General features: G+C 66.3%; 108 protein-coding genes, 1 tRNA gene and 2 pseudogenes (2 of these 111 running past the window's edge). 54 read left to right on the top strand and 57 right to left on the bottom strand.

The genetic code is table 11. From position 1 onward, the window contains the following. A protein-coding gene (locus H289_RS0101205; RefSeq protein WP_020098927.1) for an APC family permease crosses the window boundary here: on the bottom strand, positions 1-302 show its 5' end (the start). The gene continues 1156 nt to the left of window position 1, outside the view; 302 of the gene's 1458 nt are visible here — the first part of the coding sequence; its start codon is at positions 300-302; its stop codon lies off the left edge, out of view. Positions 303-557: 255 nt separating this feature from the next. Here H289_RS0101205 and H289_RS0101210 point away from each other — a divergent pair, with 255 nt between their 5' ends. From H289_RS0101210 to H289_RS0101220, 3 genes are all read left to right on the top strand, one after another. Then, positions 558-2057: an aldehyde dehydrogenase family protein gene (locus H289_RS0101210; protein ID WP_029104654.1), complete on the top strand. Its 1500-nt coding sequence runs from the start codon at positions 558-560 to the stop codon at positions 2055-2057. A 108-nt stretch (positions 2058-2165) separates the two neighbouring features. Then, positions 2166-3632 carry an APC family permease gene (locus H289_RS0101215; protein ID WP_020098929.1) on the top strand — a complete coding sequence of 489 codons (1467 nt, stop codon included), beginning with the start codon at positions 2166-2168 and terminating at the stop codon, positions 3630-3632. After that, a complete protein-coding gene (locus H289_RS0101220; protein WP_051128363.1) occupies positions 3629-5554 on the top strand; it encodes a primary-amine oxidase in 1926 nt (641 codons plus the stop codon). Before H289_RS0101215 ends, H289_RS0101220 begins: the two co-directional genes overlap by 4 nt. Positions 5555-5623: 69 nt before the next feature. Here the strand turns inward: H289_RS0101220 and H289_RS0101225 are convergent, their stop codons facing one another. Further along, positions 5624-6763 (bottom strand): FAD-dependent monooxygenase, encoded by a 1140-nt coding sequence (locus H289_RS0101225; RefSeq protein WP_020098931.1) that lies wholly within the window; start codon positions 6761-6763, stop codon positions 5624-5626. Positions 6764-6859: 96 nt separating this feature from the next. Between H289_RS0101225 and H289_RS0101230 the strand changes: the two genes are divergently transcribed. Continuing rightward, positions 6860-7402: a TetR/AcrR family transcriptional regulator gene (locus H289_RS0101230; RefSeq protein WP_020098932.1), complete on the top strand. Its 543-nt coding sequence runs from the start codon at positions 6860-6862 to the stop codon at positions 7400-7402. On the opposite strand, the gene H289_RS0101235 is transcribed toward H289_RS0101230, so the two are convergent. Together H289_RS0101235 and H289_RS0101240 are read right to left on the bottom strand one after the other, a co-directional pair. Next, positions 7403-8902 (bottom strand): carboxyl transferase domain-containing protein, encoded by a 1500-nt coding sequence (locus H289_RS0101235; RefSeq protein ID WP_020098933.1) that lies wholly within the window; start codon positions 8900-8902, stop codon positions 7403-7405. 18 nt (positions 8903-8920) lie between these two features. Continuing rightward, positions 8921-9754, bottom strand: coding sequence for a DUF6498-containing protein (locus H289_RS0101240; RefSeq protein ID WP_029104656.1), 834 nt, complete (start codon positions 9752-9754; stop codon positions 8921-8923). Positions 9755-9836: 82 nt separating this feature from the next. On the opposite strand from H289_RS0101240, the gene H289_RS0101245 reads away from it, so the two are divergent. The 6 genes from H289_RS0101245 to H289_RS0101270 all read left to right on the top strand — a co-directional run bounded on the left by H289_RS0101245 (position 9837) and on the right by H289_RS0101270 (position 15801). Further along, entirely contained in the window at positions 9837-10571 is a 735-nt protein-coding gene (locus tag H289_RS0101245) for an enoyl-CoA hydratase (protein WP_020098935.1), read from the top strand. Continuing rightward, positions 10571-11686, top strand: a complete 1116-nt coding sequence (locus H289_RS0101250) for an MBL fold metallo-hydrolase (RefSeq protein ID WP_020098936.1) — start codon at positions 10571-10573, stop codon at positions 11684-11686. Before H289_RS0101245 ends, H289_RS0101250 begins: the two co-directional genes overlap by 1 nt. Positions 11687-11786: 100 nt before the next feature. Further along, the gene (locus H289_RS0101255) at positions 11787-14186 is read left to right on the top strand and encodes an HAD-IC family P-type ATPase (RefSeq protein ID WP_029104657.1); all 2400 of its coding nucleotides are present in this window, start codon (positions 11787-11789) and stop codon (positions 14184-14186) included. A 49-nt stretch (positions 14187-14235) separates the two neighbouring features. Beyond that, a complete protein-coding gene (locus H289_RS0101260) occupies positions 14236-14448 on the top strand; it encodes an antitoxin (protein ID WP_020098938.1) in 213 nt (70 codons plus the stop codon). 2 nt (positions 14449-14450) lie between these two features. Then, positions 14451-14888, top strand: a complete 438-nt coding sequence (locus tag H289_RS0101265) for a type II toxin-antitoxin system Rv0910 family toxin (protein WP_020098939.1) — start codon at positions 14451-14453, stop codon at positions 14886-14888. Between the two features lie 142 nt (positions 14889-15030). Further along, positions 15031-15801 carry a VOC family protein gene (locus tag H289_RS0101270; RefSeq protein WP_020098940.1) on the top strand — a complete coding sequence of 257 codons (771 nt, stop codon included), beginning with the start codon at positions 15031-15033 and terminating at the stop codon, positions 15799-15801. A 42-nt stretch (positions 15802-15843) separates the two neighbouring features. Here the strand turns inward: H289_RS0101270 and H289_RS0101275 are convergent, their stop codons facing one another. Genes H289_RS0101275 through H289_RS0101285 form a run of 3 tightly spaced genes read right to left on the bottom strand, consistent with a single transcriptional unit; the run spans position 15844 to position 19426 of the window. After that, positions 15844-16734, bottom strand: a complete 891-nt coding sequence (locus tag H289_RS0101275) for a winged helix-turn-helix transcriptional regulator (RefSeq protein WP_020098941.1) — start codon at positions 16732-16734, stop codon at positions 15844-15846. Then, positions 16734-18230, bottom strand: a complete 1497-nt coding sequence (locus tag H289_RS0101280; protein ID WP_020098942.1) for a carotenoid oxygenase family protein — start codon at positions 18228-18230, stop codon at positions 16734-16736. The genes H289_RS0101275 and H289_RS0101280 overlap by 1 nt, the downstream gene beginning before the upstream one ends. After that, positions 18227-19426: an acetyl-CoA acetyltransferase gene (locus tag H289_RS0101285; RefSeq protein WP_020098943.1), complete on the bottom strand. Its 1200-nt coding sequence runs from the start codon at positions 19424-19426 to the stop codon at positions 18227-18229. Before H289_RS0101285 ends, H289_RS0101280 begins: the two co-directional genes overlap by 4 nt. Before the next feature lie 108 nt (positions 19427-19534). Here H289_RS0101285 and H289_RS0101290 point away from each other — a divergent pair, with 108 nt between their 5' ends. Then, positions 19535-19795 carry an Rv2628 protein family gene (locus H289_RS0101290; protein WP_020098944.1) on the top strand — a complete coding sequence of 87 codons (261 nt, stop codon included), beginning with the start codon at positions 19535-19537 and terminating at the stop codon, positions 19793-19795. 8 nt (positions 19796-19803) lie between these two features. On the opposite strand, the gene H289_RS0101295 is transcribed toward H289_RS0101290, so the two are convergent. Next, a complete protein-coding gene (locus H289_RS0101295; RefSeq protein ID WP_020098945.1) occupies positions 19804-21483 on the bottom strand; it encodes an NAD-binding protein in 1680 nt (559 codons plus the stop codon). A 5-nt stretch (positions 21484-21488) separates the two neighbouring features. Beyond that, positions 21489-21929 carry a cupin domain-containing protein gene (locus H289_RS0101300; RefSeq protein ID WP_020098946.1) on the bottom strand — a complete coding sequence of 147 codons (441 nt, stop codon included), beginning with the start codon at positions 21927-21929 and terminating at the stop codon, positions 21489-21491. Positions 21930-21991: 62 nt separating this feature from the next. Between H289_RS0101300 and H289_RS0101305 the strand changes: the two genes are divergently transcribed. From H289_RS0101305 to H289_RS29425, 3 genes are all read left to right on the top strand, one after another. After that, complete coding sequence (locus H289_RS0101305; RefSeq protein WP_020098947.1) at positions 21992-22402, top strand: hypothetical protein; 411 nt, start codon at positions 21992-21994, stop codon at positions 22400-22402. Further along, positions 22399-22989, top strand: a complete 591-nt coding sequence (locus H289_RS0101310; protein ID WP_029104658.1) for a GNAT family N-acetyltransferase — start codon at positions 22399-22401, stop codon at positions 22987-22989. The genes H289_RS0101305 and H289_RS0101310 overlap by 4 nt, the downstream gene beginning before the upstream one ends. 147 nt (positions 22990-23136) lie before the next feature. Continuing rightward, positions 23137-23673, top strand: coding sequence for a CHAP domain-containing protein (locus H289_RS29425; protein WP_020098949.1), 537 nt, complete (start codon positions 23137-23139; stop codon positions 23671-23673). A 6-nt stretch (positions 23674-23679) separates the two neighbouring features. Here H289_RS29425 and H289_RS0101320 read toward each other — a convergent pair whose 3' ends face one another. Further along, positions 23680-24732, bottom strand: a complete 1053-nt coding sequence (locus H289_RS0101320) for a class I SAM-dependent methyltransferase (protein WP_020098950.1) — start codon at positions 24730-24732, stop codon at positions 23680-23682. A 209-nt stretch (positions 24733-24941) separates the two neighbouring features. On the opposite strand from H289_RS0101320, the gene H289_RS0101325 reads away from it, so the two are divergent. Further along, positions 24942-26780, top strand: a complete 1839-nt coding sequence (locus H289_RS0101325) for an SLC13 family permease (RefSeq protein ID WP_029104659.1) — start codon at positions 24942-24944, stop codon at positions 26778-26780. A gap of 482 nt (positions 26781-27262) precedes the next feature. Here the strand turns inward: H289_RS0101325 and H289_RS32165 are convergent, their stop codons facing one another. After that, on the bottom strand, positions 27263-29635 hold the full coding sequence (locus H289_RS32165) for an nSTAND3 domain-containing NTPase (protein ID WP_155943981.1): 2373 nt from the start codon (positions 29633-29635) through the stop codon (positions 27263-27265). Positions 29636-30129: 494 nt separating this feature from the next. Between H289_RS32165 and H289_RS32720 the strand changes: the two genes are divergently transcribed. Continuing rightward, positions 30130-30306: a hypothetical protein gene (locus tag H289_RS32720; RefSeq protein WP_020098953.1), complete on the top strand. Its 177-nt coding sequence runs from the start codon at positions 30130-30132 to the stop codon at positions 30304-30306. A 177-nt stretch (positions 30307-30483) separates the two neighbouring features. Here the strand turns inward: H289_RS32720 and H289_RS33280 are convergent, their stop codons facing one another. From H289_RS33280 to H289_RS29430, 3 genes and pseudogenes are all read right to left on the bottom strand, one after another. Further along, positions 30484-30651, bottom strand: coding sequence for a hypothetical protein (locus H289_RS33280; protein WP_020098954.1), 168 nt, complete (start codon positions 30649-30651; stop codon positions 30484-30486). A 735-nt stretch (positions 30652-31386) separates the two neighbouring features. Then, a complete protein-coding gene (locus H289_RS32725; RefSeq protein WP_155943982.1) occupies positions 31387-31623 on the bottom strand; it encodes a hypothetical protein in 237 nt (78 codons plus the stop codon). Between the two features lie 183 nt (positions 31624-31806). Next, positions 31807-32269, bottom strand: a pseudogene (locus H289_RS29430) (helix-turn-helix domain-containing protein); the annotation flags it as partial. 195 nt (positions 32270-32464) lie between these two features. On the opposite strand from H289_RS29430, the gene H289_RS33540 reads away from it, so the two are divergent. Then, a complete protein-coding gene (locus H289_RS33540; RefSeq protein ID WP_231387948.1) occupies positions 32465-33046 on the top strand; it encodes a helix-turn-helix domain-containing protein in 582 nt (193 codons plus the stop codon). Here H289_RS33540 and H289_RS0101355 read toward each other — a convergent pair. After that, positions 33008-33080 (bottom strand) — tRNA-Arg (locus tag H289_RS0101355). The two genes, H289_RS33540 and H289_RS0101355, sit on opposite strands and share 39 nt — an antisense overlap. Before the next feature lie 283 nt (positions 33081-33363). Continuing rightward, positions 33364-35649, bottom strand: a complete 2286-nt coding sequence (locus tag H289_RS33840) for a cellulase family glycosylhydrolase (protein WP_155943984.1) — start codon at positions 35647-35649, stop codon at positions 33364-33366. Here H289_RS33840 and H289_RS0101365 point away from each other — a divergent pair. Further along, positions 35648-35911 carry a hypothetical protein gene (locus H289_RS0101365; protein WP_155943985.1) on the top strand — a complete coding sequence of 88 codons (264 nt, stop codon included), beginning with the start codon at positions 35648-35650 and terminating at the stop codon, positions 35909-35911. The two genes, H289_RS33840 and H289_RS0101365, sit on opposite strands and share 2 nt — an antisense overlap. Positions 35912-36387: 476 nt before the next feature. Here the strand turns inward: H289_RS0101365 and H289_RS0101370 are convergent, their stop codons facing one another. Next, the gene (locus tag H289_RS0101370; RefSeq protein WP_029104662.1) at positions 36388-36984 is read right to left on the bottom strand and encodes a TetR/AcrR family transcriptional regulator; all 597 of its coding nucleotides are present in this window, start codon (positions 36982-36984) and stop codon (positions 36388-36390) included. Between the two features lie 421 nt (positions 36985-37405). Here H289_RS0101370 and H289_RS0101380 point away from each other — a divergent pair, with 421 nt between their 5' ends. Both H289_RS0101380 and H289_RS31675 read left to right on the top strand, forming a co-directional pair. Continuing rightward, complete coding sequence (locus tag H289_RS0101380) at positions 37406-37837, top strand: nitroreductase family deazaflavin-dependent oxidoreductase (RefSeq protein ID WP_020098959.1); 432 nt, start codon at positions 37406-37408, stop codon at positions 37835-37837. A gap of 189 nt (positions 37838-38026) precedes the next feature. After that, positions 38027-38785 carry a hypothetical protein gene (locus H289_RS31675; RefSeq protein WP_020098960.1) on the top strand — a complete coding sequence of 253 codons (759 nt, stop codon included), beginning with the start codon at positions 38027-38029 and terminating at the stop codon, positions 38783-38785. A 27-nt stretch (positions 38786-38812) separates the two neighbouring features. On the opposite strand, the gene H289_RS0101390 is transcribed toward H289_RS31675, so the two are convergent. Then, positions 38813-39109, bottom strand: coding sequence for a hypothetical protein (locus H289_RS0101390; protein WP_020098961.1), 297 nt, complete (start codon positions 39107-39109; stop codon positions 38813-38815). Beyond that, positions 39109-39492, bottom strand: a complete 384-nt coding sequence (locus tag H289_RS0101395) for a heme-binding protein (protein WP_020098962.1) — start codon at positions 39490-39492, stop codon at positions 39109-39111. Before H289_RS0101395 ends, H289_RS0101390 begins: the two co-directional genes overlap by 1 nt. Positions 39493-39855: 363 nt before the next feature. On the opposite strand from H289_RS0101395, the gene H289_RS0101400 reads away from it, so the two are divergent. The 4 genes from H289_RS0101400 to H289_RS0101415 are packed head-to-tail and all read left to right on the top strand — an operon-like array spanning position 39856 to position 43213. Beyond that, on the top strand, positions 39856-40929 hold the full coding sequence (locus tag H289_RS0101400) for a DUF7159 family protein (protein WP_020098963.1): 1074 nt from the start codon (positions 39856-39858) through the stop codon (positions 40927-40929). Positions 40930-40986: 57 nt separating this feature from the next. Next, a complete protein-coding gene (locus tag H289_RS0101405; RefSeq protein WP_020098964.1) occupies positions 40987-41772 on the top strand; it encodes a bestrophin-like domain in 786 nt (261 codons plus the stop codon). Positions 41773-41819: 47 nt separating this feature from the next. Beyond that, positions 41820-42221, top strand: a complete 402-nt coding sequence (locus H289_RS0101410; RefSeq protein ID WP_020098965.1) for an ArsR/SmtB family transcription factor — start codon at positions 41820-41822, stop codon at positions 42219-42221. Continuing rightward, positions 42218-43213: a cation diffusion facilitator family transporter gene (locus tag H289_RS0101415; RefSeq protein WP_020098966.1), complete on the top strand. Its 996-nt coding sequence runs from the start codon at positions 42218-42220 to the stop codon at positions 43211-43213. Before H289_RS0101410 ends, H289_RS0101415 begins: the two co-directional genes overlap by 4 nt. On the opposite strand, the gene H289_RS0101420 is transcribed toward H289_RS0101415, so the two are convergent. Continuing rightward, complete coding sequence (locus tag H289_RS0101420; protein ID WP_020098967.1) at positions 43210-43641, bottom strand: ester cyclase; 432 nt, start codon at positions 43639-43641, stop codon at positions 43210-43212. The genes H289_RS0101415 and H289_RS0101420 overlap by 4 nt on opposite strands. Before the next feature lie 48 nt (positions 43642-43689). Then, entirely contained in the window at positions 43690-44052 is a 363-nt protein-coding gene (locus tag H289_RS0101425) for an ArsR/SmtB family transcription factor (RefSeq protein ID WP_029104663.1), read from the bottom strand. Between the two features lie 83 nt (positions 44053-44135). Here H289_RS0101425 and H289_RS0101430 point away from each other — a divergent pair, with 83 nt between their 5' ends. Further along, a complete protein-coding gene (locus H289_RS0101430) occupies positions 44136-46067 on the top strand; it encodes a heavy metal translocating P-type ATPase (protein ID WP_020098969.1) in 1932 nt (643 codons plus the stop codon). On the opposite strand, the gene rd is transcribed toward H289_RS0101430, so the two are convergent. Continuing rightward, the gene (gene rd, locus H289_RS0101435; protein WP_020098970.1) at positions 46055-46237 is read right to left on the bottom strand and encodes a rubredoxin; all 183 of its coding nucleotides are present in this window, start codon (positions 46235-46237) and stop codon (positions 46055-46057) included. The two genes, H289_RS0101430 and rd, sit on opposite strands and share 13 nt — an antisense overlap. Positions 46238-46265: 28 nt before the next feature. Next, the gene (locus tag H289_RS0101440; protein WP_020098971.1) at positions 46266-47348 is read right to left on the bottom strand and encodes a fatty acid desaturase; all 1083 of its coding nucleotides are present in this window, start codon (positions 47346-47348) and stop codon (positions 46266-46268) included. A gap of 83 nt (positions 47349-47431) precedes the next feature. Between H289_RS0101440 and H289_RS0101445 the strand changes: the two genes are divergently transcribed. Both H289_RS0101445 and H289_RS0101450 read left to right on the top strand, forming a co-directional pair. After that, a complete protein-coding gene (locus H289_RS0101445) occupies positions 47432-48148 on the top strand; it encodes a TetR family transcriptional regulator (RefSeq protein WP_196809967.1) in 717 nt (238 codons plus the stop codon). A gap of 43 nt (positions 48149-48191) precedes the next feature. Continuing rightward, positions 48192-49403, top strand: coding sequence for an acyl-CoA dehydrogenase family protein (locus H289_RS0101450; protein ID WP_029104666.1), 1212 nt, complete (start codon positions 48192-48194; stop codon positions 49401-49403). A gap of 1 nt (position 49404) precedes the next feature. On the opposite strand, the gene H289_RS0101455 is transcribed toward H289_RS0101450, so the two are convergent. After that, positions 49405-50232, bottom strand: coding sequence for an SDR family oxidoreductase (locus H289_RS0101455; protein ID WP_020098974.1), 828 nt, complete (start codon positions 50230-50232; stop codon positions 49405-49407). Between the two features lie 187 nt (positions 50233-50419). On the opposite strand from H289_RS0101455, the gene H289_RS0101460 reads away from it, so the two are divergent. The 7 genes from H289_RS0101460 to H289_RS0101490 are packed head-to-tail and all read left to right on the top strand — an operon-like array spanning position 50420 to position 58169. Beyond that, positions 50420-51799, top strand: a complete 1380-nt coding sequence (locus H289_RS0101460; RefSeq protein WP_020098975.1) for an aldehyde dehydrogenase family protein — start codon at positions 50420-50422, stop codon at positions 51797-51799. Continuing rightward, a complete protein-coding gene (locus tag H289_RS0101465) occupies positions 51799-53217 on the top strand; it encodes a wax ester/triacylglycerol synthase family O-acyltransferase (RefSeq protein WP_020098976.1) in 1419 nt (472 codons plus the stop codon). The genes H289_RS0101460 and H289_RS0101465 overlap by 1 nt, the downstream gene beginning before the upstream one ends. Beyond that, the gene (locus tag H289_RS0101470) at positions 53217-54191 is read left to right on the top strand and encodes a PDR/VanB family oxidoreductase (RefSeq protein ID WP_020098977.1); all 975 of its coding nucleotides are present in this window, start codon (positions 53217-53219) and stop codon (positions 54189-54191) included. The genes H289_RS0101465 and H289_RS0101470 overlap by 1 nt, the downstream gene beginning before the upstream one ends. A 36-nt stretch (positions 54192-54227) precedes the next feature. Continuing rightward, positions 54228-55472 carry a cytochrome P450 gene (locus H289_RS0101475; protein WP_020098978.1) on the top strand — a complete coding sequence of 415 codons (1245 nt, stop codon included), beginning with the start codon at positions 54228-54230 and terminating at the stop codon, positions 55470-55472. Positions 55473-55474: 2 nt separating this feature from the next. After that, positions 55475-57019 (top strand): acyl-CoA synthetase, encoded by a 1545-nt coding sequence (locus H289_RS0101480; protein ID WP_020098979.1) that lies wholly within the window; start codon positions 55475-55477, stop codon positions 57017-57019. Positions 57020-57023: 4 nt separating this feature from the next. Then, entirely contained in the window at positions 57024-57566 is a 543-nt protein-coding gene (locus tag H289_RS0101485) for a TetR/AcrR family transcriptional regulator (RefSeq protein ID WP_020098980.1), read from the top strand. Positions 57567-57608: 42 nt separating this feature from the next. Further along, entirely contained in the window at positions 57609-58169 is a 561-nt protein-coding gene (locus H289_RS0101490) for a TetR/AcrR family transcriptional regulator (protein WP_020098981.1), read from the top strand. Positions 58170-58189: 20 nt separating this feature from the next. On the opposite strand, the gene H289_RS0101495 is transcribed toward H289_RS0101490, so the two are convergent. The 4 genes from H289_RS0101495 to H289_RS0101510 all read right to left on the bottom strand — a co-directional run bounded on the left by H289_RS0101495 (position 58190) and on the right by H289_RS0101510 (position 61057). After that, positions 58190-58810, bottom strand: a complete 621-nt coding sequence (locus H289_RS0101495) for a hypothetical protein (RefSeq protein WP_020098982.1) — start codon at positions 58808-58810, stop codon at positions 58190-58192. 108 nt (positions 58811-58918) lie between these two features. Further along, positions 58919-60187: a PucR family transcriptional regulator gene (locus H289_RS0101500; protein ID WP_020098983.1), complete on the bottom strand. Its 1269-nt coding sequence runs from the start codon at positions 60185-60187 to the stop codon at positions 58919-58921. 78 nt (positions 60188-60265) lie between these two features. Then, entirely contained in the window at positions 60266-60469 is a 204-nt protein-coding gene (locus tag H289_RS0101505; RefSeq protein ID WP_020098984.1) for a hypothetical protein, read from the bottom strand. A 300-nt stretch (positions 60470-60769) separates the two neighbouring features. Next, a complete protein-coding gene (locus H289_RS0101510) occupies positions 60770-61057 on the bottom strand; it encodes a hypothetical protein (protein ID WP_020098985.1) in 288 nt (95 codons plus the stop codon). Positions 61058-61317: 260 nt separating this feature from the next. Here H289_RS0101510 and H289_RS0101515 point away from each other — a divergent pair, with 260 nt between their 5' ends. Then, a complete protein-coding gene (locus tag H289_RS0101515; RefSeq protein WP_020098986.1) occupies positions 61318-61656 on the top strand; it encodes a MerR family transcriptional regulator in 339 nt (112 codons plus the stop codon). Positions 61657-61676: 20 nt separating this feature from the next. Here the strand turns inward: H289_RS0101515 and H289_RS0101520 are convergent, their stop codons facing one another. From H289_RS0101520 to H289_RS0101540, 5 genes are all read right to left on the bottom strand, one after another. Further along, positions 61677-63248 (bottom strand): FAD-dependent oxidoreductase, encoded by a 1572-nt coding sequence (locus H289_RS0101520; RefSeq protein ID WP_020098987.1) that lies wholly within the window; start codon positions 63246-63248, stop codon positions 61677-61679. Positions 63249-63250: 2 nt separating this feature from the next. Next, positions 63251-63628 carry a heme-binding protein gene (locus H289_RS0101525; protein ID WP_020098988.1) on the bottom strand — a complete coding sequence of 126 codons (378 nt, stop codon included), beginning with the start codon at positions 63626-63628 and terminating at the stop codon, positions 63251-63253. Between the two features lie 342 nt (positions 63629-63970). Next, a complete protein-coding gene (locus H289_RS0101530; protein WP_036419930.1) occupies positions 63971-66124 on the bottom strand; it encodes an MDR family MFS transporter in 2154 nt (717 codons plus the stop codon). Between the two features lie 13 nt (positions 66125-66137). Continuing rightward, positions 66138-66695: a type 1 glutamine amidotransferase domain-containing protein gene (locus tag H289_RS0101535; protein WP_155944006.1), complete on the bottom strand. Its 558-nt coding sequence runs from the start codon at positions 66693-66695 to the stop codon at positions 66138-66140. 51 nt (positions 66696-66746) lie between these two features. Continuing rightward, positions 66747-67568, bottom strand: a complete 822-nt coding sequence (locus H289_RS0101540; protein WP_029104671.1) for a TIGR03621 family F420-dependent LLM class oxidoreductase — start codon at positions 67566-67568, stop codon at positions 66747-66749. A gap of 64 nt (positions 67569-67632) precedes the next feature. Between H289_RS0101540 and H289_RS29445 the strand changes: the two genes are divergently transcribed. Genes H289_RS29445 through H289_RS29450 form a run of 3 tightly spaced genes read left to right on the top strand, consistent with a single transcriptional unit; the run spans position 67633 to position 71216 of the window. After that, positions 67633-69147, top strand: coding sequence for an MFS transporter (locus tag H289_RS29445; RefSeq protein WP_081633291.1), 1515 nt, complete (start codon positions 67633-67635; stop codon positions 69145-69147). A gap of 46 nt (positions 69148-69193) precedes the next feature. Continuing rightward, positions 69194-70003, top strand: a complete 810-nt coding sequence (locus H289_RS0101550) for a GNAT family N-acetyltransferase (RefSeq protein WP_020098993.1) — start codon at positions 69194-69196, stop codon at positions 70001-70003. A gap of 10 nt (positions 70004-70013) precedes the next feature. Beyond that, positions 70014-71216, top strand: a complete 1203-nt coding sequence (locus tag H289_RS29450; protein ID WP_020098994.1) for a lysine N(6)-hydroxylase/L-ornithine N(5)-oxygenase family protein — start codon at positions 70014-70016, stop codon at positions 71214-71216. On the opposite strand, the gene H289_RS0101560 is transcribed toward H289_RS29450, so the two are convergent. The 4 genes from H289_RS0101560 to ku all read right to left on the bottom strand — a co-directional run bounded on the left by H289_RS0101560 (position 71206) and on the right by ku (position 75473). Further along, a complete protein-coding gene (locus H289_RS0101560) occupies positions 71206-72441 on the bottom strand; it encodes an Nramp family divalent metal transporter (protein WP_020098995.1) in 1236 nt (411 codons plus the stop codon). The genes H289_RS29450 and H289_RS0101560 overlap by 11 nt on opposite strands. A gap of 64 nt (positions 72442-72505) precedes the next feature. After that, positions 72506-73585 carry an NAD(P)H-dependent amine dehydrogenase family protein gene (locus H289_RS0101565; RefSeq protein WP_020098996.1) on the bottom strand — a complete coding sequence of 360 codons (1080 nt, stop codon included), beginning with the start codon at positions 73583-73585 and terminating at the stop codon, positions 72506-72508. 11 nt (positions 73586-73596) lie between these two features. Beyond that, a complete protein-coding gene (locus H289_RS0101570) occupies positions 73597-74388 on the bottom strand; it encodes an SDR family oxidoreductase (RefSeq protein WP_029104672.1) in 792 nt (263 codons plus the stop codon). A 251-nt stretch (positions 74389-74639) separates the two neighbouring features. Next, entirely contained in the window at positions 74640-75473 is an 834-nt protein-coding gene (gene ku, locus H289_RS29455) for a non-homologous end joining protein Ku (protein ID WP_036428019.1), read from the bottom strand. A gap of 46 nt (positions 75474-75519) precedes the next feature. Here ku and H289_RS0101580 point away from each other — a divergent pair, with 46 nt between their 5' ends. Further along, positions 75520-77760 carry an ATP-dependent DNA ligase gene (locus H289_RS0101580; RefSeq protein WP_020098999.1) on the top strand — a complete coding sequence of 747 codons (2241 nt, stop codon included), beginning with the start codon at positions 75520-75522 and terminating at the stop codon, positions 77758-77760. A gap of 45 nt (positions 77761-77805) precedes the next feature. Here the strand turns inward: H289_RS0101580 and rnhA are convergent, their stop codons facing one another. The 4 genes from rnhA to H289_RS0101600 form a co-directional block, all read right to left on the bottom strand. Beyond that, positions 77806-78270 (bottom strand): ribonuclease HI, encoded by a 465-nt coding sequence (rnhA, locus tag H289_RS0101585; protein WP_020099000.1) that lies wholly within the window; start codon positions 78268-78270, stop codon positions 77806-77808. Beyond that, entirely contained in the window at positions 78267-78446 is a 180-nt protein-coding gene (locus tag H289_RS0101590; protein WP_020099001.1) for a helix-hairpin-helix domain-containing protein, read from the bottom strand. The genes rnhA and H289_RS0101590 overlap by 4 nt, the downstream gene beginning before the upstream one ends. A gap of 107 nt (positions 78447-78553) precedes the next feature. Next, on the bottom strand, positions 78554-79174 hold the full coding sequence (locus tag H289_RS0101595; protein ID WP_020099002.1) for a hypothetical protein: 621 nt from the start codon (positions 79172-79174) through the stop codon (positions 78554-78556). Beyond that, positions 79171-79749, bottom strand: coding sequence for a TetR/AcrR family transcriptional regulator (locus tag H289_RS0101600; RefSeq protein ID WP_020099003.1), 579 nt, complete (start codon positions 79747-79749; stop codon positions 79171-79173). Before H289_RS0101600 ends, H289_RS0101595 begins: the two co-directional genes overlap by 4 nt. A 91-nt stretch (positions 79750-79840) precedes the next feature. Here H289_RS0101600 and H289_RS0101605 point away from each other — a divergent pair, with 91 nt between their 5' ends. After that, positions 79841-81001, top strand: coding sequence for an acyl-CoA dehydrogenase family protein (locus H289_RS0101605; protein WP_020099004.1), 1161 nt, complete (start codon positions 79841-79843; stop codon positions 80999-81001). A 100-nt stretch (positions 81002-81101) separates the two neighbouring features. After that, positions 81102-81461 (top strand): DUF5709 domain-containing protein, encoded by a 360-nt coding sequence (locus tag H289_RS0101610; protein WP_020099005.1) that lies wholly within the window; start codon positions 81102-81104, stop codon positions 81459-81461. Between the two features lie 4 nt (positions 81462-81465). On the opposite strand, the gene H289_RS0101615 is transcribed toward H289_RS0101610, so the two are convergent. Beyond that, positions 81466-82341 carry an LLM class flavin-dependent oxidoreductase gene (locus H289_RS0101615; protein ID WP_020099006.1) on the bottom strand — a complete coding sequence of 292 codons (876 nt, stop codon included), beginning with the start codon at positions 82339-82341 and terminating at the stop codon, positions 81466-81468. Between the two features lie 59 nt (positions 82342-82400). Next, entirely contained in the window at positions 82401-83597 is a 1197-nt protein-coding gene (locus H289_RS0101620; protein ID WP_020099007.1) for a diiron oxygenase, read from the bottom strand. A gap of 115 nt (positions 83598-83712) precedes the next feature. Between H289_RS0101620 and cobF the strand changes: the two genes are divergently transcribed. Continuing rightward, positions 83713-84459, top strand: coding sequence for a precorrin-6A synthase (deacetylating) (gene cobF / locus H289_RS0101625; protein ID WP_020099008.1), 747 nt, complete (start codon positions 83713-83715; stop codon positions 84457-84459). Next, complete coding sequence (locus H289_RS0101630; protein WP_020099009.1) at positions 84456-84851, top strand: phage holin family protein; 396 nt, start codon at positions 84456-84458, stop codon at positions 84849-84851. The genes cobF and H289_RS0101630 overlap by 4 nt, the downstream gene beginning before the upstream one ends. Positions 84852-84902: 51 nt before the next feature. Here the strand turns inward: H289_RS0101630 and H289_RS0101635 are convergent, their stop codons facing one another. Then, positions 84903-86687, bottom strand: a complete 1785-nt coding sequence (locus H289_RS0101635) for an FUSC family protein (protein WP_020099010.1) — start codon at positions 86685-86687, stop codon at positions 84903-84905. Between the two features lie 40 nt (positions 86688-86727). On the opposite strand from H289_RS0101635, the pseudogene H289_RS33555 reads away from it, so the two are divergent. Both H289_RS33555 and H289_RS33560 read left to right on the top strand, forming a co-directional pair. Next, positions 86728-86970, top strand: a pseudogene (locus H289_RS33555) (DNA-formamidopyrimidine glycosylase family protein); the annotation flags it as partial. Between the two features lie 147 nt (positions 86971-87117). Further along, the gene (locus H289_RS33560; RefSeq protein ID WP_231387951.1) at positions 87118-87591 is read left to right on the top strand and encodes a zinc finger domain-containing protein; all 474 of its coding nucleotides are present in this window, start codon (positions 87118-87120) and stop codon (positions 87589-87591) included. Position 87592: 1 nt separating this feature from the next. On the opposite strand, the gene H289_RS0101645 is transcribed toward H289_RS33560, so the two are convergent. Continuing rightward, positions 87593-88153, bottom strand: a complete 561-nt coding sequence (locus tag H289_RS0101645; protein ID WP_286133517.1) for a chorismate mutase — start codon at positions 88151-88153, stop codon at positions 87593-87595. Between the two features lie 45 nt (positions 88154-88198). Between H289_RS0101645 and H289_RS0101650 the strand changes: the two genes are divergently transcribed. After that, positions 88199-88948, top strand: a complete 750-nt coding sequence (locus tag H289_RS0101650) for an SDR family oxidoreductase (RefSeq protein ID WP_020099013.1) — start codon at positions 88199-88201, stop codon at positions 88946-88948. 51 nt (positions 88949-88999) lie between these two features. Here H289_RS0101650 and pgi read toward each other — a convergent pair whose 3' ends face one another. Then, positions 89000-90664 carry a glucose-6-phosphate isomerase gene (gene pgi / locus H289_RS0101655; protein ID WP_020099014.1) on the bottom strand — a complete coding sequence of 555 codons (1665 nt, stop codon included), beginning with the start codon at positions 90662-90664 and terminating at the stop codon, positions 89000-89002. Between the two features lie 50 nt (positions 90665-90714). On the opposite strand from pgi, the gene H289_RS0101660 reads away from it, so the two are divergent. Beyond that, positions 90715-92163: an NAD-dependent succinate-semialdehyde dehydrogenase gene (locus H289_RS0101660; protein WP_020099015.1), complete on the top strand. Its 1449-nt coding sequence runs from the start codon at positions 90715-90717 to the stop codon at positions 92161-92163. Between the two features lie 158 nt (positions 92164-92321). Here the strand turns inward: H289_RS0101660 and H289_RS0101665 are convergent, their stop codons facing one another. After that, positions 92322-92615, bottom strand: a complete 294-nt coding sequence (locus H289_RS0101665; RefSeq protein ID WP_020099016.1) for a chorismate mutase — start codon at positions 92613-92615, stop codon at positions 92322-92324. 232 nt (positions 92616-92847) lie between these two features. Between H289_RS0101665 and pcrA the strand changes: the two genes are divergently transcribed. Then, positions 92848-95187: a DNA helicase PcrA gene (gene pcrA / locus H289_RS0101670; protein WP_020099017.1), complete on the top strand. Its 2340-nt coding sequence runs from the start codon at positions 92848-92850 to the stop codon at positions 95185-95187. Positions 95188-95253: 66 nt separating this feature from the next. On the opposite strand, the gene H289_RS0101675 is transcribed toward pcrA, so the two are convergent. Next, a complete protein-coding gene (locus H289_RS0101675) occupies positions 95254-95967 on the bottom strand; it encodes a hypothetical protein (RefSeq protein WP_020099018.1) in 714 nt (237 codons plus the stop codon). Positions 95968-95970: 3 nt separating this feature from the next. Then, on the bottom strand, positions 95971-97065 hold the full coding sequence (locus H289_RS0101680; protein WP_029104674.1) for a M23 family metallopeptidase: 1095 nt from the start codon (positions 97063-97065) through the stop codon (positions 95971-95973). A 269-nt stretch (positions 97066-97334) separates the two neighbouring features. Here H289_RS0101680 and sucC point away from each other — a divergent pair, with 269 nt between their 5' ends. Together sucC and sucD are read left to right on the top strand one after the other, a co-directional pair. Then, positions 97335-98498: an ADP-forming succinate--CoA ligase subunit beta gene (gene sucC, locus H289_RS0101685; RefSeq protein WP_020099020.1), complete on the top strand. Its 1164-nt coding sequence runs from the start codon at positions 97335-97337 to the stop codon at positions 98496-98498. A gap of 15 nt (positions 98499-98513) precedes the next feature. After that, positions 98514-99416 (top strand): succinate--CoA ligase subunit alpha, encoded by a 903-nt coding sequence (gene sucD / locus H289_RS0101690; protein WP_020099021.1) that lies wholly within the window; start codon positions 98514-98516, stop codon positions 99414-99416. Between the two features lie 67 nt (positions 99417-99483). Here sucD and H289_RS0101695 read toward each other — a convergent pair whose 3' ends face one another. The 5 genes from H289_RS0101695 to H289_RS32730 all read right to left on the bottom strand — a co-directional run bounded on the left by H289_RS0101695 (position 99484) and on the right by H289_RS32730 (position 105042). After that, positions 99484-101352 carry a S9 family peptidase gene (locus H289_RS0101695; protein ID WP_020099022.1) on the bottom strand — a complete coding sequence of 623 codons (1869 nt, stop codon included), beginning with the start codon at positions 101350-101352 and terminating at the stop codon, positions 99484-99486. 69 nt (positions 101353-101421) lie between these two features. Then, positions 101422-102036 (bottom strand): TetR/AcrR family transcriptional regulator, encoded by a 615-nt coding sequence (locus tag H289_RS0101700; RefSeq protein WP_020099023.1) that lies wholly within the window; start codon positions 102034-102036, stop codon positions 101422-101424. Between the two features lie 127 nt (positions 102037-102163). Beyond that, positions 102164-103249 carry a MarR family transcriptional regulator gene (locus H289_RS0101705; RefSeq protein ID WP_036420003.1) on the bottom strand — a complete coding sequence of 362 codons (1086 nt, stop codon included), beginning with the start codon at positions 103247-103249 and terminating at the stop codon, positions 102164-102166. Between the two features lie 3 nt (positions 103250-103252). Continuing rightward, complete coding sequence (locus tag H289_RS0101710; protein ID WP_020099025.1) at positions 103253-104365, bottom strand: ATP-binding protein; 1113 nt, start codon at positions 104363-104365, stop codon at positions 103253-103255. An 83-nt stretch (positions 104366-104448) separates the two neighbouring features. Further along, on the bottom strand, positions 104449-105042 hold the full coding sequence (locus tag H289_RS32730; RefSeq protein ID WP_155943986.1) for a hypothetical protein: 594 nt from the start codon (positions 105040-105042) through the stop codon (positions 104449-104451). A gap of 157 nt (positions 105043-105199) precedes the next feature. Here H289_RS32730 and H289_RS0101720 point away from each other — a divergent pair, with 157 nt between their 5' ends. Continuing rightward, the gene (locus H289_RS0101720) at positions 105200-106729 is read left to right on the top strand and encodes an acetyl-CoA acetyltransferase (RefSeq protein WP_020099027.1); all 1530 of its coding nucleotides are present in this window, start codon (positions 105200-105202) and stop codon (positions 106727-106729) included. 101 nt (positions 106730-106830) lie between these two features. Here the strand turns inward: H289_RS0101720 and H289_RS32735 are convergent, their stop codons facing one another. The 3 genes from H289_RS32735 to H289_RS0101735 form a co-directional block, all read right to left on the bottom strand. Beyond that, positions 106831-107049, bottom strand: a complete 219-nt coding sequence (locus tag H289_RS32735; RefSeq protein ID WP_155943987.1) for a hypothetical protein — start codon at positions 107047-107049, stop codon at positions 106831-106833. Positions 107050-107908: 859 nt separating this feature from the next. Further along, complete coding sequence (locus tag H289_RS0101730) at positions 107909-109495, bottom strand: DUF4185 domain-containing protein (protein ID WP_155943988.1); 1587 nt, start codon at positions 109493-109495, stop codon at positions 107909-107911. A gap of 163 nt (positions 109496-109658) precedes the next feature. Further along, positions 109659-110510: an LLM class F420-dependent oxidoreductase gene (locus H289_RS0101735; protein WP_020099029.1), complete on the bottom strand. Its 852-nt coding sequence runs from the start codon at positions 110508-110510 to the stop codon at positions 109659-109661. A gap of 185 nt (positions 110511-110695) precedes the next feature. Here H289_RS0101735 and sfnG point away from each other — a divergent pair, with 185 nt between their 5' ends. The 3 genes from sfnG to H289_RS0101750 form a co-directional block, all read left to right on the top strand. After that, positions 110696-111826 carry a dimethylsulfone monooxygenase SfnG gene (sfnG, locus tag H289_RS0101740; protein ID WP_020099030.1) on the top strand — a complete coding sequence of 377 codons (1131 nt, stop codon included), beginning with the start codon at positions 110696-110698 and terminating at the stop codon, positions 111824-111826. Between the two features lie 129 nt (positions 111827-111955). Beyond that, positions 111956-112909 carry a DUF5336 domain-containing protein gene (locus H289_RS29465; RefSeq protein WP_020099031.1) on the top strand — a complete coding sequence of 318 codons (954 nt, stop codon included), beginning with the start codon at positions 111956-111958 and terminating at the stop codon, positions 112907-112909. 76 nt (positions 112910-112985) lie between these two features. Further along, positions 112986-113056: the beginning of a cell division protein PerM gene (locus tag H289_RS0101750; RefSeq protein WP_020099032.1), read on the top strand. Its footprint extends 1447 nt past the window's final position; 71 of the gene's 1518 nt are visible here — the first part of the coding sequence; it begins with the start codon at positions 112986-112988; the stop codon falls past the right edge of the window.

Below are 113056 nucleotides of genomic sequence, written 5' to 3' on the forward strand. Positions count from 1 at the left end.
GCGATACCGGGAACCGGGCCGAGGCCTTTGACGGTATAGCTGTACAGCCCGCTCACCGCGACCATGCGGGTGGAGAACTGCGTGATGCAGTAGCCGACCGCGGTCATCATGAGCGCGGTCAGGATGAACACCGCGATCGTGGTGTGGCCGGCCGCCGGCAGGACCAGCGCGGGCAGGGTGACCATCACCGCCGACGGCGCCACCGCCGACACCGACTGCCCGAGAACCTGGGTGAACGTCAGCTGCGCACGCTGAAGCCCGGCGACCGGCGAGCGGCTCCGGATGGTTCGGGTGGGGCCCATTTGTCGGAAGGTAGCCGATCGCCGCCGACCTCGGCGGCGTTGTCGGGTAAACATCGAAAAACTTCAAATGAGAATCGGGGCGGCGCACCGTCCCGAAAGACCCCGTGACCGCATCTCATGGCCGACGCGAACTGCGATTATCGGCCGGCTCGAATGAGAATTCCGGAGCCATTTCAAATGAGAATCAGAATTCGCGAAATACCCATTCGGAATTAGCGGTGACGCGCACCACATCGGGGCGTAAACATGATTCCCATGACAGTCACGCTCAGTACGAATCTGGACCCGCGGACCGCCGATTTCATTTCCCGTCCGCAGCAGATGTACGTCGACGGACAGTGGGTCGAATCGGTGTCCGGCCGGCGGTTCGACACCGTCGACCCGGCCACCGAGCAGGTCATCACGACGGTCCCGCACAGCGGCCCCGAAGACGTCGAGCGGGCGGTGCGGGCAGCGCGCCGGGCGTTCGAGGACGGCCCGTGGCCGGCGCTGACGCCCGCCGAGCGGCAGCGGATGATCTGGCGCATCGCCGAGGGCATCACGGCCCGGGCCGATCAGTTCGCCGAAGTCGAGAGCATCGACAACGGCAAGTCCGTCGCGGTCGCGAAGGCCGTCGACGTCACCTGGGCCGCGGAGATCTTCTACTACTACGCGGGCTGGGCCACCAAGATCGAGGGCCGCACCGTCCCGGTGTCGGTGCCGTGGGCGCCGGGCGCCAAGTTCCACGCCTTCACGCTGCGTGAGCCCGTCGGTGTCTGCGCCCAGATCACCCCATGGAACTTCCCGCTGGTCATGGCCGCGTTCAAAGTCGCACCGGCCCTGGCCTGCGGGAACACCGTCATCCTCAAGCCCGCCGAGCAGACCCCACTGACCGCGGTGCTGCTCGCCGAGGTCATCGCCGAGGCCGGCGTCCCGGCCGGGGTGTTCAACCTGCTGACCGGCTTCGGTGACGTCGGCGCGGCACTCTCGGCGCACGACGGCGTCGACAAGGTCGCCTTCACCGGGTCCACCGAGGTGGGCAAGAAGATCGTCAACGCCGCGTCCGGCAACCTCAAGAAGGTCTCGCTGGAACTGGGTGGCAAGAGCCCGCAGGTGGTCTTCGCCGACGCCGATCTCGAGGCCGCGATTCCGGGCGTGGCCAGCGGATTCCTCTTCAACCACGGCCAGACGTGCACGGCCGGCACCCGGCTGCTGGTCGAGGACGCCATCTTCGACGAGTTCACCCAGGGCGTCGCCGAGCACGCCGCCGGCCTGCGGATCGGGCCCGGGCTGGACCCCACCAACGACATCGGCCCGCTGGTCTCGCGTGAGCAGCTCACCAAGGTCACCGGCTATCTCGACGACGGCATCGCGCAGGGCGCGCGGGCCCTGGCCGGTGGCGGTCGGCACGGTGACAGCGGCTTCTACGTGCAGCCCACGCTGCTGGTCGACGTGCACCGCGACTTCAACGTCTACCAGGAGGAGATCTTCGGGCCGGTCGCCGTGGCCGTGCCCTTCAACCGGGATCGTGGCGTTCGCGAAGCCGCCAACGACACGCCCTACGGGCTGGCCGCCAGCGTGTGGACGCGCGACGTCTCGACCGCGCACCGGGTGGCGCAGCAGATCAAGGCCGGCACGGTGTGGGTCAACTGCCACAACGCGTTCGACACCGCGCTGCCGTTCGGCGGATACAAACAATCGGGCTGGGGCCGCGAACTCGGCGAGGGCGCCATCGCCGAATACACCCAGACGAAAGCCATCAACATCGCGCTGTGAATTTAGGCGTCAAATGAGAATTCGCCCATTCGGCAATTCTCATTTGAACTCACTCAAGCCTTACCGCACCGCAACCAATTTACATTCAATTCCAGCGAAGGTGCTGTCATGACAACTGACGCAGTTCTCGATGCCGGTCGAAGCACCGGTGCTCAGCCCAACCGGCTGACGGGCCGCCTCGGCCCGGTGGCGATCGTGTTCATGGTCGTCGCGGCCGCCGCGCCGCTGACCGTCGTCGCCGGCACCTTCCCGATCGGCATCTCCGCCGGCAACGGGGCGGCCTACCCGGGGTCGTACGTGATCTGTACCGCGGTGCTGCTGCTGTTCGCGGTCGGCTTCACCGCCATGGCCCGGCACATCACGGGTGCCGGCGCGTTCTACACCTACATCGCCCACGGCTTCGGCCGGCATGCCGGGCTCGGCGCCGCGTTCCTGGCGCTGCTGTCGTACACCGCCGTCCAGGTCGGGGTGTACGGCTACATCGGTGCGTCCATCAACGAGCTCGTCACCGCCCATGGCGGACCCGCCGTGCCGTGGTACCTCTACGCGCTGTTGATGATGGCGGTCACCGGGTTCCTGGGTTACCGGCACATCGAGCTGTCGGGCAAGGTGCTCGGTGTCCTGCTGGTGTGCGAGGTCGGCATCGTGCTGGTGATCAACGCCGCCGTCATCGGACATGGCGGCGCGCAAGGGCTTTCGACGGCGGTGCTGCACTCGGGCAACTTCTTCTCCGGGGCGCCGGGCATCGCCCTGATCTTCGCGCTGGCCGGCTACATCGGTTTCGAGGCGACGGCGGTGTTCCGCGACGAGGCCCGCGACCCGGTGCGGACCATCCCGCGGGCGACGTACGCCGCGCTGCTGCTGATCGGTGGTTTCTACGCGCTGAGCAGCTGGGCGCTCGTCAGCGCGTGGGGTGACGCCGGTGCGGTCGACGAGGCGACGAAGAACCCCGCGACCATGCTCACCGAGACCGCGACCCACTACGTCGGTGCGGTGGCCGGCGACCTGGTCCAGATCTTCTTGATCACAAGCCTTTTCGCGGCACTGCTGTCCTTCCACAATGTGCTGGCCCGCTACATCTTCTCGCTCGGCAACAGCCGGGCGCTGCCCGAGCGCTGCGGCCGCTCGCACCCGCGGCACGACTCCCCGCACATCGCCTCGTTCGCGCAGACCCTCTCGGCGCTGGTGCTGGTCGCGGCGTCGGTCCTGGCCGGGCTGGACCCGGTGACGCAGGTGTTCACCTGGTTCGTCGGCGCCGCCTCGGTGGGCATCGTGGTGCTGATGACGCTGACGTCCGCGGCCGTCGTCGTCTACTTCCGCCGTACCCGGCTGGACACCCGGCCATGGCACACCGTCGTCGCACCGAGCCTCGGATTCGCCGGTCTGGCAGTCCTTTCGGTGATGACGGCGATCAACCTGCCGCTGCTGGTCGGCGGCTCCGGAACCTTGGCCGCGATCATCGGCGTCCTGCTGGTCGGTGCCTTCGCCGGCGGCATCGTGGTCGCGCTGATGCGGCCGCACGCCGGAACTCAACACAACGAAAACCCTGATATCGCAAAGGAGATCGCACGATGACTGCCACTATTGAACCTCAGGTGACCACAGTTCCGGACCACCCGCTCACCCCGCTGAGCGCCGACGAAATCCGCGCGGCACGCCGCATCGTCGACGCGCACGGCCTGCTCGGCGACAGCGTCCGCTTCGTGTTCGTCGCACTGGAGGAGCCGCACAAGAGCGAGGTGCTGGCCTTCCGCCCCGGCGACGCCATGGACCGGCGCGCCCGGGTGCTGCTGCTCGACCGGGCCACCGGCCAGGGCTCCGATCTGGTGGTGTCGGTGACCGAGGGCCGCGTCGTCAGTGAGGTGGCGATCGACAGCACCCGCGACGGCCACGTGCCGATCCTGGACCAGGAGTTCGAGGACATCGAGGCGTTCCTGCTCGACTGTCCCGAATGGATCGAGGCCATGACGAAGCGCAAGCTGAATCCGACTGACGTGCGGGCGGTTCCGCTGTCGGCCGGCGTCTTCGGCCACGAGGACGAGGTCGGCCGGCGCATCGTCCGCGTGCTGGCGTTCTACCAGTACGACGCGGCCGACCTGCCCTGGGCGCACCCGATCGACGGCGTCGTCGCCTACGTCGACCTCACGGGCCGCAAGGTGGTCAAGGTGATCGACGAGATCGAGCTGCCGCTGCCCACCGAACGCGGCGAGTGGGATGCCGCGCCACATGCCGTCCCAGCCCGCACCGACCTCACGCCCATCGAGATCACCCAGCCCGAGGGCGCGAGCTTCACGGTCGACGGCAACCAGATCACCTGGGCCGACTGGTCTTTCCGCTTCGGCTTCGACGTCCGTGAGGGACTGACGCTGCACCAGCTGTCGATCGACGGGCGGCCGGTGGTGTACCGCGCGTCCATCGCCGAGATGGTGGTGCCCTATGCCGATCCGTCGCCGGTCCGCTACTGGCAGAACTACTTCGACCAGGGTGAGTACCTGTTCGGCCGCTACACCAACGCCCTCGAACTGGGCTGTGACTGCCTCGGTGAGATCAAGTACTTCGACGTCACCATCGCCGATGAGAACGGCGAGCCCAAGTTGATGAAGAACGCGATCTGCCTGCACGAGGAGGACTACGGCGTGCTGTGGAAGCACACCGACATGTTCAATGGCATGGCCGAGGTCCGGCGGTCGCGGCGGCTGGTCATCTCGTTCTTCTTGACCATCGGCAACTACGACTACGGCTTCTACTGGTACCTGTACCTCGACGGCACCATCGAGTTGGAGGCCAAGGCCACCGGCATCGTCTTCGCGTCGGCTTACCGTGGACCGGAGGGCTTTTCGACCGAGATGGCACCGGGCCTGGGCGCGCCGTTCCACCAGCACATGTTCTCCGCTCGTCTGGACATGGCGGTCGACGGACTGACCAACACCGTCGAAGAAGTGGACGCAGTCGGTGTCCCGATGGGCCCGGAGAACCCGTGGGGCAACGCATTCCGCCCGCAGAAGACCAAGCTGACGCACGAGCTCGAAGCCATGCGGACCGCCGACAACCTGAAGGCCCGGGTCTGGCACATCACCAACCCCACCAAGCAGAACCGGCTGGGCCAGAACGTCGGCTACGCGCTGCACCCGGAGGGCCAGCCCACTCTGCTGGCCGACCCGTCGAGCTCCATCGCCAAGCGCGCCGCCTTCGCGACCAAGCACCTGTGGGTGACGAAATACGATCCGGCAGAGCGGTATCCGGCCGGCCAGTTCGTCAACCAGCATCCCGGTGATGCCGGCCTGCCGTCGTACGTCGCGCAGGACCGCAACATCGAAGGGGAGGACATCGTGGTCTGGCACACCTTCGGGCTGACGCACTTCCCTCGGCCCGAGGACTGGCCCGTGATGCCGGTGGATTACGCCGGATTCAAGCTCAAGCCGGTCAGCTTCTTCGATCGCAACCCGGCGCTGAATGTGCCGCCCTCGCCGAAGAAGTCGCACTGCTGCAACGGCTGAGCGGGAAATGAGCTGCCGGGCCTGGTCACCCCCGAAGACCAGGCCCGGCTTTCCGTTGTCGGGGGCTGTTCAGCGGTTGGACAGCCCGGAAAGCCGCCACGCCAACTGATTTCGCACGGCGGGAACGCGGCCCGCCAATCCGATCGCCAGGTTGCGGATCGGACGCACCGGCGCCGGCAAGGTGGCCAGCCGCGTCAGCCGGTCGGTCAGGGTCACCACTTGCTGCGCCAGGGGACGCCGGGTCGCGCTGTATTCGTCGAGAACACCGTCGCGCCCCGTCGCCAAAGCCGTTGCCAGCGCCTGACTCAACGCGAGGGCGTCCTGGATGCCCAGGTTCATGCCCTGTCCGCCAGCGGGGCTGTGGACGTGGGCGGCGTCGCCGGCGAGCAGGACCCGCCCGGCACGGTAGCTGTCGGCGACCCGGTGGTGAACCCGGAACCGGGAGCCCCACTCGACGCCGGTCACCGTCACCCGGCCGGGCCCGAAGGCGCGCGTGTCGAGCAGGTTCTGGACGAAGGCGACGGACGGTTCCTCGGGCGCCGAGTCGACGGGTGCCACGATCCGGTAGGTGCCGCCGGGCAGCGGCGCGACGACCGTCAGCCCGGTGGACGCCCAGAACAGGATCACCTCGTCGTCGGTCACGTCGCCGCTGAGGTGGACATCGGCGAGGGCGAACGACTGCCCGTACTGCCCGCCGCTGAACCCGATTCCGGCCTGCTCCCGCACGACGCTGTGCATGCCGTCGGCGCCGACGAGGTACCGCGCTCGGATGACGTCGCCGTCCTCGAATTGCGCCGTGACGCCGAGGGCATCCTGCCTGACGCCGGTCAGGGTCTTCGGCCGGATGACCTTGCCGCCGAGCTCGGCCAGACGGTCGAGCAGCACCTGCTCGGTGGTGCACTGCGGCACCATCAGGCTGTAGGGGTAGCGGGTCGGCAGCGTGCTGAAGTCGACCGGGATCAGGGTCTTGTGGCCATCGCGGATGGTGAACCGCGGCGCCGGAATGCCCAGCTCAACCAGGCGTTCGGACACACTCAGTTCTTCGAGCACCTCCAGCGTGCGGGCGTTCACCACCGCTGCGCGCGAGGTGTTGGCGCCCGCGGCCAGGCGGTCGACCACCAGGGCGTCGACACCCCGGGCCTGTAGCGCCGCGGCGAGGGCCAGTCCGGTGGGGCCGGCTCCGACGATCAGCGCATCGGTGTCAGTCATCTGCGTCTCCTTCCGCGTATGCCAACAGTTGTTGGCATAGCCATGGTTACGCGTTTCGGTGCCGAAGTCAACAGGTGTTGGCATACAGTTGTTGGCATGCGCAGATCGTCAGAAGAGACCAAGGCCGTGATCCTGGCCGCCGCCCGGGAGCGGTTCGCCACGACCGGCTACCAGGCGGCGACCATCAGGGCCATCGCCGCCGACGCGCACATCGACCCGTCGATGGTGATGCGCTACTTCGGCAACAAGGACCAATTGTTCGCCGCAGCAGCCGAATTCGACCTGCGCTTCCCCGACCTGTCAGGCGTCCCGAAGACCGAACTCGGCGCGGCGCTGGTCACGCATTTCCTCGATCGCTGGACGCAGGACGAGGGGCTGATCGTGCTGCTGCGCTCGTCGACCACGAATGCCGATGCGGCGCAGCGCATGCAGAGCATCTTCGCCGACCAGCTGCGGCCCGCCATCGCGCGGCTCGAGCCCACCGATCCCGCGCGGTGCGCCGGACTGATCGCCACGCAGGTGCTCGGCATGGCGATGTGCCGGTTCGTGCTGAAGCTGCCGCCCATCGTCGCGATGAGCGACGGCGACCTCGTCCACTGGCTCGCGCCGACGCTGCAGCGCTATCTCGACGAGGCGTGATCAGCTGTCGGGGACGCCGATCCGCCGATAGCGCTGCAGCCGCACCCCGAGCCGCTGTGCCGCGGGCACGGTGTGCAGCGCGTGCAGTTCGGCGGCGATGGCGGCAGACATCCGCTCGGTGAACCCGGCCGGGTCGTCGGCGGCGTCGACTTCCTCGGGCACGATGACGTCGACGATGCCGGCCTTGAGTAGATCCGCAGACCGAACCCCTTGCGCGGCAGCAAGTTCCGGCGCATGGTCGACGTCGCGGTAGACGATGGCGCTGGCGCCTTCCGGCGGCAGGGGAGCCAGCCAGCCGTTCTGGGCCGCCAGTACCCGGTCGGCCGGCACCATCGCCAGCGCGGGCCCGCCGCTGCCCTGACCCAGCAGCACAGACACCGTCGGCGTATCGAGCGTGACGAGTTCGGCGAGGCACAACGCGATCTCCCCGGCGAGCCCGTCCTCCTCGGCCTGCTGCGACAGCGCGGGCCCGGCGGTATCGATCACCAGCACCAGCGGCAGCTGCAAACCCGCCGCCAGCGCCATGCCGCGGCGGGCCTCCCGCAGCGCGCGCGGCCCGACGAGGCCGCCGATCACCCGGCGCTGACCGACCACCACGGCGGGCTGCCCGCCGAACCGCGCCAGCGCCAGCAGCGTCGTCCCCGATTCGCCGCGGCCGGTCCCGGACAGCAGCACCCGGTCCGTCGACCCGTGCGCCAGCAGGTAGTCCACGCCCGGCCGGTCCGCGCGCCGCGACGCCTCCACCGACTCCCACGCCGGCACCTCAGCGATTTGTGCACGATTTTCCGCGCCCACCGCGGATTTTCGTGCACAAATCCCTGGGGCGGGTGGGTCGGAGACCACCGTCAGCACGCGATCGACGACGCCGCGCAGCTTGTCCAGCGGCACCACGCTGTCGATCACGCCATGGGCGAACAGGTGCTCGGCGGTCTGCACCCCCTCGGGGAACGGCTCGCCGTACAGGTGCTCGTAGACCCGCGGCCCGAGGAACCCGATGAGCGCGCCGGGTTCGGCGGCCGTGAGGTGCCCGAGCGATCCCCACGACGCGAACACCCCGCCGGTCGTCGGGTGCCGTAGGTACACGAGGTACGGCAGGTGCGCCTTCTTGTGCAGCTCGACGGCCGCGGCGATCTTCACCATCTGCAGGAACGCGACGGTGCCCTCCTGCATGCGCGTCCCGCCGGACGACGGCGAGGCGATCAGCGGCAATCCGAGCGCCGTCGCGCGCTGTACGGAAGCGGTGATCCGCTCGGCCGCGGCCACCCCGATGGAGCCGGCGAGGAAGTCGAATTCGCAGGCCACCACCGCCACGCGCCGGCCGGAGACGGTGCCCTCGCCGGTCAGGACGGACTCATCGAGCCCCGTGCGCAGCGTCGCGTCGGCCAGTTCGGCGCGGTAATCGTCGGTGACGGCCACCTCCAGGGGCGGTCCGTCCCAGCTGCGGAACGATCCGTCGTCGAGGATGGCGTCGAAGAACTGACGGGCTCCGGTCCGACTCACCCGGGTCAGGCTAGTCGGCTACCGCCGGGCCCCGGTCCACACTTCGTCGTTTCGCGTCCGGCGCCGGGCCTCGGCGGCCTGATCCTTGACCCACATGTCTTCGAACCGCTGTCCCGCCGGTTCTCGGTGCAGCCGATTCATCGCCCGGCTCAGCCACTTCGGCGGGGTGGCCGGCTCGTACATCGGCAGCGCCGAGGCCAGGGAGTACAGCGTCTTCAACACCACGAACACCCCGAACATCCGGGCGGGGGAGTTGGTCACCGCGGCGGCGAATATGCCGAAGATCAGCGCGAGATGCACCACGCCGACCCGCCCGAAGCTCCGGTTGGCGGTCTGCTCGAGCAGCCCGAACGACCAGCGGCGCAGGTACGGCACATCCACCAGGAAATCGACCGCGACGATGACGAGCATCTGCAGGCAGCCGATGCCCGCGCTACGCCAGTCTAGGCCGACGAGCTCGGCGTTCCCGTTGTGCGTGAGGATCAGCAGGATCACCGCGATGAAGACGCCGTGCGCCGCGCAGAACACCGCGTTGATGAAGAAGAACCCCTTGATGAAAGAGCCGGGCTTGCCCTGGGCCTCGATTGCTCCTCGCGTGCGCACCGGACCTTTCGACTGCGGCGCTTCGTACCGGAAATGGCCGCGGCGCGGATTCCACCGCTGCTGCAGGACGCCGCGGGCGTACATGAACAGCAGTCCGACGACGGTCTCGAACCAGTAGACGATCAACGTCGTCGCCGCGGACCACTCCTGCGTGAACCAGCCGACCGCGGGAATCGCGTTGGCCGCGACGAGCGTCAACACATGGGCGAACTGATTCGCCCGGGGTTGTTCAGGCGCAGTGGGCGGCACGCGCCAATCGTCGCACCTGAGCACCGGCGGTACTGCGCAACGCGGCGCGACGCTCGGTCGTCGCACCGCCTAGGCTGGCCCAATGATCGGAGTGACCCGGGACGGCAATGTCCTGACCCTGGAAATGCAGCGCCCCGAGCGGCGCAACGCGCTGAACGCCGCGCTCGTCGACGGCGTCCGCGAAGAAATCGAGAAGGCCTCGCCGTCGGACACCCGCGCGATCGTGCTGACCGGGCAGGGCACCGTGTTCAGCGCCGGCGCCGACCTGTCCGACGCCGAGGGTGTGGCCAAGGAACTGCCGGACAAGGCGCTGGCCCTGAACCTGGCGATCGACGCCAGCCCGATCCCGATCATCGCGGCACTCAACGGCCCCGCGATCGGCGCCGGCGTCATCCTGGCCATGATCTGCGACCTGCGGGTCGCCGCGCCGGGTGTGTTCTTCCAGTTCCCCATCGCCAAATACGGCCTGGCCCTCGACAACTGGAGCATCCGCCGGCTGACGTCCCTCGTCGGCCACGGCCGCGCCCGCGCCATGCTGCTCGCCGCCGAGCGTCTCGAGCTGGAGACCGCGCTGCAGACCGGCATGGTCAACCGCACCGGCTCGCTGGCCGACGCGCAGGCCTGGGCCGCCGAGATCGCCGGCTACGCGCCGCTGTCGCTGGCACACTCCAAGCGCGTGCTCAACGACGACGGTGCCTACGACACCGTCCGCGGCGAACACACCCGCATGTTCAACAAGGCCTGGGCCAGCCCGGACGTGATCGAGGCGCAGGTGGCCCGGTTCGAGAAGCGGGCGCCGAGGTTCCAGGGCGCCTGATGCTGCGACGGGCACTGCGGCTGATGTGGGGAACGGCGGCGCTGGTAGCCGGAGGCTGGGTGGTGCGGGCGCTCAATGGGGCGCCCGCCGCGCTCGGCGCCGGCCCCGTGGACATCAACGCGGTGGCGGCCAACTCGCCCAACTATCACGACGGGGTGTTCGTCAACCTCGAGCCGCCGTCCGGCACCGAGCTGAGCCGGGAGCAGCAGGCCGGGCTGGTGCGGGAACTGCTGACCAGCAGCGCCGTGCAGCGCCCGCCCATGCCCATCCCGCTGGTGGTCCCCGATCCCGGTCTCCCGGCCGGGGATCTCGCGGTCACGTGGTACGGGCATTCCTCGGCGCTGATCGAGATCGACGGCTACCGCGTGCTGGCCGACCCGGTCTGGAGCCGACGGTGCTCACCGTCGCGCCGGGTGGGTCCGCAGCGGCTCCATGAGGTGCCCGCGCCGCTTGAGGCGCTGCCGGCTGTCGACGCGGTGATCATCAGCCACGACCATTACGACCACCTCGACATCGACACCGTCACGCAGCTGGCCAGCATGCAGCGGGCCAAGTTCTTCGTGCCGCTCGGCATCGGCGCGCACCTGCGGTGGTGGGGCATCCCGGCCGAGCGCATCGTCGAACTCGACTGGAACCAGAGCGCCAAGCTCGGCGAGCTGACCCTCGTCTGCACCCCGGCCCGGCACTTCTCGGGACGCTTCCTGACCCGCAACACCACGCTGTGGGCGTCGTGGGCGTTGATCGGCCCGCAGCACCGGGCGTTCTTCGGCGGCGACACCGGCTACACCAAGAGCTTCGGAGACATCGGCGCCGACTACGGGCCGTTCGATCTGACCCTCATGCCCATCGGTGCGTACCACCCGGGCTGGCCGGACATCCACATGAACCCCGAGTTCGCGGTGCGGGCGCATCGCGATGTGACCGACAGCGGCCTGCTGGTGCCGATCCACTGGGCGACGTTCCGGCTGGCGCCGCACCCGTGGTCCGAGCCGGTCGAGCGCATGATCATCGCCGCGCGCGACGAATCGGTGGACGTGGCCGTGCCGATGCCGGGCCAACGGGTGGAGCCGGCCCGGCTGCCGGGCCTCGATGAGTGGTGGCGGCCGTCTCAATAGCGATTTGTGCACGATTTTCCGTGCCTGCCGCGGATTTTCGTGCACAAATCCCGACTTCGTGGGGGAATGAAGCGTGACTGTCGACGATCCGGAACGCAGCGTGACGACGGATCTCAGCGGTCTGTCGGATGCCGACGTCGCCCAGCGCGTCGCCGCCGGCCAGACCAACGACGTCCCGACGCGCGCGGCCCGCAGCGTCTCGGAGATCATCCGCGCCAACGTCTTCACCCGGATCAACGCGATCCTCGGGACGCTGTTCCTGATCGTGCTGGCGACGGGCTCGGTGATCAACGGGCTGTTCGGGCTGCTGATCGTCGCCAACAGCGCCATCGGCATCATCCAGGAGCTGCGGGCCAAACAGACGCTCGACCGGTTGGCGATCGTCGGGCAGGCAAAACCGTTGGTGCGCAGGCAGTCCGGCACAGAGGAGCGCCCGGCCGGCGAGGTGGTGCTCGACGACGTCATCGAACTCGGTCCGGGTGATCAGATCGTGGTCGACGGAATCGTGCTGGAAGCTGCCAACCTCGAAGTCGACGAGTCGCTGCTCACCGGCGAGGCCGACCCCATCGACAAGGGCACCGGTGACACCGTCATGTCGGGCAGCTTCGTGGTCGCCGGGAGCGGTTCCTACCGTGCGACCAAAGTCGGCCGCGCGGCATACGCCGCCCAATTGGCCGCCGAGGCAAGCAAATTCACCCTGGTGAAGTCCGAGCTGCGCAGCGGCATCAACACCATCCTGCGGTTCATCACCTACCTGCTGTGGCCGGCCGGTGCGCTGATCATCTACACCCAGCTGTTCACCGTCACGGGCGTGGGCTGGAAGGAGTCCGTGCTGCGGACCGTCGGTGCCCTGGTGCCGATGGTGCCCGAAGGCCTGGTGCTGATGACGTCGCTGGCGTTCGCCGTCGGCGTGGTGCGGCTGGGCCGGCGGCAGTGCCTGGTGCAGGAGCTGCCGGCCATCGAAGGCCTGGCCCGCGTCGACGTGGTGTGCGCTGACAAGACCGGAACGCTGACCGAAAACGGTATGCGGGTAAGCGATCTGAGCACCTTCACGGCCTCGGACGGCACCGTCGCGGCTTCCGACGTCTTGGCGCAGATGGCGGCCGACGACGTCCGGCCCAACGCCAGCATGGCCGCCATCGCCGAGGCGTACAAACTGCCGCCGGGCTGGACCCAGACCGCGAACGCGCCGTTCAAATCGGCGACGAAATGGAGCGGGGTGTCCTACGGCGAGCACGGCAACTGGGTGCTCGGTGCGCCCGACGTCCTGCTCGCCGCCGGTTCACCCGAAGCCGAGCAGGCCGAACAGATCGGCGCCCAGGGCCTGCGGGTGCTGCTGCTCGGTTCCTCGGACCGGCCGGTCGACGCACCCGACGCGCCCGGTGAGGTGACGCCCGCTGCGCTGGTGACCCTCGAGCAGCGCGTCCGTCCCGACGCCGGGGAGACGCTGGAGTACTTTGCGCAGCAACATGTCTCGGTGAAGGTGATCTCCGGCGACAACGCGGTATCGGTGGGCGCGGTGGCCGGATCGCTCGGACTGCACGGCGAGACCCTGGATGCCCGTCACCTCCCGGACAATCCGGAGCAGCTGGCCGAAACCGTCAGCGAATACACGACTTTCGGCCGCGTGCGGCCGGACCAGAAGCGCGCCATGGTGCATGCCCTGCAGTCCCGTGGTCACACCGTCGCGATGACCGGCGACGGCGTCAACGATGTGCTGGCCCTCAAGGACGCCGACATCGGCGTCGCGATGGGGTCGGGCAGTTCCGCGACGCGGGCCGTCGCGCAGATCGTCTTGCTGGACAACAAGTTCGCCACGCTGCCCTATGTGGTGGGGGAGGGTCGCCGCGTCATCGGCAACATCGAGCGGGTCTCGAACCTGTTCCTCACCAAGACCGTGTACTCGGTGCTGCTCGCCGTGCTCGTGGGGCTGGCGGGCCTGTCCGCCCGGTTCTTCGGCACCGAGCCGGTGCTGTATCCGTTCCAGCCCATTCACGTCACCATCGCGGCGTGGTTCACCATCGGTATTCCGGCGTTCGTGCTGTCGCTGGCGCCGAACAATGAACGGGCACACCACGGTTTCGTGCGCCGGGTGATGACGGCCGCGCTGCCGTCGGGCCTGGTGGTGGGTGCCGCGACGTTCGTCTCGTACCTGCTGGCCTACCACGGGAAGTACGCGGACGAGGTCCAGCAGAACCAGGCGTCCACCGCCGCGCTGATCACGCTGCTGGTATCGGCGGTGTGGGTGCTGGCGGTGGTGGCACGGCCGTACCAGTGGTGGCGCGTCGCGCTGGTCGCGGCGTCGGCGTTGGCGTACGTGGTGATTTTTTCGATTCCCTGGGCGCAGCAACAGTTCATGCTCGATCCGTCGAACCTGGCGCTGACCTCGGCGGCCGTCGGAATCGGGCTGGTGGGCGCCGGTGCGATCGAGGTGCTGTGGTGGCTGCAGGGCCGCTGGCTGGGCGAGCCGCGACGGTTGTGGCGAACCGATGAGCAATGAAGAATGAGCACGTTCACCGGACAATCCGGCAATAGATAGGGTGGGAATCATGGGATTTCTGGACAAGGTGAAGGACCTGGCGGCGCAGAACGCCGACAAGGTCGAGGCCGCTATCGAGAAGGTCGGCGACATCGTCGACGAGAAGACCGAAGGCAAGTTCAAGGGCGTTGTCGACAGCGCTCAGGAGGCGGCGAAGAAGGCCGTCGCAGGGGACCAGCCTGCCGCTGAGGCTCCTGCCGAGGGGACGCAAGAACAGCAGTAGTCATGGCAAAGCTCGCAAGTTCCATCGAAGTACCGCTGTCGCCCGATAAGGCCTGGGAGGCAGCGTCGGACCTCTCCCGGTATGACGACTGGCTCTCCATCCACCGGATGTGGCGCAGCCCGTTGCCCGAGACCTTGGGGAAGGGCACGCAGATCTCGTCCGTCGTCGAGGTCAAGGGCATGCTGAACCGGGTCGACTGGACCATCGTGCACTACAACCCGCCGGGATCGTTGACCCTCAACGGTGTCGGCAAGGGTGGGGTCCGGGTCAAGCTGATGGCCAAGATCACGCCGGCCGAAGCGGGTTCGAACGTGGCGTTCGACATCCACCTCGGCGGTCCGGCTCTGTTCGGCCCCATCGGCATGGTGGTGGCGGCCGCACTGCGGTCCGACATCCACCACTCGCTGGAGAAGTTCAAAGCGCTGTTCGCATCGGTGTAGACCCCGTCCAGCGCGCGGAGAAGGTGGCGAGAATTTTTCGGATTCTCGCCACCTTCTTCATGTTGAGGCCGCCGCGATGAGTTTTCTGCGGAGTGCTTGTCTGTATCGGTGACCACCCCGTCACTCGTCTAGGGAGAACATCATGGCCACTCGTACTGCAACCCCGCTGGGCGCGCCCGTCTGGATCGACCTCGCCACCTCGGATGTGGCCGGCGCCCAGGCGTTCTACCGCACGGTGCTGGGTTGGGACTACGAAAATCCGGGGCCCGATTACGGCGGCTACATCAACGCCCGGCGCGACGGCCGCTACGTCGGCGGCATGATGGCGAGCGACCCGGCGTGGAACGCGCCCGACGCCTGGACCGTGTACCTGCACACCGCTGACATCCAGGCCACCATCGACGCTGCGGTCGCCGCCGGTGCCACCAACTGCATCCCGGCCATGGAGGTGCCCGAGAAGGGCTGGATGGCCATGCTGACCGACCCGACGGGCGCCTTCTTCGGGCTGTGGCAGCCGACCGGACACCAGGGCTTCGAGGCCTACGAGGAGCCCGGCGCCCCGGTGTGGTTCCAGCTCACCACGACCGACTTCGCCAAGGCCACCGAGTTCTACACGACGGTGTTCGGCTGGCAGCTGCAGGTCGAGGCCGACAGCCCCGAATTCCGCTACAGCAACGCCATCTTCGACGGCGAGCCGCTGATCGGCGTGATGGACGGCTCCGTCATTCCCGGCTTCGACCGTTCCACGTGGAACGTCTTCCTCGGCAGCGACGACGTCGACAAGACCATCGAACTGATCACCGCCAACGGCGGCTCCGTCGTGCGCGCCGCCGAGGACACCCCGTACGGCCGGCTGGCGGCGGTCACCGATCCGACGGGCGCCGCGTTCAACCTGTCGTCGATAAAGGGCTGACGCCGAGCGTGAAGTAGATGGCGAGGATGCTCGCCATCTACTTCACGTCGGTCGCTGCTCGATCTCGGACCCGCTCAGCGACTCCTGGCAGTGGTCGCAGGCCAGCTCGGCGTGGAATTCGTTGGCGCACCGCCAGTGGGTGACGAGCACTGCCGGGCCCTCGGGCGTGGCGAACCAGCGCTGCGCCCAGTCGAGAGCGGTGACGATGATGGGCAGCACCGCACGGCCCTTCTCGGTGAGGCGGTATCGCCCGTCGTTGACCGCCAGCACGTCGTTGGCCACCAGGATCTGCAGCCGGTCGGTCAGTGATCCCGGTGGGGCGCCGAGTTGATCGGCGAAATCGGTGAATCGGGTAGTTCCCACGAACGCGGCCACCATGATCGCGAACGACCACCGATTGCCGAGGATGCTCATGGTCTGCGGGAACAGCTCGGCCTGGCCGCCGCGGTCGCCGTGGGAGCGCCGCCGGGTCGCGGACACCGGCATGGAGCGGGGCCACGATCCGCTCGGACCCCATTGCGCGACAAGGCTCTTCTCGTCGGCGAGGCTGCCGCAGGCACGGCAGGTCAGTGCGGGGGAGAAGGTGTGCCCGCAGAGGGTGTGCCGCATGGCGGGCAGGCTGTGTTCGGGCACCCACCGGCTTTCCCACGCCCAGATCGATACCAGCACCGGCCACAGCGACCGGCCGCGTCCCGTGAGCCGGTACTCGTGTCGGGGCGGATTCGACTGGTATTCAACACGGTTCAGCAGCCGGGCGTCGGTCATCATGGCGAGCCGCCGGCTGAGCACCGCATGGGAGATCGGCAGGCGCGCAGCGAACTCGGCGTACCGGGTGGCGCCCAGCGCGGCCTGCTGTGCGATCAGCAGGGTCCACTCGTCGCCGAGCAGGCCGAGCATCCGGCCGACGGCGTTGACATCCGGGCCGGGCGCCATCAGTCGCGCCAGCGCCGCAGCTCCGAGCCGGCGGCCCAGGTCGAATGCGTGCCGCTCGATACCCTTTCGGGCAGTTGGAGTTTGCACACCGGGCCGTCGGCGACCCGCGCGGCGTCGAACACCAGGCAATAGGACTCGTCGGCGTTCATGTCGGTGGTGATGGTGACCAGGTAGCCGTCGTCCTCGCCGGTACTGCCGACACGCGGTGCCATGGCCGTCTCGCTGCCGAACACCCCGTCTTCGAACGCGAACCGCTGTTCGGATCCCGTGTGCAGATCGTGCCGGACCAGACCGTCGAACAGGAACCAGCCGGGTTTTCCCGTCGCGGCGTAGACGTAGCGGTAGTCGCGGCCGGCGTTGGCGGCGTTGATCATGCCGAATTCGGTGATGCTGTCGGACAATTGCTCTTCGCGAGTCTGTCCGGTGGTGAGGTTGAACCGCCAGCGATGCAGCCGGGTCTGCATCCCGTCGAGCGACAGGCCGCGAAAGATGTGCTGCCACTTGCGATCCATGCCGTTGTCGCTGCCCGCGCTCGGGGCGGGCTCGCCCTGGAAGAACCCGTCGAGCACGATTTCGTCACCGTCCTCGTAGGCATTGGTGAAGTGCAGGACATAGGTGCTCTCCGCCTCGAACCACCGCACCTCGTCGGGTGTGCCGCGCCGGGGCAGGACCGCGAACCGCGACGGGACATCGCGGTGCAGCCGTGGGATGTGCGCGTTCTGTTTGAGCAGTTCGGCATCCCAGAACAACGGAAAGTCGTTGAGGATCACGAAGTTATCGGTGAACGCCATGTCGTGCGGCAGTCGCGGTCCGGGCAGTTCGACGTCGACGTAGTGCACCAGCGTGTTGGTGGCGTCGACAACTCCGTAGTGCAGGTACGGCGTCTGCTTGCCGTAGTTGAAGAAGAGCAGTTCGCCGGTACGGTCGTCGGACTTCGGGTGCGCGGATACCCCGAGGCCGGTGGGGAAGCTGCCGCGCCAGTCCTCCTTGCCGAGGTTGTCGCCGGTGTACGGGTCGATGCGATACAGGTCGCCACACTGATAGAAACTGGTGAGGGCCGTGCCGCGATGCACCGTCACGTCGGTGCTCGAGGCATCCTTCATGAAGGTGCGGGCGCCCCAACCGTGGTCCCGCTGGGCCAACTCGACCGGCTCGGCGATGCCCGGCCACAACGGACCACCTGCCTCGATCTCGGCGAGCAGCCCATCGGTGCGGACGAATCTGTTGCGGTAGAAGGCTTTTCCATCCCGGAAGCCCACGATGTGCAGCATCCCGTCGCCGTCGAACGGATGGTAGAACTTGAACGCCGGATGCAACGGGTTCTCGGTGTTGCGCAGGTATACGCCGTCCAGGTCGGCGGGAATCTCGCCGGCAACGGCCTCCAGATCGTCGGCGTCCCACTCCGTTGTCTGCGGGCGCCAGGCTCCGGTGCGGTACGGGTGGTCGTCGTCTTCCGGCAGGGTGGACAGGTACTTGGCGACGACGTCGGTGTTCATGAAGCCTCCCGGGCCGACCCGATGACAAAGCTGACGGTGGTGGCGGTACTGCCGCCGAAGTTCAAGGTGCCGAACGTCTTCGCACCCTCGACCTGATAGTCGCCCGCAGTGCCGCTGACCTGTTTGGCGGCGTCGAGCAGCATCCGGACCCCGGAGGCGCCGACCGGATGTCCGCCGCCGATCAGGCCTCCGCTGGGATTGACCGGCAGCCGACCACCGATCTCGATTTCGCCGTTCTCGATGGCTTTCCACGATTCGCCCGGGCCCGTCAGGCCCAGGTGGTCGATCGCCAGATACTCGCTGGGCGTGAAGCAGTCGTGCACCTCGACGCCATCGAGGTGGTCGAGGCCGACCCGTGCCCGCTCGAAGGCATCGAGGACGGCGCGGCGCACGTGCGGCAGGACGTACGGGTCGGCGGCGGCGCGGGTGAGCTTCTGCCGCAACCCCAGTCCGACGGTGCGGTGGCCCCAGCCGGCGATGCGGGCGATGGGCCGGACCGTGGGGTGATTGCGCCGGAAGTTGTCGTTCACGAGGACGACGGCGGCGCCGCCGTCGGTCATCTGGCTGCAGTCCAGCCGCCGGATGCGGCCTTCGACAGGCGGATTGGACGCCGGATCGACGGACCAGGACCGTGTCTGGGCGTTCGGGTTGCGCTTGGCGTTGGCGTAGTTCAGGGCGGAGATGGCGTCGAGATGGCGGTCGTCGAGGCCGTAACGGCGGTCGTATTCGTCGGCGACGAGGCTGAACATGTACGGCCACATGAATTGTGCGTCCCTGCCCTCGTGGCCGGCCCATGCCGCGGCGCCGAGATGCTGTGCGGCGGTATCCCCGGGCACCGTCTTCTCCAGTTCGACGCCGAGAACGAGCGCGCTGTCATAGGTGCCGGAGCGCAGATCGGCCATGGCGGCGAGGGTCGCCACGCCGCCCGATGCGCACGCGGCCTCGTGCCGGGTGGCCGGGGTCTCCCAGAACTCCTCGTCGATGGTCGCGGGCATCGCGCCGAGGTGACCTTGTGCGGTGAACATCTCGCCGAAGGCGTTCGCGACGTGGATGACCCCGATATCCGCGGCCCGCACCTCGGCAACGGTCAAGGTTTCGCGGACCACCTCCGCGGTCAGGCCGGCGAAGTCCACACCTTCTCGGTGCAGGTTACGGGCGAAATCACTCTGGTAGCCGCCCAGGATCCAGACGTCCATTCCGGGCACGTTACTACAACTAAGAGAGTGACTGAACCCTCGGGCGAAACGGGCCGAAAAAGTTCGGAAAAACTGTCCCGATCCGGCCCGCCGGGTGCTCCTACCTACATGAACATTCACTGGCGGCACCAGCACGCCGCGACTATCACCGATGGGCCGACCTACGAGATCGTCGACCAGCTCCACGATCGCCACGCTGTCGGCGTCACCGCGGACCGTGTCGCGGCGACGGTGGCGGGCTGGCTCGCCGAACTGGATGTGCAGAGCCCGTTGACCGACGAACTCGCCCGCGCGACGCAGCGCGGTGACTGGCCCACCACCCACACCATCTGCGACCAGCTGTCCATCGACCTGATGATCGCGGCCTGACGGTGGCGCTACGGCGTCCGCTGGCCGGTGAGCAGCGTCTCGATCAACTCGCGGTACGGGCCGACCAGGTACGCGGTGTCGCCGGCGCACAGCTGGGCGTCGCGCCGCGGTCGCTGCAGCGTGGTGCCCGCCCGTGCGATGGCGATGACCCGGATCTGCGTCGGCACTTCGCCCATCCGCATGCCGTCGAGCGCGCTACCCGCATCGACGTGGACGCCGCCTACCGTGAACGACTGCTGGCCCACCGAGAAGGTGCCCAGCACCTGTAGTCCCATCGCCGCGCCGACGAACCACGGGGCCGCCAGCTCGACCGTCGACCGGACGTGCGCGAACCCGAAGCGCCCCGCGACCGCCGCCCCGAGGGTGCGGTCGTAGATGCGCAACACCAGCGGGACGTCGGGCCGGTCGATCTCCGGCAGCACCCGGGGACTGAGCATCTCGCGCAGCACGATGCCGGTCTCGATGTTGACCATGTCGTCCTGCGTCAGCACCGCGACGGCGCGCGCCCGGTCCAGCCGGGCCAGCTCCAGCGTCTGCCGCAGGGTGGCGTCGCCGAAGATCACCGGGACGTCCAGTTGGGCGGCCTGCGCCAGGAACCGGTTGGACTCGTCACGTTCGATGACGGCGACGTCGTAGCCGGCCGCAGCCAGGTCGCTGACCACCCGGATACCGAACGAGCCGAGGCCCACCACGACGATGTGGTTGCGCAGATGCTGCACCCGCCGGCGCCCGGACGAGTTGCCGAGCCGACGGGACAGCAGCGCGTCGGCGACGAACGCGACCAGGATCGCGGTGGTGGTGACGCCGGCGAACATGAGCCCGATGCCCCACAGCCGCAACCAGGTTGGTTGATGCATGAAGCTGAAGTCGCCGTAGCCGACCGTCGCGATGGTCTCGGTGGAGAAGTACAGCGCATCGATCCAGCTCATGCCGGCCGGGTTGTGATACGCGAAGCGCAGCAGCACCGTCGACCCGAGCAGCAGCGACATGGACGTGCCGAGGGCCCACCAGAAGATGGGGTTGATGTCGTCGCGCATGACGCGCAGCGTGTCGATCCCGCGCCGCGGCCATGGGCGGTGGGTTCGGTTGCTCAACGGGCGCGGCACGGTGATGCCGGCGTCGGCGAGTTCGTCGGCGGTGCCGATCATGGCGGTCCAGTCGCCGGCGCGCACCTCGAAATCCCTACCGGGACAGGGTGTCACCTCGCCGGGTGAGTCCGAGTTCTCACCGCGGACGACGGCGACGGGCGCCAGGTCGCCGAACATCTCCCGCAGCGTGGCGTCGCGCGGGGCGTCGGTGCCGGAGATGACGTAGTCGACGCCGGCCACCGAGATGGTGTGGGTGGTGCGGGCCAGGCAGGCCTCCACGACCGACGGTGCGGCCAGGTCGGCGACGTCGAGCACCGCGCCCGGACCGTTGTCCTGCGCCACCGCGGCGCGCAGCACGCTGTTGGCCAGCCGCGTCACCACCCGGACGGTGGGGTTGAGTTCCCTTGCCAGCAGCGCTATTTCGAGGTTGACGGCATCGTCGTCACCGGCGCAGACGATCGCGGCGGCGCTGGTGACGATGGCCGCCTTGAGGCCGGCGGGTTCGTGGATCGTCACGACGGTGGCGCCCGCCGTCTGCAACCCCTCGGTGATCCGGTTGGCCAGCGCGTCGGTGCCGCAGACAATGACGTGCCCTTGCATGTGCCCTACTGACCAACCAGCGCGAAGTCTGCGAAGTTGAAGCCGGGCACCACGACACAGCTCACCAGGGTGGGTTCATCGTCACGGGGACGGGCCCGCTGCCAGTGCCCCGGCGGAACCAGCGCCTGCGGCCGTTCGCCCGCCGCGACGTCCGCCCCCAGCAGCACGGTCTCCGCGGTCGCCTGCTCCGGCCCGACCTCCAGCAGCAGCGGGCTGCCGCGGTGGAACAGCCACAGTTCGGCGCTGTGCACGGTGTGCCAGGCGGACTGCTGCCCGGGCATCAGCAGGAACAGGATCGCGGTCCCGGCGCTGCGCGGGCCGGAATACTGCGCGGGCAGCGCGGATTGGGGGACGGTCAGGTCGCTGCGCCAGGTCTCGCGGTACCAGCCACCTTCCGGATGCGGCGACAGGTCGAGCTGCCGCGCCCAATCGGGCAGATCGGTCATGGCACTTGAGGCTACGGCTGATCAGCTGTGTCGGCCTGCCGGATGGTCGATACGCTCATGTCATGGAACGGTTGCGGCCCGCCTGGATCGTCGCGCTGTGCGCGTTGGTGCTGTTGGTCAGTGCCTGGTTGCCGTGGCTGCAGAGCCCGGCGGGGCATGCGAACGCCATCGGCGGCAAGGTCGGGCACATCACTGTTCCGCCACCGGGTTTCGGTGTCGGGCAGCTGATGGTGCTGCTGTCCTCATGCCTGCTCGTGGCGGCCACGATGGCGGCGCGTCACCTGTCCTCGCGCGCTGCTTCCGTTGTGGCCCTGGTGCTTTCGGCCGGACTGACGGCGCTGGGGGTCTGGTATCACGTGCTGTACGTGCACAGCCCGGTGGTCGCGTCGTACGGGCTGTACGTCGGTCTGGCGTCCGCCGTGCTGGCGATCGTGCTGTCGGTGTTGGCTTCCGTCGTCGCCTGGCGGTCGTGATGGGTTTCGTCGAACCCGTCGTGCTGACGGGGCAGCGGTGGGTGACGCTGGAACCGCTCACGACCGATCACATCCCCGAGATCGCCGAGGTGGCCGCCGATGGGGACCCGGGCCGGTTGTGGTTCACCTCCGCGCCCTCGCCGGCGACGGCAGGGGAGTGGGTGCGGGCCCGGCTGGCGGTGCAGCGCCCGGATACCGGGCTGACGTTCGTTGTGCGCGCGCTCGACGGCCGGCTCATCGGGTCGTCCAGCTACCTCAATGTGGACGGTCCGAACCGGCGCCTGGAGATCGGCGCCACCTGGTATGTCGAGTCTGTTCGGCGGACCGGGGTGAACACCGAAGCCAAGCTCCTGCTGCTCTGGCACGCTTTTGAAGCGCTCGACTGTATAGCAGTGGAGCTGCGAACTCACTTCTTCAACTCGGCGAGTCGCGCGGCGATTGAGCGGCTCGGAGCCAAGCTCGACGGGGTGTTGCGCTCGCACCAGTTGCTCAGTGACGGCTCCCGCCGTGACACCGTGGTGTATTCGATCCTCGATGTCGAATGGCCCGCAGTGCGCAACAACCTGCAATTCCGCCTGAACCGGTAACTTCCCCCGACCCCGTGATCAGCATCTCTTGAGCAAAACTTGACAGTTTGCCAAGCTATGTTTTTGAATTCGTGTCTAATCGTGACCGAATTGTGATTTGATCCAAGCATCGGTTCGTTCGCTTGATCGGGGGGACGGATGTACGCAATGAGCTTCAAGTCGTATGCGGGTGTCATGCTCGCGGCCGCGTTGATCGCCGGCGCGGGGGTCGCGGCTGCGCCCCCGAGCAACGCCGATTCGGCGTCGTATGTCGACCCCATGTCCTACGGTCAGCAGACCGGTCAGCCTGCCGGCCAGCAGTACGCCGGCCCCGCCCGGACCATGGGTGCGATCCAGGCCTCCAACTCCGGCTGGCCGGGTCAGTGCACCTGGGGTGCACTGCAGAAGGCCTTCGAGAATGTGGGCTATTACCCGGACATTCACGGCAACGCCCGGCTCTGGGCCGACTCCGCGCGCTCCCGTGGCTGGACGGTCGTGGATGAGCCGCAGGCCCGGTCCATCGCGGTATACCCGGCCGAACTGCCCGGAGTGAGCCAGTACGGCCACGTGGCGTGGGTGAACTCGGTGTCCGGCCGCTGGATCAACATCACCGAGATGAACAACGAGTCCCACGGCGGGCCGTTCGCCTGGTGGACGCGCGACACCCAGCACATCCCGGGGATGAGCTACATCCTCATTCCCTGAGCGCCGCTACGGCCGCGCTTCGAAGACGAGGTTGAACGGCGTCTCGGTGGCGCGCCGGAATCGCGTGAAGCCGCTCTTGTCGACGACGACGTCGCGCAGCCTGGCCTCGCCGGCCTGCGCGCCGAGCGCCGGTCCGTTGCGGGCGAGTGACACCGGCACGCAGATCTGCGATGAGGCGCCGTACATCATGCGGCCGATCGGATTCATGTTGTCCTGCACCTGATCCCCGGCGAACGGCTCGACGATCATCGCGATGCCGTCGTCGTTGAGCGCGGCCCGGGTGTGCCGCATGGCGCCGACCGGATCGCCCATGTCGTGCAGGCAGTCGAAGAACGCGATCAGGTCAAAACTGTTGTCCGCGTAGCTCGTTGCGTCGGCGACTTCGAAGCGCGCGTTCGGCACTCCGGCTTCCTCGGCGTGTTCGGCGGCGACGTGTATCGATTCGGGGTGGTAGTCGTAGCCGATGAAGGTCGAGTTCGGGTAGGTCTGCGCCATCAGGATGGTGCTGACGCCGTGGCCGCAGCCGACGTCGGCCACCTTGGCTCCGGACTCGAGGCGTTCGATTGCGCCGTCGAGCGCCGGGAGCCAGGAGCCGACGAGTTCGGCGTTGTAGCCGGCGCGGAAGAACCGCTCGGTGCCGGTGAACAGGCACGGATGGTGCTCACCCCATTCGAGGCCGCCGCCGGTTCTGAAGTTCTCGGTCGTGCGGTCGAGGACGTGGAACACCGCTTCGACGATGTTGTAGGCGCCCGGGATGTCGACCGGTCCGTTCGGGTCGGCGAGGCAGGCGGCTTGTTCCGGGGTCATCGACCAGGTGGCGCTGTCCGCATCGAATTGGACATAGCCGCCGGCGGCCTGGTTGGCGAGCCACTCGCGGACGTAGCGCTCCACCGTGCCGGTCTTCTCGGCCAGCTGCGTGGCCGTGAGCGGCCCGGCTGCCAGGGCCTTGTAGAGCCCGAGGCGGTCCCCGATCAGGACCAGGCCGGCACTGATCGCGGCTCCCATGTCGCCGATCGCCATGCCGAGAAATTCGTTGAGCTTGTCTTCATCCACAGTCATGTCTGGACCTCCAGAAATGTGGTTGCCAGATTGACTGTACGACTGCGGAAATTCCTGAACAATGCGTAGTTTTTCGACGGTTGAACGCGTGCTGCGGCAATTGGTGCGCGGGCGACGTGCGATTCGGATTCGGGGCATCTCCGACCGATCCGCGGCGCCGAATGTTATTGATCAAGGGTGTTCGTATCGGCCGGCGTCCAGGTTCGCCAGTGACTCACCAGATGTGGATCGTCGTCGGCATCCTGGCCGGTGCCATCGGTCTGTTCGTGTGGGGGCGTCCGCGCGCCGACATCGTCGGGGTGCTCGTCGTCGTCGCGTTGATGAGCACCGGAGTGCTGACCCCGGCCGAGGCGCTGGCCGGCTTCGGCTCGCCGGTGGTGATTCTGTTGGCCGGCATATTCATCGTCAGCGCGGGCCTGGTCAACACCGGGATCACGCAGCGGCTCGGTGAGTTCGTCGTCAAGGTCGGTGGCCGCAGCGAGGCTCGGCTCGTCGCGCTGATCATGGTCCTTTCGGCCGGTATCGGGTCGGTCATGAATTCGTCGGCGATCGTCTCGATGCTCATCCCCGTGGTGCTCACCGTCACGGCCGCAACAGGTTTGAACCGCAAACGCATGCTGATGCCGCTGTGTGTGGCCGTCATGATCAGCGGCATGATGACGTCGATCGCGTCGTCGCCGAACATCATCATCGAGGGCATCCTCGGTCAGCGCGGCATCACGCCGACGCTCGGCTTCTTCGGCTTCACCCCGTTCGGTGTCGTCACGCTCGCGGTGAGCGTCGTGTTCATGCTCGTGATCGGGCGTAACCTCTTGAGCCGCAACCGGACCGGTGCGGCCGATGCGCAGGAACCCTCCACCTTCGACGTCATCGCGTCGTACGGGCTGCGGCCCCGCTGGCACCTGCTGCACGTATCCGCGGATTCGCCACTGGTCGGGCAATCGGTTGCGGCGCAACGCCAACCGCTGCGCGACCGCTACGGCCTCGATCTTCTCGGTTTCGAGAAGCACTCCCACGGCCCGGCTCAGTACCTGTCGGCGCGGCCGGAAACCGTGTTCGAGGCCGGCGATCTGGTCTTCACGCTGGTCGATGAACAGCAGACCGCTGCGGTGGCGGCCGACCTGCGCTGTCAGGTGACGGGTCCGCGCGCCGAAGACGAGCGCCGCGAAGTGCTGCAGAACGTCGGGGTGGCCGAGGTGATGCTCGCGCCCGAGTCGAAGTCGATTGGCATGACGCTCGGCGACCTCGATCTGGCCGCCGCCCACAACGTGACCGTCCTGGCCGTCCGGCACCGCGGGCAGAACTTCACCGAGGACCTGTCGAGCCGCACCCTCGACTTCGGTGACGCGATGTTGGTGGGCGGCAACTGGGATGACATCGAGCGGCTCAGCGACACCCGTCGCAATTTCATCCTGTTGAACCTGCCCGCCGAGTATCAGCAGCGGTTGGTGGCGCCGGGCCGGGCGCGCGTCGCCGTGGTCATCCTCATCGCGATGGTCACGTGCATGGCGCTCGGCTGGCTGCCGAGTGCCGACGCGGCGCTGCTCGGGGCGCTGGCCATGGTCGGGGCGGGCTGTGTCCGCGTCGACAGCATCTACCGGTTGATCAGCTGGAGCACGCTGGTCCTGATCGCCGGGATGTTGCCGTTGGCCACGGCGCTGGCCAAGACCGGCACGACGACGCTGATCGCCGGGCACCTGGTCGACACGCTGGGCGACCTCGGTCCGACCGGCATGCTCGCGGTGGTGTTCCTGGTGACGGCGGTGGTCGCGCTGTTCATCTCGAACTCCGCGACCGCCGTGCTCATCGCGCCCGTGGCCATCGAAGCGGCGCAGGCATTGCACGTCTCGCCGCAGGGATTCGCGATGACGGTCGCGATTGCCTGCTCCGCCGCGTTCGTGACGCCGGTGTCGTCACCGACCAACATGCTGGTGATGGAGCCCGGCGGCTACCGGTTCTCGGACTACGCGAAAGTCGGCGTGCCGCTGCTGGCGCTGACGATGGTGATCACGGTGGCGATGGCGCGGCTGATCTACCTGCCGGGCTAGCGTCCTACGTCGAGCGTGGGGGCTGACGAGGCGACACGCCGACACGATTCGCGTAAAGCCACACGCTGGACGAAATGTCGGTGGGGATGTTGCGGAGGAAGTGAAGCGGTGAAATGGGCCCGGACTGGACATGGACGCATCTGTGGGAGACGACAATGTGCCCATCGACTCACCTGCTGAGTCGCGGCATCGAACTGCGGCCAATACGTTGTAGAAATGGATGCGGCATATCGAAGTTGAGAATTAGAAGCGGTTCGACGGGCGGCGTAACGGCACCGGCTACCTCGAGTGAGTCTCGAACGTGCCTGGACCGATGGGCCGATCATGTGCGTGCATCGGGCGGAGCCGCTGGCTGGTGAACCAGCTTCGGTGACGCCTGGATGGTCGAAACATCGTCCATGCCGAGAGCACGCCGGAGATCATGGCTAGTTATTTCGAGGATGTAGCTCGCGTCAACGATCGCCCGCGATAGCGAGATAGGCCTACCGTAGGTGGTCGAACATCGCGTCGATGTTGCTTTCCGTGTGCGCCAGCCTTTGTTGCGGTTCGACGGGCTCAGGGGCCTCCTCAGCTTCGTAGGCCTCATCGGTCAGGTCCAACTCAATGACTTGCTGAGAATTAGATACCGTGTGGGCGGCGTACATCTCTCGATGATAGTCCAGATCTGGTTCGAATGATCTATTGAAGTGTTCGTAGATATCGTGCTCAATACTTTGAAATTGCGACGAAAAGGACGCCAAGTCAAAGTACTGGGCGGCGACGTCACGTATCTCGCGCACATACGCATCGGCATCGGATTCTGTCTCTGCATTCGGTAGCACGTTGTCAAACTCAGTTTGCAACCATTGTGAAAAGCGATCGACGAGGATGGATTCATCGTCGCTTGTCCAGTTCACCTCAACCTCGTCGTCAAGCCAGGCTCGGTATTCGAATACGGCGTGCCATTCGTCCTGATAGCCAACAACATCGCACCATATTAGAAAGAGAATCTTGCAACTTTCGAGCTCGGCATCAGTTGTGGGTACGCGGCCCGACTCGCGAATGGCCTGCGTCAATTCCTCGCAGTTATATCCGTCGAGAGAATGGTAGGTCGAATAGGTCGAGAGTGAAAGAATTTGGTCTAGAACCCAGTCGCCTATATTCAGTTCGAGATGGGTGCTCGACCCCAATAAGGACTCAAGTATCGACGGCGCATCAGGCGGCGCGGTTCCTTGTATACCAAGATTTCTCTCCCAAGTATCAGAGATCGCGTGGGCTACCTGAGCTGCGTTTTCTCGCAATTTTGATTCGAGATGCGGATATTTCGGAGATTTGTCCCGGTCAATGGACTGCGCGTATCGCAGAAGCTGAGCGAGCTGATCTGGTCTTAGGACGGCCCGAGCGAGCAACATTACATAGTCGGCATGAGAATTTATGAATGAGAGCACGAAATCGCGACAGCTGGGGTTGGCGAACGAAGTATAGGTCTCATTGCGATTGCCGCGTCCAGCTATCCTAATCCAGCTGCCATCGAGTTGTTTGAGTGCTCGCTCAAGCTCTAGGGGAGTGGAAGAACTTGCAACGCTCGCTCGCACGGTACTCGTGGCAGCGCCCCCAGCGGGAAAAGTTACAAGGTGCATTAGCAGTGTTCGAGCTGTCTCACTCAACGCCTCGGTGAAGCTGGGTCCCCACAATTCCATTGGATGATCAAGAGCATGCATCATCCTTTTATGTAGTTCCTCCGCTGTGCCACCGTGGTTGGAGTGTTTAATCGTGAGATCGATCAGTCGAGGTGTGAAATTTTGATGGTCGATGATCGAAGTATAGAACCGTCGTGCTACAAACTCTCGAATTGTTTCACGCGATAAGCAGCTGAAATATAGATGGTTGTAAAGAATTCGTGCACGTATTTCTCTAGTGTATTCATCTACTTCGACGATGCATTCACGTGCGTGGAGTTGAGCGTGTGATACTGCTTCGTCACGAAGTTCGGCCTCCTGGAGCACGTGTGTACGTGTGGTAATCACGAGCTGCTTTCCGGGCCTTCGGCTGATCGCGTCGATGAGGCGTGCAACGGTTCTTCCGTTATCCCTACCAAGTCGCTCTTGAACGTCGGTTTGACCGAAAACATCGTCAAAGTAGAAAAATAGCTTTTCATCTTCAAAGTTGTCTAGAACATCCCAAGCTCTATCAATGGCGCTGGACTCTAGCTCGACGATCCTCCAGCCGTCTTGCCACTGTGCAAGCGCAAGCATGTCTGCCAGCATGGTTTTCCCAACGCCTGGAGCGCCGCTAACGACACAGACCTGTTTGTCCATGAGCATTTCTATAGCTCGTTGATAGCTGGATGTACTGACGTACAGGCGAACTCGATCTTGAATCTCTTCGAGCAGAGCCTTGCTTCGATTCCAAATACCTCTGTTGACGATTTCTCGGATGACTGCAGTGGATGCCATCCACAGTTTAAAGTGATTGGCTTCGACATGTGGATAATCTGCGAGCAATTCGTTCAAATCTAATTGGCTGTAAATATTTCGCGTATCGGTAAGGTGTGGCGACAGGATGTCGACTAGCGTTTCCTGCTGGGTTAGGCTTAATGTTTGTGACGTTACAAAGTAGTATTCATCAGGATTTTCTTGATTCATTTTTGCTTTTTCATTCACGGCCGCACTTTTGAGAGCGCTAAAAGACGACCCGCGGTAATGTTTGCATTGCACGATTGTTTTTTTGTCATTGTCTGACGATTTGAGGTCAATACCGCCGTCGGGGCCGTGCGCAAATGCCTGTAGTTGAATGCCCAGTCGCGCTTTGAGTAGGTCTCGAACAAGTATCTCGAAGTCCATTGGGGACAACGTATGGAAATCGTAAGTACTCATCGCAGCCCCTTTGCTGGCCTCTGCTGTCCCCACTGCGTGACAATTGCTTTCCTTGCTGTCAAGGTATATCAGCAAGTCAATGCTGTGGCTGCCGAGTGCTACGGGTCGAAGAGCGCCGCAGGCGGCGATCGAGATGATCGTGATCAGGCGCGATGGACTCGGGGGACGTGGCGACTCGTCGTGTGCAATAGGCCGACAGCCCGGCGGACGGTGTCGATATGACGCAGTGGCGCCTATGGATTCCGAACACGAATGGCTGAATTGCGCGCAGGTCGACGACTATCTCCGCCACGACGTTTGGATGGTCCGGGCAGTAAGGATCTGAGTTGTCTCGACGGAGGCCCCTATAGCGGTCGCGATGGCGAGCTGCGGCATGGGTCTAAGCGTGACCTCCTTACGGACTCTCAGCGGGCGCGTCATGTAAAGCGGCTTAGACCTTGAACAGAAAGCCGTGGGCGGTCTCGATTCCGGCCACACGCGGGCAGGGTCGCGAAATGAACGCTAGTGATCGCGATGAGTCCACCTTCATGGTGCTCCGCCGGGACGCGCACGTGCTCCGCATCACGCACGCCGAAATGATTCTCCGGCTGCTGCAACGCTTTTCGGCTGTACTGGCCAACGCGGTGGCAACCACCCCGCACGGGCCCTATGAACCTTCGACCCCCGAATGATCCGATTTGACGGGGAAGAAATACCGCGCAGCGCGCTTGTGGGTATCGCTTGATCAGCTGCAGATTGGACCGACTTTGGTCCGCCGCCATCGATCGGACCCGCCAGTAGCTTCACCAGGTGGCGATGCAACGTACGTCACCACCTGGCGGGGATATGACGCTGCGCCATAACGGGCACTACGCGGCCTTCACCAACCAGACGAGCGCACCGACCGCCAGGGCCAACGCGCCAGCGCCGATCGCGTCCAAGCCAGCTGCGCTTCCGGTGCGGGCGATGCCATAGGCGCACAGTGCGAGGTAGCCGAAGATGAACAGGGCGAGGATGATGACGGCGGCGATCTTCATGATCGGCCCCCTTCCAGGTTTGTCTGCGGGGGAGTTACCTCCGCCCGGGCGCGCCCGGATGTGTGTGGGCATCGCTACACATTCCGGCTGTGTGACTGAACTTTGACATGGGCGGGTGCAAACTCATCTGGTCGCCACGAATGCGAACCCCGATATTTGGTTCGCCCAGCCCCGACGCGTAGCTGCTATGCGACGAAGGCCCTGACAACCGAAAATCAGCTGTTGACCGACCGTCCTCGAGACGATCGCCGCGGCGCTCGTGCTAAGTACTCAGGAGCTGCTGCGCCGGTAATGGTCTGGGCCGTACGAGCATGGTCCCGAAAGCAGATCGATGAAGCTGCCACCCGTCGCTTGTCGCTCAGGCTGCAGGAGGCCCACGCCGACCAAATCGCCGTCTGTGCTCTCCAGAAGTGGCCACCTTAGCGTGGACGCTCGATATCGACCCCGATGCGCTGGAGGTCGACGAGCCGCCGCTGCCCCACCATCGCACGGGATTGTCAGAACTCCAAGGACTTCCGCCGGATCGTGGTCGGCGACCTTCACCGACATTAGACAAGCCCTGTAGTAGGCGATCGATAGTGCCGATCACGTGCTTGCTGAGCCGTGGACAAAGATCGGCGCGCGCGACCGATCACTTGAAACAGCATGGCCCACGATGTGGTGGGTTTGTTATGAGGCAGTCGATAGCAGGGGCAGCGAATCACGCACTACAACAAAGTGATCCAGATTGGATGGTCACTCTGAAGTGAACATGATCGGTACGCCGTGGGTCGGTATCCAGGCCTCGGACATTCCAATGGCCGGCGGCTCATTAGTTTCGGTCAATCGCCGATTTTCGTTGAGATACAGGATCGTTGAATCACGATCTGTGTACCTGTTGAACGCCACGATTGGGAACACTCTTCCGTCTTCGTACATGAGAGTGAGTCCGTGTGGTGCAGGAATGACGGCGGTCGGTACTTCATCTGTCATGGGAGTGAGCATGAATTCTTTTGCCCACCTTGTCGACTCACCTTGGCGTCTCCGCGGCGTGTCGGAAATCAAGGTTGCGGGCGTGTCTGTGAAGCAGTGTTCAGCTCGCATTGTTTGTCCGCTAACGACATGCCGACGGACACACGCGGTGATGCTGGGTTCTGGCCGATGTCGTCTGGCATGCTCCGCTAGCCGAAACTCGCCGACGCTGTCCATCTGATCACAACTCCATAGGCGCGCCACGCTCCCAGCGCGTCCACTTGCGTGCCCGACGGTCCCGCAGCCGCGGATCGATCAACCCCGATCACACCAACGCCCGGTACACCGCCGACTCCGACGGCATCGGCGAGACCTTGCGCTTAGCCAGCTCGAACACCAGCAGTCGCGGACCCCAGCACGGCCGGGAGCGCCGCAACTCCATCCCCGCTGCCTCGACCTGCACCGGCATCTGATGCGGACACGACACCGGTCGACGCGACCGATCCGCCAACCCCTCCAAGCCCTGGCCCTCATAGCGCGCCAACCAGGTGTGCAGGGTCTGCCGGGACACCCCGACCTTGCTGGCCACCTGACTTATCGATAACCCATCGCTGATCACCGCCAACACGGCCTGAAACCGCTGCCCGACCACGCTCAACTCCCTCATTCAGGGAGTGTCAAGGATCAACCGAAGCAGCTGTAAAGCAGCAGCCGAAACACTGTCAGGCATCACCCGACAAGAAATGTCAGCCATCAGCCGACGTAATACATCTGATCAGCGCCCCCGGCAGTGTGATGCTTCATGGCATCCGCATAGCGTGTCTCAAGACATCGGCATAGCCCGATCGGCCAGTTTCAGCTGGTGTCGAAGGCTCGTCTGGTCATCACCGCGGTCCTGCTCGAAGGCCGGTCCCAGTCCCAGGTCGCCCGCGACTACGGGGTCTCCCAAAGCCGGATCTCACGGCTGATCGCCCGCTACGCCCGCGAAGGTGAAGCCGCGTTCGAGCCACGCTCCCGCCGACCCCACCGCAGCCTGCCCCACCGCGCCACCCCCGCCGTCGTCTACACCAGCCGACCCAAAGCCCAACCCGGCCAATGCCTCGACACCCACGACCGCGTCCGCACCGACCGCGTCGACCAAGCAGGAGCGGTCACCCTGCGCGTCAACGGACGCCTGCACCACATCGGCATCGGCCGCCACCACTACCGAACCCGCGTCCTGATCCTGGCCCACGACCACCACATCACCGTCATCAACGCCGCCACCGGCCACGTCCTACGCGACTTCACCCTCGACCCCACCAGGGACTACCAACCCACCGGCGCACCCAAAGGCCCCAAAACGAAAAAATCCCGGACCCAAAGTAGGTCCGGGACTATTCGTATGTCCTGCGACATCACAAAGTGCCCCCGGCAGGATTCGAACCTGCGACACCGGCTTTAGGAGAGCCGTGCTCTATCCCCTGAGCTACGGGGGCCAGGGACCTATCGAGATAGGTGTCGAAAAACCCATAGGGACGCCTCATGGTAGTAGGAAGGCGGCCGCCGGCGGTATCTGGCCCCCGGCGGGTCGGTGTTCGTGATGGCGGTGGTGCCGGTGTGCCGTGCGGGGTACGTGCGGCGTGCCAGCGTGCAAACCCGCCCGCTCCGGGTTTTCGCCTTCCCGATCATCGCTCGCCGGCGCCACAGTCGAGAACCCTGAATTACCTTACTGCACAATCAGATTGACCTCGGCGCGGTCAACATTGTCGGCTACGGCGGTCAGGAACCGGCAGAACCGCTGGGGTCCGGGCCGTTGGGGGTCACGACAACTCTGACCATGCCAGCGCCGCTGTCGGAGGTGACCACCAGGACGGGCGCGTTGGCGGCCGACGCCACCTGGCCGCCGGTCACGGTCACCGAGTAGCCATTCGGATATGCGATGGCGGGCACCGAGATCATGGTTTGCGAGCCGGGGGCGAAGTTGCCCGAGCCGTCGGCCTTGGCGGTCGAGTAGCTGAAATCGAACGTGCTGTTGGCATTTGAGAACGCGATGGGGGTGCCGGAGATCGCTTGCGGGAACGGCGTGGTCAGGACCTGCAATGCGCTCGTGTTGACGTTGGAGCCTGTCGGCGGCAACTGCGGGTTGTAGACCAGCGACTCGCCGTCGGTGTTGCCGCTGGTGGTGATGTCCCCGTAGCCGGTGTACGCCCACACTGCCCAGCTCATCAGGTTCGCGTTGGCCGCGTTCATCTCGGCATAGAGGTCCGACTTTGCGTTGGAGGCGCCGAATTCATTCATGATCACCGGTATCTGGTGGGCCTTGGCGTAGGCCTGGGCGGTGTTGGCCTGTTGCGACGCCAGCCATCCGCAGAAGCTGGCGGTGGCCGATCCGGCGCAGTAGTCGTGGAACGCCAGGATGACGTTCGGGTTATCAATGGTGCCGAGTTGTAGCGGAAGGCCCAGGATGGCTCCGACCTCGGACACCGCCGGGTTGGCCGGCTCCACGAGCAATGCCGCGTTCGGATCGACCGACCGAATGGCGGAGGCCACCTGGCGATACATCGGGGTCAGTTCCTGGTACGCGAAGAACGGGCTGCCCAGCAGCGTCGGCAGCCATGAAGTACCGGGGAACGGTTCGTTCATGATGTCGAACCCGATCACCGCGTTGTTGCCCGCGAATGCTGCCGCGATGTATTGCCAGGTCGCGGCGTAATTGTCCTGCAGTCCAAGGCCATTGGATGCCTTGGAGTTGTTCCAGAAGTTGTCCCAGGCGGCGGTCTGGGCGGGACTCAGGTAGTAGCTGGCCGGGAAGCCGGCGTTCACGTTCGGCAATCCGCCCGTCTTGGTGGCCCACTCCGGCGCGCCTTCGCCGCCGAGTGAGGCGCTGTACAGGTCCTGATGCATGTCGATGATGGTGTAGATGCCATGGGCGGCAAGCATGTTCACGGTCTGCTGGATCGATGCGATGTAGGCGGCGTTGTACTCGCCGGGGGTGGGTTCGACGCCGGCCCAGATGACGCCCAACCGCACCACGTTGAATCCGTTGGCTGCCAGGAACTCCGCGTCGGCTTCGTCGAATCCGCTGGCGGACGGCTCGTATGGGGCCAGCTTGTACACCTCGTTCACGCCGTGCAACAGGACGACCTGACCGTCGCTGTTGGTCAGGTACATCCCATTGGCAGTGATGCTCAGTGTTGAACTGCCGGAGGGGGTCTGCACCAGCGACGACCCGGTGCCGTACTTGCCCACTGCGCCATGGTTGCCCAATAGTCCGGCTGTGCCCCCGGCCCCGCCGAGGGCCGGCAACTTGGTGGTGGTGCCACCGACGCCGCTGTTGCCCGCGTCGCCGCCGTTGCCTCCGATGCCCAGGATGAAAGCGCCGTTGCCGCCATTGCCACCGCGGCCGCCGTCGAGCCCGGCCCCGCCGTTGCCGCCCCTGCCGCCGATGCCGAAGAGCAAACCTGAGCCGCGCCCGCCCTGACCACCGGCACCACCGGTGCCACCGGGCAACGTGCCGCCCGCGCCGCCGTTGCCACCGATGCCCATCAGTTTTCCGCCGCTGCCGCCGATTCCACCGACCGCGCCCGCGCCGCCGTTGCCGCCGATTCCACCGTCGCCCAGCAGTCCGGCCGCACCGCCGTTGCCGCCGCCCACACCGGGCGTGGTGCTATCCCACCCGGCGCCGCCGTCGCCCAGCAGCCAGCCACCGGCAGTGCCGTTGGGTGCGGCCTCGGTCCCGCGGGTGCCGTTGCCGATCACATAGGTCCCGGCCAATCGGTTGATGGCGGCGTCGACCCCGGCGCCGAGTGGGCTGGTGATCCAGAGTTGGACGCCGGCGTGTAGCGGGTTGTAGACCAGGACCTGGAACCACCCGGCCGGGTTGGACGGCGGCTTGGGCACGACGGCCGCTGGTGTCGTCGTCGGCGCGACGGTTGCAGTCGGCGACGCGGCGGCAGTCGGCTGAGTCGTAGACGTCGCGCTGACCAGGGACGTGGTGTTGACGGCCGCCGCCGCGTTGGTCTTGGACCGCGAATGCATGGATTCGCGCCGGGCGGCGGCCAGCATGGCCAAATCGGCCGGCGGATCCGACGGGGCGGACGGCGAGTTGTCGGTCGACGAATTAAGTTTCGTGGTAACCGATTTCGTCGCTCCTGTCGATGCGGTGCCGCCTGACGCCGTGGCAACGGCCGACGGTGCGGACTTGGCTGGGGGCGATGCCGGCGAATCGTTGTTTGGCGGCGTGGAACCGCCACCGATCGCGCGCGGTTGGCCGTTGGGGGTTGTCGCCGAGGACGGCGAAGACGTTGATTCGGGTTTGGCGGAGTGATCATCGGCCGCCTTTTCGCCGGCGGTGGGCACGCGCCTACCGCCGCCGGGTTTACCGCGTGTGGCGGCACCCGAATCCTTCGCCTTGCCCGGGCCGGCCGCCGCGGCTTTCGACGGAGACGCTGAACCACCGGTCTTGTCGGTGGAGCTGTGACTTCCGGCGGTATCTCCGGGGCTGCCCTCGTTGGCCCATGCGGTCCCGGCTCCGGAGGTGATTGCGGCGCCGATACCCAGGGCGACGGCCAAACCTCCAACCCGTCCGATGTACGCGGATGCTTTGGTGGCTTCGATGTGTTTGGCCATATCTGATGCCCCTCGCCCCATTTATTTCGTTGCAGCACAGCGCTTCTCTTCGCCCTGGCGTCAACTGCGGTACATGGCCGTTGCTGCTATATACCATTTGGTAGGCAAGCTAGCACGTGGTTTGCCCGCTAGTCGACGGTTTGGTTTGACTGGCCGGATTTCGCGGGCGTGGGCCTACGGTGCGTCGGCGTTGTCCGAAGGGCCGCCGAACAACCGATCGGCGAACGAGGCCCAATGCCGTTGGAAGTCGATTGTCGGGTCCCGCAACCAGTTCAGTTGCAGGCCGTCGAGGAAGCCCATCAATTCGACGGCGGCGTCCTCAGGGTCGGTATGCCAGGCGAACAACTGCTCCGTGAGCAGAGTCCGGACCCGGTCTTGCCGTCGGCAATAGTATTCGTGCGCCGGGTGGGCGGGATCGAGGGCTTCTGCCGACAGCACCGTGAAGAGGCGGATGAGCTCTTGCTGATCCATATTGCGGCTCACCACCTGGTCCATCACCTTGCGCGCACCGGCCGCATCGGTCGCAGGCATGTCCGGGATTTCGCCGGCCGCCTGATCGAGCTCATCACGGCGTTCCAGCACCGCGATCAGGAGCTGTTCCTTCGACGAAAAATAGTGCAGTAGACCGGCTTTGGTCACTCCGGCCGCAGTGGCGAAATCCTCGAGCGCCACGCCGTCATACCCGGAGACCGCGATGAGGCTCAGGGCCGCAGCGAGGATCTGTTCCCGGCGCTCCTCCGGACGCATCCGGCGGTATGCGGGATCAGCCATGAAACTCCTCCTGACGGTCGCCACCCAGTGTGCCGGACGCCGGGCGACGGCGGTCTGTCCGATCAGGTGGTGATGACGACCTTCCCCAGGTGCGCGCCGCCGTCCCGGATGAGCTTGTAGGCGTCGGGGGCGCTGTCGAACGGCACACGGGCGCCGATGACGCGGTTGAATGCCGTTGCTGTGGGCGAGGCGTATGCGGTGTTGCGATGCAGTCGTTGTTCGCAGGAGCTGACAGCGCGCGACGTCGAGCCGCTGCCCGGCCCTGGACTTTCCCCGGCCGGCGTCGGTCAGTCTTCACCTCAGGGTTGACTTGCCGCGGCGTGAAACCGCCGAGTGGGTGTGCGAGGTTGTCGCGAGGGACGCACCTGCAGGTATATCAATTTGGTTGACATGTAGGCCGCGGCGACAGCAGGATGGAGCCATGAGCACTCCCGGGGATGAGACGGATTTCCACAACGACGTGATCAGGCAGATTCGCGAAAACGGCGCGGTCGATGGCTGGTTCGCCCAGTTCGACATGCTGATCCTGCACACCGTCGGCGCGAAGTCCGGCGAACCCCGGCAGAATCCGATGGCGTACCAGAAGTCTGACGGCGACGAGATCTACGTCTTCGCGTCCAACAACGGCAAGGACACGAGTTCCGCCTGGTATCACAATGCGCTGGCTCATCCCGAGCAGGTCGCGGTCGAAATCGGGCCCGCCAAGTTTGGGGTCCGCGTGCGTGAGTTGCATGGCGCCGAGCGGGACCGTGTGTACGCGACGCAGGCCGGCCGTTTCGAGAATTTCGCCGAATACGAGCGGAAAACCACGCGGAAGATTCCGGTTCTCGGACTCACCCCCATCGAGCGGTAACGCAACGCGCCCCCGGCGCGTGGTTACTGGGCTTGAAGTGCAGCAATTCGGCAATATTTACGTGATTGCAGAATCATTCTCTTGATTCGCCAATTGCATGCCCACGACCGGGTAAATGTCAAATCGCAGCAATCGTGGTAATGACGTTCTCTGGTTGTCTACACTTCCGTCCAAATGTGTGAATTTGACATGAACGCGTGCGATCCCGTCGATGTGGCGCACCAGTTGGACGCGACGGGCGTTGCTCGGGTAGCAAACGCAGTGCAATGGGATTGGGTGCTTGAATCCCGGGCGGAAATCGATCGCTGGTTGGCCGAGTACGGCGAGAAAGACCATTTCGTCCTATCGCCACAGGACGGGCACCTGGAATCGATTCACGCGTTCATGGCCAGCGACTCGGTTCGCGCATTTCTCGACAATGTCGTCCGCCAGCGGTTCCCGGACCGTGCCCATGAAATGGACGGTACGGCGGTGCGCATCGTTGCCGGGCCCCATGCCGACGGCGATGCCTGGTGGTTCCACTATGACGCCAGCGTCGTGACGATGGTGGTCCCGTTGTTCCTCCCCGAAGCGGAACCGGGTCGGTCGGGAGAGTTGGTGGGCTACTTCAACAAGCGGCCGTTCCGCCGTTCGGTGATGGTCAACATCTTTGAGAAGATCGTCCATCAGAGCGCCACGTTCCGGCAGCGGATCCTGGACAGCCTCGGCCGTAGCCACGGCCCGACCGTCGTCGACATGAATGTCGGTGACGTGTACCTGTTTTGGGGCTACCGGAGCCTGCATGCCAACATGCCGATCGCTTCCGGCCAGCGGCGCGTGACACTGCTCATTCACTATGGCCAGCCGCACGCGCCCAGCGGCGCGCTGGCCGCGGCCAAGCGCCTGCACTGGGCGTTGCGTGGCCGCACCGACGCCGCGGACCAGCCGGCCACTGCAAGGGCGTACTGACGGGCGTGGTCCGAGGCGGGTGCGGGCTCAGCGGCAGGTGTTGGCGCTGACCCAGCGGCCGTTCCAGCCGACGCAGCCCTGAACCGGCGGTGGCGGCGGTGGCGGCGGCATGTCCTCGGGCAGCGGTGCGTAATAGGCCGGCGGCGGCGCGTACGGGGCGACGGCGCCGAAGTCGGTACATCCACTGACCGTGATGCGTCGTCCGGCGCCGAAGCAGACATCTGCACTGGCGGTGCCCGCGGGGACGACCGCGATCAATCCGGGTACGGCGGCTGCGGCCAGCGCGGCGGCAATCAGCCGGGGGCGTGGCGAGGCGGTACGCATCAGTCGCCCAGCAGTGGGCGGTCGGGCTGCTCGAGGCCGCAGCGGTCACGGAAATCGGTCATGGGCTGACGGATTGCCTGAAGTTCACTGTGCGCCTGCGGGTTTGCGTTGAAGAACGTGCGGACTTCGTTGGCGACCTCATCGCGCGGCTTGCCCTGCAGGCTGCCGTAGAAGTCGTTGACGTCCGGGTGCGTGAACAGGTAGGCGGACGCGGCAGCGGCGACGCCCGAAGCCACCCCGGCCAAGTCCGCGGGGGTGCAGTTGGGGGCCGTCGGGGCGGCCATCGCCTGACCCGACATCGGCAGGGCGGCGGCCATGACAGCCATGGCGGCTCCTGCGGCAGCTACGACCGCCCGCTGGGCGACCGATTTGGTGAAGGCCATTGCCGTATTCCTTTCCACAGTGCCTTTTCCGGGCGGATCGACCACCCGACACAGCCGGACTGTAGCAGGCGGATTGACTCCGGCGACATTTTCTGGGCCGGCAAATCGGTAGCGCGACCTCCCTGCTGGTTGCAGCTCAGCGGCCCCACTGACGGAGACCCTTTCGCGCGCCGTCAAGACCGATTCTGGCTAATCCGACGATGTGGTGTTTTTCACTATGGGAAACACGATTCACCGTCAAGAACGATGTACTGGCAAACCAGATGTACGTCTGGTGCCGGTGCGTCCTCTGATGAGCGGACGTAACGCGCTGACCGTTTGCCGAGGCATTCGGCAAACGCGGTGAGTGACGAGGAGTGGTCCATGGATGCTGTGATCGGTGTTGCGCTCACCGCAACTACGGCGGGCATCACGCTCGCGTCCGGCGATGAGGCGCCCCATGCCGCTGCCGACGGCGTGACGGTGTCCTTCGATGACAGGCGATCGGCGGGCGCTCAACTGGCCGGTGCGGTGCGCCGCATCTACGCGCAGGGTGCCAAACGTGGCCGCCGCGCCCGCTCGGTCGCCGTCACCTGGACCGCCGACGCCGACGGCCATGTCGCCGGATTCAGCGGACTGCCGGCCGAGCTGGATGTCGATCTGCTGCCGGTCCCGCTGGCATCGGCAGGCTCGGCGCTGGTGTCCGATTCCGACTATGCCGACACGGTTGTCTGCGTCTTGGAACCGGATGTGGCGCGCGGGCTACGGGGTCACGCCGTTGTCGCGGATACCGACGAACCTCGGGCCGCCGTTGCGGTGGGACTGTATGACGACGACGCGGCCGACTGGCTGGCCGAGGTCCTCGGCGGACTCGACAGCCAGCCTCAGCGGCTGGTGCTCGTCGGCGCCGACGAGCACGTGCATCGAGTCGCTGCGGAACTGTCGAACCACATTCGCGTTGATTCGGATGCCGATTCGATCCTGGCGCTCGCGCGTGGTGCCGCGTTGGCCTCGGCGCGCGACGCTGCTCCCTTGGGTGTGGACGAGCCCGGCCCCAAACGCCTTGCCAGGAGGCCGGTTTGGCTGACACCGGTGGCGCTCGCGGCGATGGTGCTGGTTTCGGCTCTTGTCGCGACCATGCCTCTCGGCTCTGCCGGCCCATCGCCCACGCCGGCACCGGCACACGTACCCGTCTCGCCTGCTGTGCAAGCGCCGCCGAAGCTGAGTCCGAGTCCGAGTCCGATTCCGCCTGAGCCGGAGCCGTCCGCAGTGCCGGCGCCGGCATCGGATGCGCCCGCGGTCAACCAGAAGCAGAACCAGAGCGATACGTCCGCCGGGGTGCCCGAAGGCCGCGCGCCGCACGTTCCGCCGCTAGCCGTCGAGCCCGCGGTTCCGGCGCCGCCGCAAGTTGCCGAAGCGCCGGACAACTGCGTCGTGTTGTGCGGTTTCGTGCTCTAGGCAGTTTGCGGAGATTGCTTGGCAAGCCCTCGGCGAGCTTGGCATGCTTGGTCCACTATGGGTGATCTCGGAGTGTTCGGCGCGTGGCTCATGCTCGCCTTGGTCGTCGGCGGGGCGGTCTGCGTGGCGGTCGGCTGTGTGTTCGTGACGCGACGCATCATCGCCCGGGATGCGCGCCCGGAACAGAACTCGTTCCTGTCCCCGTTCCTCACCGTCGTGGGCCTCGTCTACGGGGCGCTCCTGGGATTCACGGTGGTCGTCGGTTGGCAGCAGTTCCTCAGTGCGGAGACGAATGTCGCCAACGAAGCATCGACGCTGACGACGCTGTATCGGCAGACCGTCGCGATGCCGCAACCCGAGCAGGCGCAGGTTCGCGAGCAGCTGCGCAAGTACGCCGCCGCGGTGCAGGGCCCCGCCTGGGGCATGGACGAATTCGCCGACATCAGCAACAACGGCCGCGCTGCGCTCAGCGAGCTGTATCGCGTTGTGGGAACGCATGGTTCGGGGCCGAGCGCGAGTCCGATCGATTCGCAGTTCCTGAGCGAGCTGACGGTGCTGGCCTCCGACCGCAGCGAGCGCATCCTCAATTCCCACCAGCGCATTCCGGCACTGTTGTGGTGCGCCCTGATCTTCGGCGGGGCAGTGTTGATCCTGCTGACGTGCTTCATGCGGCTGGAGAACGCCCGTGCGCACGCGGTACTCGTCGGCGCCGTCGCCATCCTGTTGTCACTGCTGCTGTACGTCATCTACACCCTCGACCATCCGTTCGGCCCCATAGGCGTTACCCCGCAGCCGTTTTCGCATGCGGTCAAGGTGTTCGACCTGGTCGACCGCGGCAGCTGAGCGTCGCTCCGTGGGCCGATCGGCGGACGACGGTCTATTATCTGCGTATGAATGCAGATAACCAGGTGCCGGCGCCGCTCGCCGACGACCAGGTGCGTCTGGTGGCCGAAGTGTTCCGGATGCTCGCCGACCCGACCCGCGTCCAACTGCTGTGGGCGTTGAGCGCATGCGAGCTGTCGGTCAATGAACTGGCCGAGCGCGTCGGCAAGCCCGCGCCGTCGGTGTCACAGCATTTGGCGAAGCTGCGGATGGCGCGGTTGGTCCAGACGCGACGTGCCGGTACGACGATCTTCTACAGCCTCGAGAACGAGCACGTGCGTCAGTTGGTGGTCGACGCCGTGCACAACGCCGAGCACGCGGGTCCCGGGGTGCCGGCACATCATCGTCAGGATCCCGGTGTGCGGAGGCTCGACGCCGACACCGCTGTGCGCAAGGGCGGCCGACGATGAGCGCGCACCACCAGCACGACCACGACCACGACCATGCGCACGACCACGGCCACTCCCACGGTGGGTGGGGGGCGATCCGCGGGCTGTTCGCTCCGCATTCGCATGACGCGGCGGACAGCCTGGACAGCGCGCTGGAATCGAGCGCCGCCGGCATCCGGGCGGTGAAGATCAGTCTGCTGGTGCTGGCCCTCACCACAGTCGTGCAGATCGCCATCGTGGCGGCGTCCGGGTCGGTGGCCCTGGCTGCCGACACGATTCACAACTTCTCCGATGCCCTGACCGCGGTGCCGTTGTGGATCGCATTTGCGTTGGGCGCCAAGGCCGCAACCCGCCGCTACACCTATGGCTTCGGCCGGGTGGAGGACCTGGCGGGATTGTTCGTGGTCGGCATGATCACGCTGTCGGCGGTCATCGCCGGCTATGAGGCGATACGGCGGTTGATCCATCCACAGGTCATCGACCACGTGGGGTGGGTGGCACTGGCCGGACTGGTCGGATTTCTCGGCAATGAGACGGTGGCGGTCTACCGCATCCGGGTGGGGCGGCAGATCGGTTCGGCGGCGTTGGTCGCGGACGGCATCCACGCACGCACCGACGGCTTCACGTCACTTGCCGTGGTGCTCGGCGCCGGCGGAGTGGCCTTCGGATATCCGCTCGCGGATCCGATCGTCGGGTTGATCATCACGGTGGCAATCCTGGCCGTGCTGCGCACGGCGGTGCGAGATGTGTTCCGCCGCTTGCTCGATGGCGTCGACCCGGCCCTCGTCGACACGGCCGAGCGGTCCCTGGCGGCCGAACCGGGCGTGCGGTCGGTGCACAGTGTGCGCATGCGTTGGATGGGGCACCGCCTGCATGCCGATGTGGAGCTCGACCTCGATCCTGACTTGAGCCTGGCGCAGGCTCACCGGATCGCTCATGACGCCGAGCATCATCTGGTCCGCGCCGTCCCCAAGCTCACCACGGCGCTGATCCACGCGTATCCGGCGCGCTAGAGGCGGATCGCGCCGAGCTGTTGCAGCTGGGCGAGGGTGTCGACGACACCCCAGACCTCGGCGATCTGTCCGTCGGTAAACCGGATGATGAACATTTCTTCGTACCCAACGGGTTTCCCGGTCGGCGCCAGGCCGCGGTACTCGCCGAGATGTGTTCCGGTCACCGTCTGCCGCGAGGCGATCTTGTCATGGTCGACGACCATGTCGTCGACCTTGACGTGAATGTCGGGGAAGGCGCGAAGGAGCAGGGTCCAGATGCGTTTCATGGTGTCCGGCCCGGAGCCGGCCGCCAGCGGTGAATGGACGACGGCGTCGGGATGGAAGACGTCGTCGATCGTGCTCACGATGTCGTCGATGTCTCCGCTGTTGCAACTGCAGTGGAATCGCTCGAAGGTCGCGACATTGGTGCTCGTGGGTGTCGTGGACATGGACCCTCCTTGCGATGTGGCGCAACGGTTCGCGAGCCCACCCGGCCCTCAGCCCGCGTTGCCCGTGCGGTCTGCCAGCCCCAGTCTCAGGTGCTCGCTGTGATAGACGGCTTCGTCGAGCAGTTGCGCGACGTGGTTGTCGTACAGGGTGTAGACGATGCTGCGGCCGCTCCGGGTGCCGGTCACCAGCCCGAGATTGCGCAGCAGCCGGAGTTGGTGGGAGACGAGGGATTGTTCGAGTCCGATGGCGTCGGCGAGGTCGGTGACGGAGCGAGCGCCCTGGCGTAGTTCGGTGAGGATCATCAACCGGCTCGGTGTCGCAAGCGCCTGCAGCGTCGTGGCGACCTGGGCTGCGGCGTCAGCGTCGAGTCGCCCGGTTGGGCGATCACGTCCCTCGACACCATGTCCCACCGTTGTAGTGTACTAGGCCGCACACATGAAGACGTATTCATTTGTTCTGATAACGTTGGCTGCATGTGTTCGCGAGGTGCGTCATGGCGACGGTGATTCAGGCTGCTCGCCCGGCGAGGGTCGCCGCGGTGGTGGCACCGTCACGCCGCAGGTGGTTCGATCTGTCCGAGATGCGCTGGGCGGCAGCAGCTTTGGTGTTGTTCCTGGCCGGTTTGGTGCTGCAGTTGGCCGGTGGGCCGACGTGGACGTGGTGGGCTCTGTACCTGGCCTGCTACGTCACCGGCGGTTGGGAACCGGCACTGGCGGGGCTGCAGGCGCTGCGCGAGAAGACCCTCGACGTGGATCTGCTGATGGTCGTCGCCGCGATCGGTGCGGCGTCGATCGGCCAGGTCACCGACGGCGCCCTGTTGATCGTCATCTTCGCGACCTCCGGCGCACTGGAGGCGCTGGCCACCGCACGGACCGCGGACTCGGTGCGCGGTCTCCTGAATCTGGCGCCCGACACCGCGACCCGGTTGTCCGACGACGGCGAGCACGTCGTGCCGGCCAGTGAGCTGGCGGTCGGCGACGTGGTGCTCGTGCGCCCGGGTGAGCGCATCTCCGCGGACGCCACGGTGCTCGACGGCGCCAGCGAGATCGATCAGGCGACCATCACCGGTGAACCGCTGCCCGTCGACAAGGCCGTCGGCGACGAGGTCTTCGCCGGCACGCTGAACGGCACCGGGGCACTGCAGATTCGGGTCGACCGTCGGGCCGCCGACTCGGTCGTGGCGCGCATCGCGGCGCTGGTGGAAGAGGCGTCCCAGACCAAGGCCCGCACGCAGCTGTTCATCGAGAAAGTCGAGCAGCGCTACTCGATCGGGATGGTTGTCGTCACCCTCGCGGTGTTCGTGATCCCGCTGCTCGCGGGCGGCTTCGTGCGGGAGGCGCTACTGCGGGCCATGACCTTCATGATCGTCGCGTCCCCGTGCGCGGTGGTGCTGGCCACGATGCCGCCATTGTTGGCGGCGATCGCCAATGCCGGGCGTCACGGCGTGCTCGTCAAGTCGGCGGTGGTCATGGAACAGCTCGGCGCCGCGACTCGCGTGGCGTTCGACAAGACCGGAACGTTGACCCGGGGGACGCCGGAGCTTGCGGAGATTCGGCTGCTGACAGCCGATTACACACAAGATGCGGTGCTGACGCTGGCCGCGGCCGCCGAACATCCCAGCGAGCACCCGCTGGGCGCGGCGATCGTCCGTGCGGCGAAGGCGCGCCGACTGGTCCTGCCGCGCGTCGCCGATTTCGCCGCCGAACCGGGCCGCGGCGTGCGGGCCACCGTGAAAGGACACCCGATCACCGTGTCCTCACCGTCGACGGAAAGTGACGAGGCGGTGGCTCAGTTGGAGCAGCGCGGTTGCACCGCGGTCGTCGTGGCGGTCGACGGTCGTGCGGTCGCAGTGTTCGGCATGACCGACGAACTTCGCCCCGACGCCCACGGCGCGGTCGCCGCCGTCGCCGCCCTGACGGGGCAGGCCCCGGTCCTGCTCACCGGTGACAATGCCGCGGCGGCATGGCAATTGGCCGGTCAGGTGGGCATCGCCGAGGTGCGTGCCGGCCTGCTGCCGCACGACAAGGTGGCGGCCGTCCGGGACTTGCAGGCCGACGGCCATCGGCTCGTCATGGTCGGCGACGGCATCAACGACGCGCCCGCGCTGGCGGCGGCGCACCTGGGCGTTGCGATGGGCGGCGCTGGATCGGATCTCACCCTGCAGACCGCGGATGCCGTCGTCATCGGCGATGACCTGCGCACCATCCCTGCGGTGATGGCACTGTCGCGGCGCGCCCGCCGCGTGGTGATGGCCAACCTGGCCATCGCGGCGACTTTCATTGCGGTGCTGGTCGTCTGGGACCTCGTCGGCACCTTGCCCCTCCCGTTGGGAGTGGCGGGTCACGAAGGCTCGACGGTCATCGTCGGGCTCAACGGACTACGGCTGCTCCGGCGTGGTGCCTGGCGCGCGGCTCAGTCCTCGTAGGGGACGAACTCGTCCTTGCTGACCCCGCACACGGGGCACACCCAGTTGTCGGGAATGTCCTCGAACGCGGTGCCGGGGGCGATTCCGCTGTCGGGGTCGCCGTCGGCGGGGTCGTAGATCATGCCGCAGCGCACGCAGATCCACAGCTGGGCGGTTTGGGTCTCGGTCATGGTGTGTCCGTTCGGAGAAGTGGTGTGGTCAGGGCTCGACGTGCGCCGGGGCGAGGCTGAAGCGGTTGGCCCGCCCGAAGGTGCCGAAGTCGTTGAAGCGGACACCGTTGTCGCGCAGCACTTTCTGGCAATCGTGCTTGATCGCCTCGCGGAGATAGAACGGGTCACGCACCAGGAAGTGGTGGATGGCGTGGGTCTCGCCGAAGTTGAAGCACAGGGCGTGGAACGGCTTGAGCCACTTGGCCGTCCAGACCTGGGTCTGCTGCATCACGTTGTGCTCCTCGACATCGCCGTAGTAGTGCATGTTGGAACTGACGAAGTGCAGGCAGAACGTGCGCACCGCGTTCGGCGCCAGCAGCGTGACGGCCACGAAGTTGAGCGCCGTCACCCAGCTGCCGGAAATGCTGCTGCCGGTGACGAATTCGTAGACGTGCACACCGATGAACAGGTGCCACAGCGTGTAGTGGATGGTTCCGAGCGGGAAGTACAGGGCGAGCGTCTTGGCGGCGAGCTGGCGTGCCTCTTCGGGGGAGCGGGCCTCGTGCTTGATGTAGGCGGTAACGATGGCGCGCTGTCGGAGTGGCTTGGTGTAGATGCCGAGCATCGAGTCGAGCAGGCTGAGCAGCCGGTGGCTGCCCCAGCCTTCGCCGTTGGTGATGCCCCGTTCCTCGAGGTCTGAATCGGTGCCCGAGACCTCGTGGTGGTGCAGGTGCAGCGTCCGCCGGATCCAGGGGTTGATGGTGCTGGGCCGGAAGAACCAGACCCCGAACATCATCACGTTGTGCACCAGGCGGTTCTGCCGGAAATACATCGAGTGGATGAGGTCGTGCTCCAGTTCGTGCAGCAGTGACAGCCAGAACGCGGTGATCAGGATGGTCGCGTACCAGGGCAGGATGCCGGCCGCGTAGAGAGCGGCGTCGACGAGGACGCCGGCGATCGACGCCAGGAAGATCGCCATCCCGACGCCGTCCTGGTGGGCGGTGAGGAACGGATGGCGTTCCCGCCAGCCGTTGCCGATGCGGATGAGCTCGCCCCGGATCGCGGCGATCCGGTTGCGGTCCTCCTCGGCCAGGTTGCGCTCGCCGGGTAGGCGGGTTGCGATGCGTGCCATGATCTCTCCATTCAAGTTAGAGAACGAATGTTCCGTAAGATATGGTTGCCGATATGGCGAGGTCAATAGCTATAGTTGGATTCGTGACCGGCAACACAGAGAACAAACGCTCTCTATCTGTCGAGGCGGACTCCAGCAATGGGCGGGATCGGCATGGGCGTCGGACGCAGCAGGAGCGCCGCGAGCACACCCGCCGCGCGTTGATGACGGCGGCGCTGGAACTGACCGGCAACGGGTCGAGCTTCGATGCGCTGAGCCTGCGGCAGCTTGCCAGTAAGGCGGGTGTCGCGCCGTCGGCGTTCTACCGCTATTTCCAGTCGCTCGACGACCTCGGCCTGGCAGTGATCCATGAGACGTTCCGCACGCTCCGCGAGATCATGGGCGAGATGGCCACGCTCGACATCGACTCGTCCGGTGGCGCAATCCACGTCGGGGTGCAGGCGCTTCGTGGTGTGGTCTCGCGGGACCATGCGCACTTGGCGTTCCTGGCGCGCCAACGTGCGGCCGGGCATTCGGTGCTCCGGCGCGAGATTCGGTCGGAGATCCGTTTGTACGCTAGTCAATTGGCCACCTACATGGCCCGGTTCGAACCCATCCGGTCGTGGAGCGTCGGCGATGTGGAGATGCTGTCGAGCATGTTGATGGCCACGATCCTCGCCGGCATCGACTCGATGCTCGAGGTCATCGCGCGCGGACTCGACGAAGAGACGACGGTGCGCGATCTGGACGCGGCCGCCGCGATGCTCGAGCGCCAGATTCGCTATCTATACGTCGGTGCCACCGCTTGGCGGAGCAGTTGATCACTCGCCGGACCGAAACCCTTTGACCACAAACAGGAGTGACATGACATTCTCAATGCAACTCAGCGATGACGTCATCGAGGTGCGCGACTGGGTGCACCAGTTCGCCGCCGAGGTCGTACGCCCTGCCGCCGCGGAATGGGATGAACGGGAGCAGACGCCGTGGCCGATCATCCAGGAAGCGGCGAAGATCGGGCTGTACTCGCCGGAGTTGTTCGGCACTCAGGCCGCCGAACCGAGCGGGCTCGGCATGCTGACGGTCTTCGAGGAATTGTTCTGGGGGGACGCCGGAATCGCGCTGTCCATCATGGGTACCGGCCTGGCCGCGGCGGCCCTGGCGGGCAACGGAACTCCTGAACAGATCGGTCGATGGCTGCCCGAGATGTTCGGCTCGGCCGCGGACCCGAAGGTCGCGGCCTTCTGTTCATCCGAGCCCGACGCGGGCTCGGACGTCGGGTCCATCCGAGCCCGGGCTCGCTACGACGAGGCCACCCGGGAATGGGTGCTCAATGGCACCAAGACCTGGGCCACCAACGGCGGCATCGCCAACGTCCACATCGTGGTCGCGTCCGTGTACCCGGAACTCGGGTCGCGCGGCCAGGCCAGCTTCGTCATCGGGCCGGACACCAAGGGGCTGTCCCAGGGGCAGAAGTTCAAGAAGCACGGCATCCGGGCGTCACACACCGCGGAGGTGGTGCTCGACAACGTGCGGCTGCCGGAGGACGCGATCCTCGGCGGCCGGGAGAAGTTCGAGGCCCGGGTGGCTCGGGTGAAGTCAGGTGTGTCCGCGGGCGGCCAGGCTGCGATGAAGACGTTCGAGCGGACCCGTCCGACGGTCGGGGCGATGGCGGTCGGGGTGGCCCGGGCCGCCTACGAGTATGCCCTCGAATATGCCTGCCAGCGTGAGCAATTCGGCAAGAAGATCGGCGAATTCCAGGCCATCGCGTTCAAGCTCGCGGATATGAAGGCCCGCATCGACGCCGCCCGCCTGTTGGTGTGGCGGGCCGGCTGGATGGCGCGCAACAATGTGCCGTTCGAGAACGCCGAGGGCTCGATGGCGAAACTGGTGGCCAGCGAGACCGCCGTGTACGTGACCGACGAGGCGATTCAGATTCTCGGCGGCAACGGGTACACCCGCGACTACCCGGTCGAGCGGATGCACCGCGATGCCAAGATTTTCACGATCTTCGAGGGCACCAGTGAGATTCAGCGGCTGGTGATCTCGCGGGCGGTGACGGGTCTGACGATCCGCTGAATCAGGACTCGTCGATGCGGTGCTGGTAGGCGGCGCGCGCTGCCGGATCGAAGTCGAGGAACGTGCGGTACGCGCCCAGCCGCTGGTTGACGAAGTCGCGCAGCCGGCGTCCGATCAGTGGCTGGGAATTGAGGATCGGCCCGATGATCTTGGGCACGAACACATCTGCGGTCGGCCGCGCGACCGCGGCGACGATCGCCTCGGCGACGTCGTCGGGTTGCGCATTCGGGATGAACTTCAGCCCGGCGGTCCCGGCGATGAGTTCGGTGTTCGTGAACGACGGCATCACGCAGGTGAACTCCACTCCCGTGCCGGAGTATTCGACGCGCGCGGTCTCGGTGAGCGCGATGACGGCGGCCTTGGTGCCGCAGTAGGTGAGGCCGCCGGGCACCGGAGTCTTCCCGGCGGACGAGGCGATGTTGATGATGTGGCCGGACCCGCGCTCGACCATGGCAGGCAGGGCCAAGTGCATGCCGTTGATGCAGCCCATGACGTTGATCTCGACGGCGCGCCGGTGCCGGTCGGCCGGCTGCTCGAGGAAGCGGCCGATGGGCATGATCCCGGCGTTGTTGATCAGGACGTCGAGCGGTGCGTGGGCGGTCGCCTCCTTGTGGAACGTGGCGAACGACTCGTAGTCGGAGACGTCGACGGGGTGGCCCTCGGTGCCCGGGCCGACGATGCCCGCGGCCGCGACGGCCGACTCGCTGTCCAGGTCGCCGATCACGATGGTGGCGCCACGTCGGTACAACGCCTTGGCGGTCGCCAGGCCGATGCCGCGGCCGGCGCCGGTGATCGCGATGCGTCGTCCACGTAGGGAAGTGGCGCCCATGGCTTGCTCCTCGAGTTCGTCGTGATGCCTCGAATGTAAATGAGCCTACATTTGACGCGCAAGAGGTCTTGACGCTCGAATGTAACCTAAGTTATGTTTCGAATACCACGCCGGCCTGGTCACATGGAGTAGACCGCTCGCGTGCGCACTCTCAACGGCCTTCGGCACACGAAAATTGGTGAAGCGGATGATGGGTTCAACAGAGCAGGAAACGCCTGTAGTCACCGGGCTGCGTGAGGTGTTCGCCACTGGCCGCACTCGCGACATCGGCTGGCGGCTCGAGCAGTTGCGTGGCATCGAGCGGATGTGCGACGAATGCGAGCAGGAGATCGTCGAAGCACTCGCCGCCGACCTGGGACGTCCCGCGTTCGACGGGTGGCTCGCCGACATCGCGTCCACCAGGGCCGAAGCGGCATATGCGCGTAAGCATCTCAAGAAGTGGATGCGCCGGCTTTCGGTTGGCCTGCCCCTGAGTCAATGGCCGGGCAAAGGTTGGGTGCAGTACGACCCGCTCGGCGTGGTGCTGGTGATCGGGGCGTGGAACTACCCCTTCTATCTCAGCGTCGGACCGCTGGTCGCGGCCGTCGCGGCCGGCAACTGCGCCGTGGTCAAGCCGTCCGAACTCGCTCCGGCGACCTCTGCGTTGCTCGCACGCCTGTTGCCGAAATACCTTGACCGCGAGGCGATCTGGGTCGTCGAAGGCGACGGAGCCGCCACGCAGGCGCTGCTGGCGCAGGGGTTTGATCACGCCCTGTTCACCGGCGGCACCGAGGTGGGGAAGAAGATCATGGCCGGGGCGGCCCCGACGCTGACCCCGGTCACGCTGGAGCTCGGCGGCAAGAGCCCCGTCATCGTCACCGCGGACGCCGACATCGACGTCGCGGCCCGGCGGATCGCGTGGGTGAAGCTCCTCAACTCGGGGCAGACCTGCATCGCCCCGGACTACGTACTGGCCGAACGGCCGATCGCCGACGAACTCGTGGCCAAGATCGCGGAGAACATCGAACGGTTCCGGTCGGCGGAGCAGACGAAGTCGCAGCGCATCATCAACGACCGGCAGTTCGACCGGCTCGTCGGATTGATCGCCTCGACCACGGGCACCGTCGTGACCGGTGGCGCGGCAGACCGATCGACCCTGTGTATCGAACCCACCGTCATCATCGACCCCGCGGCGGATGACCCGGTCATGACCGAGGAGATCTTCGGTCCCATCCTGCCGGTGGTCCGGGTCGGCTCGGCCGACGCGGCCATCCGATACGTCAACGCCAAGCCGAAACCGTTGGCGCTGTACGTGTTCACCGAATCGACATCGCAGGCGCGGCGGATCATCGACGCGGTCCCGTCCGGTGGCGCGGTTGTCAACCACATCGCGATGCACGTGATGGTGCCGCAGTTGCCGTTCGGCGGTGTCGGACCGAGCGGGATCGGTGCCTACCACGGGCGGTGGGGCTTCGAAGCGATGAGTCACCGCCGGGCAGTGCTGGCCAAGCGCAGCAGCCCGGACCCCACGCTGTTCTACCCGCCCTACGGCCGGGTGGCCATGAAGCTCATGCGAAAGGTGTTCTGATGCGCCGCCTTTCGAGCCTGGATGCCCAGTTCCTGGCGGCCGAACATGACCGCTTCGCAGCCCACTACAGTGGCCTCGCGCTGTTCGAGACCGTCGACGACACCACCATCACCGCCGCGACGATGAAGAGCCGGGTGGCGGCATGCATAGACCGGCTGCCTCCGTTGCACTGGAAGGTCGTGACGGTCCCGTTGGGACTCGACCATCCGGTGTTCGTCGAGACCGACGTCGATCTGGACGAGCACATCTTCGAATCCTCCTTACCCGCGCCGGCCACCGACGAAATGCTGGGAGATGCGGTGGCCCGCATCTTGTCGACGCGATTGGACCGCGACAAGCCGCTGTGGCGGTTGGACGTGATCCATGGACTTCCCGGCCGTACCGCGGTCGTCATCACGCTGCACCACGCCGCCGCCGACGGAATCGCGGCAAGTGAGGTCCTGGCCGCGATCATGGACAGCGACGACGAACCGGCGCTGGAGACGCGAGGCCCGGAAGCCGAGCCGAATCCGTTGGAGCTGGCCACTCGTGGGCTCGCCGCACTCCCGGTCCGCGGGGTGCGGGCACTGCTGTCCGCACCGGAGACGTTGGCAAACCTCGACCAGGTTCCGGCGATCCGCGCCCTGCCGGGCGTGCAGACCCTGGCGCAGCTGATCCGGCGCGACGGCGACGCGAAGGTGTTGCACTCGCCACGGACACGGTTCAACGTGAAACTTTCGGGCGAGCGCACAGTGGCGTTCGGGACGGTTCCGTTCGGTGAGATCAAGGCACTGAAGACGCATTTCGGAATCACCGTCAACGACGTGGTGATCGCCTTGTGTGCAGGGGCATTGCGGCGCCGGCTCACCGAGACCGGCGAAGTACCGGCGCAGCCACTGGTCGCCTACATTCCGGTGTCGAAGCGGTCACCCGATGCGCAGGACCGCTTCGGCAACGCGATCAGCTCCATCATCGCGCCCGTGCCGGTTCATCTTTCCCAACTCGGAGAACGGCTTTCGTACGCACACGAAACCATGACGCAGGCCAAGCATCGCACCAGCGAGGCTCCGGACACCCTGCTGAGTGATGTGAACGACCCGATTCCCGTGCCGTTGTTCGGCTTCGCGGCACGCGCCCTGATGGACCTGATCTCATCGCGCTTCTCGCGCCCGCCGATCAACCTGGTGATCTCCAACGTGCCGGGGTCGCCGACCCGGATGACCTGCTCCGGCGCACCGCTCCTGGCGGCCTACCCCGGCAGCGTCGTGTTCGACGGCTTCGCTCTCAACATCACCGTCGTCAGCTATCAGGATGGCCTCGACATCGGAATCGTCGGCGACGCCAAGGCTTTACCGGATGCCTGGGAACTGATCGCGGACTTCCGCCGCGAACTGGATGACCTGTCCGCCTTGGCGAACGCAGAAAGGATTCCGGAGTGATGACAGCAACTGCCGACGAATTCACCGCTGAACTGGTGGTGCGGCGGCGAACAAACGCGGCCGACGGGGTGGTGGCCCTGGAGCTCGTCGATCCGCAGGGCCACGCGCTGCCCGCATGGGAGCCAGGCGCTCACATCGATCTGCTGCTCGACGAGGGCCTGGTGCGCCAGTACTCGCTGTGCGGTGATCCGCGCGAGGTCCGCAGCTGGCAGGTCGGCGTCCTGCTCGACCCGAACAGCCGGGGCGGCTCACAGCATGTGCACGAGCATCTGCACGAAGGCATTGCCATCCGGGTTCGCGGTCCCCGCAACAACTTTCGGCTCGTCGACTCACCGAAATACCTGTTCATCGCCGGCGGCATCGGCATCACACCGGTGAAGGCCATGGCGGAAAGCGCAGAGCGTGCGGGCCTCGACTGGACCATGCTCTACCTCGGCCGCACCCGGTCGACCATGGCGTTCCAGCAAGAATTGCAGCACACCTACGGCGACCGCGTGACGGTGTGGGCCGACGACGAGCGCGGCGGCTTCGCGGACCTGGCGGCCGTGCTGGCAGAACCGGCCGACGACACCGTGATCTACAGCTGCGGACCGGAGCCGCTGCTCGCGGCGGTCGAAAAGCACTGCGCCCACTGGCCGGACGGCAGCCTGCACGTGGAGCGGTTCGCGGCGCAGGCGCCGTCTGCCGAGACGCTCGCCGAGGCGTTGGACAGCTACCAGGTGGTGTGCCGGCAGTCGGGAGTCACGGTCGAGGTGTCCGACGGCGTGCCGATGCTGGAGGCATTGGAGGACGCCGGCATTCCCATCATGTCCTCCTGTGGTGAAGGCGTCTGCGGTACCTGCCGGACCACCGTCCTGGAGGGCATCCCCGACCACCGCGACTCGCTGCTGACCGAGGCCGAGCGAGCCGCGGCCGACGTCATCCTGCCCTGCGTTTCGCATTCGCGCTCCGAGAAATTGATCCTCGACCTCTGACCTCGACATCAGCACCAACAAGCAAGGGAGTCCACCATGAGCACCGAGACCTTTACCGACATCGACCTCGCCACAGTCGATCTCACCGACCTGTCGTATTTCCAGGACGGACCGCCGCACGAGTTGTTCGCCCGCATGCGCAAAGAGCCCGGCCCGCACTGGAACGCACTGACGGACGCCGACGAACCCGGCTTCTGGTCGTTCACCAGATATGACGACATCCAGGCGATCAGCAGCAACTCCCAGCTGTTCTCCTCGGCGCGGGGCGGGGTCTTCTTCACGGCCTCCCGGGGCGCCGCGCCGATCGAAGCCCTGCGCGAAGTCATCCTCGGGATGGACCCGCCGCGGCACACCCAGCAGCGCATGGTGGTGCAGGCGGTGTTCACGCCCCGCATGATCCGGCAGATGGAGGCCGAGGTCCGCGCCACGGTCGCCCGGCTCATCGACGACGTGATCGAAAGGGGTACATGTGATTTCGTCGAGGAGATCGCCGTCGAACTGCCCTTGATCGTGATCGCCGACATGCTCGGTGTCGTGCAGGACGACCGCCGACAGCTGTTCGAGTGGACCAACATGCTGTCCCGCGCGGCGGCCACCGGTGACTCCCAGATGGGCATGGGCGCCCTGATCCAGATCGGCGGCTACCTGACGGCGCTGACCGCGGCGCGCAAGGAGAACCCCGGCGAGGACCTGCTGTCGCGGATGCTGGCGGCCGAGGTGGACGGTGAGCGGCTGTCCGAAGCCGAGATCACGTTCTTCTTCGCGATCCTGATGTTCGCGGGCAACGACACCACCCGCAACACCGCCTCGGGCGGCCTGCGGGCGCTCATCGAGAATCCGGCCGAACGGCAGAAGCTGCTCGACGACCCGGAACTGATCCCGGGTGCCGTCGAGGAGATGCTGCGCTGGGTGTCCCCGGTCATCTACTTCACCCGCACCGTCACCGAGGACACCGTCGTCGGCGGACACCCACTGAAAGAGGGGGAGCGCGTGTGCCTCTGGTACCCGGCCGGCTCGCGTGACCCGGAGAAGAACGAGAACCCCGAGACCTTCAACGTGTCGCGCGGGAAGATGCCGCACATGGCGTTCGGCGGCGGTGGCGCACACTTCTGCCTCGGTAATCAGTTGGCGCGCCTGGAATTGCGGGTGCTGTTCGAGGAACTCCTGCGCCGCATCCCGGACATGGAGATCACCGGACCGGTGACCCGGCTGGTCTCGACGTTCTCCAACGAATTGACCTCGATGCCGGTGCGCTTCACGCCGGGCACCCGGGAAGGCTGACCATGTTCCCGGGAACTCACGCGCTGACGATGCCGGACAAGGCGGCCGTCATCATGGCCGAGTCGGGGCGTACCGTCACCTATCGCGAACTCGACGACAGCTCACGGCAACTCGCTGTCGCACTGGCCGATTTCGGCCTCGTCAAAGGCGATGTCATCGCAATGCTGAGCGACAACGCTGCCGAGTGCTTCACGATCTACTGGGCCGCACTGCGGTCCGGCCTGTACCTGACCGCAGTGAACTTCCACCTCACCGCCGAGGAAGCCGCCTACATCGTGGACGACTGCGGTGCCAAGGTGCTGATCGCCGCGGGTCGGTTGGGGGAGTTGGTCGAGCAGGTGCGGGCCCTGGTCCCGAACGTCGGACATGCCTTCAGCTTCGGCGACAACCTCGCCGGATTTGATTCGTACGCAGACCTTTTGGCCTCAGCCGGTCACCGGACCCTGCCTGACCAACCCCGCGGCAGCGATATGTTGTACTCGTCGGGCACCACGGGGCGCCCGAAAGGAATCAAGCCGCCACTGCTGCCGATCCAGGTCGACGAGCCGGGCGATCCCATCACGGGGTTGCTCGGCACCGCCTTCGGTGTGACGGCCGACGACGTCTACCTCTCTCCGGCGCCGATCTATCACGCCGCGCCCCTGCGCTGGTGTGGCGCGATCCAGGCGCATGGCGGCACCGTCGTGGTGCTCGAGAGATTCAAGGCCGAGACGACGCTCGACGCCGTCCAGCAGTACCGGGCCACGGTCATCCAGGTGGTGCCGACCATGTTCGTCCGGATGCTGCAGTTGACCGACGACGCCCGGGCGTCCTATGACGTCTCGAGTCTGCGGTTGGCGGTGCATGCCGCGGCGCCGTGCCCACCCGATGTGAAGCAGGCCATGATCGATTGGTGGGGGCCGATTCTCGTCGAGTACTACTCGTCGACGGAGGCCTGCGGCTTCACCGTCATCAACTCGCACGAGTGGCTGGCCAAGCGCGGTTCGGTGGGCCGGAGCATGCTCGGCCCGGTGCACATCTGCGGTGACGACGGCGCGGAATTGCCCACCGGTGAGCCGGGATTGGTGTACTTCGAGCGCGATGTGCGTCCGTTCGAGTACCACAACGACCCGGCCAAGACCAAGGATGCCGAGCACCCGGCGCACGACAACTGGACGACGGTGGGCGACATCGGCTACGTCGATGCCGACGGTTATCTCTTTCTGACGGACCGGAAGTCGTTCATGATCATCTCCGGCGGTGTGAACATCTATCCGCAGGAAGTCGAGGACGCCCTCGCGCTGCACCCGGCGGTGTTCGACGTCGCCGTCATCGGGGTTCCGGACCCGGCCATGGGACAGCAGGTTAAAGCGGTCGTCCAGCTGCGTGACGGAGTTGACGCCAGCGACGAGCTGGCGGCCCAACTCATCGAACATTCCCGGGCGAAGGTCGCGTCGTTCAAGACACCCAAGACCGTCGACTTCGTCGAGAGCCTGCCGCGTACCCCGACGGGAAAACTGGTCAAGCGCAAGCTCGTTCAGCAGTACGTGGCGCCGGCGAGGGGATGACGGGATGCGACGCATCGTCGGTGTCGAAGACTACTTCGACGCCGGCGTGGAACTGTTGGCGACGCAGGGCCCGGACAGCATCAAAGTCGGCGCCCTGTGCGGTGCCCTGGGGGTCACCACCGGCTCTTTCTACGGCTACTTCGCCAGTCTCGACGAGTTCGTCACCCGGCTCCTGACGACCCGGCTGTCGCAGCCGAACCGGCGCCTACTCGAGTTGGCTGCTTCCGATGACACGTCGGAGGCGATCATGGCCCGGTTACGCGAGCTTCTCGACATCGTTCCGCACGATGCCGAGACGGCACTGCGCGCCTGGGCCCCGCGCCGTGCCGTCGCGGCGCAGCTCCAGCATCGACTGGACATCGAACGTGGCGCAGCCCTGGCAGCCATCCTCGGCAAGCTCGTGCCGGCGGAGCACTGCGGTCGCCTCGCCGAAGTCGCCATGGCTCTGTTGATCGGCTACCAGCAGTTGTTTTCAGACACCGGAGCCGCGGACCGCGACAGCCTGTTCGAGCAGTTCGAAACCATGGTGAGGGCGCACCAAATATAGGTTCCCTTACGATGGGCACTGCGTGAGTGAAAGGTGTGGCGAGTGCGGCTGTCGGTGACGCGCGATGACTACTTCAACGCCGCGATGGAGATCCTGGCCTCGACCGGGGTGGCCGGCTTGAAGATCGCTCCGTTGTGCAAATCGCTGGGCGTCACGTCGGGCTCGTTCTACGGATACTTCGGCAGCATGGACGGCTTCGTCACGGAGTTCCTCGCGTACTGGGAGCGCGCCCAGACCGAGCGGATCGCCGAATTGTCCAACGTGCCAGAGGATCTTGCGACGCGGGTTCATCTGATGAAGACCCTGACGGCGAAACTGCCGCACGATGCCGAGGCGGCGATCCGGGGCTGGGCGCACGCGAATTCGCAAGTGGCCCAAGTTCAGAAGGCGGTCGACGCCAGGCGCGTCGAGATCCTGACCAACCTGCTCCGGCCGGCGGTGGCTACCCGCCGGCAAGCCGAGACGCTCGCCATCATGGGCATCACCCTGCTCGTCGGATTGCAGCAATGGCGGTCGCCGGTCACTCGAAAGGACTTCAACCGGGTCTTCAACGAGTACGAGCAGATGGTCTATCGCGCGATCGGACACACCACCGCGCCCTGAGTGGGCCGACCGGCGGTGCGTCAGACGAGTTCCGGCACCCGCAGATGAGCGATGGCCAGTTCGAACTCACAGATGTCGACCAGACTGCCGCCCAGCTGGGCGAGCTTTTCGGTGCGGAGCGCGCTGGCCTCTTCGCGGTTGTTGTCCAGCGCCGTGGCGCTGTCGAACGTCACGGACGAAACGGCGCGTCCGGACGGCTTGTCGAGCAGGAGGCTGGCGCTGCAGAATCCCTCGAGTTTCTCCAACGGCGGCAGGACCAGCGTCCGGTAGAAGTCGGTGAGCAGGTCCGCCTGATGGGGTTCGACGGAGAACCAGGCAACGCGAAGGCAGGCGCCCTCCGGCGAGCGGTGGCGGCGGTGCAGCGCCGTGACCTCCCACTCGCTGATCTCCTTCCGGGTTCCGTTCAGCAGCTCTGCCGCGCGTTCCCCGAGGGGACGGGCGGCATGCGCCGTCAGGTGCATCACCGCTTCGGACTCCCAGGAGCTGGTGGCGATGCAGCGCCCCAGGCGCCGGTCCACCAGCAGTGACATCCCCGCGGCCCCCAGCTCCTCCAGTGCGGGCAGCACGGTGTCGCGCATGTACGCAACGCCCGCGTCGATCGACGCCGGCTCGGCCTGAAACGTGGTTGAGCGTGCGTACACCAGGCGCTCCTCGGTTGCGGCAGCGCCCCGTGGCGCTGCTCGTTCTCCCCACAGCGTCCCTTGTCGACCCCGATGGCGTATGGACTTTGCCGGAATCCACAGGTTGCGTTAAGGAGCGAGAACCGCGGCGCCGAACCAATGGCAAAGCAGCAGTGCGACTTCCACGTCGATGCGGTCTTCTTCGATCGGTCTGCCGCGGCGCTCGATGGCGCGCTGCACCCGGTACTTCACCGAGTTGACGTGCAGGTGCAGCTCGTCGGCGCTGGATTTGAAGCTGGAGCTGTTGCGCAGGAACCCGCGGAGGGTCTCCCGCAGCCGTTCATCGCTGTCGGTATCCGCGGCAAGCGGGCCGAGCACCTGGCCGACCCACGATCGGGCATGTTCGAGGTCCGAGCTGAACTGTGCTGCGACCACGAGGCCCGGTTCATCGGCGGCGGTGACCGGCCGTGGCGGGGCGCCCGGCGCCATCGCGACCGTCCTGGCGGCGACGGCCTGACGGTGTGAGTCGCGGAAACCGCGCAGCCCGCCCAGCGGGTTTCCCACGGTCAGCCATGGCGCGTCCGGGCGGGACCGGACAAACGCGCGGATTTGACCCACCGGATCGTCGGCGCCGGCCGGTAGCGGAATCCAGGCCCATCCGGTCACCTGATCCGATGCGACGAACAACGGGCGTTCCCGCGCGCCCAGGGCGGCGGCCAGATCGGTCACGAACCGCTCCATGACGTCCAGTTCGTCGCCGTCGGCATGCTCCGCACACCACACGATGAGCGCCAGATGGACCCGGTGCAGCGGGTAGCGGATGAGGTCGGTCGTCTCGTCGATGTCGAGATCGCCGCCGTCGAGCACCTCGCGCACGCGCAGTGCCCGCATCTGGTTCCGATTGGCCAGCCATCGGTCGCGCTCGACCTGGTAGGCGTTGACGACCTGATGCGAGACCTGGTCGATGTAGGTGAACGAGCTGGCGGCGATCTCTTCGAAGACCTGCCATCCCAGCTCGGCGTCGAGCTGCGCCGCCCGCACCTCATCGAGGATCAACTTGAGGACACTGTGGTGACCGAGGCGGTACGCCCGCACCAACTCGTCGACATCGGTGCCGCGCTGCGCCATCCGGCGCGCGTGTTCCAGCGCTGCCGTGGGCGGTTCGATGCGGTCGATGGGGATCCCGTGGCGGATGGCGGGGAAGAAGGCTTCGAGGTTGCCCTGCACGGCGTCGTAGAGCAGCTCCATCAACTCGCCGTCACCGGCCATCTCGGACCGCTCCTGAGCCAGCAATTCCTGGATCGAACGGGTCGTGGCCGGCAGCTTGTCGCCCAACCGATCCACGATCATCGCGGCGGTCTCGGCGGCGAGTGTCCCGGTGTCGTGGCTTCGCGACATCGCCCGACTCTATGGCTTGGCGGGCGTGCCTATCTGGGAATGCGGGCGCGACCCGCGACTGACTGGATCGTCAATTTGTTACTGGCCGGTGGCGTAGGCCAGGGTGCGCGCGCGGGCCGGCGCGGCGACGTGCGGCAACGCCACCGAGTGGACGGCGGCAGCGGCGGCACTGCGGCGGGCGTTGAACCAGCGGACGCCGGCGGCGCCGACGACCAGCAGCAGCGGCCACAGGCCGATGGAGAAGAGGACGATGGCGTCGAAGATGAAGGCGGGCTCGAACATGGCTGTGCTCCTGGATTGATGAAATATATTTGTTCCGTTGATATTTGGAGTTTTCTCAACGGGGAAGCTGATACCAGAACGGTACGGCGCGGGCACGCGGCGACCCAGGTACCGCCGAGACAATCTTTTGGCGATCTGGCCCGAATCGTTGTCCCTGACGAACAAAGGGGCATCAATTTCCGCGGGTGGCCCCCATTCCGGCGCGCCGCGCCGACAATTGATGGTGACGGCAGCAACCGAACCGAAGGCCTCCGACGTGTCCGAACCCGACGAAACGCAACGTGGCGTCGCGACCGGCTGCTACTGCAGACCGGCGACGGAGTCCTGGTGGTCTGGTGGTCCGGCCTTGCGGTCGATCCCGAGAACCGTTTGAACGACGTCGTCGATGGTGGGGATGTCGTCGGACATGTCGGTCGAGGGAGATGCGGTGGCGCTCAGCGCCGTTGCGATGACGTCCCAGGTGTGGCCGGCGGCATGTGCCGCCTCGACAGCCTCGCGCAGTTCACGCTGGGCGGCGCGCAGCGCCTGATGAGCTGCGCCGATGCGCTCGACGTACGCGAGGTGCATTTCCTGCTTCTCTGCTGACATCACTTGTGCTCCAGCCGTTCCTGAGGCTGATGACCGATTCGGGCGCCGAGACTGAGCTTGTGTGTCAAATCCAGCCCAGATCTGGCACACAAGCTCATGTTCGTCAGCTCAGCCGGAAGGCCAGGCCCTCCGGCGGTCACCTCAACCGTCGTTTCCTTTACCGCCTGTTCAACTCAAGGTAGTTTATCTATGGCAACTGACATAGATTTCTATATAGCACCAATGCGTGATTCAATGCAAGTAGTGGAACAGGGAATCTCATGAACGATGCAGATCGCCGGCTGGTGCCGCCGAGCGCAGGACCCGCTGCCGCGGGCCCGGCATCCGATCATGCGGTGTACGGGATCACGGTCGCCGCGGAACTCTCCGGTGCCCCAACACAATCACTGCGGCTGTGGGAGCGGCACGGGCTTCTCACACCGGCGCGCACCGACGGCGGCACCCGCCGCTACAGCGCCGACGACGTGGCCCGGATCGGGCGGATCGTCGCCCTGGTCGCCTCGGGCGTGAACATCGCGGGAATCAGCAGGATCCTCGAATTGGAAGACGACAACAGCGCACTGCGCAGCGCGGCCGATCGGCGCAACCGCTCGAAGTGACGGGCGGCTGACCAGCTCGGTTATCGTGCCTGGGTTTTCGCCGCGAGACCTCGGGTGGCGGGCCCCTCCAGGAGCCGACCGTCCGGCGCGAACCGCGAACCGTGCAGCGGACACTCCCAGGCCCGGTCGGCGTCGTTCCACCGCACCACGCCGCCCAGGTGCGGGCAGATCGCCGACACGGTGCGTTGTTCCCCGTCGACCAGGCTTTCGGCGCGTAGCTGCCACGGGGGTCCACTGACCACCCCGGCGCCTTCGGAGATCCCGTCCGGCGACGCGGAAAGCGGCATGATCCAGCCTTTGGCCAGATTCAGTCCGACCTCGAGATTCGCGCGCAGCGCGGCCGTCACGCCGCGCAGTTCGTGCGGACTCCAACTGGCGAACGCGCGAGCCCACTCGATGTGGCCGCCGAGCATCTGCGCCGAGAGGGCGAGCGCCGCCGCAACACCGTTGGTCAGGCCCCACTTGTCGAAACCTGTTGCCACCCGAATCTTTTCGTAACCCGGAAGCAGGGGGCCGACGTACGGCAACTCATCGATGGGCGAATAGTCCTGGGCTGACCAGAAGTGTGTCGGACGGGCACCCGGATAGTGCAGTTCCGCCCACTTGGTGAGCTCGGCCACGTCGTGGGCGGGTGTGTGCGCGCGGCCCACCGGATGGCCGGCGCCACCGACGATGAGTTTTTCGCCGCTCGCGGATGGCGCGTACCGCACCGACCTGGTGGGGGAATCGACCGAGATGAACATGCCGCCCGTCGCCTCGCGGGCGACGTCGAAAGCCATGCAGTAGGAGCGTTTCGCCGTCAGCCGCGCGAAGAAGCCGCCGCGGTCCAGGATCGGTGTTCCGGTCGCCAGGATGCACCGGTGCGCGGTGACCGACATGTTGGACCCCGCGGCATCAACCGTGGGGTGCGTTGCCTGCAGCGCCACGCGCACCAATCCGTCGTCGGCCACCGACACCGCGCGGACGCCCTGCAGCAGGGTGCCGCCGTGGGCTTCGAATTCGACCGCCAGACTGTTCAGCAGAGGCATCGGATCGACCTGTGCCTGTTCCGGTAGCCGCACGCCGCCATGGAACGGGAACGGCACATCGGCGGTGTCGACCCACTGCGCCTGCGTCAATCCCGCTTCCTGGCAGGCGCTGAACGTGTCACGCGCGGTGGCGACACCCGAGAACGTCTGGGCGTAGGCGTGGTCGGGTTCGGCCTGCCACGGGATCGCATGGTTCTCGCAATGGCGCACCAGCCAATCACGTCCCTCGGCGTTGCCGCGGACGTAGTCGCGCAAGACGTCCGCGCTGTGCTTGGCGGCAATGCGCGCCAGCTTGCTGCCCTGCAAGACGGTCAACTTGCCGGTGGTGTTGCCGGTTGTGCCGGCACCCACATGCCGCGCCTCGACAACCGTGACGTTCTTGCCCGCTCGGGCCAGCAGCACGGCGGTGGTCAGCCCGGTGATGCCGGCGCCGATCACGACCACGTCGGCGGGCGACGCGAGGTCCGTCGACTCCGGCGACGGCGGCGAAGTCGGCGACATCTCGCGGTCGGCCAACCACAACGAGGTCCGGTGGCAACCATTCGGAGGTCCGGTCACCGCCATGCCTAACCGGCCATGAATTCGGCGTAGGCGGAAGCCAATTCGGGCGGCAGCACCGTCACGTTGCACCGCTGCTGCGTGTCACCGATCGGCGCCAGGATTCCACGCAGGTCCTGATACTGCTGGGGGTGGGCCGTGAAGTACGCCCGGATATCGGCCGACGCCATCGGCCGCGGCTGCGAATATGACGCCACCACAACCTGATTGGCATCGGGATGCGCTGTCAGGTAATTGCTGGCCGCTCCGGTGGCCGAACTGACGGTATTAGCAACGGATTCCGGGCTGCAGTCGGCTTCCGCAATCGCCGTCGCGGGTGTGATCAGACTCAGACACAGCGGTACGGCGGCCAGTACCGGGGTCAGGCTGGTGAATCGAAGCGTCATGGCATGTCCTCCTCTGTGTTTCGTTGCCGACTGGATGCAGATCGGTTGGACGGCATCCGCCAGGCACCGGTCGTCATATACCCGCGGTCGTGAATCTGAACCCACCGGATTTTGCTGTCTCGCATCCACACTGCGTGTTTCAAAGCACCGGAGCGGGTATTCAACCGGCGTCAGGTGGATTCCGAACTCGACGTCCGCTGGAGTGGCTCCGACACTGCCGTCGCTTCTCTCCGGTTCCACAGATCCGGGCGTCCGGTCGGTCGACACCGGCACCGCCGGGACGGTCCAGCCGCAAACAGGACCGTCCCGGCAATCCGGTATCTGAGTCCGGCGCTGATCGCGTCAGCGGCGCGGCAGCGTCGCGTGGGGGCGGAACGGTCGGGTCGGGGGTTCGTCGGGCCGCGCCGCGCGCATGCGCGTGGTGGGTTGCTCGGCGACAAACTGATGGGGTGGCCCGAGTTTCGTCGGCCGCCGCTCACGCCGGGCCGACTCCCGTTCGGTCAGCAGACCACGGGCAATACGGTCGAGTGCGCTCTGGACGTGAATGCGCTCAGGTGCGCCCTGGAATTCGTCCGACTGCGTGAGGGTTTCGGTGATCCAGCTCGAGATCACGTTGCGGGCCGCACCCACCTCGGCCGAACCGGCCGGGGTCAGCGAGTATTCGGTTCCGGAGCGCGTCGCGAACCCGGTGGCCACCAGGCGATCGAAGATCGGTTCGAGAACCTGAGGTGGAACCCGTCGATCGTCCGCGATGTCGAGAAGGTCGGCGGCGCCGGTCACCGCGGCGTACCGGTAGATCAGCATCAGTGCCCACAATTGTGCGGTCCCCAGGCGGCTGTTCGAGGTGCGAGCCACCGCTTCGAGGTCAATGCCGTTGCTGCGCTGCAACAACCGGCCGACGGCGACTTCGATGAGTTTCTCCGGCGACTCGGTGGTCGGCATGCCGAAACCCTCGCCCATGTCGGTGCTGCCACTGGCGGCAGCGTCACGAAGCGGCACCTGTTTGAGGAACAACGCCAGGACGAAGCCGACGACCGCGACGGGCGCCGCCAGCAGGAACACCTGGCTCAGCGAATCGGCATAGGCGTTGATGATCGGGGCGGCGGTGTCGTGCGGAAGGCTGTGCAGCACTTTCGGCGACGTCGCCGCGTCGGGTGGCGCGCCGCCGGCCCTCATGGCCGCGGGTATGCGGTCACCCAGGAAGTTCGCGAACATCGACCCGAAAATCGCTGCGCCGAAAGAACTTCCGATGGTGCGGAAGAACGTCACGCCGGAGGTGGCGACGCCGAGGTCGGCGAAGTCGACGGTGTTCTGCACCACGAGAATCAGCACCTGCATGCTGAGCCCGATCCCGGTGCCGAGAATCAGCAGGAACAGTGACTGGGTCAGCGTCGAGGTGTCGGCGTCCATCCGTGACAGCAGCACGAACCCCAACGCCATGATGGCTGTACCGGCGATCGGGAAGATGCGGTACTGCCCCGTGCGGCCGACGATCGCGCCGCTGCCCAGCGAAGTGACGAGCAGACCGGCCACCATCGGCAAGGTGCGCAGCCCTGACGCGGTTGCCGAGACACCGTCGACGAACTGCATGTAGGTCGGCAGGAACGTCAGCGCACCCAGCATCGCGAAGCCGACGACGAACGACAGCACACAGCACACCGTGAAGACCGGGTTCGCGAACAGGCGGATCGGCAGAATCGGTTCGGGCGCACGGCGTTCCACCATGACGAAGCCTGCGATGGCCACGGCCGAGGCGACGAACAACCCGATGATCGTCGCCGAACCCCAGGCATACGTGGTGCCGCCCCAACTGGTTGCCAGTGTCAGGCCGGCAGCGCCGAGCCCGACCAGCACGATGCCCGCGTAGTCGACGACGGGTCGCCCGGCGCGCGCCAGTTCGGGAATGGCCACGGCCGCGATCCCGATGACCACCACCGCCACCGGCACGTTGATCCAGAACGCCCACCGCCACCCCAGATGGTCGGTGAACAGCCCGCCGAGCAACGGGCCGACGACGGTCGTGACACCGAACACCGCGCCCAAAGCGCCTTGATACTTGCCTCTTTCGCGCAGCGGGATGACCTCGCCGATCACCGCGACGGCCGTCACGGTGATCGCGCCACCACCCAGGCCCTGCAGCGCCCGCGACGCGACGAGCATCCCCATCGATTCCGCGAGCCCACACAGGACCGAGCCGGCCAGGAACAGCAGGATCGCGACCTGGAAGATCTTTTTGCGGCCGAAGATGTCGCCGAGCTTGCCGACCACCGCGGTGACGATCGTCGAGGCGAGCAGGTAGCTCGTGACGACCCAGGACTGGTGGCCGGCGCCACCGAGGTCGGCGACGACTGTCGGGAGCGCCGTCGCCACGATGGTCTGGTCGAGGGCGGCGAGCAGCATCCCGAGGACGACGGCCAGGAAGACGAAGTTGCGCTGCCGCACGCTGGGAGCCGCGTCCGGCACGTCGGTGGGGCTATGTGTGGTGGTGGCTGTCATAACCCGGCTGACCTCAGGTCTGGGCCGGACTGCTCGCCAATGCCTCGGTGATGGCCTCGCAGAACGCCGGCAGATCGGAGGGCGAACGGCTGGTGATGAGATTGCCGTCGATACACACTGCTTGATCGACGACGGTGGCTCCGGCGTTACGCAGATCGGTGCGGACACTCGGATAGCTGGTCACCTTGCGGTCGCGGACGACGTCGGCCTCGACGAGGGTCCACGGCCCGTGACAGATCGCGGCGACGGGCTTGCCGGAGCGGACGAAGTCGCCGACGAACGCCACCGCGGTGTCGTCGACCCGCAGTTTGTCGGGGTTCACGGTGCCGCCCGGCAGGATCAGCGCGTCGAACGCGTCGACCCGTACCTCGCCGACGGTGCGGTCCACCGCGATGGTGCCTGCCGGTTCGAGGTCGTGATTGCGGGCCTGGATTTCGCCGGCCGTGATCGACAACACCTCGACGGATGCGCCGGCCTCCTGAACCGCGGCGCGCGGTTCGTCGAGCTCGACCCTCTCGACACCGTCGGCGGCGAGGATGGCGATCCGGCGGCCTTGTAGTTCCTTGAGCACGTGGCTGTTCATACCCGCGGAGACGTCGCCCAAACGTCGTCGGCCACGCCGTCAGGGCAGTTCCGCGATGACTTTCGCGAAGGCCTCCGAATGCTGTTGCTGGACAATGAAGTAGGTCACTCCATAGCGATCCCGTAGGTCTCGGATCCGGTCGGCCATGTCGGTGGTGCTGCCGCTGAGGGCGCCCGGAGTCGTCAACAGCTCGGCGTCGCTGAGGTCGGGTTGGAAGCGCCGGGTCATGGAAAGGTCCGGTATCCCGGACCCGTCGGTCGGCACCGCGGTGATGGCCAGGTTCAGCTCCAGTTCATCGAACCGGTCGCCGGCGGCGTTGCGCACGAACGAAATTCGCTCCGCGAGCGGGTCGTGGTCGGCGGACGGCGGCCCGCCTCCGGTCAGCCCGATGATCTGCGCCTGCTGGGCGGCGACCGTCAGCAGCTTGTCGCCGGCGCCGGCGATCATCACCGGCACGTCGGGCAGGTGGGTGCGCAGATACGAGGTGACGTGCGCGGTGTACGCCACCCGTTTCCCGGCGCTGGGGAATGGCAGTTCGGCGGCATCGAATTCCTCCTTGACGTACCCGGCACCGAGACCCGTCTCGAACCGCCCCTCGGTGAGGTCGCGCATGGCCGCGATGTCGCGGGCCAACAGCGCGGGCTTGTAGAAGCAGGCATTGAACACGAAGGTGCCCAGGTGCAGCGTGCTGGTCGCGGTGGCAGCGGTCGCCAGCACCGGGAACGGGGCCGGCGCGCCCAGATGGTCGGGCACCAGGAGGACGTCGTAGCCTACGTCCTCGGCGCGGCGCGCCGCGTCCTGGACCGCTGACCGGCTGTCGGTGTGCCGCAGGCCGACGCCGAACCGGAAATCTCTCGTCATGTGTTCGACCTTACGGACGCGCGGAGCGTGCCCGCCGGTGCAAACTGCAGGTGTGCGCCCCAGACTGACACTGACCGCGGTCTGCGTGGTGGTGTTCATGCTGCTGCTCGACATGACGATCGTGGCCGCGGCACTGGCCGACATCCAGGCTTCACTGCACGCGCCGCTGTCGGGATTGCAGTGGGTGGTCGACGCCTACGCGCTGCCGATGGCCGGATTACTGCTCACGGCGGCGACGGTGGGGGACCGGCTGGGACGGCGGCGGTTGTATCTCGGCGGCCTGGTGGTGTTCATGTTCGCGTCGGCCGGATGCGCGCTGGCCCGCAACATCGACGCACTCAACGGGCTGCGGGCGGTGCAGGGCGCGGCCGGCGCGGTGCTGCTCGGGGTGTCGTTGCCGATGCTCGCGGCCGCGTTCCCCGACGCGCGCCAGCGGGCGGGCGCCATTGCGGCGTACGGCGCGGCGATGGGCGCAGGCGGTGCCGTCGGGCCGCTGCTGGGCGGTGCGCTGGTCACGGCGTACGGGTGGCCGTCGATCTTCCTGATCAACCTGCCGGTCGGCGTGGTCGCGCTGTACATCGTCATCTTCGCCGTCCCCGAAAGCGTCGTCCCGCGGTCACGTCCGGTCGACATCTGGGGCACGGTGGTGCTGACGGCGGCGCTGTTCGCGGGCGTGTACGTGCTGATCGAGGGCAACCACTTCGGTTGGGGCAGCCCGATCATGTTGGGACTGAGTGTTTTCTGTGTGGTCGCCCTGGCCACCTTCGGGCTACGCGAGTCCCGTCTGGCCGAGCCGATGCTCGACGTGCGGCTGCTCGCCGGTCCCGGATTCGCGGGTGTCTCCCTGGCCGCGTTCGCTGCGACCGGGACGCTGATCGCGTCGACGAACTACCTCGCGTTGTATTTCATGAACACGTTGGGGTTCAGCCCCTTTGGCGCCGGGTTACGGTCGCTGCCGCTGACGCTGGCCATCGTGCTGGGTGCCCCGCTGGCGATGATCGCGGCGCGGAGGATACCGGTGGTCGCAACCATCCCGGCCGGCGTCGCATTGATTGCCGCGGGTATGTGGATGATGACGGCAGTAAACGCGAACACGACATGGACGCACTTCATCTCGGGGTCGGTCGTGGCCGGGCTGGGACTCGGTGGGCTGTCGGCGCTGACGTCTGATGCGGCGCTGCGTTTCGTGCCGGTCGCCGACGCCGGGATGGCGACGGGCACGGTCAGCACGGCGCGGCAGATCGGCATCCTGGCCGGTGTCGCCGGGCTGGGCGCCTTGTTCAGCCGGCACGCGGGCGACCTTGCCACGTCGCGGCTTTCCGCAGTGCCGGGCCTCGGCGCCGAAGCGGGCCGGCAGCTCAGTGACGGGCTGGCGGCCGGCGCCGGGTTGCGGGCGCTGGAGGTGGTACCCGACCGGCTGCGTCCCGCGCTCGCCGTGGTCGCGCGGGAAGCCAGTGCGGCCGGCATGCAGTCCGCGTTGACCGCCGCCGCGCTGGCCGCCACCACGGCAACGTTGTTCGTGGCGCTGCTCGTCCGGATGGGCGCCCGGCAAACAATCCATGCAGAGTCTGTGGATTAGCCGAAGTTGCTACGGCCGAGCCGCAATGCGGATATTTTCGAAGCTTATGTTCGGCGCTGCTGTTCTCATCCCAGCGACCGATTCCGGCCGCTACAGCATCGTCATCTCCGACGATCCCGATGAGATCGAAGCGGCGCAGCGTCTGCGGTACCAGACGTTCGCCGAAGAGCTGGGTGCCGCACTCCCACAAGCGATTCGCGGACCGCGCACCGGCGAGATGATCGACGTCGATCGCTTCGACGCCTACAGCGATCACCTGCTGGCCCGGGACGAACAGACCGGGGCGATCGTCGGCTGCTACCGCTTGCTGCCCCCGGATGGTGCGCGCGCGGCCGGCGGTATCTTCACCGACACCAACTTCGAGCTCGGCGCCGGCATCGACGCGCTGCGGCCCTCACTGGTCGAGTTGGGCCGTGCCAGCGTGCATCCCGACCATCGCAACGGTGCGGTGATGGCGATGCTGTGGGCCGGGATTCTGCGCTATCAGGAACTGACCGGATACCGGTGGGCGATCGGCAGTCTCTCGGTGCGCATGGAGGACGGCGGTGCGCGCGGTGCGCTGGTGCGCGGCGTTCTCGACCGGGCGTACCGGCGGCACCCGGCACCGCCGGAGTTCCGCGTGACACCACGAAACCCGGTGCAGGTCAACGGAATACCTCTCGCCGACCTGCCCGATCCCGGCCGCGTGCGGGTGCCGCCGATGGTGGCAGGCAGCCTGCGGATCGGCGGCGTGATCTGCGGGGAACCGTCGTACGACCCGGAATTCGACATGGCCGATTTCGTGGTGCTGATCAACCGGGACATGGTGCATCAGCTCTACCTTGCCCGGCTCACCCGTAACCATGTCCAGACCTGACGCTCCCGACATGCTGGGAGTCGGGTTCGGGCCGTCGAATCTGGCGCTGGCCGTGGCCCTCGCCGAGCGTGGCGTGCGCGGCCGCTTCGTCGACGCCCAGCCGCGGTTCGGCTGGCACCGCGACATGTTGCTGCCCGGCACCCGGATGCAGATCCCGTTCCTCAAAGACCTGGCGACGCTGCGCAATCCGCAGAGTGCATTCACGTTCGTGAACTACCTGAGTGATCGGGGCAGGCTGGTCGAATTCATCGGTCGCCATGACGTGTTCCCGAGCCGGCACGAATTCCACGACTACCTGCAGTGGGCCGCGGACCAGTTCGCGGACGACGTGCGCTACGGCCGCCGCGTGGTCGCAGTGACGGCAGGTGATGCCGGATTCGCGGTGCAGCTCGACCCCGGCGAGGTCATCTCGACACGGACCCTGGTGCTGGGCACCGGCCTGCACCCGGTCCTGCCGACGGGCACGCGCTCGACCCTGCGCCAGTGGCACAGCCACCAATTGCTCAGTGGCATGGCTGCGCTCGGCCCGGTGGACGGCGGCCGGTTCGCCGTGGTCGGTGCGGGGCAGAGCGCCGCCGAGGTCGTTTCCTACCTGCACCGCACCTACCCGCGCGCCGAGGTGCACGCGGTGTTCGGCCGGTACGGATACAGCCTCGCCGACGACAGTGCCTTCGTGAACCGCATCTTCGATCCCGCAGCGGTCGACGAGTTCTACGGCGCGGACGGCGCGGAACGTCAACGTCTGCTCGACTACCACCGGTCGGCCAACTACTCGGCCGTCGACGTCGACCTCATCGCGGACCTGTATGAACGCGAATACGACGAACGCGTGAGCGGGGCCCGCCGGCTGTTCCTGCATCGGGCCTGCAGCGTCATCGGTGCCGACGAAGACGACGCGGAGGTCCGGCTGGGCCTGCGCAACCGCATCGACAACACGACCGAGACCGTGCGCTGCGATGCCGTGGTGTACGCGACCGGCTACGCGCCGATGGATGTGCCGGCGTTCCTGGGCGAGCTGGCGTCCTGCTATGAGTTCGACGAACACGGCCGCCCATTGGCCACGCGCGATTACCAGCTGGTGGCCAGGCCGGGCGCTCCCGGCGACATCTACCTCAACGGCGCGACCGTCGAACACAGCCACGGGCTCGGCGCGACGCTGCTGTCGAACGTGGCCGTCCGCAGCGGCGAGATCGCGGCGGCGATCAGCCCGTGACGGTCAAGTAGATCAGCACCACGTTCAGCACCGAAATCAGCACGGCCACAGCCCATCCCAGTGTCGTGACGAGCCGGTGGTTGATGTTCTCGCCCATCACGGCGCGGTTGCTGGTCAGGCGGACCAACGGGATGAGCGCGAACGGGATACCGAACGACAGCACCACCTGCGAGATGACCAGCGCGCCCGTCGGGTCGAATCCGACGGCCAGCACCACCAACGCCGGAATGACTGTGACGGCCCGGCGGAGCAACAGCGGGTACGACCGGTTCAGCAGGCCCTGCATGATCATCGCGCCGGCGTACGCGCCGACCGACGAGGATGCCAGGCCCGAAGCCAACAGGCCGATGGCGAAGCACAGGGCGACCGCGGGGCCCAAGGCGTTGCCGACGGCGGCGTGCGCGCCCGCGATGGTGTCGGTGCCCGCGACGCCCTGCAGGTGCGTCGCCGCGACCAGCAGCATCGACAGGTTCACCGCGCCCGCGACCACCATCGCCAGGCCGACGTCGAAGCGCGTGACGCGCAGCATGCGGCGCAGCGGTGCGCCGGCCTCGGGCTTCCCGTGCCGGTCGCGGGCCAGGCCGGAGTGCAGGTAGACGACGTGCGGCATGACCGTCGCACCCAGGATCGCGGTGGCCAGCAGGAGGCTCTCGGGTCCGGCGAAGTGGGGCACCACGCCGCCGAGCACGGCGCCGGGCGCGGGCGGGTCGACGACCAGGCTGGCGAGGAAGCCGATGGTGATGACCATCAGCAGTCCGGCGATGATCCGTTCGAACGCGCGCTGGCTGCCCCGGTTCTGTACCGACAGCAGGCACATGGAGACCACGCCGGTGATCACGCCGCCCACCAGCATGGGCAGGCCGAACAGCAGTTGCAGCGCGATGGCGCCGCCGACCACTTCGGCGAGATCGGTTGCCACGGCCACCATTTCGGCCTGGACCCAGAACGCGAGCCGGGTTGGCGTGCGGCAGTTCTCGGCGACCAGCTCCGGCAGGGACCGGCCGGTCGTCAGGCCCAGCTTGGCCGACAGGTACTGCACCAGGCCGGCCATGATGTTGGCCAGCAGGATGACCCACACCAGCAGGAAACCGAACTTCGCACCCGCGCTGATGTTGGCCGCGACGTTGCCCGGATCCACATAGGCGATGGCAGCGACGAACGCCGGGCCCAACAGGGACCAGGTCGAGCGCGACGAGCGTGACGGTGCGCGGGTGTCGGTCAGCATGCACTCACTTTCTATCCGGGTTTGCGAATAGAAAAGTTAGGTTAGCCGAAATCTGCGCTTCGGATCAACGTGGACCGCTGTACAGCCCTTTGCCGGTGATCAACGGAAGGTCGAGCGTGGTGCGGATGCCCGGTTCGGCGGCGACCACCGCCGGGATCGCGTTCACGACGCGGGCCGCGGTGGCGACGAGGCCCGCGTGATTGTGGTCGCCCTTGCGGCTGCTCAGGCACAGGTCCAGGGCGTACGACGGCTCGCCCGTCACCTCGACGCGGTACGAGCCGCCCTCCTGTGCGGGCTGCGGCCAGTCGGGGCAGATGTCGTCGCGCAGTCGGGTGATGTGCTCAAGCACGACGGCCGGGTGGCCGTCCTTCATGCCGCGCACCTCGAACCGCATGGCTGCCGTCGTGCCCGCCGGGATGTGGCCCGACGCGATGTCGAAGTCCTCGGGCGCGGGCACCCGGGTGTGCGTCTCGGTCAGCTCGTCGAGTTCGATGCCGAGGCCCGCGGCCAACTGGCGCACGACCGAACCCCAGGCCAGGCTCAGCACGCCGGGCTGCAGCAGCATCGGCAATTCATCGATGGGCTTGCCGAAGCCCATGACGTCGAACATCACCGTCGCGCTGTCGTAGGTGGCGTAGTCGACGATCTCCATGCACCGGACCTGCTCGACCCTCTGGCAGGTGCCCATGAGGGCAAGGGGGAGAAGGTCATTGGCGAAGCCGGGGTCGATGCCGTTGACGAAGAGGGACGAACCGCCTTCTTTTGCGGCATCTTCGAGCGGTGCAATCAGTTCGGCGGGCAGCACCTGCCACGGGTACTGCAGGAACACCGCCGCACTGGCGACGACGTTGACGCCGGCGGCCAGGATGCGCCGGTAGTCCTCCAGTGCCTCGGGCAGCCGGTTGTCGGCCATGGCCGTGTAGACGACACAGTCCGGCTTGCCGGACAAGATGGCGTCGAGGTCATCGGTGGCCGTGACGCCGGTCGAAACGTCAAGTCCGGCAAGCTCTCCGGCATCCTTGCCGGCCTTGGTGGCCGAGGACACCCAGACGCCCGTCAGTTCATACGCGGGGTCATTGATGAGCTGCGTCAGGGCATGGCGGCCGACGTTGCCAGTGCCGACTGCGGCGACTTTGATGGGCATGTGGGCGTTCCTCACAGGTCCGGGATGGGGAGATCGAGGTTGGGAAACGTGAGGCCGCCATCGACCTCCAGCACCTTGCCGGTGACGTAGGCACCGGCCGGTGAGGCCAGGTACAGCGCGGCGGCGGCGATGTCCTCGGGGTCGCCGAGACGGCGCATCGGGGTGGCCTTCTCCATGGGGTCGCGCAACGCATCGTTGGAGGCGACGATGTCCAGCGCCGAGGTCAGGATCGAACCCGGTGCGATGCCGTTGACCCGGATCTTCGGGCACAGGTCCATCGCGGCGAGCTTGGTGTAGTGCGCCAGCGCCGCCTTGGCGGTGCCGTACGCGGCGAATCCGCGGCCCGCGAGCCGGCCGACGGCCGAGGTGATGTTGATGACGCTGCCGCCGCCGGCGTGCTCCAGCATCAGCGGGACCGCGGCCTGCGTCAGCGCGTGCGCGGTGGCGACGTTGAACGTGAAGGCGTCTTTGAGGTCCTGCGGCGAGGTGTACATCAGCGGCCCGGGCATGGTCCCGCCGACGTTGTTGACGACGACGTCTAGTCGGCCGAACGCCTCGACCGCCGCGGCGGCGAGCTTGGCGGTCTCGTCCGGGTGGGCCAGGTCGGCGGCGATGATGTGCGCCTTGCGGCCGGCCGCCTCGACCTGCGCGGCGACCTCCTGCAACTGGGACTCGGTCCGTGAGGCAATCACCACGTCAGCACCGGCTTCGGCGAATGCGACGGCAATGGCCGCGCCGAGGCCGCGGCCTGCGCCGGTCACCACCGCTACCTGGTTGTCGAGCCGGAATCTGTCCAGAATCACGTGTGCCTCACTCGCCTCGTCGTGGTCGTTGTTAGGCACGCTAGCAAGTTAGAGGCGCTGCGGGAACGAATTTCTAGAACACGTTTCAATTGGCCGCCGACGCGATGACCGGACCAGCCATCGGGTGCCGCCCACGGTGCTACGGCGAGCGTGCAGGTTTCGGGCGCGGATCCGCCGAGGAGTGCACCAAAGCGACACACTCGTCGTAGGACGCGCGGGCGACTGTGGCGAGAGACCGCCGCCCCTCGGGGCTACCGGGACTTCGCGCTGGACTTCGCACCGGACTTGGCGCTGGACTTCCGCGACTTCACGCTGGCTTCCAGCTTGGCCAGCAGATCGGAGACGTCCTCGGTCGCGTCCAGTTCGGTCGCCGCTTCCTCGGTGGTGAATGCCTCGCCGCCCGCGATCTTGGCTTCGATGAGCTCTTCCATCTGCTCGCGGTAGGTGTCGTGGAACTGTTCGGGCTGGAAGTCCTCGGTCATGGAGTCCACCACCTGGCCGGCCATCGTCAGCTCGGCCTTCTTGATCTCGACTTCCTTGTCCAGCACCGGGAAATCGGGGTCGCGGATTTCGTCGGGCCACAGCAGCGTGTGCACGATCATCACGTTGCGCTTGCCGAAATCCTTGACGCGCAACGCCGCAAGCCGCGTCTTGTTGCGCAGCGAGAAGTGCACGATGGCCACGCGTTCGGTCTGCGCCAGCGTCTGGGCCAGCAGCACGTACGACTTCGACGACTTCGAGTCGGGCTCGAGGAAATAGCTGCGGTCGTACATCAGCGGATCGATCTGCTCGGCCGGGACGAACTCAACGACCTCGATCTCACGGCTGCGCTCTTCCGGCAGCGTGGCGATGTCTTCGTCGGTGATGATGACCGTCTGGCCGTCCTCTGATTCGAAAGACTTGGCGATGTCCCGAAACTCGACGACCTCGCCGCAGACCTCGCACACCCGCTTGTATCGGATGCGGCCGTTGTCCTTGGCGTGCACCTGATGAAACTTGATGTCGTGATCCTCGGTGGCGCTGTACACCTTCACTGGCACATTGACCAGACCGAAGGCGACTGACCCCTTCCAGATGGACCGCATACCCCAGTATGGCCCATGATCGCGCCGCGGCTTGGATACTTGGGGTGTGGAGCAATTCGGGCGGGTGCGGCTGACCAACCCCGACAAGGTGCTCTATCCGGCGACCGGCACCACCAAAGCCGACGTTTTCGACTATTACCTCGCCGTCGCCGGCGCGATGTTGCCGCACATCGCGGGTCGTCCCGTGACCCGCAAACGGTGGCCCAATGGTGTTGCGCAGCAGCCGTTCTTCGAGAAGCAGCTGGCCTCGTCGGCACCGGAGTGGCTGGAACGCGGCGCCATCACGCATCGCAGCGGGACCACCGTCTACCCGATCATCGACACCCCCGAGGGGCTCGCCTGGATCGCCCAGCAGGCGTCGTTGGAAGTGCATGTGCCGCAATGGCGCTTCGTCGGTGCGGGCGGCGGGCCGGGCGATGTACCCGCTCAGGGACCCGCGACACGCATCGTGTTCGACCTGGATCCCGGCGAGGGCGTCACCATGGCGCAGCTGTGCGAGGTGGCGCGTGCCGTCCGCGAACTCGTCGCCGGGATGGACCTGGAGGCCCATCCGGTGACCAGCGGCAGCAAGGGTTTGCATCTCTATGTGCCGCTGGCCTCGCCCGTCAGCTCCCGCGGCGCGTCGGCTGTGGCCAAACGTGTTGCCCAGCAACTCGAATCATCGATGGGCGGGCTGGTCACCGCGACCATGACCCGCAGTCTGCGGGCCGGCAAGGTGTTCCTGGACTGGAGCCAGAACTCCTCCGCCAAGACGACGGTGGCACCGTATTCCTTGCGCGGCCGCGACGAGCCGACGGTGGCTGCGCCGCGCACCTGGGAAGAACTCGACGATCCGGAGTTGCGCCAGCTGCGGTTCGACGAGGTGCTGGCCCGGTTGGCTCGCGACGGCGACCTGCTCGCGGACATGGATGGCGACGCGCCGGTGGCCGATCGGCTCACCACCTACCGCAGCATGCGGGACCCAGGCCGGACGCCGGAGCCGGTGCCGGCGGCCCGGCCCGCGTCGGGGCTCAACAACCGCTTCGTCATCCAAGAGCATCACGCCCGCCGGTTGCACTACGACTTCCGGCTGGAACGCGACGGCGTACTGGTCAGTTGGGCTGTCCCGAAAAACCTTCCGGACACCTCGACCGTCAACCACCTGGCGGTGCACACCGAAGACCACCCGCTGGAATACGCCACCTTCGAAGGCGACATCCCCAAGGGCGAATACGGCGGCGGGCACGTCACGATCTGGGACTCGGGCACCTACGACACCGAAAAGTTCCGGGATTCAGGCGAAAACGGCGAGGTGATCGTCAACCTCCACGGCAACCGGGTTTCCGGGCGGTACGTGCTGATCCAGACCGAAGGTAAGAACTGGCTGGTGCGCCGGATGAAAGAGCAACGGCTGCAACCCATGCTGGCCACGCACGGCTCGGTGGATCGACTGTCTCCGGAGCACTGGGCATTCGAGGGAAAGTGGGACGGCTATCGGCTGCTGGTCGACGCCGACCACGGCCGAATCCGGCTCACCGCCCGCAGCGGCCGCGACGTCACGGGGGAGTTTCCGCAATTGCAGTCGGTGGCAGCCGATCTCGCCGATCACCACGTGATCCTGGACGGCGAGGTGGTGGCCTTGCAGGACGGCGTACCCAGTTTTCAGGCCATGCAGAACCGCGGCTCCGGCAGTCACATCGAATTCTGGTGCTTCGACATCCTGTCCCTCGACGGACGCGACCTGACTCGCGCAAAGTACCGGGATCGGCGAAAACTGTTGGAAACCCTGGCCTCTGACGGTGCGCTGACGGTGCCGCCGCTGTTGCCCGCGGAGAGCCCTCTGAAGTTCGCGGACGAGCGCGGCTTCGAAGGGGTGGTCGCGAAGAAGTGGGATTCCGGATACCGGCCCGGGCGGTCGGAGGCCTGGGTGAAGGACAAGTTCTGGCGCACACAGGAAGTGGTGATCGGCGGCTGGCGTGCCGGGGAGGGCGGCCGCACCAGCGGCATCGGTGCGCTGCTGGTCGGGGTTCCCGAGGGCGACGGCCTGCAGTTCGTCGGCCGCGTGGGTACCGGGTTCACCGACAAGATGCTGGCTGATCTGAAGGCGATGCTCAAGCCGCTCGAGACCCGCGAATCGCCCTTTACCGCACCGCTTTCCACGCTCGATGCCAAAGGCGTGACGTACGCGCGGCCCGAGCTCGTGGGTGAGGTGCGCTACAGCGAGCGCACGTCCGACAACCGCCTGCGCCAGCCCAGTTGGCGTGGCCTCCGCCCGGACAAGACGCCGGGGGAGGTCACCTGGGAGTGATTTGTGCACGATTTTCCGCGCCCACCGCGGATTTTCGTGCACAAATCACGGTCGGCAGAGTGCGCCGGCGACAGCCTCTTCGAGGCCGCGGGTCGCCAGCTGGTCGGCCAATTCGTTGTCGGCGACGCCGGCATGCCCCTTCACCCAGAACCACTCGACCTCATGCCGTGCGCAGGCGGCCTGCAGCCGCTTCCACAGATCCACGTTCTTCACCGGCTGCTTCGCCGCCGTCATCCACCCGTTGCGTTCCCAGCCGTGGACCCATTTGGTGATGCCGTTGCGGACGTAGGTGCTGTCGGTGTGCAGGTGCACGACGACGGGCCGCGTCAGTGCTTCGAGCGCCATGATGGGTGCCGTCAGCTCCATGCGGTTGTTGCTGGTTTCACCGGCCTCGCCACCGAACATTTCGCGCACGTGATGGCGCATGCGCAGCACGGCGCCCCAGCCGCCGGGGCCGGGGTTGGGACGGCAGCCGCCGTCGGTGTGGATGACCACGACGTCGTCGCTCATGACTGGCGTGCCTCCTGGAGCAGTCGTACAGCCTTCGGTCCGACACCATGCAGGGCGAGAAGCTCATTGAGATCAGCCGGCAGGTCCGCGACAGAGTGGTAACCGGCGTCGATGAGTGCGCCGGTAGCGGGTCGGCCGATCGAGATGCCGTCGAAGACGGGGCCGCGGTCGGTCATGGAGTGAGGTTAGCGTCCCGGGCCGGCTCGATCACAACGTCAGGCTGAGCGCGTCGCTAACCGCATATACGTTTATCGGCGCGCTCAGAAGGACATTGCGTCGGCGCTCAGTGCCCGGAGATCATCGCCGTGCGGACCGACATCCCGAATTCCTGATGTCGCAGCGTGGTGATCCGGCGTCCGGGTTGCACCGCCGGTTTGACCGGCGCGGTGCGGTCGCCGAAGAACGCGGCGGTCGCGTCGATGTCCTGCACGACGTACGTCAGCCCCCACAACGCGGACGGGCCGTCTCCCGTGGCGTTGGGCGAGCCGACGACTTCGAGGATCACCTCACCCAGCCGGAAGAAGATCTGCCGCATCGGCCGGCCGCCGAGTCGGCCGTCCCGTTCCCGGCGCGGGTGGACATCGACGGCCGCCAGCGTCGCGACGGTCCGCTTCAGATCGGGGGACAGCAGCACGACGTGGTCGACCGATACGGCGCCGTTGGCATGCTCGGCAGGCGTCGGCGGCGGCGCGTCCGATGAGGTGGTGGGGATGCCGTCGAGCGGCTGGTCGGACGGCACGCCGCGCAGTGCCCATCCGACGATGCCCGTGCCGCGCTCGCGTCCGACCAGGCGAACCCGGACGCCGCCGATCCGGCACGCGTCGTCGGGGTCGACGGTGAAGCCGGCCGCGGTCCACGCGTCGGCGGTGTCCGCGACCTCGAACTCATCGACGGTGACGGTCATTGGCCGGCCTCGTCGACCGTCACCCGAAGCCGCGGCGGCTTCGTATCCGGCGCCACCCGTGCCCACACCGCATCGACCATGGGCGCCAACAGTAGTTCGCCCATCTGCCGGGCCAGCACGGCGACGACCTGGGTGTTCTCGCGGCGGGTGGTCGAGGCGCGACCGGTCTTGCGGGCCGCTCGGACCTCGCGCTGCGTCAGGTCGACGATGACGTCGACCAGGTGGCTGTCGGCGACGTTCGGTTGCAGCAGGGCGCGGCGCACGTAGTCGACCACCGCCGGATTGGCCCGCAGCATGTCGCGGACGGCGGCGTCGCGCACTGCGGTGGAGGCGTCTTCGGGCACCTCGGCCAGGGCGCCCGCGAAGTAGTCGACCACCAGCTGGTCCACTGCGTTCCGCAGGCCTGCCTTGGTCTTGAAGTGGTGCTGCACCAGGCCGACCGCGACGCCGGCCTCGGCGGCGATGGCGCGCAACGAGATTCGGTCTTCGCCATGCTTGGCGTACAGGTCCAGCGCGGTGTTGCGGATGCGTGCCTTGGCTGTCAGGTCGTCGACAGTTGCCCTCGGATCAACCATCAGACCTCCCGTCGGCAACCAGATCAATGTACTGTACACATGAACAGGGGCCTATACAGTTGTATAGCGCGAAATCTAGCGAGGTGGACCAATGTCAGAGCTTTTCCCGAAGTACCGGGCCAGCTGGGAGACCGATCAGCACCGCGAGCTGCGGCAGCACGCGGCGGCGTTCCTCGCCAAGGAGGCCACGCCCAACCAGGAGCGGTGGGCCAAGAACCACCAGGTCGACCGCGAGTTCTGGAACAAGCTCGGCGACGCCGGCCTGCTGGGCCTGGACCTGCCCGAGGAGTACGGCGGTGCGGGCGGCGACTTCGGGTTCTCGGCCGTGGTGGCCGAAGAGTTTGCGCTGGCCCATGATTCGGCCTCGGGCTGGTCGGTGCACTCGCCGATCGTGGCGCACTACATCGACACCTACGGCAACGCGGAGCAGAAGGCCCGCTGGATGCCGAAGATCATCAGCGGCGAGACGGTGCTGGCCATCGCGATGACCGAGCCGGGCACCGGTTCGGACCTGCAGGCCGTCCGCACCACCGCCATCCGTGATGGTGACCACTACGTCATCAACGGCTCAAAGACATTCATCTCCAACGGATCTCTGTGCGACATGGTGGTGATCGTCGCCAAGACCGATCCCACTCAGGGGGCGGCCGGGGTGTCTCTGATCGTCGCCGAGGTCAACGACCTGCCGGGCTTCGAGCGCGGCCGGGTGCTGGAGAAGGTCGGTCAGCACGGCCAGGACACCCGCGAGCTGTTCTTCACCGACATGCGCGTGCCCGTCACCAACCTGCTCGGTGAGCAGGAAGGCCTGGGCTTCTACCAGCTGATGTCGCAGCTGGCGCGCGAGCGGCTCGTCATCGGCTCGATCTGCGCCGGCATGGCCGAGGCCGCGGTACTGGAGGCCATCAAGTACACCAAGCAGCGCGAGGCCTTCGGCAAACCGCTGATCAACTTCCAGCACAACCGATTCCAGCTCGCCGAGCTCAAGGCCGAGGTGCTGTCCATCAAGACCACCGTGGACTACTGCGTGCAGGCCCTGATCGACGGCGACAACGATCCGGCGATCGCGTCCATGGGCAAGCTGATCGCCGCCGACCGGGCCGTGGCCGTCGTCGACCGTTGTGTGCAGTTCTTCGGCGGGTACGGGTACATGATGGAGTACCCGATCGGCCGGGCCTACGCGGCGGCGCGCGTCAACAAGATCTACGGCGGCACAAGCGAAATCATGAAGGAGATCATCAGCCGCACGCTGTGATCCCGTTCCGCGAGCAGACACAAATGTCCCCGACACCTCGCCGTGTCGGGGACATTTGTGTCTGCTCGCGAAAGGGGCCGTTCGGTGGCATTCTGGGGCCATGAGCTCAGGCGATTACACCGACGAGGATGACGATCAGCTGACGCAGGAGGACATGCTGATCGACCGCGGCGTCGACGACCTGCTGGACGAGGGCTACTCGCCGCCGGACGAGTGGCGCGAGCCCCGGGATGACGAGACCCTCGATGAACTGCTCGCCGAGGAAGAGCCGGACCCGGCACTGCAGCTTGACGATGTTGACGATCCCGACGAGCAGTGGGGCGACGACGAGGTCGGTGACCAGCGGTCCGGTCGGCTCGTGGCCGGCGAGCAGGACGGTGAGCTGCTCGCCGGGGACGTCGGCATCGACGGGAGCGCGGCCTCCGCCGAGGAGGCCGCGGTCCACGTCATCGACGAATAGCCGCTCAGACCTTGGCGATGACGTTCTCGGCGAACATCTCCAGGTGCTTGATCTTCTCGTCGAGCGGCTGGGTGTCCTCGCCCATGATGTAGGGCACGCGGAAGCCGACGATGACGTCGGTGACGCCCTTGTCTTCCAGGCGCTTCACGCCGTCGACAGTGAAGCCGTCGATCGAGATCACGTGAATCTGGAACTCGTCGCACAGCCCGATGCGCTCCTCGGATTCCCGGTACTGCGCGAGCTTCTTGAGCAGCGGGTCGAGGTCGGCCGGGTCGCCGCCACCGTGCATCCAGCCGTCGTTGCGGGCGGCACGCTTGAGCGCGGCATCGGCGTGACCACCGACGAGGATCGGCACCGGCTTGGTCGGCGCGGGCGTCATCTTGGTCTTGGGGATGTCGTAGAACTCGCCGTGGTACTCGAAGTAGTCGCCCTGCGTCAGGCCGCGGATGACGTCGATGCACTCGTCCATGCGCTTGCCGCGGCGGGCGAATGGCACGCCCATGACCTCGTAGTCTTCCGGCCACGGGCTGGTGCCGACGCCCAGGCCCAGGCGGTTGTCGAAGAGTGCGGCCAGGGACCCGGCCTGCTTGGCCACCAAGGCCGGCGGCCGGATGGGCAGCTTCAGCACGAAGATGTTGAAGTGCAGCTTGGTCGTGACGGCCGACAGGGCCCCGATCAACGAGAACGACTCGATGAACGACTTGCCGTCGAGGAACTCGCGGCTGCCGTCGGCGGTGTACGGGTACGACGAGTCGGACTCGAACGGGTACGCGATGCTGTCCGGGATGGTCATCGCGTGGTAGCCGGCCTCGTCGGCCGCCTTGGCCAGCGGGATGTAGTACTTCGGATCGGTCATCGCTTCGGCGTAGGTGAACCTCATGAAGCGATACTAGAACGTGTTCTAGTTTCATGGACCGGGTACGGCCCATTCAGTGGTCGTCAGTTCAGCGGGAACGGCGGCAAGCCGGTGCCGCTGATGGCGTAGCCGCCCTGCTGGCTGCGCTCGGTGACGCGTGCCGTCGCGGTGCGTTCGCCCACCGCCACGGTGACGGCAGTGCGGGGCAGTTCGTCGAGCGTCTCGAAAACCGTTCCACGCCAGTGGTACTGGCCGTCGATCGGATCGAGGTGTCCGGCCAGCCGGACCCGGACGTCGCGGCCGTCGATGGTGGCGGGTCCGTCGTACAGGTCTTCGGCCTCGGCGATCTCCGCCCGCGCCGCAGGCGCCACCGGACCTCCGGGCAGGAACCCGCTCCGCCGCCACATCCGCCGTGCGATGGGGCCGAGGAGTCCAACTTCCTCCAGGAACGACGCGAGCGGCGCGAACCCGGCGATCTGTGTCTCGATCCGGTGCGGCGACGTCCGCGCCATCCGGCGCGCGGCCCGCGCGTCCAGTCCGACGCGGCGGTACTGCACCTTGTTGGTGAACAGGAACCGGAAGAACAGGCCGCCGACACCGTTGAGGTTGCCGATCCAGAAGCGCTTGGGCCACGACATCTCCGGCGCGCGCTTGCGCAGGCCGTCGCGGGCGAACTGGATGTGCCGGGCCTCTTCCGTGACGTGGATTCGCATGAGCCGCTGCACCATGGGCTGCAGCTCGGGATCGTCCATCATCTGGCGTTGCAGCGAATCGAAGATCTCCTCGCCGATGAGCGCCGCCACCCAGAGCACCGAGCCCTGGAAGGCGAACGGCAGCATGTTGATGATGGTGCGCTGATACCACTTGGGCCGTACGGGGTCGGCGCCCACCTTCTCGATGGCTTTGCCGAACATCACCATGTGGCGGGTTTCGTCGCCGAGTTCGGTCAGCTCGTAGTGGGTGGCGCTCGCGGTCGGGTCCTGATGCATCGCCTTGCGCAGCAGGGCCTGGTTGAGGATGTTCTCGAACCAGATGCCCGCCGACAGGGTGTTGACCAGTTCCTGGCGGGACAGCTCGATCTGCTCGGCCCGGCTCATCGACTCCCAGAGCGGGGTGCCGTACAGCGACACCACTTTCGGTGGCAGGAAGTACTTGTCCGGGTCGATCGGCGCGTCCCAGTCGATGTCGACGATCGGCGCGTAAGACTTGCGCACCGAGCCTTTGAGCAGGCGTTCGGCGAATTCCGCGCGCGTCGTCTGGCCTTTGACCGAAGCTGTCATCGTTGACATCCCTTCGAAAGTGTCTGTAATCCGAAGCTACGTCCGATACCAGAGGTAGTCAATACCTGCGGTACTGGATAAAAGTTGGGCCGTCGCGGGCCGCTAGCCTTCGCGGATGCGCACAATCCACGTCATCGGTATCGGTGCCGGCGACCCGGACTACGTCACCGCTCAAGCCGTCGCGGCGCTCAACGACACGCAGGTGTTCTTCGCGATGGACAAAGGCGACACCAAGGACGACCTCGTCGCGCTGCGCCGGCTGATCTGTGAGCGTTTCATCGAAGACCCGGCCTACCGGTTCGTGGCGCTGCCGGATCCGGTGAGGGCCAAAGATCGTGAGTACCACGAAGCGGTGGCCGAATGGCACGCCGCACGAGCGCGGCTGTGGGCGGAGGCCATCGAGACCGAACTGGGGCCCGACGGCGTCGGCGCCTTCCTCGCGTGGGGCGACCCGTCGCTCTACGACAGCACGCTGCGCATCCTGGACCGCGTCGCCGAACACGTCGAGTTCGAGTTCGACGTCATCCCCGGCATCACGGCCATCCAGGCTCTCACGGCTCGACATCGCATCCCGCTCAACGACATTGGCGAGCCGGTGCTGATCACGACGGGGCGTCAGCTGCGTGAGCACGGGCTGGCCGGCGCCGCGGTGGTGATGCTCGACGGCGAGTGCTCGTTCCTGGAATGCCCACCGCAGACCCGGATTTGGTGGGGCGCCTACCTCGGCACGCCCGACGAGATGCTCATCGCCGGCACCGTCGGCGAGGTCGGGGAACGGATCGCCCGGGAGCGCGCCGAGGCCCGGACGCGGCATGGCTGGATCATGGACACCTATCTGCTGCGGGCAGAATCGACAGCATGAAATCGTTGCTGCTGCGGGCCTGCGTGACCGGCCTGGCGTTGTGGTTGGTCACGCGCATGGTGTCGGGGATCTATTTCGTCTTCCCCGTGGGCGCCGGCCAACTCGAACGCCTCGGCATCATCTTGGTGGTGGCGTTCGTCTTCGGGTTGGTCAACGCCATCATCAAGCCGATCGTGCAGCTGTTCGCGATCCCGCTGTACATCCTCACCCTCGGCCTGATCCACATCGTCATCAACGCCTGGATGCTGTGGATCACCTCGTGGATCACCGAGAACACCACGCACTGGGGCCTGGGCATCGACCAGTTCTGGTTCACCGCGATCTGGGCGGCGATCCTGCTGTCGATCGTCGGCTGGGCGCTGGGTCTGGTGCAGCGCGCCGTCGAGAGCTAGGGATTTGTGCACGATTTTCCGCGGTCGGCGCGGAAAATCGTGCACAAATCCCTACGTCAGCGACGCCTGGATCGCGCGTAACTCGTTGGCGCCGAACGCCGGTGGCTCGGTGATCTCGGCTGCCGGGCGTCCGGCGCGGACCGAGTCGGCCAGGTCGGCGAGCGTCGCGGTCAGCTGTGCGGCGGCGTCCGGGGTGATCGGCGCTTCGGATCGCTCGGTGGCCCAGCCCGCGGCGAGCGTCCGGTATGCGAGCTGCTCGGTCGCGACGATGGTCGGCCAAAGCCGTTCTGCCGCAACGCGGCTCCGGGGTGAACCGCCGATGGCGGTGTCGTAGACCGGAAGCATGGCCATCGCGCGGAGCTGCAGGTCGCGACGGTCGTTGCGGGCCTGATCGGTGGTCACCTGACCTGCGGCCAGATGGCCGACCACGACCGCGACCGCATCCAGCGTGGCCGCGATCGACTCGGCGGGGCGCGCCGCGGGATGGCCGCGTCGCGTCACCCACAACACCAGAAGTGCCACCGCGCAACCGATCACGGTGTCGATGCCGCGGGCGAGCAGCATGGCGGGGACGTCGGCGATGTGGTGTCCGCCCGACGCGATGGTCAAGGCCGCGGGCGTGATGAAGATGACCGCGACGGTGTAGTTACGCACCACGAACATCTCGATGACGAACTGCAGCGTGCCGACGATCAGGGCGAGCCACGGTCCGCCCGGCGCGGCGATCAGGACACCGCCCGCCAGCACCAGGCCGAGCCAGGTGCCCAGGGTGCGTTCGATGCCGCGTTGTACGGTGCGCCGCCAATCGAAGCCTTGATGCAGCATCAGCACCGCCGCCGCCATGGCCCAGTACGCGTGGTCGATGTTCAGACCGACGGCGACGGTGCCGGCGATCGCGACGGCGACCGCGGTGCGCAGTGCCGCGGTCAGGGCGGGAGACCCCGGCGTCACCGCACGGCGCAGCAGCGTCGCGACGGACGGCCGTCCCAGCGGGATCAGGCCCTCGAAACTGCCGCCGATGTCGTCGGGCACCGTGCCCAGCTGCCGGGCCCGCGCGGCGTCGTCGACGGACAGTGGTTGGCCGCGGTCGGCGGCCGCCATGGCTTCGGCGAACAACACGTGCAGCCGGCGGTTCGTCATCCGCAGCCGATAGAGGGCGTCATCGGGCTTGGGGTGGACGGGCTGGAACGTGACGAGCGTGATCCACGCTTCGTGCAGCAGCTGCGCGGCGCGGTGCCGCGCGTCGGGTGATGAGGTCTCGATGTAGGTGGCCACCGCTTCGGCGGCAGCGGCGACCGCGGCGCGTTCCGGCGCGCGCGGACGGACCAGTACCCCGGCCATGTGCACCACCCAGGCGAACGCGCCGCCGGCCAGCACCAGCGCGCCCAGCCGCCACGGGCTGAGGTGCTCGGCCGCGATCCCGACGGCAGCCGCGCACGCCAGCACCGGCATGTAGGCACCGGGCGGTCCGACCGACAGGGCCTGGCAGATCAGGACGGCAACCATCGCGATCACGGTCACCGCCAGCACCGCCGACCACGGGGTTGCCGCCGCCCAGTCGCCGAGCGCCACGACCACCGCGAACGAGACGGCGATGGCGCCGAGATACATCGCGCGGTTGAGATACGGGCGCCCGCTGCCGTACAGCGACGTGAATCCACCGATGGTGGCGATCAGCCCGGCCGACACATCGCCGGCTGCCCACCCGGCGAGAATCGGCACCACCATGCAGATCGAGGCCCGGAGCGCGAACGGCCAGCGGCGCGGCACAGTATTCATGACCAGGATGCGTCGCAGTGGATTGGTGGCCGGGGCGGGTGCCGAGCGGTCTGCCATGTGTACAGCATGCGGTACATCCAGTCGCTAGCCTGAACCCATGCCGGAACTTCCCGAGGTCGAGGCGCTCGCCGATCACCTGCGTCGTCATGCGGTCGGTCTGCCGGTGGGCCGCATCGATGTCTCCGCCTTCTCGGTGCTCAAAACCTTCGACCCGCCACCGACCGCGTTGTACGGCGTGGAGGTGACGGGTGCCAACCGCTGGGGCAAGTACCTCGGGCTGCAGGTCGGCGACCTGCACCTGATCACCCACCTGTCGCGGGCGGGGTGGCTGCGCTGGTCGGAGAAGCTGGCGGCCGCGCCTCTGAAACCAGGCAAAGGGCCGATCGCGCTGCGGGTGCATCTCGGAAAACCGGGTGAGGCACCGGGTTTCGACCTCACCGAGGCGGGAACCCAGAAGCGGCTGGCGGTCTGGCTGGTGAACGACCCGCTGGCCGTGCCGCAGATCGCCACGTTGGGTCCGGACGCGCTGTCACTCGGGCCGGCGGAATTGGGCGCGGTGCTGGCCGGCAACACCGGCCGGATCAAGAACGTCATCACCGATCAGCGGGTGATCGCCGGGATCGGCAACGCTTACAGCGACGAAATCCTGCACGTGGCCAAACTGTCGCCGTTCGCGACCGCGGGCAAGCTGACGGCCGAACAACTGAGTGCGCTGCACGACGCGATGATCTCGGTGCTGACCGATGCCGTGACCCGATCGGTCGGGCAGGGGGCGGCAACCCTCAAGGGGGAGAAGCGCTCTGGGCTGCGGGTCCATGCCCGCACGGGGCTGCCGTGCCCGGTGTGCGGTGACACGGTCCGGGAAGTGTCCTTCGCGGACAAGTCTTTTCAGTACTGCGCGACGTGCCAGACCGGCGGCAAGGTGCTGGCCGACCGCCGGATGTCCAAGCTGCTCAAGTGATTCAGCTGCAGTAGTTCTTGGTCGCTGCCACCAGCGCCTGCTGGTACAGCGGGTCGAGTTGCCGGTTCATGGTGACTTGTGTGCGGGCAGTATCGACCGCGGCGGCGCAGCCCGGACCGTGCAGGATGCCCTGCTGTGCGGCCAGCTCGGCGACCATGGTGTGGTTGAAACCGTCTATCGCCGTGCGTGATTCGGACAGATCCGGGGCGGTGGTCGGCGCCGCGGCCGGATCGAACTTCCACTGGCTGAACCGTAGGTATTCGATGCCCTCGGTGGCGTGAATCTGGTCGGTGAACACCTTCTGCACGAACTCCGGGTCGGTACCCGACGCGGTGGCCTGGGCGCCGACGGCCTTCAGCACCTGCTCCACCCGTGCCGGGTCCTCGATCGAGCCGCCGTTGATCCACTTGACCGCGGCCACCGGATCGGCGGTCTGCAGCCGCTGGGCGGCGGTGTCGACCAACCGGAACAGTGGATCGTCGTCGGCGTGGGCGAGGGGCACCGACGTCATGCCCACGACGGCGACCAGCAGGGCGGCGAGCTTCATCCTTCGATCCTGCATCATCCGACCTTTCTTGACAGGTGTCGAGTTGGTTACGCTGCAGGCATGACTCGGCAGAAAATCCTCATCACCGGCGCGAGCTCGGGCCTGGGCGCCGGTATGGCCCGGCAGTTCGCCGCCAAGGGCCGCGACCTCGCGCTGTGTGCCCGCCGGCTGGACAACCTCGAAGAACTGAAGGCCGAACTGACGGCGCAGTACCCCGGGGTGACCGTGGCCATCGCGGCGCTGGACGTCAACGACCACGACCAGGTGCCCAAGGTGTTCGAGGAGTTGTCCGATCAGTTGGGCGGTATCGACTGCGTCATCGTCAACGCCGGCATCGGCAAGGGCTACCCGCTGGGCGGCGGCAAGCTGTGGGCGAACAAGGCGACCATCGAGACGAATCTCGTTGCGGCACTGGTGCAGATCGAAACAGCGCTGGAGATGTTCAAGGCCGCGGGCCGGGGCCACCTGGTCCTGGTGTCGTCGGTGCTCGGCAACGTCGGGGTGCCGGGATTCAAGGCCGCGTATGCCGCGAGCAAGGCCGGCGTCACGTCGTTGGGTGAGTCGCTGCGCGCGGAGTACCCGTCCGGACCCATCAAGATCACGGTCCTCGAGCCCGGCTACATCGAGTCGGAGATGACGGCCAAGTCCAACTCGACCATGCTCATGGTCGACAACGAGACCGGCGTGAAAGCCATGGTCGACGCCATCGAGAAGGAGAAGGGCCGCGCCGTCGTCCCCGGCTGGCCGTGGTGGCCGCTGGTCGAGGTGATGAAGTTGGTGCCGCCGCGTTTCACCAAGTACTTCGCCTAGGGATTTGTGCACGATTTTCCGCGCCGGCCGCGGAAAATCGTGCACAAATCCCTAGGAAACGCGGCCGCGCTCGACGCGGTAGCGACGCACGAGGGCGTCGGTCGAGCTGTCGGACTGCGGGGCGGGCGAGGCGTCGGACGTGATGACCGGCAGCAGCGCCTTGGCCTGCGTCTTGCCCAGCTCGACACCCCACTGGTCGAACGAGTCGATGCCCCAGATGACGCCCTCGGTGAAGACCTGGTGCTCGTACAGCGCGATCAACTGCCCGACCACCGACGGCGTCAGCTTGGTCGCCAAAATCGAAGTGGTGGGCCGGTTCCCGGGCATCACCTTGTGCGGGACGACGGTGGCCGGGGTGCCCTCGGCGGCGATCTCCTCGGCGGTCTTGCCGAAGGCCAGCACCTGCGTCTGGGCGAAGAAGTTGCTCATCAGCAGGTCGTGCATGCTGCCGGTGCCGTCGGCGGTGGGCAGATCGTCGGTCGGCTCGCTGAAGCCGATGAAGTCCGCCGGCACCAGCCGGGTGCCCTGGTGCAGTAGTTGGTAGAAGGCGTGCTGGCCGTTGGTTCCCGGTTCGCCCCAGAAGATTTCGCCGGTGTCGGTGGTCACCGGGGTGCCGTCGGCGCGCACCGACTTGCCGTTGGACTCCATGGTCAGCTGCTGCAGGTAGGCCGCGAAGCGGGCCATGTCGTTGGAGTAGGGGAGCACCGCACGCGCCTGTGCCCCAAAGAAATCCGAGTACCACAGGCCGATGAGGCCGAGCAGCGCCGGCGCGTTCGCTTCCAGCGGCGCGGTGCGGAAGTGCTCGTCGACCAGGTGGAAGCCGGCCAGGAATTCGCCGAACCGTTCCTTGCCGATGACGGCCATCACCGAGAGCCCGATGGCGCTGTCCACCGAGTAGCGGCCACCGACCCAGTCCCAGAAGCCGAACATGTTCGCGGTGTCGATGCCGAACTCGGACACCAGCTTTGCGTTGGTCGACACCGCGACGAAGTGCTTGGCGACGGCGTCGTCACCCAGTGCGGCGACGAGCCAGCGCCGGGCGGCAGTGGCGTTCGTCAGCGTCTCCAACGTCGAGAACGTCTTGGAGGCGACGATGAAAAGCGTTGTGGCAGGGTCGAGTCCGTCGAGCTTGGCCACCAGGTCGGCCGGGTCGACGTTCGACACGAACCGGGCCGAGATACCCGCGTCGGCGTAGTGACGCAGGGCCTGGTCGACCATCACGGGCCCCAGATCGGAACCACCGATACCGATGTTGACGACGGTCGTGATGCGCTGCCCGGTGGCCCCGGTCCACTCACCGCTGCGCAACTTATCGGTGAATGTCCCCATTGCATCGAGCACGGAATGTACGTCGGCGACCACGTCCTGGCCGTCGACCACCAACGAGGCGCCACGGGGCAGCCGCAGCGCGGTGTGCAGCACGGCGCGGTCTTCGGAGGTGTTGATGTGTTCGCCGGCGAACATGGCGTCGCGCCGCTCCTCCAGACCGGCGGCCCGGGCCAGATCGAGCAGCAGCGCAAGGGTTTCCCTTGTCACGCGGTGCTTGCTGTAGTCGATGTACAGGTCGCCGACTGTCAGCGTCAGCTCCCGGCCGCGGTCCGGGTCGTCGGCGAACAACTCGCGCAGCGTGGTCGCCTCGACCGCGGCATGGTGCGCGCTGAGCGCCTTCCAGGCTGAGGTGGTGGTGATGTCGGCAGCGGGAGTGTGATCAGCCATGCCTCAAACCCTAGTGTGACGCAGGAAACGCCGCCGTACATGATGGGTGTATGGACATCGCCGCGCTGTTGTCGTCTGTCCCAACTGGCCTCTGGATCGGCGGTGAGGAGCGCGCCGGTCAATCCACGTTCGAAGTGCTCAACCCGGCTACCGAGGATGTCATCGCCCGCGTCGCCGACGCCACGCCGCAGGACGGCATCGCCGCACTCGACGCCGCGGCGGCCGTCGAAAAGGAGTGGGCGGCAACTCCGCCCCGTGAGCGCGGCGAAATCCTTCGGTCGGTGTTCGAGACCATCACCGCCCGGGCCGAGGACGTGGCCACGCTGATGACGCTCGAGATGGGCAAGGTGCTCGCCGAGAGCCGCGGCGAGGTCAAGTACGGCGCCGAGTTCTTCCGCTGGTTCGCCGAAGAGGCCGTCCGCATCGGCGGCCGCTACACCCCGAGCCCGGCCGGCACCGGGCGCATCGTCGTCACCAAGTCGCCCGTCGGCCCGTGCTACGCGGTGACGCCGTGGAACTTCCCGCTGGCCATGGGCACCCGCAAGATCGGTCCGGCCCTGGCGGCCGGTTGCACCATGCTGGTCAAGCCCGCTGCCGAAACCCCGCTGACCATGCTGCTGTTTGCCAAACTGATGGCCGACGCCGGCCTGCCCAAGGGCGTGCTGTCCGTGCTGCCGACCACCAGCCCAGGCGAGCTGACCAAGGCCCTCATGGACGACGGTCGGTTGCGGAAGCTGACCTTCACGGGGTCGACGGGCGTCGGCCGGGCGCTGGTGCAGCAGGGCGGCGAGAAGCTGCTCCGCATGTCGATGGAACTCGGCGGCAACGCGCCCTTCGTGGTGTTCGACGACGCCGACATCGATGCCGCCGTCGACGGCGCGATCCTCGCGAAGATGCGCAACGGCGGCGAGGCCTGTACGGCGGCCAACCGATTCCACGTCGCCAACGCGGTGCGGGAGGAGTTCACGACGAAGCTGGTGCAGCGGATGAGCGAGTTCACGCTCGGCAACGGCCTGGACGAGAACGCGACGCTCGGCCCGCTGATCAACGCCAAGCAGGTCGGCACCGTCACCGACCTGGTGTCCGACGCGGTGTCGCGCGGCGCGACCGTCGCGGTCGGCGGCACGGCACCGGGCGGGCCGGGTTACTTCTATCCCGCGACGGTCCTGGCCGATGTACCGGCGGACGCCCGCATCCTCAAGGAAGAGGTGTTCGGGCCCGTCGCCCCGGTGACGGGCTTCGACACCGAGGACGAGGCGATCGCCGCGGCCAACGACACCGAGTACGGCCTGGCGGCCTACATCTACACGCAGTCGCTGGACCGGGCGCTACGGGTGTCCGAGGCGTTGGAATCCGGCATGGTCGGCGTCAACCGCGGAGTCATCTCGGACCCGGCGGCGCCTTTCGGTGGAGTGAAGTCGTCAGGATTCGGCCGCGAGGGCGGCACCGAAGGCATCGAGGAATACCTCGACACCAAGTACATCGCCCTGACGCCCTGACGCCTAGCCGCCCTTGGCGCGAGCGGCCGTGTCTGTACGCAACACGCCGTGGTTGCTTGTACAAATGGGGCCGCTCACCAGCCGCGAGGGTGCGCAAACCACACACCGAAGTCGGCGTGTCGCCGTGCAGACACGGCCGCTCGCGGGGGAGTTTGGGGTCAGTGGCCGAGGCGGCCGCGGCCGAGACGCAGCAGCAGCATGGCGAGGTCTTTGCCCTCGGGGCCCAGCTCGCTGTAGCGCTCGATGACCTTCATCTCGCGGCTGTGCACCAGCCGGGTGCCGCCGGAGGCCATCCGGGCCTTGCCGATCATCTTGGAGACCTCGGTGCGACGGGCGACGGCCGCCAGGATGGTGGCGTCCAGTTCGTCGATCTCCAGGCGGAGCTCGTCGATGTTGGGGAGTTCGGTTTCGGTCGACATGGTTTCCTCGCTGTTGGTGGATTCTGGTGTCATCCGAATTCAGGCCTCACACAACAAACGAGCCCCGGATCCGGATGCGGACCACGGGGCTGAAGGGAAGCAGCTAAACCCCGGGTACCGGCGTCCGGTACCCGTAGAAAAATCGCTGCTGCGCATTGAGCACGTTTTGAGTGTGCCATCCCGGCCGGTGCCAGCGCAAAGAGGCGAGCGAAGCGACCGGGGAAATGCGTGGCTTGTCGCACCCCGGCGGTAAGTTTGAGCTGATATGACGAGCACAGCCCCCGACATCGATCAGCTTCTCGACGGCCTCAATCCGCAGCAGCGTGCAGCGGTGCTGCACGAGGGTTCGCCGCTGCTGATCGTGGCAGGTGCCGGCTCGGGCAAGACCGCGGTGCTGACCCGGCGCATCGCCTACCTGCTGGCGAATCGCGACGTCGGGGTCGGCCAGATCCTGGCCATCACGTTCACCAACAAGGCTGCCGCCGAGATGCGTGAGCGCGTCGTCCAGCTGATCGGTCCGCGCGCCAAGTCCATGTGGGTGTCGACGTTCCACTCCACCTGCGTCCGCATCCTGCGGAACCAGGCCTCGCTGCTGCCGGGGCTGAACTCCAACTTCTCCATCTACGACGCCGACGACTCGCGCCGGTTGCTGATGATGGTCGGCAAGGACCTCAACCTCGACGTCAAGCGGTACTCACCGCGCATGCTGGCCACCGCGATCTCGAACCTGAAGAACGAACTGATCGACCCGCTGCAGGCCGCCTCGGAGGCGTCCGAGGCCGACGAGGACCTGCCGCGCATCGTCGCCGAGGTGTACGGCGAATACCAGCGCCGGCTGCGGGCCGCGAACGCCATGGACTTCGACGACCTGATCGGCGAGACAGTCGCTGTGCTGCAGAGCTTCCCGCAGATCGCGCAGTACTACCGGCGCCGTTTCCGGCACATCCTGGTCGACGAATACCAGGACACCAACCACGCCCAGTACGTGCTGGTGCGCGAGCTCGTCGGGCACCACGCGCCCGAAGGCGCCGACGACGTCCCGCCTGCCGAACTGTGCGTGGTGGGTGACGCCGACCAGTCCATCTACGCGTTCCGCGGCGCGACGATTCGCAACATCGAGGATTTCGAGCGCGACTTCCCGAACGCGAAAACCATTCTGCTGGAACAGAATTACCGTTCCACGCAGAACATCCTGTCGGCCGCCAACGGGGTCATCAGCCGCAACGCCGGACGACGTGACAAGAAGCTGTGGACCGATGCCGGCGAGGGTGAGCTGATCGTCGGCTACGTCGCCGACAACGAGCACGACGAGGCGCGGTTCATCGCCGAGGAGATCGACGCGCTGACCACCAAGGGCAGCGGGATCGACACCAAGTTCAGCTACGGCGACGTCGCGGTGTTCTACCGCACCAACAACTCGTCGCGGTCGGTGGAAGACATCTTCATCCGGGCCGGTATCCCGTACAAAGTCGTTGGGGGCATGCGCTTTTACGAGCGCAAGGAGATTCGCGACATCGTCGCGTACCTGCGGGTGCTGGACAATCCGGGCGACGCGGTGAGCCTGCGACGCATTCTCAACACCCCGCGCCGCGGCATCGGTGACCGCGCCGAAGCCTGCGTCGCGGTGTACGCCGAGAACACCGGTGCCAGCTTCAGTGACGCGCTGCAAGCCGCGGCCGAGGGCCGGGTACCGATGCTGAACTCCCGATCGGAGAAGGCGATCGCCAGTTTCGTGGAGCTCATGGACAGCCTGCGCGGCGGGCTCGACGGCGAGCTGGGCGACCTGGTCGAGACGGTGCTGGACCGCACGGGCTACCGCCGCGAGCTGGAGGCGTCGAGTGACCCGCAGGATCAGGCGCGGTTGGACAACCTCAACGAATTGGTCAGCGTCGCACACGAATTCAGCACCGACCTGGCCAACGCGCAGGCGTTGCAGGAAGAGGAACTGGACGAGGACGTGCCCGACACCGGAGCGCTGGCCGCGTTCCTGGAACGCGTCTCGCTGGTGGCCGACGCCGACGAAATCCCCGAAGACGGCGACGGTGTCGTCACGATGATGACGCTGCACACCGCCAAGGGCCTCGAGTTCCCCGTGGTGTTCGTGACCGGCTGGGAAGACGGCATGTTCCCGCACATGCGCGCCCTCGGTGACCCGACCGAACTGTCCGAGGAACGCCGGCTGGCGTACGTCGGCATCACCCGGGCGCGCCAGCGGCTGTATCTCAGCCGCGCCAAGGTGCGCTCGTCGTGGGGGCAGCCCATGCTCAATCCGGAATCGCGCTTTCTGCAGGAGATTCCGCAGGAGCTGATCGACTGGCGTCGCGTCGAGCCGCCACCATCGTTGTCGGCGCCGCGGGGCTACGGGTCCGGCGGATCGGGTGGCGGTCTCGGTGGTGGGCGTCCGTCGCCCATGCGGCCGGCGCCGAACCGCAACAAGCCGCTGGTGGTGCTCTCACCAGGTGACCGCGTCACGCACGACAAGTACGGCCTGGGCCGCGTCGAAGAGGTCAGTGGTGTCGGCGAGTCGGCTATGTCGCTCATCGACTTCGGCAGCTCCGGCCGGGTCAAACTGATGCACAACCACGCTCCGGTGCAGAAGCTTTAGCGTCGGCGCGCGCGAAAGTCGGACGGTGCGATCTCGCTGATTTTTAGCCGGAATCGCTTCGGCGCGTCAGGTTTTGGTGCACCAGCGTCCGGTAACGGGCAGCATCGCGAGCACCATGCTGGCGATCGGCAGCACCGGGATGCCGTAGACGATCGGCGGCAGTTGGGCCCCGGCGACGAACAAACTGGCGAAGATCACCAGCGTCACCAACGCACCGACCACCACCACGACCCGGCCTGTACGGCGCCGCAGCAGGACCGCGATCTGCCCGCCGATGGTGGCGCCGCAGCCGACGGCGGCGAGGAAGCCGATGGCGACGCAGAACAGCGGATCGGTGCGCCACCACCCAGCGATCAGTGAGGTGGCGATGACGGCCGTCGCCCAGCCACTCAAGATGCACGCCGTGGCGGTGGCGCAGGCGGCGAACGGGCCGGGCGGCGGCTTCGGTGCCGGCGTCGGAGCGGACTCGGGAGCGGGAGCCGCTGCCGGAGCGGGGGCCGAAGCCGGGATGAAGGTGGTCGCGGGCGCATCCTCGGCCCGGATCAGGCCGGTCGCGGGCTCGATGACACTCGTCGGAGGTGCGTCGGCGATGGGAATGGCGCCGGTTGGTGTGCGGCGGATGATGCTGGTCGCCGGTGCGTCGGCGATGGGAATGGCACCCGTCGGCGCACGCCGGATCAACCCCGTTCTGGGTTCGTCGTCAGACTGGCGTCCGAAAGATTGGGTGGGGTCGGACGAATGCGTCTGGGCTGGCCCGTCGGCGTTGTTGTCGTCCGTCACGAATCAGCCGACGTAGTTACCCGGGCTCAGGCCACGCTGTGCCAGCCACGGCACGGGGTCGATGCGCTGGCTGCCGCCGAGGAGCACCTCGAAGTGGCAGTGCGGGCCGGTCGAGTTGCCGCGGTTGCCGATGGTGGCGATCTGGTCGCCGGCGAAAACGCGCTGGCCGACCGAGACGACCCAGGTGTTGACGTGGCCGTACAGCGTGACGGTTCCGTCGGAGTGGCGGACCTTGACCCAGGCGCCGTAACCGGCGGTCGGGCCCGCGGCGACGACGACGCCGTCGGACACGGCGACGATCGGCGTGCCGATCGGGCCGGCGATGTCGATGCCGCCGTGCAGTGCGCCCCAGCGGTAACCGAAGCCGGAGGTGAACACGCCCTTGGTCGGCATCACGAACAGCGGGCGGGCCAGCCGGGCTTCGCGCTCGGCGCGCTCCTGTGCGAACGCTGCGCCATTGGCGAGCTCCTGGGCGTGCACCGCGCCGGAGGAAGCGGCGGGTTCGACGTTGACGATCTGGAGGCCATCTGAGGATGCGGTCGATCCGTCCGCGCGGACGACCTGGTCGGCGGCCAGCTTCGTGCTGGTCGGCTGGTCGGCGCTGGTCATCATCGAGTACCCGGCGGCGGCGGTGGCGCCGACGGCCATCGCGGCGGCGACCAGGCGGCCCTTCACACCATTGGCGGGCTCAGGCTTGCGGTGAGTGCCACGGCTCGCGCGCAGATCGATGACGTCGGTGTCGTCGAGACCGTTGCTGGTGTCGGTGTGACTGTCGCGGTAGGCGCTCGCGGAGAGGCGCTGAGCGCCCTCGGGCTGCCGGAATTCGGCCGGAACAGTCAGGGTCAGGGGAGTCTCGTCGTCGGTGTCGTTCAGATCGTCGAGCTCGGGGGCGGCGTTGACGCGGGAATCGCGGTCGAAGGCGCTCTCGGAGAGGTCCAGATCGTGCAGGTCGCCGAACTCGTTGAACGGGATGATGTCGGTCACTTCGGCAGGGCTCACGGCGCGGGATAGCTTGATGGTGGTGCGGGCAGCGTTCTCAGTGTTGCCGGCGTTCGTCGCCTCTCCGAGGGGAGTTCCAGACGAATCGTGCTCAGCCAACCGAAAATTCCTTTGCTCCGTGACCGTACCGTTACCGAGACCGCCCATGACGGTACTGAAAATCAGAACCGATTGGCAACCTATAGGTGTCATTGGCCGGGAACTGTGATTTGCCTCACTGGTTGCTCTCAGGTGAGATGTACCACATGGGTAGTAGGCGGTGCTGGCTACTCATTAGTACGTGGCTAAAGTGCCGAGCGAGCCAGTGCGGCCCAATGCTGAAGTGAATTCAACCGTCAACGCAGACAGAACGGGATTTCTCAGAGCTCATGGATCTCTTCGAGTACCAGGCGAAAGAGCTGTTCGCCAAGCACAACGTCCCTACTACACCGGGCCGGGTCACCGAGTCCGCCGATGACGCCAAGGCGATCGCCGAGGAGATCGGCAAGCCCGTCATGATCAAGGCTCAGGTCAAGGTCGGTGGCCGTGGTAAGGCCGGTGGCGTGAAGTACGCCGCCACCCCGGAGGACGCCCTCACGCACGCGCAGAACATCCTCGGTCTGGACATCAAGGGCCATATCGTCAAGAAGCTGCTCGTCGCCGAGGCCAGCGACATCGCGGAGGAGTACTACATCTCCTTCCTGCTCGATCGCGCCAACCGCACCTACCTGGCCATGTGCTCGGTCGAGGGTGGCATGGAGATCGAAGAGGTCGCCGCCACCAAGCCGGAGCGTCTCGCCAAGGTTCCCGTCAACGCCGTCAAGGGCGTTGACCTGGCCTTCGCCCGTGAGATCGCCGAGAAGGGCCACCTGCCCGCCGAGGTGCTCGACGCCGCGGCCGTGACCATCCAGAAGCTGTGGGAGGTCTTCGTCGCCGAGGACGCCACCCTGGTCGAGGTCAACCCGCTGGTTCGCACCCCCGACGACCAGATCCTCGCCCTCGACGGCAAGGTCACCCTGGACGCCAACGCCGACTTCCGTCAGCCCGGCCACGCCGAGTTCGAGGACAAGGAAGCCACCGACCCGCTCGAGCTCAAGGCCAAGGAGCACGACCTCAACTACGTCAAGCTCGACGGCGCCGTCGGCATCATCGGTAACGGTGCCGGTCTGGTCATGTCGACGCTGGACGTCGTGGCGTACGCCGGCGAGAACCACGGCGGCGTGAAGCCCGCCAACTTCCTCGACATCGGTGGTGGCGCCTCGGCCGAGGTCATGGCCGCCGGTCTGGACGTCATCCTGAACGACAGCCAGGTCAAGAGCGTCTTCGTGAACGTCTTCGGTGGCATCACCGCGTGTGACGCGGTGGCCAACGGCATCGTCAAGGCTCTGGAAATGCTGGGCGACGAGGCCAACAAGCCGCTGGTCGTCCGTCTCGACGGCAACAACGTCGAAGAGGGCCGGCGCATCCTGGCCGAGGCCAACCACCCGCTGGTGATCCAGGCCGAGACCATGGATTCCGGTGCCGACAAAGCCGCCGAGCTGGCGAACAAGTAAGGGAGCCAACAACTTATGTCTATCTTCCTGAACAAGGATTCGAAGGTCATCGTCCAGGGCATCACCGGCGGTGAGGGCACCAAGCACACCAAGCTGATGCTGAAGGCCGGCACCCAGGTCGTCGGTGGCGTGAACGCCCGCAAGGCCGGCACCAAGGTCTCGCACGTCGACAAGGACGGCAACGACATCGAGCTGCCCGTGTTCGCCACGGTGGCCGAGGCCATGAAGGAGACCGGCGCCGACGTGTCGATCGCCTTCGTCCCGCCGGCGTTCTCGAAGGACGCCATCATCGAGGCCATCGACGCCGAGATCCCGCTGCTGGTTGTCATCACCGAGGGCATCCCGGTGCAGGACAGCGCGTACGCGTGGGCCTACAACGTCGAGAAGGGTCAGAAGACCCGCATCATCGGCCCCAACTGCCCGGGCATCATCACCCCCGGTGAGGCGCTGGTCGGCATCACGCCGAACAACATCACCGGCAAGGGCCCGATCGGTCTGGTCTCCAAGTCGGGCACCCTGACCTACCAGATGATGTACGAGCTGCGTGACTTCGGCTTCTCGACCGCCATCGGCATCGGCGGCGACCCGGTCATCGGCACCACCCACATCGACGCCATCGAGGCGTTCGAGAAGGACCCCGAGACCAAGGTCATCGTGATGATCGGCGAGATCGGTGGCGACGCCGAAGAGCGTGCCGCCGACTACATCAAGGCCAACGTCACCAAGCCGGTCGTCGGCTACGTGGCGGGCTTCACCGCGCCGGAGGGCAAGACCATGGGCCACGCCGGCGCCATCGTCTCGGGCTCGTCGGGCACCGCCGCCGCCAAGCAGGAAGCCCTCGAGGCTGCCGGCGTGAAGGTCGGCAAGACCCCGTCGGCCACCGCTGCACTGGCTCGCGAGATCCTGCAGTCGCTGTAATTTCTTTCTGCACAACAGGCCCCCACCTTCTGGTGGGGGCCTGTTGTGTTTCGCGGCGAATGTGCGGTCAGATGCGACCGCCCAAGTGCTTGGCGAGGAAGCGCTCGACGGCGTGGTTCATGTCGATCTGGTTGTCGGGGTTGAGGAAGCCGTGTCCCTCGTCGGCCTTGACCATGTACTCGACCTCGACTCCGCGGGCGCGCAATGCCTCGACGAGGTTGTCGGATTCTGCTTGCACGACGCGAGAGTCGTTGGCGCCCTGGACAACCAGCAGTGGTGTGCGGATCTGATCCACCTTGGTGATGGGGGAGCGGGCCAGCATGTCGGCTTCCTGCGCGGGGTCACTGGGGTCGCCCACGTACGTGTGCCAGTTGGTGGCAAGGAAGGGCCGGGCCACGTTGGGCAGGGTGCGCATGAAGTTCGAGAGACTGGAGATCCCGACGTAGTCGATGGCCGCCGCGAACACGTCCGGGGTGAACGTCACGCCCACCAGCGCGGCGTAGCCACCGTACGAGCCGCCGTAGATCGCGACCTTGTCCCGATCGGCGTAGCCCTGCTTGACGGCCCAGTCCACGGCGTCGATCAGGTCGTCGTGCATCTTGCCCGCGAATTCCCCGATCGCGGCCTTGGTGAAGGCCTTGCCGTAGCCCGTCGAGCCGCGAAAGTTCACCTGCAGCACCGCATATCCGCGATTGGCCAGCAGTTGGACATCGGGTTGGAAGCCCCAGCAGTCGCGCGCCCACGGACCGCCGTGGACCAGCAGGACCAACGGCAGCCCAAGGGGTTTGATCCCGACCGGCAGCGTCAGATACCCATGCAGGTCCAGCCCGTCGCGCGACGTGATGGTCACGGGTGTCATCGGGGCGAGCGCATCGGGATCCAGACGCGCGTAAGGCCGGAACAGCAGCCGGCTTTCGCCAGTCGAGTGGTCGTAGAGATAGGTGGCCCACGGATCACGGTCATGGGTGAAGCTGACCACCCACCGCTGACCGCTGTCGTCGGAAGACATGCTGGCGAGGTCGCCGTCCGAGAGTTTGACCAAATTCTCCAGCACCGCAGCGAAATTCGGATCCAGCGGGTGGATGACCTGGCGCTCGCCGTAGTAACGGACGCCGATCAGATCACCGGTCCGCTGGCTGAGGATGAACGGTGAGGGCAGGACCATCTGGTTACCCAGATCGAATGTCGGGTGGCTGTCGATCTCGGTCTCAGTACCGTCAGCGACGTCGACCACGACCAGTCGAGACCGGTCACTGTTCTCATAGGAGGGGAGCCAGATGCCCGTGCCGTCCGGCGTGACGGTGACCGGGAAGATGCCCACCGGGTAGTCGCTGCCGTCGTAGACCTTGACCGGACGTAGCGTGCTCGTTGCCGGGTCCCAATGCGAGATCTCGACGTCGCCTTCGGCGGTCAGCGTATTGGTGAACAGATCGCCGCTCGGCCCGCTCAGCCAGTTGACGACGTTGCCGGGATTCTCCGCGCGCAGCGTGAGTTCGCCTGTGGCAATGTCGAGTTCGTAGACATCGAACAGCTCGGGATTGCGCTTGTTGATCTGCACGATGGCCTTCCCCGGCAACCTCTTCGGCAGTTCGAAACTCGCTCGCGTGCCGGGAAACGGGGTCAGGTCCACCGCGGGCGTGTCCGGGTTCTCCAGGTCGATGCGGTACACATGCCAGTTCTCGTCACCTCCGGTGTCCTGCATGTAGAGCATCCATCGTGGGTTGTCGGTCCACCGGTAGATGTACACACTGCGCGTCTCGTCGGCCGTGACGCACCGTGCGGTCGCGTCGTCTTCGACGTCTTGCACCCAGACGTTCAGACGGTTCTTCCACGGTGCCAGGTATGCGATCCTGGTTCCGTCGGGCGAGATCGTCGCCGCTGTGCGCTCGGGTGCGCCGAAAAGGTCTTCGACCGGGATGAGTTCGGGTAGTGCCATGGGAATTCCTCTCTTGGACAAGCTTGTTCGACGGGCCGGCATCGCCGGCTCGTGAGAAATGCGGGATATTCAGCGCTTGACTGGGCCGCCCAGCCTGCCGTTGGTGGCTTCGCGGATCGCCCGGTCCATGAGCGTCAGCGCCTCCTCCTGGCTGACTTTCTTGCCGTCGACCACGATTGCCCTGCTCACGTCTTCGTCGACGACTCGGAAGGCGCCCGTGACGGCCGCCGCGCACAGGCGGACGGTGAGATCGTCGTCGGGTAAGCCCAATCGGTCGGCGATGACCGGGATGAGTCCCTGCTCCATGCGGTCATGGACCATCAGGTACGCAGTACGCAGCGCGGGGTCGGATGCTGTCATGGTCGCCAGCCGGATCGCGCTGAGCTCGTCCTCAATGTCCTGCGGTGACAGCGGATGCGTAATGGCATCTGCCGCAAGGTGTTCCGACAAAGACAGCTCATGCGGCCAGCGCCGGGCGCTCGCCACGAACCGGTCGGCTGACTTGGCGAGCAGGGGTTCGACGCAACTCTCCTTGCTGCGGAAATAGCGCCAGATGGTGCGGGTGGAGAGTCCGGCGGCCGCGGCGATGTCGTCACCGCTGGTTCCGGCGACGCCCCGTTCCCAGAACAAGGCACAGGCAATGCGCGACACCGCAAGCCGCGCCTGGTCCTGCTTGTCGCTCATAGCCCTCCCTTCTGTCACTTAGTGACAGTCCAACTGTGTCACTAAGTGACAGGTTCGTCAAGGAGTCGGGTCGCCGCCGCTGATCGCACCTCCGGCATGTGTGTGCTCTGGCGGCGCGCTCACGGCGTCAGTGTTGGCGGCGCTCGCGGTAGTGCAAGTAGTTCCGGAGCAGCGGATCACTGAGGTCGTACCAGGTGGCGCGGCGATCGCCGGAGTCTGCTTTTGCGGCGTGGACCCAGCCGCCGGTGGTGAGGCGGCCCAGCGCCGCGGAGGCCGACTGATTCGAAATACCCACGGCGGCAGCGAGATCGGTGACAGTCCGGGCGCCGTCGGCGCGGGCCAGTTCGACGATCAGGCGTTGTTCGCCGGCCGGAAGCTGCCAGAGGAGTTGTTGGTAGTGCGGCGTCAGCTGTTCCAATACCGCGTCGGCAGCGGGAGTGACGCTTTCCAGTGCGGTGCGGTCGACGGTCTCGGCGATGATCTGCCAGCTACGCGGTGACCAGCCGACGATCTGGGCCACCTCGTCGATCTTGGCCCGGCCCTCGGAAGTCTCGACATATGAAGCCAATTCGCGAGCGCGGGCGCGCTGCCTGAGGAGTTCGGCGACGTCAGTGTCAGCGAGGTCGGGTAGTTCCTCGATGATGAACGAGCCATACCACGGGTGGGTGCGGGACGAGACTGCCGGGAACAACGCCGGCGCAGTCGCGAAAACCAGGACGGCGGTGGATGTTTCGACCCAGGCGCGAAAGCTGCCTTGACCTGCCTCGCCGATGGCATCGAAGATGCGGTCGGCATTTTCGATCGCGACCAGCACCATGCGGCCCGCGGCCAGGTCGAGGATTTCCCGTTCCAGCTCCAGTGCGTCGCCGCGAAGCTTCTGCGCTCGTTCGTATGTGTCCGGTCCCTGCGTGCGCAGCAGTTCGACGAGCAGGTCCGGGTAGCTGCCGATGGACAGGGCGTCCTCTGGAAGTGCCAGCAGCAGTGTGGCTTTGGCGGCCTTGCGGTGTTTCAGCGCGCGATGGATCGCGACCCGAAGCGTGTGGGTCTTACCGGCGCCGCGAGGTGCGATGAGCAAGGTGTGCGGCCGGGAGCCGTCCTGCGCGGAGCTGACGATGCGATCCGTCAGTCGCTTCAGCAGAGGCCCGTGCCCGACGGTACGGGCGTCGAGTTCGTCGGGGTCGACGGTGCCGGGGGAGAAAGCGGGATGAGTCATCACCTACCGCCTCATGGCTCGCCATGCCGACTGCACCAGGCCGGAGGCGAAGCAGTCGTCGTCGCCGACGCGGCGCAGGTAGTGGTCCTGCTCGAGGCGCTCGATGAAGGACACCAGCTGGTCGCGGTCGGTGATGGGTGAGCCCTCGGTCTTAAGGAACTGCAGTGTTGCGTTGACACTCAACGGGGTTGGGGCGTGGGCGTAGATGTCGAGCAGTCCGGCGATGGCGGGGGCGTCGTCGCCGTAGTAGTTGCGCAGGCGGTCGCGGTAGTGCCGCAGGTCCCAGGGGTCGTGCGGATCGGTGATGGCGGCGGAGAGTAGCTCCGCGATGCGGTCCGGCTTGACGGACCCTTCTCGTGCCGCGCCCGCGACCAGGTGCTGGATGTAGTACGGCACGTTCTCTGCCGCCGCCGCAATGGATTCCGCGACCTGATGTCGGTCAGTGGTCGGGACGTTCACGCCGAGCAGCAGGCACTCGGCGAGGTAAGTGGCGTGGTCGTGGCGGATCGGGCCGACCGTGACCTTGCGGATGTCGTTGACCGAGCTGAGTGCGTCTTCCGAGACATGGTGGAAGCCAATGGAACCGGAGAGGACGGTGGCCAGGCGTCCGGAGTGTTCTTGCCGGAAGCGGCGCAGCAGGTGCAGGAACGCGTCTCCGCCGCCGGGTTTTTCGCGTTCGAGGTTCCTGGCCAGCACGGTGACCTCGTCGATGAACAGCACCAGCGGGCCGTCTTTGGTGCGGGCGACGGCGCGCTGCAGCAGGTCGTCGAGAGCGGCGTCGGCTCGGACCCGCTCGAACTTGAACGGCCCGGTGCCCACCGCGACCTTCCAGCGGTCGACCTCCTGGCGCAGGGCGTTGTCGACGCGGCCGAGCTCGGCGGCGAGAGCCGTGACGAACTCGGCGTAGGTCTGCCGCTCGGCGCTGACCGAGACGACGTTCAAGCCCTGCAGCCGCGCGGTGTGCGCGACGAGTCGGGCCAGGGACGTCTTGCCGTGCCGGCGATCGCCGACCAGGGCAGCACCACCGTCGGGCAGACTGGCCAGGATTTCCTGCTGTTCGCGGACGCGGCCCACCACGTTCTCGGGCGGGACGACGCCGCCGACCACGAGGGACATGGGTCTGATGGGCCAGTTCATCTGGCAATTGTACGTCGAATTAGATGTACGTCTAGATAGTTGTACGTTGGAATTGTCGTGGATTAGAAGGTCCAGCTGCCGGTCTGGCGGAGAACGAAGCCGTGATTGGTTGCGGTGTTGACGCAGGCAGTCAGGCCGCCGTCGCCGACGGCGCATGTGATCTGGTACCTGACAAGTTTCTGGCCGGCGCCGAGCGTCTTGGTCTCAGCAAAGGGCGGACATCCACCGCCGTTCTTGCGGAACGCGTATTGGGGATTCTGGACGTCAGAGGCATCGAACAAGACGCCGGGGCAACTGCCGCTGTCGTTGCCGGCGAAGGTGTCTCGATCTCGGGAGTAATCAGGGGCGGAGTTCGGCATCCCGACGATGTTGCCCACACATGATGCTGAAAGGCCGTTCAGGATGCTGCAGCGTGTTGACCCGTCGGGCGTGCTGAAGCGGACGAGATATCCCTTGCCGGGGCTGCCGTCGGCGTCGAACTGTTGCCAATCGACGGAGGTGTACTTCGAGAAGTCAGGGATTTCATGGGGCGATTCAGAAGCGGACCGGCGGGGCGACGATATGTGGCATGCGCTCGCCATCGAGACAATGAGGCCTGCCGCCGCCAGTTGGCATAGACCACCCAATCGTGGGCTTGCGCTCGTCGCGGTAGTCATGGATCAACGCCGTCGACGTGCGACTTCGACCACTGCCATCACTCAACCGTACTGCGCTCTGCGGGTACCTCCTGACGCAAATGTGCAGCTACCCGTAATGCGTGTTCGCATCCCAATCGGTTAGCCTATCGAATTAACAGTTGCCTGGAGGTTTGTAATGGGTGTCGATCCGCGTACGCCGGTGATCGTGGGTGTCGGTCAGTTCACCGAACGCCTTGAGGACCCCGACTACCGCGGGATGTCGTCCGTCGACCTCGCGGCGGCAGCGGCGCAGGCGGCGCTACAGGACACCGGAGCCGACGTCACGGCAGTTGCCGCCGCGATCGACACCGTCGCGGGCACGCGGCAGTTCGAGATCTCCGGCCACGTGCCGGCCCCGCTCGGCAAGTCGAACAACTACCCCCGCTCCGTGGCGCAACGTATCGGCGCTGACCCGGCCCGCGCCGTGCTCGAAGTCATCGGCGGGCAGAGCCCTCAGCACCTGATCACCGAATTCGCCGGCGAGATCGTGGCCGGCCGCGCCGACGTCGTGATGGTCATGGGGTCGGAAAACACGTCCAGCATCCGGTACTTCAAGGGTCGGGATGACAAACCCGATCACTCGGAGACCGTCGACGGCCAGCTCGAGGACCGCGGCTACGGCTATGACGGCATCTTCGACGAGTACACCGTTCGGCACGGGCTGATCGGTGCGCCGGTGCAGTACGGCCTGCTGGACAACGCCCGGCGGGCGCGGCTCGGCCTGTCCGTGCAGGACTACCGGCAGGCCATGGGGGAGCTGTTCGCCCCGATGTCGAAAGTCGCTGCCAAGAACCCATATTCGTCGGCGCCGGTGGAGCGCACCGTCGACGAGCTGGTGACCGTCACCGACAAGAACCGCATGATCTGTGACCCGTATCCGCGGCTGATGGTGGCCCGCGATCAGGTGAACATGGGTGCGGCCGCATTGCTGATGTCCGTGGAGTCGGCGCGCAAACTCGGTGTGCCGGAATCCAAGTGGGTATATCTGCGCGGTCATGCGGACATGAAGGAGCAGAAGCTGCTTGACCGTCCCGATGTCGGTGCCAGCCCGGCATCGGTGCTGGCCGTGCGGGAAGCGTTGCGGGTGGCTGGAATTGGGATTGAAGACGTCTCGGCATTCGACCTGTACAGCTGCTTCCCGTTCCCGGTGTTCAACATCTGTGATGGCGTCGGCCTGGCGGCCGACGATCCGCGGGGTCTGACACTGACCGGCGGCCTGCCGTACTTCGGCGGCCCCGGAAACAACTATTCATTGCACGGCATCGCTGAAGCCGTCACCCGAATGCGGGAAACCCCAGGCAAATTCGCATTGATCGGAGCTAATGGCGGCATCGCCAGCAAGTTCTCGGTCGGCATCTATTCGACCGAGCCGGCGGACTGGGTGGCCGACAACAGCGCCGAATTGTGTGCAGAGGTCGCGACGTGGCCGACGGTCGTCGTCACTGAGCATGCAAACGGGCCCGCAACCATCGAGACCTACACGGTCCGGTACGACTGGACTCCCAATGTCGGCATCATCATCGGGCGCCTCGACGCGGACGGCAGCCGGCTCTTGGCGACGACGACAGACGCCGACCTGATGGCGCTGCTGTGTGATGGTGAGCCGCTCGGTGCGAAGATCGCCGTCACCTCGACTGACGAGGGTAATCGGGCTGTGCTGGCCTGATCTTTTTTCCGAGATCGACGAAATGGTCGTTCTTGCAAGAGATTAGCGACCAATTAGTCAATCTCGACGCGTCAGAACGACAAGGGCGCAGAAGCATCCTTTTAGAAAAACGTCAGCTTGCCCATGCCCACCAGGAAGCCGCCATGGTCGGCGAGGCAGGCGGCGGTACCGTTGTCGATAATGCCGCATTGTGCCTTGCCGCTGTCGAATCGCAGGACGTGATGCAAAGGCAAGGTTGGTGCATTCGGTTGTGCAGGCTCGTCGGGATAGGTCCGCGAAGTGGACTGGCCTCCAACGGCATAACCAGTATCGAAACCCATGTTCCACTCGCCCTCCCGGCCAGGAATCGGACCCGCACAGCCGATCGATGAACTGGACGATTTGGTGACGCGGATACGGCACCGCTGCCCACTCGGCGTCGTAAATCGGTACTTCGTGTCAGAATCCGGGCCCTCTGAGTAATAACTGTGCGGATCTGCAGGGGTGTAGCTGCTGAAGTCGGGAAAACCGACACTCGGAGGCGTGCCGGGTGCCGTCCCGCTTGGTCGTTTGGGTGTATTTGGAGTGCAGCCGATAGCGACTACGAGAATTGCTGTGGCAATCAGCATTCTTTGACAACGATGGCTGGTGACTGATCGCACTTCCACAGACCCCTAGAAAAGGACAACATTGTCGGGGTTCACAACGAACCCGTGATCGCCGACGTGACAGGCCGGGGTGCCGGCATCAAGGATCCCGCAAGCGATGTCGCCCTGGTTGATCTGTAGTGCTTCGCGGCGAGCCAATGTCGGTGATGGTGGCTCCGGAGGCGTGAAAATTCCAGGTCCGCTCTTATTCAGGTCAATGTATATCTTTGCACCACTGCCACGTTCGACACGAAGCGACCATTGGTGCTCGCGGCCTGGAATTGGCCCGACACAACTGATGCCGTCAGGTTGTGACTCACGGCCCGCGGCGAGGCCGCAACGTAGACCCAGGGGCGTCAAGAAGCCGAATCCTGAGCCAGTGTCGCTTCTTTTCGAATACCTACTGGAATCAGCTGCGGTGAAGGTGCTCAGGTCGGGGAATTCGACGTCGCGGGGTACCGCTGGAGTGTGCGGACTGTCCTTGAACAGTGAGCACCCCATCAGCGGAACTGATAGCGCTACTAGCACTGTGGCCGCTCGCGGTACGCGCATGTCAGTACGCCCCCAAATTCTTGGTGTCTGAGTTCTCGATTTGGTACAGCGCGGTGCCATAGCGATTCCATAGGGAAATGGTGGAATCGATGGAGTCACCGCCCGAGAAGGGTGATTGGAATGCGCCGTACGCTCCGTCTTGGTGAACGACCTTCGTTGTCGGCGTCCAGGGTGTACTTCCGTCCGCTGCCGAAGTGGAACTGGTATAGATGCCGCCGGATTCATCATTGAACGTGAGCAAGACCTTGTTCTCGTATATGTGCACGTTCGGTTCCCCGATGCCGCTCACTCCGGGTGGGGTCTTGATAATGGGCGGGCTGGTATTTGGATCTTGGCTAGCGCTGTAAGTGGTTCCGTTCCAATATTCGTATGCCTTTGGCTCACCGACGAGGTGTGCCGGCACTCGGGCGACGTGGAGACCATCATTGGTGCGGCCATCCTGAGTGCCGTACATGTAAACGTACTGGCCGTCTTGAGATGGGGAGAAGCTCTGCACCTGAAATGGATTGCTGGACTTGGGATTATTGTCCCAAGAGGCGTCCGTTTTCGTCCAGGTCTTTCCGCCGTCTGTCGACTTCCATAGATCGGAACTCCGGGTCACCCAGCCACTTTCGTTATGCTTGCGTTGCCCGGGGGGCTCAGGATTCCAATGGTCGACATTCATGACGGAGGCGTACATCGTGTCGCCGACGTTGAAGGTTGACGTTGGAATCGTCGAGATATCGTTCGCGCCGTCAGGCTTCTTGAACGGGCCTTTCACCACCTCGTCCACGACCCATTTCCCGTGCTCATCCATCTTCCAATAGATGATGCTGTTGCGGTCACTGTCACCCTCGGAACGCTCACCCGGTCCGCCGCCGCTTGGCGCCCCGCCCTCGTCCGGTTTCTTCATCCCTTTGCCGGTATCGCCTTGGATCGTGAACAGTCGCCCATCTGGTGTGATGCCCATGATCGACAGGTCGGTATTCGGAACACCTACGCCCCCGTCGCCGGTGTTCGGGTCACCGAATCCGGCCATCGTCTGCTCGAACCCGATCTGGCCGTTGTTGAAACTGTCTGGATCGATGCCAGGAGTGAAGCCCGGCACCGGCTTAGGGTTATTGCCCGGAGTGTTGCCGTCCGCAATGGTTTTCAGGCTGTTGGCCAGGTTCTGATCCTGATCCATGAACGCCTTGATCATGTTCTGGGTGCATTTGGTGAAGACAGCTGCGATGTTCTCCCAGGCCCCGCCGGTCCGCGGCGGACGAGTGGTGACCACGCCATCATCGGCGACGTTGAACATCTGCGACACCGTGCTGACCCAGTTGAGTAGAACGTCGCGCAGCGTCGCGAGAATCTGGCCGCCCGCGATCATGGCCGTCGCCATGGCATCCGTGATCTCGTGAAAGCGGTGCTGGTGTTCGATGTTCCGGTAGGCCTGCCCGCGGGCGGCGTTGGCCGCCTTGCCTTTCCAATCCTGCTCAAGTTCCTGGACGGCATGCACCTGCTTGCCGATCAACTCGTCGAGTGCTTCGGCCTTGCGCTTGAGGTCGCGACCGCCATCGACGAGAGTCAGTGGATTGGTGCCGCGAATCTTCAGGATCGACAACGGCCCCACCCGTCAAAGAGCCACCCCATGACAGTCAGTCTATGGCGGTCAACGCGCACGCCCTGACGGAAATCCGGCACAAGAAACTGCGGCGGTCAAGGAACCTTGACCGCCGCAGATCGAGTGCGACTAGGAGCCCCGACGCCAAAGCGCCGGCGAAACCTCAGATCCCGAAGTCGCTCAACTTCTTCGCCAGCTTCTCGACATAGGCCGACACGGTCGCGTCGTCGCTGTCCGGCAACCCGAACAGCACCTCGGTCACACCGAGCTTCTTCCAGCGCGCCAGCTTGTCGGCGTCGGGCTTGAAGTCCAGCGCGACGATGGTCGGCGCACCCGAACGTCCGGCCGCGGCCCAGGTGTCCTGGAGCAGCTTGACTGGTTCGTCGATGTCGAAGTCGCGCGGCGTCGTGATCCAGCCGTCGGCCGACTTGGCGATCCACTTGAAGTTCTTCTCGGTGCCGGCCGCTCCGACCAGGATCGGCACGTGCGGCTGCACGGGCTTCGGCCAGGCCCACGACGGACCGAACTTCACGAATTCACCGTCGTACTCGGCTTCTTCCTGGGTCCACAGCGCGCGCATCGCCTCGAGGTACTCGCGGAGCATGGTGCGCCGCCGGGCCGGCGGGACGTTGTGGTCCTGGAGTTCGTCTGTGTTCCAACCGAATCCGACGCCCACCGATACCCGGCCGCCAGACAGGTGATCCAGCGTCGCAATCGACTTCGCGAGGGTGATGGGGTCGTGCTCAACGGGCAGCGCCACCGCAGTCGACAGCCGCACCCGCGACGTCACCGACGCGGCCGAGCCGAGCGCGACCCACGGATCCAGCGTCCGCATGTAGCGGTCGTCGGGCAGCGTCTCGTCACCGGTGGTGGGGTGGGCCGCCTGACGCTTGATCGGGATGTGCGTGTGTTCGGGCACGTAGAAGGTGGTGAAGCCGTGATCGTCGGCCAGTTTGGCGGCGGCGGCGGGCTTGATGCCGCGGTCGCTGGTGAAAAGTACGAGCCCGTAGTCCATACGGTGAATTAGAACGTGTTTCAGTATGGGGCGCAAGGGTGGGTGGCAAGAATGCCAAAGTAGGCCCATTACCTGGGAATTTTCGACGCGATGCAGCCGCTAGACGCCTGTGAACCGATCCGGAGATAACTTCATCGCGAACGTTACCCACGACGGTGACGTACCTCGCTTGTTCACATGGGCCCATGACGACCGAACGCATCGCCGACCACGTCAAGTTCGCCTACTGGGTGCCCAACGTCAGCGGCGGCCTGGTGACCAGTGACATCGAGCAGCGGACCGACTGGAACTACGAATACAACAAGAAGCTCGCGCAGACCGCGGAGAACAACGGCTTCGAGTACGCCCTGAGTCAGGTCCGGTATGAGGCCAGCTACGGCGCCGAATATCAGCACGAATCAACGAGTTTCAGCCTCGCGCTGCTCCTGGCGACCGAACGCCTGAAGGTGATTGCAGCCGTTCACCCGGGCCTCTGGCAGCCGGCGGTGCTCGCGAAACTGGGAGCGACGGCCGACCACCTCTCGAACGGCCGCTTCGCGGTCAACGTCGTCTCCGGTTGGTTCAAGGACGAGTTCACGCATCTGGGCGAGCCGTGGCTGGAACACGACGAGCGCTACCGCCGCAGCGCCGAGTTCCTCCAGGTCCTGCGCAAGATCTGGACCGAGGACGACGTTGACTTCCGCGGCGATTTCTACCGGATCCACGACTTCACGCTGAAGCCCAAGCCGCTCAACACGGCCGAGCGCCCCAACCCGGAACTGTTCCAGGGCGGCAACTCGAGCGCGGCGCGCCGCAACGGCGGCTATTACGCCGACTGGTACTTCTCCAATGGCAAGGACTTCGACGGCGTGACCGAGCAAATCGTCGACGTCCGCGACCACGCCCGCCAGGTTGCCCGGGAGGTCCGGTTCGGGCTGAACGGCTTCATCATCGCGCGCGACACCGAGAAAGAGGCGAAAGAAGTCCTCAAGGAGATCGTCGCGAAGGCCAACCGGCCGGCAGTCGAAGGGTTCCGCCAGGCCGTGCAGCAGGCCGGCAACTCCACCGGCGACAAGAAGGGCATGTGGGCGGATTCCAGCTTCGAAGACCTGGTGCAGTACAACGACGGTTTTCGTACCAAGTTGATCGGAACCCCGGAACAGATCGCCGAACGGATTGCTGCCTACCGCAAACGGGGCGTCGATCTGATCCTCGGTGGCTTCCTGCATTTCCAGGAGGAAATCGAGTACTTCGGAGCCAAGGTGCTGCCGTTGGTGCGGGAAATCGAGGAGGCGGAACAGGACGCCGCGGAGGCGCCGATTCGCGTCCCGGCCTGACGCGTCGGCAAGTTTGCTCAGGGCTGTCGCGGCAGCTCAGGCCGGTGCTCGGCGTCTTCAACTGGTGCGAGGCACCCTCAGTGAAGTGCGCTAGCGTGGTTGGTCGAGTCGACAGGTACAGGAGAGGTCATGACGTACCAGCCCGGTAACCCCGGCTACCCGCCCGCCCAACAGCCCGGCCAGTACGGCAACCAGTACGGCGGGCCGACCCAGCAGTTCAACCGTCTGCCCGAGCAGATCCCGGCTGCGCCTGCGGCGCCGGCCGGCCCGAGCAAACTGCCGGAGTACCTGACCATTGCGGTCGCGGCGCTCGGCCTGCTCATCTTCGGCTTCAACTTCGCGCCCCAGTTGGGTGCGGGAGGCCTGGATGCGGGCACCGGCAGCATCCTGACCCAGGCGCCGATCGTCGTCGCCGTGTTGGCTGCGCTGCTCGCCGGCGTCAGCCTGCTGCCCAAGCAGAAGAGCTTCAAGTCGTGGGTCGCCATCCTCGCGGTGCTGGCTCTGCTGCTGGTGATCAACGAGATCGTGCAGGCGCCCAAGGGCATCGAGGTCGAGTGGGGCCTCTATGTCGTGCTCGCGCTGTCGGTGCTGCAGGCCGGTAGCGCTGTCGGGGCACTGCTGCTGGACGCCGGCGTCATCCAGCCGCCCGCACCGCGTCCGCAGGCCGATCCGTACAACTACGGCGGACCGGCGCAGGGCTACAACCCGCAGGCGCAGTACTACGGCCAGCAGCCGCAGCAGCAGTACGGCCAGCAGACCGGCCAGCACTTCGGTCAGCAGGGTGGCTACCAGCCGCAGTCCCAGAACGGTCCCATCGGCGGCTACACCGGTGCGCAGAGCGCGTCGCAGCACGGCGCCGACTCGGGTCCGCCGACCCCGCCGACCGGGTTCCCGGCGTTCGGTCAGCCGCAGCAGTCGGCCGGCCAGTCGTCGGCCCCGCAGCAGTCGTCGGGCCAGGGTCCGTCGGCGTCCGAGGCCGTGGCCGGATCGTCGTCGTTCACCCCGGCACCCAGCGTTCCGGGCGCGACGGGATCCGGCTCGGAGCCGACGACGACCTTCCAGCAACCCCCGGCTCCGCAGTAATCGGGTCCGGCTTCGTCATAATCGCTAGGGCGCTCGCGGCACGCGAGTGACGACCTCGCGAGGAGTGACCCAGCTAGTGGATAACCGACCAGTCGGTACGCGCCAAGCGCGTGACCTGCTTCGGGTTGCGTTCGGCCCGTCGGGCAT

Origin of the sequence: Mycobacterium sp. 360MFTsu5.1 (genome assembly GCF_000383495.1) — a bacterium.
Lineage (GTDB): Bacteria > Actinomycetota > Actinomycetes > Mycobacteriales > Mycobacteriaceae > Mycobacterium > Mycobacterium mucogenicum_B.

Excerpts from the sequence above, each read along its gene's own strand:
- H289_RS0101260 (WP_020098938.1), top strand. The coding sequence starts at position 14,236 with ATGGGATTTCTGGACAAGGTGAAGGACCTGGCGGCGCAGAACGCCGAC.
- H289_RS0101405 (WP_020098964.1), top strand. The coding sequence starts at position 40,987 with ATGGGTGATCTCGGAGTGTTCGGCGCGTGGCTCATGCTCGCCTTGGTC.
- H289_RS0101665 (WP_020099016.1), bottom strand. The coding sequence starts at position 92,615 with ATGACACCAGAATCCACCAACAGCGAGGAAACCATGTCGACCGAAACC.
- H289_RS0101600 (WP_020099003.1), bottom strand. The coding sequence starts at position 79,749 with ATGGTTGATCCGAGGGCAACTGTCGACGACCTGACAGCCAAGGCACGC.
- sucD (WP_020099021.1), top strand. The coding sequence starts at position 98,514 with ATGTCTATCTTCCTGAACAAGGATTCGAAGGTCATCGTCCAGGGCATC.
- H289_RS0101400 (WP_020098963.1), top strand. The coding sequence starts at position 39,856 with ATGGATGCTGTGATCGGTGTTGCGCTCACCGCAACTACGGCGGGCATC.
- H289_RS0101650 (WP_020099013.1), top strand. The coding sequence starts at position 88,199 with ATGACTCGGCAGAAAATCCTCATCACCGGCGCGAGCTCGGGCCTGGGC.
- H289_RS0101505 (WP_020098984.1), bottom strand. The coding sequence starts at position 60,469 with ATGTTCGAGCCCGCCTTCATCTTCGACGCCATCGTCCTCTTCTCCATC.
- H289_RS0101660 (WP_020099015.1), top strand. The coding sequence starts at position 90,715 with ATGGACATCGCCGCGCTGTTGTCGTCTGTCCCAACTGGCCTCTGGATC.
- H289_RS32720 (WP_020098953.1), top strand. The coding sequence starts at position 30,130 with ATGAACGCTAGTGATCGCGATGAGTCCACCTTCATGGTGCTCCGCCGG.
- H289_RS0101525 (WP_020098988.1), bottom strand. The coding sequence starts at position 63,628 with ATGACGCTTCGATTCACCAGCCTGACCCCGGTACTGGCCGCCGTACCG.
- H289_RS0101250 (WP_020098936.1), top strand. The coding sequence starts at position 10,571 with ATGCTGCGACGGGCACTGCGGCTGATGTGGGGAACGGCGGCGCTGGTA.
- H289_RS0101460 (WP_020098975.1), top strand. The coding sequence starts at position 50,420 with ATGATGGGTTCAACAGAGCAGGAAACGCCTGTAGTCACCGGGCTGCGT.
- H289_RS0101265 (WP_020098939.1), top strand. The coding sequence starts at position 14,451 with ATGGCAAAGCTCGCAAGTTCCATCGAAGTACCGCTGTCGCCCGATAAG.
- H289_RS0101285 (WP_020098943.1), bottom strand. The coding sequence starts at position 19,426 with ATGGACGTCTGGATCCTGGGCGGCTACCAGAGTGATTTCGCCCGTAAC.
- H289_RS0101225 (WP_020098931.1), bottom strand. The coding sequence starts at position 6,763 with ATGACTGACACCGATGCGCTGATCGTCGGAGCCGGCCCCACCGGACTG.
- H289_RS0101735 (WP_020099029.1), bottom strand. The coding sequence starts at position 110,510 with ATGGACTACGGGCTCGTACTTTTCACCAGCGACCGCGGCATCAAGCCC.
- H289_RS0101270 (WP_020098940.1), top strand. The coding sequence starts at position 15,031 with ATGGCCACTCGTACTGCAACCCCGCTGGGCGCGCCCGTCTGGATCGAC.
- H289_RS0101280 (WP_020098942.1), bottom strand. The coding sequence starts at position 18,230 with ATGAACACCGACGTCGTCGCCAAGTACCTGTCCACCCTGCCGGAAGAC.
- rd (WP_020098970.1), bottom strand. The coding sequence starts at position 46,237 with ATGACCGAGACCCAAACCGCCCAGCTGTGGATCTGCGTGCGCTGCGGC.
- H289_RS0101440 (WP_020098971.1), bottom strand. The coding sequence starts at position 47,348 with ATGGCACGCATCGCAACCCGCCTACCCGGCGAGCGCAACCTGGCCGAG.
- H289_RS0101230 (WP_020098932.1), top strand. The coding sequence starts at position 6,860 with ATGCGCAGATCGTCAGAAGAGACCAAGGCCGTGATCCTGGCCGCCGCC.
- H289_RS0101370 (WP_029104662.1), bottom strand. The coding sequence starts at position 36,984 with ATGGCTGATCCCGCATACCGCCGGATGCGTCCGGAGGAGCGCCGGGAA.
- cobF (WP_020099008.1), top strand. The coding sequence starts at position 83,713 with ATGCGCACAATCCACGTCATCGGTATCGGTGCCGGCGACCCGGACTAC.
- H289_RS33840 (WP_155943984.1), bottom strand. The coding sequence starts at position 35,649 with ATGCTGGCCGCCGCCCGGCGCGAATCCATGCATTCGCGGTCCAAGACC.
- H289_RS0101530 (WP_036419930.1), bottom strand. The coding sequence starts at position 66,124 with ATGACAGCCACCACCACACATAGCCCCACCGACGTGCCGGACGCGGCT.
- H289_RS0101300 (WP_020098946.1), bottom strand. The coding sequence starts at position 21,929 with ATGACCGATCTGCCCGATTGGGCGCGGCAGCTCGACCTGTCGCCGCAT.
- rnhA (WP_020099000.1), bottom strand. The coding sequence starts at position 78,270 with ATGAGCGACGACGTCGTGGTCATCCACACCGACGGCGGCTGCCGTCCC.
- H289_RS0101565 (WP_020098996.1), bottom strand. The coding sequence starts at position 73,585 with ATGCCCATCAAAGTCGCCGCAGTCGGCACTGGCAACGTCGGCCGCCAT.
- H289_RS0101635 (WP_020099010.1), bottom strand. The coding sequence starts at position 86,687 with ATGGCAGACCGCTCGGCACCCGCCCCGGCCACCAATCCACTGCGACGC.
- H289_RS0101590 (WP_020099001.1), bottom strand. The coding sequence starts at position 78,446 with ATGACCGACCGCGGCCCCGTCTTCGACGGCATCTCGATCGGCCGACCC.
- H289_RS0101705 (WP_036420003.1), bottom strand. The coding sequence starts at position 103,249 with ATGACTCATCCCGCTTTCTCCCCCGGCACCGTCGACCCCGACGAACTC.
- H289_RS0101700 (WP_020099023.1), bottom strand. The coding sequence starts at position 102,036 with ATGAGCGACAAGCAGGACCAGGCGCGGCTTGCGGTGTCGCGCATTGCC.
- ku (WP_036428019.1), bottom strand. The coding sequence starts at position 75,473 with ATGCGGTCCATCTGGAAGGGGTCAGTCGCCTTCGGTCTGGTCAATGTG.
- H289_RS0101595 (WP_020099002.1), bottom strand. The coding sequence starts at position 79,174 with ATGACCGTCACCGTCGATGAGTTCGAGGTCGCGGACACCGCCGACGCG.
- pgi (WP_020099014.1), bottom strand. The coding sequence starts at position 90,664 with ATGGCTGATCACACTCCCGCTGCCGACATCACCACCACCTCAGCCTGG.
- H289_RS0101465 (WP_020098976.1), top strand. The coding sequence starts at position 51,799 with ATGCGCCGCCTTTCGAGCCTGGATGCCCAGTTCCTGGCGGCCGAACAT.
- H289_RS29425 (WP_020098949.1), top strand. The coding sequence starts at position 23,137 with ATGAGCTTCAAGTCGTATGCGGGTGTCATGCTCGCGGCCGCGTTGATC.
- H289_RS0101480 (WP_020098979.1), top strand. The coding sequence starts at position 55,475 with ATGTTCCCGGGAACTCACGCGCTGACGATGCCGGACAAGGCGGCCGTC.
- H289_RS0101630 (WP_020099009.1), top strand. The coding sequence starts at position 84,456 with ATGAAATCGTTGCTGCTGCGGGCCTGCGTGACCGGCCTGGCGTTGTGG.
- H289_RS0101710 (WP_020099025.1), bottom strand. The coding sequence starts at position 104,365 with ATGTCCCTCGTGGTCGGCGGCGTCGTCCCGCCCGAGAACGTGGTGGGC.
- H289_RS0101500 (WP_020098983.1), bottom strand. The coding sequence starts at position 60,187 with ATGTCGCGAAGCCACGACACCGGGACACTCGCCGCCGAGACCGCCGCG.
- H289_RS0101410 (WP_020098965.1), top strand. The coding sequence starts at position 41,820 with ATGAATGCAGATAACCAGGTGCCGGCGCCGCTCGCCGACGACCAGGTG.
- H289_RS32735 (WP_155943987.1), bottom strand. The coding sequence starts at position 107,049 with ATGGGTTTCGATACTGGTTATGCCGTTGGAGGCCAGTCCACTTCGCGG.
- H289_RS0101475 (WP_020098978.1), top strand. The coding sequence starts at position 54,228 with ATGAGCACCGAGACCTTTACCGACATCGACCTCGCCACAGTCGATCTC.
- H289_RS0101290 (WP_020098944.1), top strand. The coding sequence starts at position 19,535 with ATGAACATTCACTGGCGGCACCAGCACGCCGCGACTATCACCGATGGG.
- H289_RS0101470 (WP_020098977.1), top strand. The coding sequence starts at position 53,217 with ATGACAGCAACTGCCGACGAATTCACCGCTGAACTGGTGGTGCGGCGG.
- H289_RS0101430 (WP_020098969.1), top strand. The coding sequence starts at position 44,136 with ATGGCGACGGTGATTCAGGCTGCTCGCCCGGCGAGGGTCGCCGCGGTG.
- H289_RS0101380 (WP_020098959.1), top strand. The coding sequence starts at position 37,406 with ATGAGCACTCCCGGGGATGAGACGGATTTCCACAACGACGTGATCAGG.
- H289_RS0101320 (WP_020098950.1), bottom strand. The coding sequence starts at position 24,732 with ATGACTGTGGATGAAGACAAGCTCAACGAATTTCTCGGCATGGCGATC.
- H289_RS32165 (WP_155943981.1), bottom strand. The coding sequence starts at position 29,635 with ATGAGTACTTACGATTTCCATACGTTGTCCCCAATGGACTTCGAGATA.
- H289_RS0101210 (WP_029104654.1), top strand. The coding sequence starts at position 558 with ATGACAGTCACGCTCAGTACGAATCTGGACCCGCGGACCGCCGATTTC.
- H289_RS0101215 (WP_020098929.1), top strand. The coding sequence starts at position 2,166 with ATGACAACTGACGCAGTTCTCGATGCCGGTCGAAGCACCGGTGCTCAG.
- H289_RS31675 (WP_020098960.1), top strand. The coding sequence starts at position 38,027 with ATGAACGCGTGCGATCCCGTCGATGTGGCGCACCAGTTGGACGCGACG.
- H289_RS29450 (WP_020098994.1), top strand. The coding sequence starts at position 70,014 with ATGCTGGGAGTCGGGTTCGGGCCGTCGAATCTGGCGCTGGCCGTGGCC.
- H289_RS0101515 (WP_020098986.1), top strand. The coding sequence starts at position 61,318 with ATGAACGATGCAGATCGCCGGCTGGTGCCGCCGAGCGCAGGACCCGCT.
- H289_RS0101395 (WP_020098962.1), bottom strand. The coding sequence starts at position 39,492 with ATGGCCTTCACCAAATCGGTCGCCCAGCGGGCGGTCGTAGCTGCCGCA.
- H289_RS0101645 (WP_286133517.1), bottom strand. The coding sequence starts at position 88,153 with ATGCAGGATCGAAGGATGAAGCTCGCCGCCCTGCTGGTCGCCGTCGTG.
- H289_RS0101365 (WP_155943985.1), top strand. The coding sequence starts at position 35,648 with ATGGCCAAATCGGCCGGCGGATCCGACGGGGCGGACGGCGAGTTGTCG.
- H289_RS32730 (WP_155943986.1), bottom strand. The coding sequence starts at position 105,042 with ATGACTACCGCGACGAGCGCAAGCCCACGATTGGGTGGTCTATGCCAA.
- H289_RS0101220 (WP_051128363.1), top strand. The coding sequence starts at position 3,629 with ATGACTGCCACTATTGAACCTCAGGTGACCACAGTTCCGGACCACCCG.
- H289_RS0101420 (WP_020098967.1), bottom strand. The coding sequence starts at position 43,641 with ATGTCCACGACACCCACGAGCACCAATGTCGCGACCTTCGAGCGATTC.
- pcrA (WP_020099017.1), top strand. The coding sequence starts at position 92,848 with ATGACGAGCACAGCCCCCGACATCGATCAGCTTCTCGACGGCCTCAAT.
- H289_RS0101485 (WP_020098980.1), top strand. The coding sequence starts at position 57,024 with ATGCGACGCATCGTCGGTGTCGAAGACTACTTCGACGCCGGCGTGGAA.
- H289_RS0101610 (WP_020099005.1), top strand. The coding sequence starts at position 81,102 with ATGAGCTCAGGCGATTACACCGACGAGGATGACGATCAGCTGACGCAG.
- H289_RS0101550 (WP_020098993.1), top strand. The coding sequence starts at position 69,194 with ATGTTCGGCGCTGCTGTTCTCATCCCAGCGACCGATTCCGGCCGCTAC.
- H289_RS0101415 (WP_020098966.1), top strand. The coding sequence starts at position 42,218 with ATGAGCGCGCACCACCAGCACGACCACGACCACGACCATGCGCACGAC.
- sfnG (WP_020099030.1), top strand. The coding sequence starts at position 110,696 with ATGACGACCGAACGCATCGCCGACCACGTCAAGTTCGCCTACTGGGTG.
- H289_RS0101510 (WP_020098985.1), bottom strand. The coding sequence starts at position 61,057 with ATGTCAGCAGAGAAGCAGGAAATGCACCTCGCGTACGTCGAGCGCATC.
- H289_RS0101520 (WP_020098987.1), bottom strand. The coding sequence starts at position 63,248 with ATGGCGGTGACCGGACCTCCGAATGGTTGCCACCGGACCTCGTTGTGG.
- H289_RS0101540 (WP_029104671.1), bottom strand. The coding sequence starts at position 67,568 with ATGACGAGAGATTTCCGGTTCGGCGTCGGCCTGCGGCACACCGACAGC.
- H289_RS0101275 (WP_020098941.1), bottom strand. The coding sequence starts at position 16,734 with ATGGCGCCCGGCCCGGATGTCAACGCCGTCGGCCGGATGCTCGGCCTG.
- H289_RS0101390 (WP_020098961.1), bottom strand. The coding sequence starts at position 39,109 with ATGCGTACCGCCTCGCCACGCCCCCGGCTGATTGCCGCCGCGCTGGCC.
- H289_RS0101305 (WP_020098947.1), top strand. The coding sequence starts at position 21,992 with ATGGAACGGTTGCGGCCCGCCTGGATCGTCGCGCTGTGCGCGTTGGTG.
- H289_RS29465 (WP_020099031.1), top strand. The coding sequence starts at position 111,956 with ATGACGTACCAGCCCGGTAACCCCGGCTACCCGCCCGCCCAACAGCCC.
- sucC (WP_020099020.1), top strand. The coding sequence starts at position 97,335 with ATGGATCTCTTCGAGTACCAGGCGAAAGAGCTGTTCGCCAAGCACAAC.
- H289_RS33280 (WP_020098954.1), bottom strand. The coding sequence starts at position 30,651 with ATGAAGATCGCCGCCGTCATCATCCTCGCCCTGTTCATCTTCGGCTAC.
- H289_RS0101695 (WP_020099022.1), bottom strand. The coding sequence starts at position 101,352 with ATGGCACTACCCGAACTCATCCCGGTCGAAGACCTTTTCGGCGCACCC.
- H289_RS0101245 (WP_020098935.1), top strand. The coding sequence starts at position 9,837 with ATGATCGGAGTGACCCGGGACGGCAATGTCCTGACCCTGGAAATGCAG.
- H289_RS0101455 (WP_020098974.1), bottom strand. The coding sequence starts at position 50,232 with ATGGGCGCCACTTCCCTACGTGGACGACGCATCGCGATCACCGGCGCC.
- H289_RS0101605 (WP_020099004.1), top strand. The coding sequence starts at position 79,841 with ATGTCAGAGCTTTTCCCGAAGTACCGGGCCAGCTGGGAGACCGATCAG.
- H289_RS0101615 (WP_020099006.1), bottom strand. The coding sequence starts at position 82,341 with ATGAGGTTCACCTACGCCGAAGCGATGACCGATCCGAAGTACTACATC.
- H289_RS0101720 (WP_020099027.1), top strand. The coding sequence starts at position 105,200 with ATGGGTGTCGATCCGCGTACGCCGGTGATCGTGGGTGTCGGTCAGTTC.
- H289_RS0101295 (WP_020098945.1), bottom strand. The coding sequence starts at position 21,483 with ATGCAAGGGCACGTCATTGTCTGCGGCACCGACGCGCTGGCCAACCGG.
- H289_RS0101620 (WP_020099007.1), bottom strand. The coding sequence starts at position 83,597 with ATGACAGCTTCGGTCAAAGGCCAGACGACGCGCGCGGAATTCGCCGAA.
- H289_RS0101450 (WP_029104666.1), top strand. The coding sequence starts at position 48,192 with ATGACATTCTCAATGCAACTCAGCGATGACGTCATCGAGGTGCGCGAC.
- H289_RS32725 (WP_155943982.1), bottom strand. The coding sequence starts at position 31,623 with ATGACAGATGAAGTACCGACCGCCGTCATTCCTGCACCACACGGACTC.
- H289_RS0101560 (WP_020098995.1), bottom strand. The coding sequence starts at position 72,441 with ATGCTGACCGACACCCGCGCACCGTCACGCTCGTCGCGCTCGACCTGG.